Annotated in this window: 99 protein-coding genes, 1 tRNA gene and 1 pseudogene (1 of these 101 cut by a window edge); 56 read left to right on the forward strand and 45 right to left on the reverse strand. The window is 62.5% G+C overall.

What is annotated here, in order from left to right; translation table 11 throughout:
- From rseP to pyrH, 6 genes are all read right to left on the reverse strand, one after another.
- On the reverse strand, positions 1-702 hold the 5' portion of the coding sequence (gene rseP / locus E1B25_RS09810; protein WP_132828826.1) for an RIP metalloprotease RseP. It extends 651 nt beyond the left edge of the window; only the first 702 of its 1,353 coding nucleotides appear in the window; its start codon is at positions 700-702; the stop codon falls past the left edge of the window.
- Positions 699-1,880, reverse strand: coding sequence for a 1-deoxy-D-xylulose-5-phosphate reductoisomerase (gene dxr, locus E1B25_RS09815; RefSeq protein ID WP_132828828.1), 1,182 nt, complete (start codon positions 1,878-1,880; stop codon positions 699-701). Before dxr ends, rseP begins: the two co-directional genes overlap by 4 nt.
- Before the next feature lie 46 nt (positions 1,881-1,926).
- Positions 1,927-2,718, reverse strand: coding sequence for a phosphatidate cytidylyltransferase (locus E1B25_RS09820; RefSeq protein ID WP_206338524.1), 792 nt, complete (start codon positions 2,716-2,718; stop codon positions 1,927-1,929).
- Entirely contained in the window at positions 2,715-3,497 is a 783-nt protein-coding gene (locus E1B25_RS09825) for an undecaprenyl pyrophosphate synthase (protein ID WP_132828829.1), read from the reverse strand. The genes E1B25_RS09820 and E1B25_RS09825 overlap by 4 nt, the downstream gene beginning before the upstream one ends.
- 8 nt (positions 3,498-3,505) lie before the next feature.
- Complete coding sequence (frr, locus tag E1B25_RS09830) at positions 3,506-4,069, reverse strand: ribosome recycling factor (protein ID WP_132828831.1); 564 nt, start codon at positions 4,067-4,069, stop codon at positions 3,506-3,508.
- Between the two features lie 64 nt (positions 4,070-4,133).
- On the reverse strand, positions 4,134-4,880 hold the full coding sequence (pyrH, locus tag E1B25_RS09835) for a UMP kinase (protein WP_132828833.1): 747 nt from the start codon (positions 4,878-4,880) through the stop codon (positions 4,134-4,136).
- A gap of 110 nt (positions 4,881-4,990) precedes the next feature.
- Here pyrH and miaA point away from each other — a divergent pair, with 110 nt between their 5' ends.
- From miaA to E1B25_RS22130, 7 genes are all read left to right on the forward strand, one after another.
- The gene (gene miaA / locus E1B25_RS09840; protein ID WP_132828834.1) at positions 4,991-5,872 is read left to right on the forward strand and encodes a tRNA (adenosine(37)-N6)-dimethylallyltransferase MiaA; all 882 of its coding nucleotides are present in this window, start codon (positions 4,991-4,993) and stop codon (positions 5,870-5,872) included.
- Positions 5,873-5,971: 99 nt separating this feature from the next.
- Positions 5,972-6,757, forward strand: coding sequence for a helix-turn-helix transcriptional regulator (locus tag E1B25_RS09845; RefSeq protein ID WP_245510673.1), 786 nt, complete (start codon positions 5,972-5,974; stop codon positions 6,755-6,757).
- 222 nt (positions 6,758-6,979) lie between these two features.
- Positions 6,980-8,647 (forward strand): ABC transporter substrate-binding protein, encoded by a 1,668-nt coding sequence (locus E1B25_RS09850; RefSeq protein ID WP_132828838.1) that lies wholly within the window; start codon positions 6,980-6,982, stop codon positions 8,645-8,647.
- Between the two features lie 121 nt (positions 8,648-8,768).
- The gene (locus E1B25_RS09855; RefSeq protein WP_132828840.1) at positions 8,769-9,821 is read left to right on the forward strand and encodes an ABC transporter permease; all 1,053 of its coding nucleotides are present in this window, start codon (positions 8,769-8,771) and stop codon (positions 9,819-9,821) included.
- Positions 9,822-9,836: 15 nt separating this feature from the next.
- Positions 9,837-11,051: an ABC transporter permease gene (locus E1B25_RS09860; protein WP_132828841.1), complete on the forward strand. Its 1,215-nt coding sequence runs from the start codon at positions 9,837-9,839 to the stop codon at positions 11,049-11,051.
- 92 nt (positions 11,052-11,143) lie between these two features.
- Entirely contained in the window at positions 11,144-13,228 is a 2,085-nt protein-coding gene (locus E1B25_RS09865) for a dipeptide ABC transporter ATP-binding protein (protein WP_132828843.1), read from the forward strand.
- Between the two features lie 357 nt (positions 13,229-13,585).
- Positions 13,586-15,235 carry a Hint domain-containing protein gene (locus E1B25_RS22130; RefSeq protein WP_165937590.1) on the forward strand — a complete coding sequence of 550 codons (1,650 nt, stop codon included), beginning with the start codon at positions 13,586-13,588 and terminating at the stop codon, positions 15,233-15,235.
- A 99-nt stretch (positions 15,236-15,334) separates the two neighbouring features.
- On the opposite strand, the gene E1B25_RS09875 is transcribed toward E1B25_RS22130, so the two are convergent.
- Together E1B25_RS09875 and E1B25_RS09880 are read right to left on the reverse strand one after the other, a co-directional pair.
- Positions 15,335-16,474: a cytochrome-c peroxidase gene (locus E1B25_RS09875; RefSeq protein WP_132828845.1), complete on the reverse strand. Its 1,140-nt coding sequence runs from the start codon at positions 16,472-16,474 to the stop codon at positions 15,335-15,337.
- 112 nt (positions 16,475-16,586) lie between these two features.
- The gene (locus E1B25_RS09880) at positions 16,587-17,177 is read right to left on the reverse strand and encodes a lytic transglycosylase domain-containing protein (protein ID WP_245510674.1); all 591 of its coding nucleotides are present in this window, start codon (positions 17,175-17,177) and stop codon (positions 16,587-16,589) included.
- A gap of 254 nt (positions 17,178-17,431) precedes the next feature.
- Here E1B25_RS09880 and ssb point away from each other — a divergent pair, with 254 nt between their 5' ends.
- Together ssb and E1B25_RS09890 are read left to right on the forward strand one after the other, a co-directional pair.
- Positions 17,432-17,962 carry a single-stranded DNA-binding protein gene (gene ssb, locus E1B25_RS09885; RefSeq protein ID WP_132828849.1) on the forward strand — a complete coding sequence of 177 codons (531 nt, stop codon included), beginning with the start codon at positions 17,432-17,434 and terminating at the stop codon, positions 17,960-17,962.
- Between the two features lie 62 nt (positions 17,963-18,024).
- Positions 18,025-19,095, forward strand: coding sequence for a site-2 protease family protein (locus tag E1B25_RS09890; protein ID WP_132828851.1), 1,071 nt, complete (start codon positions 18,025-18,027; stop codon positions 19,093-19,095).
- Between the two features lie 78 nt (positions 19,096-19,173).
- Here the strand turns inward: E1B25_RS09890 and aroB are convergent, their stop codons facing one another.
- Positions 19,174-20,286: a 3-dehydroquinate synthase gene (gene aroB, locus E1B25_RS09895; protein WP_132829004.1), complete on the reverse strand. Its 1,113-nt coding sequence runs from the start codon at positions 20,284-20,286 to the stop codon at positions 19,174-19,176.
- An 11-nt stretch (positions 20,287-20,297) separates the two neighbouring features.
- Positions 20,298-20,900 carry a shikimate kinase gene (locus E1B25_RS09900; protein WP_132828853.1) on the reverse strand — a complete coding sequence of 201 codons (603 nt, stop codon included), beginning with the start codon at positions 20,898-20,900 and terminating at the stop codon, positions 20,298-20,300.
- 82 nt (positions 20,901-20,982) lie between these two features.
- Between E1B25_RS09900 and E1B25_RS22135 the strand changes: the two genes are divergently transcribed.
- The 5 genes from E1B25_RS22135 (at position 20,983) to E1B25_RS09920 (ending at position 26,612) form a co-directional block, all read left to right on the forward strand.
- Positions 20,983-21,132 (forward strand): hypothetical protein, encoded by a 150-nt coding sequence (locus E1B25_RS22135; RefSeq protein WP_165937591.1) that lies wholly within the window; start codon positions 20,983-20,985, stop codon positions 21,130-21,132.
- Complete coding sequence (locus tag E1B25_RS09905; protein ID WP_132828854.1) at positions 21,122-22,648, forward strand: hypothetical protein; 1,527 nt, start codon at positions 21,122-21,124, stop codon at positions 22,646-22,648. The genes E1B25_RS22135 and E1B25_RS09905 overlap by 11 nt, the downstream gene beginning before the upstream one ends.
- Before the next feature lies 1 nt (position 22,649).
- Entirely contained in the window at positions 22,650-23,603 is a 954-nt protein-coding gene (locus E1B25_RS09910) for a tyrosine recombinase (protein ID WP_132828856.1), read from the forward strand.
- 70 nt (positions 23,604-23,673) lie between these two features.
- Complete coding sequence (locus tag E1B25_RS09915; protein WP_132828858.1) at positions 23,674-24,981, forward strand: HlyC/CorC family transporter; 1,308 nt, start codon at positions 23,674-23,676, stop codon at positions 24,979-24,981.
- Positions 24,978-26,612 carry an MFS transporter gene (locus E1B25_RS09920; protein ID WP_132828860.1) on the forward strand — a complete coding sequence of 545 codons (1,635 nt, stop codon included), beginning with the start codon at positions 24,978-24,980 and terminating at the stop codon, positions 26,610-26,612. The genes E1B25_RS09915 and E1B25_RS09920 overlap by 4 nt, the downstream gene beginning before the upstream one ends.
- Before the next feature lie 23 nt (positions 26,613-26,635).
- On the opposite strand, the pseudogene E1B25_RS22535 reads toward E1B25_RS09920, so the two are convergent.
- Positions 26,636-26,917, reverse strand: a pseudogene (locus tag E1B25_RS22535) (FAD-dependent oxidoreductase); the annotation flags it as partial.
- Entirely contained in the window at positions 26,848-27,099 is a 252-nt protein-coding gene (locus E1B25_RS09930; RefSeq protein WP_165937592.1) for a hypothetical protein, read from the reverse strand. The pseudogene E1B25_RS22535 and the gene E1B25_RS09930, both read right to left, overlap by 70 nt.
- 53 nt (positions 27,100-27,152) lie before the next feature.
- On the opposite strand from E1B25_RS09930, the gene E1B25_RS09935 reads away from it, so the two are divergent.
- Positions 27,153-29,561, forward strand: coding sequence for a GcvT family protein (locus E1B25_RS09935; RefSeq protein ID WP_132828864.1), 2,409 nt, complete (start codon positions 27,153-27,155; stop codon positions 29,559-29,561).
- A 31-nt stretch (positions 29,562-29,592) separates the two neighbouring features.
- The gene (locus E1B25_RS09940; protein ID WP_132828866.1) at positions 29,593-30,204 is read left to right on the forward strand and encodes a nucleotidyltransferase family protein; all 612 of its coding nucleotides are present in this window, start codon (positions 29,593-29,595) and stop codon (positions 30,202-30,204) included.
- Positions 30,205-30,315: 111 nt separating this feature from the next.
- On the opposite strand, the gene E1B25_RS09945 is transcribed toward E1B25_RS09940, so the two are convergent.
- A complete protein-coding gene (locus tag E1B25_RS09945) occupies positions 30,316-32,754 on the reverse strand; it encodes a Hint domain-containing protein (RefSeq protein WP_132828868.1) in 2,439 nt (812 codons plus the stop codon).
- A 786-nt stretch (positions 32,755-33,540) separates the two neighbouring features.
- Positions 33,541-34,053, reverse strand: coding sequence for a MarR family winged helix-turn-helix transcriptional regulator (locus E1B25_RS09950; RefSeq protein WP_245510675.1), 513 nt, complete (start codon positions 34,051-34,053; stop codon positions 33,541-33,543).
- Positions 34,054-34,399: 346 nt separating this feature from the next.
- On the opposite strand from E1B25_RS09950, the gene E1B25_RS09955 reads away from it, so the two are divergent.
- Positions 34,400-35,365 carry a 2-hydroxyacid dehydrogenase gene (locus E1B25_RS09955; protein ID WP_132828869.1) on the forward strand — a complete coding sequence of 322 codons (966 nt, stop codon included), beginning with the start codon at positions 34,400-34,402 and terminating at the stop codon, positions 35,363-35,365.
- On the opposite strand, the gene E1B25_RS09960 is transcribed toward E1B25_RS09955, so the two are convergent.
- Complete coding sequence (locus E1B25_RS09960) at positions 35,362-35,829, reverse strand: MarR family winged helix-turn-helix transcriptional regulator (RefSeq protein WP_132828871.1); 468 nt, start codon at positions 35,827-35,829, stop codon at positions 35,362-35,364. The two genes, E1B25_RS09955 and E1B25_RS09960, sit on opposite strands and share 4 nt — an antisense overlap.
- 178 nt (positions 35,830-36,007) lie before the next feature.
- Between E1B25_RS09960 and E1B25_RS09965 the strand changes: the two genes are divergently transcribed.
- The 11 genes from E1B25_RS09965 (at position 36,008) to E1B25_RS10015 (ending at position 47,231) form a co-directional block, all read left to right on the forward strand.
- Positions 36,008-36,892, forward strand: coding sequence for a PDR/VanB family oxidoreductase (locus E1B25_RS09965; RefSeq protein ID WP_245510676.1), 885 nt, complete (start codon positions 36,008-36,010; stop codon positions 36,890-36,892).
- 14 nt (positions 36,893-36,906) lie between these two features.
- Entirely contained in the window at positions 36,907-38,247 is a 1,341-nt protein-coding gene (locus E1B25_RS09970) for an aromatic ring-hydroxylating dioxygenase subunit alpha (protein WP_132828875.1), read from the forward strand.
- Entirely contained in the window at positions 38,244-38,726 is a 483-nt protein-coding gene (locus E1B25_RS09975; RefSeq protein WP_132828876.1) for an aromatic-ring-hydroxylating dioxygenase subunit beta, read from the forward strand. Before E1B25_RS09970 ends, E1B25_RS09975 begins: the two co-directional genes overlap by 4 nt.
- The gene (locus E1B25_RS09980) at positions 38,723-40,357 is read left to right on the forward strand and encodes an AMP-binding protein (protein ID WP_132828878.1); all 1,635 of its coding nucleotides are present in this window, start codon (positions 38,723-38,725) and stop codon (positions 40,355-40,357) included. Before E1B25_RS09975 ends, E1B25_RS09980 begins: the two co-directional genes overlap by 4 nt.
- A complete protein-coding gene (locus E1B25_RS09985; protein WP_132828880.1) occupies positions 40,357-41,526 on the forward strand; it encodes a thiolase family protein in 1,170 nt (389 codons plus the stop codon). Before E1B25_RS09980 ends, E1B25_RS09985 begins: the two co-directional genes overlap by 1 nt.
- Positions 41,523-42,773, forward strand: a complete 1,251-nt coding sequence (locus E1B25_RS09990; protein WP_132828882.1) for an SDR family NAD(P)-dependent oxidoreductase — start codon at positions 41,523-41,525, stop codon at positions 42,771-42,773. The genes E1B25_RS09985 and E1B25_RS09990 overlap by 4 nt, the downstream gene beginning before the upstream one ends.
- Complete coding sequence (locus E1B25_RS09995; RefSeq protein WP_132828884.1) at positions 42,770-43,555, forward strand: cyclase family protein; 786 nt, start codon at positions 42,770-42,772, stop codon at positions 43,553-43,555. The genes E1B25_RS09990 and E1B25_RS09995 overlap by 4 nt, the downstream gene beginning before the upstream one ends.
- Entirely contained in the window at positions 43,552-44,277 is a 726-nt protein-coding gene (locus tag E1B25_RS10000; protein ID WP_132828885.1) for an SDR family NAD(P)-dependent oxidoreductase, read from the forward strand. The genes E1B25_RS09995 and E1B25_RS10000 overlap by 4 nt, the downstream gene beginning before the upstream one ends.
- 88 nt (positions 44,278-44,365) lie before the next feature.
- The gene (locus tag E1B25_RS10005; protein ID WP_165937593.1) at positions 44,366-45,397 is read left to right on the forward strand and encodes a TRAP transporter substrate-binding protein; all 1,032 of its coding nucleotides are present in this window, start codon (positions 44,366-44,368) and stop codon (positions 45,395-45,397) included.
- 19 nt (positions 45,398-45,416) lie between these two features.
- Positions 45,417-45,932, forward strand: coding sequence for a TRAP transporter small permease (locus tag E1B25_RS10010; RefSeq protein WP_132828889.1), 516 nt, complete (start codon positions 45,417-45,419; stop codon positions 45,930-45,932).
- A 6-nt stretch (positions 45,933-45,938) separates the two neighbouring features.
- The gene (locus E1B25_RS10015; RefSeq protein ID WP_132828890.1) at positions 45,939-47,231 is read left to right on the forward strand and encodes a TRAP transporter large permease; all 1,293 of its coding nucleotides are present in this window, start codon (positions 45,939-45,941) and stop codon (positions 47,229-47,231) included.
- 7 nt (positions 47,232-47,238) lie between these two features.
- On the opposite strand, the gene E1B25_RS10020 is transcribed toward E1B25_RS10015, so the two are convergent.
- The gene (locus tag E1B25_RS10020; protein WP_165937594.1) at positions 47,239-48,030 is read right to left on the reverse strand and encodes a 2-keto-4-pentenoate hydratase; all 792 of its coding nucleotides are present in this window, start codon (positions 48,028-48,030) and stop codon (positions 47,239-47,241) included.
- A gap of 95 nt (positions 48,031-48,125) precedes the next feature.
- Here E1B25_RS10020 and ilvD point away from each other — a divergent pair, with 95 nt between their 5' ends.
- From ilvD to E1B25_RS10035, 3 genes are read left to right on the forward strand one after another with little or no spacing between them, the layout of a single operon-like run.
- Positions 48,126-49,856, forward strand: a complete 1,731-nt coding sequence (gene ilvD / locus E1B25_RS10025) for a dihydroxy-acid dehydratase (RefSeq protein ID WP_132828893.1) — start codon at positions 48,126-48,128, stop codon at positions 49,854-49,856.
- Complete coding sequence (locus tag E1B25_RS10030) at positions 49,849-50,736, forward strand: NAD(P)-dependent oxidoreductase (protein WP_132828895.1); 888 nt, start codon at positions 49,849-49,851, stop codon at positions 50,734-50,736. Before ilvD ends, E1B25_RS10030 begins: the two co-directional genes overlap by 8 nt.
- Positions 50,733-51,434 carry an arylmalonate decarboxylase gene (locus tag E1B25_RS10035; protein WP_132828897.1) on the forward strand — a complete coding sequence of 234 codons (702 nt, stop codon included), beginning with the start codon at positions 50,733-50,735 and terminating at the stop codon, positions 51,432-51,434. The genes E1B25_RS10030 and E1B25_RS10035 overlap by 4 nt, the downstream gene beginning before the upstream one ends.
- An 81-nt stretch (positions 51,435-51,515) precedes the next feature.
- Here the strand turns inward: E1B25_RS10035 and E1B25_RS10040 are convergent, their stop codons facing one another.
- The 9 genes from E1B25_RS10040 to E1B25_RS10080 form a co-directional block, all read right to left on the reverse strand.
- On the reverse strand, positions 51,516-51,914 hold the full coding sequence (locus E1B25_RS10040) for a RidA family protein (protein WP_132828898.1): 399 nt from the start codon (positions 51,912-51,914) through the stop codon (positions 51,516-51,518).
- A 26-nt stretch (positions 51,915-51,940) separates the two neighbouring features.
- The gene (gene kynU / locus E1B25_RS10045; RefSeq protein ID WP_132828900.1) at positions 51,941-53,137 is read right to left on the reverse strand and encodes a kynureninase; all 1,197 of its coding nucleotides are present in this window, start codon (positions 53,135-53,137) and stop codon (positions 51,941-51,943) included.
- A 1-nt stretch (position 53,138) separates the two neighbouring features.
- Complete coding sequence (gene kynA / locus E1B25_RS10050) at positions 53,139-53,978, reverse strand: tryptophan 2,3-dioxygenase (RefSeq protein ID WP_132828902.1); 840 nt, start codon at positions 53,976-53,978, stop codon at positions 53,139-53,141.
- A complete protein-coding gene (locus E1B25_RS10055; protein WP_132828904.1) occupies positions 53,975-55,594 on the reverse strand; it encodes an AMP-binding protein in 1,620 nt (539 codons plus the stop codon). The genes kynA and E1B25_RS10055 overlap by 4 nt, the downstream gene beginning before the upstream one ends.
- Positions 55,595-55,669: 75 nt before the next feature.
- Complete coding sequence (locus E1B25_RS10060) at positions 55,670-56,833, reverse strand: acyl-CoA dehydrogenase family protein (protein WP_132828905.1); 1,164 nt, start codon at positions 56,831-56,833, stop codon at positions 55,670-55,672.
- Positions 56,834-56,928: 95 nt separating this feature from the next.
- A complete protein-coding gene (locus E1B25_RS10065; RefSeq protein ID WP_132828907.1) occupies positions 56,929-57,729 on the reverse strand; it encodes an enoyl-CoA hydratase family protein in 801 nt (266 codons plus the stop codon).
- Positions 57,730-57,731: 2 nt separating this feature from the next.
- The gene (locus tag E1B25_RS10070) at positions 57,732-58,214 is read right to left on the reverse strand and encodes a MarR family winged helix-turn-helix transcriptional regulator (RefSeq protein ID WP_132828908.1); all 483 of its coding nucleotides are present in this window, start codon (positions 58,212-58,214) and stop codon (positions 57,732-57,734) included.
- On the reverse strand, positions 58,211-58,954 hold the full coding sequence (locus tag E1B25_RS10075; RefSeq protein ID WP_132828910.1) for an SDR family NAD(P)-dependent oxidoreductase: 744 nt from the start codon (positions 58,952-58,954) through the stop codon (positions 58,211-58,213). The genes E1B25_RS10070 and E1B25_RS10075 overlap by 4 nt, the downstream gene beginning before the upstream one ends.
- Positions 58,951-61,257 (reverse strand): bifunctional salicylyl-CoA 5-hydroxylase/oxidoreductase, encoded by a 2,307-nt coding sequence (locus E1B25_RS10080; protein ID WP_132828912.1) that lies wholly within the window; start codon positions 61,255-61,257, stop codon positions 58,951-58,953. The genes E1B25_RS10075 and E1B25_RS10080 overlap by 4 nt, the downstream gene beginning before the upstream one ends.
- A 256-nt stretch (positions 61,258-61,513) precedes the next feature.
- On the opposite strand from E1B25_RS10080, the gene E1B25_RS10085 reads away from it, so the two are divergent.
- Positions 61,514-61,855, forward strand: a complete 342-nt coding sequence (locus E1B25_RS10085; RefSeq protein ID WP_132828914.1) for a TfoX/Sxy family protein — start codon at positions 61,514-61,516, stop codon at positions 61,853-61,855.
- Between the two features lie 110 nt (positions 61,856-61,965).
- Here E1B25_RS10085 and E1B25_RS10090 read toward each other — a convergent pair whose 3' ends face one another.
- Positions 61,966-63,594, reverse strand: coding sequence for a long-chain-fatty-acid--CoA ligase (locus tag E1B25_RS10090; protein WP_132829008.1), 1,629 nt, complete (start codon positions 63,592-63,594; stop codon positions 61,966-61,968).
- 255 nt (positions 63,595-63,849) lie between these two features.
- On the opposite strand from E1B25_RS10090, the gene E1B25_RS10095 reads away from it, so the two are divergent.
- Positions 63,850-64,329, forward strand: a complete 480-nt coding sequence (locus E1B25_RS10095) for an acyl-CoA thioesterase (protein WP_132828915.1) — start codon at positions 63,850-63,852, stop codon at positions 64,327-64,329.
- Positions 64,330-64,335: 6 nt separating this feature from the next.
- Here the strand turns inward: E1B25_RS10095 and pgi are convergent, their stop codons facing one another.
- From pgi to zwf, 3 genes are read right to left on the reverse strand one after another with little or no spacing between them, the layout of a single operon-like run.
- Positions 64,336-65,943, reverse strand: a complete 1,608-nt coding sequence (pgi, locus tag E1B25_RS10100) for a glucose-6-phosphate isomerase (protein WP_132828917.1) — start codon at positions 65,941-65,943, stop codon at positions 64,336-64,338.
- A 41-nt stretch (positions 65,944-65,984) separates the two neighbouring features.
- Positions 65,985-66,656, reverse strand: a complete 672-nt coding sequence (gene pgl, locus E1B25_RS10105; protein WP_132828919.1) for a 6-phosphogluconolactonase — start codon at positions 66,654-66,656, stop codon at positions 65,985-65,987.
- Complete coding sequence (zwf, locus tag E1B25_RS10110) at positions 66,653-68,128, reverse strand: glucose-6-phosphate dehydrogenase (protein ID WP_132828921.1); 1,476 nt, start codon at positions 68,126-68,128, stop codon at positions 66,653-66,655. The genes pgl and zwf overlap by 4 nt, the downstream gene beginning before the upstream one ends.
- 166 nt (positions 68,129-68,294) lie before the next feature.
- On the opposite strand from zwf, the gene E1B25_RS10115 reads away from it, so the two are divergent.
- Positions 68,295-69,242, forward strand: coding sequence for a radical SAM protein (locus E1B25_RS10115; RefSeq protein ID WP_132828922.1), 948 nt, complete (start codon positions 68,295-68,297; stop codon positions 69,240-69,242).
- A gap of 63 nt (positions 69,243-69,305) precedes the next feature.
- On the opposite strand, the gene E1B25_RS10120 is transcribed toward E1B25_RS10115, so the two are convergent.
- A complete protein-coding gene (locus tag E1B25_RS10120) occupies positions 69,306-70,367 on the reverse strand; it encodes a hypothetical protein (RefSeq protein WP_132828924.1) in 1,062 nt (353 codons plus the stop codon).
- Positions 70,368-70,602: 235 nt separating this feature from the next.
- Positions 70,603-70,872, reverse strand: a complete 270-nt coding sequence (locus tag E1B25_RS10125; RefSeq protein WP_132828926.1) for an usg protein — start codon at positions 70,870-70,872, stop codon at positions 70,603-70,605.
- Between the two features lie 193 nt (positions 70,873-71,065).
- On the opposite strand from E1B25_RS10125, the gene gyrA reads away from it, so the two are divergent.
- Positions 71,066-73,858, forward strand: coding sequence for a DNA gyrase subunit A (gene gyrA / locus E1B25_RS10130; protein ID WP_132828927.1), 2,793 nt, complete (start codon positions 71,066-71,068; stop codon positions 73,856-73,858).
- A gap of 55 nt (positions 73,859-73,913) precedes the next feature.
- On the opposite strand, the gene E1B25_RS10135 is transcribed toward gyrA, so the two are convergent.
- The 10 genes from E1B25_RS10135 to pxpB are packed head-to-tail and all read right to left on the reverse strand — an operon-like array spanning position 73,914 to position 82,433.
- Positions 73,914-74,873: an agmatinase gene (locus E1B25_RS10135; RefSeq protein ID WP_132828929.1), complete on the reverse strand. Its 960-nt coding sequence runs from the start codon at positions 74,871-74,873 to the stop codon at positions 73,914-73,916.
- Complete coding sequence (locus E1B25_RS10140; RefSeq protein WP_132828931.1) at positions 74,870-75,493, reverse strand: DUF1989 domain-containing protein; 624 nt, start codon at positions 75,491-75,493, stop codon at positions 74,870-74,872. The genes E1B25_RS10135 and E1B25_RS10140 overlap by 4 nt, the downstream gene beginning before the upstream one ends.
- A 9-nt stretch (positions 75,494-75,502) precedes the next feature.
- Positions 75,503-75,916 (reverse strand): VOC family protein, encoded by a 414-nt coding sequence (locus tag E1B25_RS10145; protein ID WP_132828933.1) that lies wholly within the window; start codon positions 75,914-75,916, stop codon positions 75,503-75,505.
- A gap of 22 nt (positions 75,917-75,938) precedes the next feature.
- Positions 75,939-77,123, reverse strand: a complete 1,185-nt coding sequence (locus E1B25_RS10150) for a M24 family metallopeptidase (RefSeq protein ID WP_132828935.1) — start codon at positions 77,121-77,123, stop codon at positions 75,939-75,941.
- Positions 77,120-77,755 carry a GntR family transcriptional regulator gene (locus tag E1B25_RS10155; protein WP_132828937.1) on the reverse strand — a complete coding sequence of 212 codons (636 nt, stop codon included), beginning with the start codon at positions 77,753-77,755 and terminating at the stop codon, positions 77,120-77,122. Before E1B25_RS10155 ends, E1B25_RS10150 begins: the two co-directional genes overlap by 4 nt.
- Positions 77,752-79,026, reverse strand: a complete 1,275-nt coding sequence (locus E1B25_RS10160) for a hydantoinase/carbamoylase family amidase (RefSeq protein WP_132828938.1) — start codon at positions 79,024-79,026, stop codon at positions 77,752-77,754. Before E1B25_RS10160 ends, E1B25_RS10155 begins: the two co-directional genes overlap by 4 nt.
- Positions 79,023-79,973 carry an NAD(P)-dependent oxidoreductase gene (locus E1B25_RS10165; RefSeq protein ID WP_132828940.1) on the reverse strand — a complete coding sequence of 317 codons (951 nt, stop codon included), beginning with the start codon at positions 79,971-79,973 and terminating at the stop codon, positions 79,023-79,025. The genes E1B25_RS10160 and E1B25_RS10165 overlap by 4 nt, the downstream gene beginning before the upstream one ends.
- Complete coding sequence (locus E1B25_RS10170; protein ID WP_132828942.1) at positions 79,970-80,623, reverse strand: GntR family transcriptional regulator; 654 nt, start codon at positions 80,621-80,623, stop codon at positions 79,970-79,972. Before E1B25_RS10170 ends, E1B25_RS10165 begins: the two co-directional genes overlap by 4 nt.
- Complete coding sequence (locus E1B25_RS10175) at positions 80,620-81,702, reverse strand: 5-oxoprolinase subunit C family protein (protein ID WP_132828944.1); 1,083 nt, start codon at positions 81,700-81,702, stop codon at positions 80,620-80,622. Before E1B25_RS10175 ends, E1B25_RS10170 begins: the two co-directional genes overlap by 4 nt.
- Complete coding sequence (gene pxpB, locus E1B25_RS10180; RefSeq protein ID WP_132828946.1) at positions 81,699-82,433, reverse strand: 5-oxoprolinase subunit PxpB; 735 nt, start codon at positions 82,431-82,433, stop codon at positions 81,699-81,701. Before pxpB ends, E1B25_RS10175 begins: the two co-directional genes overlap by 4 nt.
- 206 nt (positions 82,434-82,639) lie before the next feature.
- Between pxpB and E1B25_RS10185 the strand changes: the two genes are divergently transcribed.
- The 8 genes from E1B25_RS10185 (at position 82,640) to E1B25_RS10220 (ending at position 89,619) form a co-directional block, all read left to right on the forward strand.
- Positions 82,640-83,410: a LamB/YcsF family protein gene (locus E1B25_RS10185; RefSeq protein ID WP_132828947.1), complete on the forward strand. Its 771-nt coding sequence runs from the start codon at positions 82,640-82,642 to the stop codon at positions 83,408-83,410.
- Positions 83,411-83,739: 329 nt separating this feature from the next.
- Positions 83,740-84,555 (forward strand): amino acid ABC transporter ATP-binding protein, encoded by an 816-nt coding sequence (locus E1B25_RS10190; protein WP_132828949.1) that lies wholly within the window; start codon positions 83,740-83,742, stop codon positions 84,553-84,555.
- Positions 84,552-85,208: an amino acid ABC transporter permease gene (locus E1B25_RS10195; protein ID WP_132828951.1), complete on the forward strand. Its 657-nt coding sequence runs from the start codon at positions 84,552-84,554 to the stop codon at positions 85,206-85,208. Before E1B25_RS10190 ends, E1B25_RS10195 begins: the two co-directional genes overlap by 4 nt.
- A gap of 103 nt (positions 85,209-85,311) precedes the next feature.
- Positions 85,312-86,124 carry a transporter substrate-binding domain-containing protein gene (locus E1B25_RS10200; protein WP_132828953.1) on the forward strand — a complete coding sequence of 271 codons (813 nt, stop codon included), beginning with the start codon at positions 85,312-85,314 and terminating at the stop codon, positions 86,122-86,124.
- Positions 86,125-86,192: 68 nt separating this feature from the next.
- Positions 86,193-87,368 carry a M24 family metallopeptidase gene (locus E1B25_RS10205; protein ID WP_132828954.1) on the forward strand — a complete coding sequence of 392 codons (1,176 nt, stop codon included), beginning with the start codon at positions 86,193-86,195 and terminating at the stop codon, positions 87,366-87,368.
- Positions 87,369-87,542: 174 nt separating this feature from the next.
- Positions 87,543-88,106, forward strand: coding sequence for a carboxymuconolactone decarboxylase family protein (locus E1B25_RS10210; RefSeq protein ID WP_132828956.1), 564 nt, complete (start codon positions 87,543-87,545; stop codon positions 88,104-88,106).
- A gap of 171 nt (positions 88,107-88,277) precedes the next feature.
- The gene (locus E1B25_RS10215) at positions 88,278-88,931 is read left to right on the forward strand and encodes a DsbA family oxidoreductase (protein ID WP_132828958.1); all 654 of its coding nucleotides are present in this window, start codon (positions 88,278-88,280) and stop codon (positions 88,929-88,931) included.
- Positions 88,932-88,995: 64 nt separating this feature from the next.
- Positions 88,996-89,619, forward strand: a complete 624-nt coding sequence (locus tag E1B25_RS10220) for a TetR/AcrR family transcriptional regulator (protein WP_132828960.1) — start codon at positions 88,996-88,998, stop codon at positions 89,617-89,619.
- A 29-nt stretch (positions 89,620-89,648) separates the two neighbouring features.
- Here the strand turns inward: E1B25_RS10220 and E1B25_RS10225 are convergent, their stop codons facing one another.
- A complete protein-coding gene (locus E1B25_RS10225; protein ID WP_245510677.1) occupies positions 89,649-90,755 on the reverse strand; it encodes a winged helix-turn-helix domain-containing protein in 1,107 nt (368 codons plus the stop codon).
- 378 nt (positions 90,756-91,133) lie between these two features.
- On the opposite strand from E1B25_RS10225, the gene E1B25_RS10230 reads away from it, so the two are divergent.
- From E1B25_RS10230 to E1B25_RS10260, 7 genes are read left to right on the forward strand one after another with little or no spacing between them, the layout of a single operon-like run.
- Complete coding sequence (locus tag E1B25_RS10230) at positions 91,134-91,601, forward strand: GNAT family N-acetyltransferase (RefSeq protein ID WP_206338525.1); 468 nt, start codon at positions 91,134-91,136, stop codon at positions 91,599-91,601.
- Positions 91,598-92,647: a dipeptidase gene (locus tag E1B25_RS10235; RefSeq protein ID WP_132828963.1), complete on the forward strand. Its 1,050-nt coding sequence runs from the start codon at positions 91,598-91,600 to the stop codon at positions 92,645-92,647. Before E1B25_RS10230 ends, E1B25_RS10235 begins: the two co-directional genes overlap by 4 nt.
- Before the next feature lie 22 nt (positions 92,648-92,669).
- Entirely contained in the window at positions 92,670-94,265 is a 1,596-nt protein-coding gene (locus E1B25_RS10240) for an ABC transporter substrate-binding protein (RefSeq protein ID WP_132828964.1), read from the forward strand.
- A complete protein-coding gene (locus E1B25_RS10245; RefSeq protein WP_132828966.1) occupies positions 94,266-95,321 on the forward strand; it encodes an ABC transporter permease in 1,056 nt (351 codons plus the stop codon).
- Positions 95,318-96,232: an ABC transporter permease gene (locus tag E1B25_RS10250; RefSeq protein WP_132828968.1), complete on the forward strand. Its 915-nt coding sequence runs from the start codon at positions 95,318-95,320 to the stop codon at positions 96,230-96,232. The genes E1B25_RS10245 and E1B25_RS10250 overlap by 4 nt, the downstream gene beginning before the upstream one ends.
- Positions 96,229-97,092, forward strand: coding sequence for an ABC transporter ATP-binding protein (locus E1B25_RS10255; protein ID WP_132828969.1), 864 nt, complete (start codon positions 96,229-96,231; stop codon positions 97,090-97,092). Before E1B25_RS10250 ends, E1B25_RS10255 begins: the two co-directional genes overlap by 4 nt.
- The gene (locus E1B25_RS10260; protein WP_132828971.1) at positions 97,089-97,841 is read left to right on the forward strand and encodes an ABC transporter ATP-binding protein; all 753 of its coding nucleotides are present in this window, start codon (positions 97,089-97,091) and stop codon (positions 97,839-97,841) included. Before E1B25_RS10255 ends, E1B25_RS10260 begins: the two co-directional genes overlap by 4 nt.
- A gap of 71 nt (positions 97,842-97,912) precedes the next feature.
- On the opposite strand, the gene E1B25_RS10265 is transcribed toward E1B25_RS10260, so the two are convergent.
- Positions 97,913-99,235: an ATP-binding protein gene (locus tag E1B25_RS10265; RefSeq protein WP_132828973.1), complete on the reverse strand. Its 1,323-nt coding sequence runs from the start codon at positions 99,233-99,235 to the stop codon at positions 97,913-97,915.
- 38 nt (positions 99,236-99,273) lie between these two features.
- On the opposite strand from E1B25_RS10265, the gene E1B25_RS10270 reads away from it, so the two are divergent.
- Both E1B25_RS10270 and E1B25_RS10275 read left to right on the forward strand, forming a co-directional pair.
- A complete protein-coding gene (locus E1B25_RS10270) occupies positions 99,274-100,191 on the forward strand; it encodes an MBL fold metallo-hydrolase (protein WP_132828974.1) in 918 nt (305 codons plus the stop codon).
- Positions 100,192-100,281: 90 nt separating this feature from the next.
- A tRNA-Asn gene (locus E1B25_RS10275) sits at positions 100,282-100,356 on the forward strand.
- A gap of 108 nt (positions 100,357-100,464) precedes the next feature.
- Here E1B25_RS10275 and E1B25_RS10280 read toward each other — a convergent pair.
- Positions 100,465-100,665: a hypothetical protein gene (locus E1B25_RS10280; RefSeq protein WP_132828976.1), complete on the reverse strand. Its 201-nt coding sequence runs from the start codon at positions 100,663-100,665 to the stop codon at positions 100,465-100,467.
- Between the two features lie 279 nt (positions 100,666-100,944).
- Here E1B25_RS10280 and E1B25_RS10285 point away from each other — a divergent pair, with 279 nt between their 5' ends.
- Genes E1B25_RS10285 through hsdR form a run of 4 tightly spaced genes read left to right on the forward strand, consistent with a single transcriptional unit; the run spans position 100,945 to position 106,137 of the window.
- On the forward strand, positions 100,945-102,393 hold the full coding sequence (locus E1B25_RS10285; RefSeq protein ID WP_132828978.1) for a class I SAM-dependent DNA methyltransferase: 1,449 nt from the start codon (positions 100,945-100,947) through the stop codon (positions 102,391-102,393).
- 14 nt (positions 102,394-102,407) lie between these two features.
- Positions 102,408-103,553 carry a restriction endonuclease subunit S gene (locus E1B25_RS10290; protein ID WP_206338526.1) on the forward strand — a complete coding sequence of 382 codons (1,146 nt, stop codon included), beginning with the start codon at positions 102,408-102,410 and terminating at the stop codon, positions 103,551-103,553.
- A 17-nt stretch (positions 103,554-103,570) separates the two neighbouring features.
- Positions 103,571-103,813 (forward strand): hypothetical protein, encoded by a 243-nt coding sequence (locus tag E1B25_RS10295; protein WP_132828981.1) that lies wholly within the window; start codon positions 103,571-103,573, stop codon positions 103,811-103,813.
- Entirely contained in the window at positions 103,810-106,137 is a 2,328-nt protein-coding gene (hsdR, locus tag E1B25_RS10300; RefSeq protein WP_132828983.1) for an EcoAI/FtnUII family type I restriction enzme subunit R, read from the forward strand. The genes E1B25_RS10295 and hsdR overlap by 4 nt, the downstream gene beginning before the upstream one ends.
- Before the next feature lie 19 nt (positions 106,138-106,156).
- Here the strand turns inward: hsdR and E1B25_RS10305 are convergent, their stop codons facing one another.
- On the reverse strand, positions 106,157-106,645 hold the full coding sequence (locus E1B25_RS10305; RefSeq protein ID WP_206338527.1) for an ADP-ribosylglycohydrolase family protein: 489 nt from the start codon (positions 106,643-106,645) through the stop codon (positions 106,157-106,159).
- Positions 106,646-106,747 lie beyond the last annotated feature (102 nt).

The raw sequence follows: 106,747 nt of genomic DNA on the forward strand, positions 1-106,747 counted from the left end.
CGCACTGCGCGGGGCCACCCGGCTGATATAGGGCGGGAAAGGGTGTGGCCCCTGAACGGTCATCTCATGCCCGTCACGACGGACACGATACTCCAGCGACGCCGCCACCGGCAACGCCTCGGTAAAGACACTCCAAGAGGCGCCATCGAGAAAACTGGGGGCCGGATTCCCGGCAACAGACAGCACCTCGTCGCCGACCTGCAATTCGTTCGCCACCCCCGGCAGCGGATGCAGCGCCCCCACCGTCAGCGGATCGCGGGCCACGCCCTGCACCATGAAGACCCCGGTAAAAACCACAATCGACAGCACGAAATTGAAAACCGGGCCAGCCATCACCGTCGCCGTGCGTGCCCAGAGCGGGGCCCCATGCATCGTATGACGCAGATCATCGGGGTTCTTGCGATAGATCTCGGCCATGGTCTGCCCATCCTTGCCCGAGGCCGCATCGGCATCACCAAGAAATTTGACATAGCCGCCAAAGGGCAACAGCGCGATCTGCCAGCGGGTTCCGCGCTTGTCCTTGCGGCTCCACAGCACCGGACCAAAGCCAAGCGAGAACACCTCGGCGTGAATGCCAGACCAGCGCCCAACGATGTAATGACCGTATTCATGCACAGCCACGATCACGGACAGGGCCACGACAAAAGCGGCGATAGTATAGATCAAACCGCCAAACTGCGGAATAAGCTCAATAATATTCAAAACCTTTGCCCTGCCTTCTTTGTCATCGCCTCATCCGCCCATACCCGAGCGAGATGGTCGGTTTGCAACACGTTATCAAGGGTCATTGCGGCGCTGACGTGGCTGCCCTGTGCCGCGAACCGGTCGAGAACACTCTCCACGACCCCCGCCATATCGAGAAATCCGATCTGTCCCGCGATAAACCCGTCCAGGCTGCGTTCCTTGGCGGCGGTGAACGCCGCGCCTGAAAGCCCGCCCAGATCCATCACCGCGCGCGCCAGTCGCAGCGCCGGATAACGGGCCGCATCTGGGGCCCGGAATGTCATCTGCCCAACCTGCGCCAGATCCAGCCGCGCCACCGGCAGCGGTCGCCGCTCGGGCCAGTGCAGCGCATAGCCGATCGCATGGCGCATGTCGGGGGCGCCAAGATGCGCCATCATGGCCCCGTCGTTGAAGCCAACCATCGCATGGATCATGGATTCTGGATGCACCAGAACCTCGATCTGATCCGGGCGCACACCAAAAAACTCTCGTGTTTCAATGACTTCCATCGCCTTGTTGAACATCGAGGCGCTGTCGATGGTGATCCGCTGGCCCATATCCCAATTTGGATGACTGGAGGCCTCGGCCACGGTGGCCGCGGCCAGTTTGTCCAGCGGCCAGTCGCGAAAGGCGCCACCAGAGGCGGTGATCACGATCCGCTCTACCGCCGCCAAATCTTCGCCCGCCAGCGCCTGAAATACGGCGGAATGTTCGCTGTCGACCGGCAGCAGACGCGCACCGTGTCGCCGCGCCGTCTCCAACACCAGCGCCCCGGCGCAGACCAGAGATTCCTTGTTGGCCAGCGCCAGCGTGGTGCCCTGCTCCAGCGCCGCGAGACCGGGCGCCAGACCGGCAGAGCCAAGAATCGCGGACATGATCCAGTCGGCGGGACGGCGGGCGGCCTCGATCAGCGCCCCGGCCCCTGCGGCCACCTCCACCCCGGAGCCCGCAAGCGCCGTGCGCAGATCGTCCAGCCGATCCTCATAGGCGGTCACCGCGATCTCGGCCCCCAGCGCGCGCGCATCTTCTGCCAGCCGGGCGATATTCGCCCCGCCGGTCAGTGCCACCACCTTGTAGGCATCGGGTTGGCGTCGGATCAGGTCGATCGTGTTTTGCCCGATCGACCCGGTCGCGCCCAGGATCGTCACCCGTCGCATCACTCTGGTCCCTTCATACTGGTCTTCTGGCTGGTCTTCTGCGTCTTCATACAGGTCCGGGCGGATAGCCGGTCACCTGCATCACGATCAAAACCAGTATCGCCGCGCCCAGCATGCCGTCGAACCGGTCGAACAGCCCGCCATGGCCGGGGATCAATGCGCTGGAATCCTTCACGCCGCTTTGACGTTTGACCGCGCTTTCGGCGATATCGCCCAACTGCGAGGCGAACGAGGTCGCCACCGACAGCAGTAAAAGCCACGTCCCCGCCCCGGTCACCGCCATCATGCCCGCGCCGACGATCATCGCCACAATCCACCCGGCAACGGTGCCCGACCAAGTCTTTTTCGGACTGATCTTGGGCCAGAATTTCGGCCCGCCGATCATCCGGCCCGCGAAATAGCCGGCGATATCGGTGCCTGCCACCACCAGCACCAGCCAGAACATCCAGACGACGCCGAACTCGCTGCGCACCGACATCATCCCGAAGGCCGCGAGCAGAATGAAAATCACGAAGGGCACATACAAACGCCGATGCTGCGGCAGCCACAGATACCCCACCAAAGCCGGGACCAACAGCGTCGGCAGCGCGGCACCGGCCGGGAAATAGATCGCCAGAAAACCAGCCACCCCGGCCAGCAGCCCCATCAGGACCGCACGGATCGCATCGCCCGGCAGCACCATGCGCGTCAGTTCCCACACGATCAGCCCGGTGACCACCGAAACGAAAGTAATGAAATAATATCCGCCCGCCCAGACCGCACCAAGGCCGGCAGCGGCCAGAACCAGCCCCGACAGCAAGCGCGCGCTCAGATCAGACCACTGCCCTGCCCCGCTCATGATGGGACCGCCCCGAACCGGCGGTCGCGCGCGCCATAGCTCTGGCATAGGCGCGACAGTTCTTCGGCGGTGAAATCGGGCCAGAGCGTGTCGATGAATTCATATTCCGCATAGGCCGATTGCCACAGCAGAAAGTTCGAGATCCGCGCCTCGCCGCTGGTGCGGATCACCAGATCAGGGTCGGGCAAAACATAGGTATCCAGATATTTCGGCAGGGTTTCCTCGTCCACATCCGCAGGCAGCAGCATGCCATCGGCCACGTCCTGCGCCAACCGCTTGGTGGCGCGGGCCACCTCGTCGCGGCCGCCATAGTTCAGTGCGATGGTCAGATGGGTGCCGTCGTTGCCTTCGGTCTCGTGCTCCAACTGGTCCATCAGCAGGATCAGCTTGGCGTCCAGCCGCACCCGGTCGCCAATGAACCGAACACGCACGTTCTTGGCCGCCAGTACCTGCATTTCCTTGGCGATGTAGCGGCGGAACAGGCTCATCAGCCCGGCCACCTCGGCCTGGGTGCGCTTCCAGTTCTCTGTCGAAAAGGCAAATATCGTCAGATACTTGACCCCCAACGCCGGGCAGGCTTGAACAATCTCTCCGACCCGGCGGGCACCGGCATGGTGCCCGAACAGCCGAGGTCGCCCGCGCGCCTGCGCCCAGCGGCCATTGCCGTCCATGATGATGGCCACATGGCGCGGCCCCCGCGCCAAAGCTGACGTCGGGGCCCCCGTTTCCGGGGTGGGATCGGCAACGAGTGCGCGATCAGGGGCTGGTTCGCGCGACATGATCCGTATCAAACCTGCATGATCTCGGCTTGTTTGTGGTCCAGCGCCTCGTCCACCGCCACGATCATCTTGTTGGTCAGATCCTGAACTTCGGATTCCCAGAATTTCTGGTCATCCTCGGACATGCCGTCGGCCTTGGCCTTTTTGATCTGGTCCATGCCGTCGCGGCGCACGTTGCGAATCGCAACGCGGGCATGTTCGGCATAGTGCCCTGCGACCTTGGTCAATTCGCGGCGGCGTTCCTCGTTCAGCTCGGGGATCGGCAGCATGATGATGGTGCCGTTCATCTGCGGGTTGATGCCCAGCCCGCTTTCGCGAATGGCCTTCTCGACCTTGTTGACCAGCCCCTTGTCCCAGACATTGATCGTCACCATGCGCGACTCGGGCACGTTGACGGTGCCGACCTGGTTGATCGGCGTCATGCTGCCGTAGGCATCGACCATCACCGGCTCCAGCATCGAGGCCGAGGCGCGACCGGTGCGCAGCGAAGCGAATTCGGTGCGCAGATTGGCCATCGCGCCATCCATGCGGCGTTTCAGATCGTCGGTATCGAGTTCAAAATCGTCGGACATGGCTGCCCTCTCCCCAAAGTTCGGATTGTCGCTCGTGCGTTGTACGTTTGCGCGATCTATAGCCTTAGCCGTGCACCTTTGTATAGGTGCCCTCGCCCGCCAGGATGCCCCGGAAGCCGCCGGGTTCGTCCAGCGAAAAGACGATGATCGGCAGGTTGTTGTCCCGGGCCAGCGCGATGGCGCTGGCGTCCATCACCCCCAACCGCTTGGCCAGAACATCATCAAAGCTTACTTCGTCATAGCGCACGGCGTCGCTGAATTTCTCCGGATCCTTGTCATAGACCCCGTCCACCTTGGTGCCCTTGAAGATCGCCTCGCAGGCCATTTCGTTGGCCCGCAGCGTGGCCGCAGTGTCGGTGGTGAAATAGGGGTTGCCGGTGCCGGCGGCAAAGATGCAGACCCGTTTCTTTTCAAGGTGGCGCACCGCACGGCGGCGAATATAGGGTTCGGCCACCTCGTCCATGCGGATAGCGCTGATCACCCGGGTAAAGACCCCGATCCCCTCAAGCGCGGATTGCATTGCCAGAGCGTTCATCACCGTGGCCAGCATCCCCATATAGTCGGCGGTGGTCCGCTCCATCCCCTGCGCCGATCCGGCGAGGCCGCGAAAGATGTTGCCGCCACCGATCACCATGCAGATCTCGACGCCCATCTCCTGCACCGACTTGACCTCTTGTGCGATGCGCTGAACGGTCGGCGGATGCAGACCGAACCCTTGATCGCTCATCAACGCCTCGCCCGAAATCTTGAGCAGGACACGCTTGTATTTCTTGATCTTGGATCGCTGGGCTGTCTCTGGGGAAGAGGTCATGTTGCGCTTCACTCCGGCACGGGGTTATTTTCGCGCAAAATGTCGGAAATCGCCGCGAGATTCAATGCGGCAAGCACCGGTGACCGGCGGTATTCGCCCCTTTCGGACAAATGGACATGCAGCCGTTGAACAAGCTTCCCGATATTCCCGACAAATGCCCGGTGCTGATCGCCGGTCCCACCGCCTCGGGCAAGTCGGCGCTGGCGCTGGATCTGGCGCGCTCGCGCGGCGGCGTGGTGGTCAATGCCGACGCCAGTCAGGTGTTCGCCTGCTGGCGCATCCTCACCGCCCGGCCCAGCCCGCAGGACGAGGCAATCGCGCCGCACCTGCTATATGGCCATGTCCCCTGCGACGCAGAGTATTCCGCCGGTCATTGGCTGCGCGAGGTGGCCGAAATCCTGCAGGGCGGCGAACGTCCGATCATCGTCGGCGGCACCGGGCTGTATTTCACCGCCCTGACGCAAGGGCTGGCCAAGATCCCGCCGACACCGCCGGATCTTCGCGCTGAGGCCGACCAGATCCCGCTCGCCACCCTGATCGGGGATCTTGACCCCGGCACCGCCGCGCGGCTTGACCTGAACAACCGGATGCGGGTTCAACGCGCCTGGGAGGTGCAGCGCGCTACCGGACGCTCGCTGGCCGACTGGCAGGCCGACACCCCGCCGCCGCTGTTGCCGCTGGCCGAAACGGTGCCGCTGGTGTTTGACGTGCCAAAAGACTGGCTGCTGGACCGGATCACCCGCCGGTTCGACGCCATGCTGGAGCAAGGCGCGCTGGATGAGGTCAAGGCGATGCAAGCCCTCTATGATCCTACCCTGCCCGCCTTCAAGGCGATCGGCGTGCCCGAACTGATGGCCTATATCACCGGCGAAATTCCGCTGGATGAGGCCCGCACCCGCGCCACCATCGCCACCCGTCAGTTCGCCAAACGCCAACGCACGTGGTTCCGGTCGAAAATGCGCCATTGGCTGCCGATCCACCCCGCCAGCTGAGGCCACGGCTTGTCCCGGGGCGGAATTTGTGGTGTGAATGGGTCATAACCCCTGACACCAACAGACATTTTTGTGCCGATGCCCTTTGATCCGAGCGATATGGACGATCTCCGCCTCGTGACGTTGGCGCAGCTCAGCAAGGCTGGCGCCTGGCAGCTTGAGCTTGCCCATGACCGGGCCGAGCATCTGCTGATCTGGATCACGCGCGGTCAGGGCGTGGCGCTGATTGACGGCGCGCGGCGCGGCATCGGCACCCACAACACGCTGTTCATCCCGGCCCGCAATCTGATGGCGATCGAAATGATGCGCAACGGGTTCGGGCAGGCGCTGCTGATCCCCGACACCGCCGCCCTGACCCTGCCGCGGATGGTGCAGCACCTGCGGATTCGCGACGTGACCGCGCAGAACGAATTGACCGTCCTGTTCGAGGCGATGGGGCGCGAACAGAATGCCGCGCGCCCGCTGCATCATTCCGCGATGCACGCCTATGGCGAATTGATGGCGATCTGGTTGCGCCGTCACCTGCCAGATGACCCCGCCCCGCAGCAAAGCGCCGCGCGCCGGCTGGTCATGGCCTATTGCGAGCGGATTGTGCACGACCATGCCAACAGCACCAGCATGGCCGACCATGCCGAGGCACTGGGGGTCACGCCGACCCACCTGACACGGGTCTGTCGCGCCGAAACCGGACGCACCGCCGCCGCCCTTCTGACCGAACGACAACTGCATGCGGCGCAACAACTGCTGATCTCCACCGATGTGCCGGTGCAGGACATCGCCCGCCATCTCGGGTTCGGCAGCGCCGCCTATTTCACCCGGTTCATTCAGCAGCACACGCAAAAAACACCGACGGCATTGCGTCGCATGGCCAAACCCGCCGCGTAGTCCGGCGCTGGGGACGCATTGTCGCTTTGCGACCTGTTGATGTCGTTTTTTTACACTGTATAGTGAAATGGCACCGTTGACGGATGCGAATTTCTGTTGCCGAATGAAGGGCATGGGGAACCTCGCAATCGCAACGACGATTTCCGCATGGGTCCGCCCGTGTCCGCTTGGGCCATGCCCACGTTCTTCAGCAAAGAAAAACGGCCTCACAGGGAGATTTCAATGAACAACCCGACACTCCACGCCACCCGCATTCATCCGGCGGCGCATATGCATGCGCAGGAATTCCGGGACGGCAAGCTTAGCCGCCGCGAGTTTCTGACGCGCTCGACCGCACTGGGTGTTTCCTCCGCCGCAGCCTATGGGCTGATCGGCCTTGCCGCCCCGAGCGAGGCGCAGGCCGCCACCCCGAAACAGGGCGGCACCCTGCGGGTGCAGATGCAGGTCAAGGCGCTGAAAGATACCCGCACCGCCGACTGGTCCGAGATCGGTTGCGTCACCAGCGGCACCTGCGAATATCTGGTCGAATATAACAACGACGGCTCGTTCCGCGGCAAACTGCTGGAGAGTTGGGCGGTCAACGCCGACGCCACCGAATACACGCTCAAGGTCCGTCAGGGTGTGAAATGGCACAATGGTGACGATTTCACCGCCGAGGATGTGGCCCGCAACTTCGAACGCTGGTGCGAAAAAGAAGTCGAGGGCAACTCGATGGCCGCACGCGTCGCCTCGCTGGTCGATCCCGACACCGGCAAGGCCCGCGACGGCGCCATCACCGTAGTCGATGCCTCCACCATCCTGCTCAAGTGCGCGACGCCGGACATCTCGATCATCCCCGGCCTTGCTGACTATCCGGCCGCCGTGGTGCATTCGAGCTATGACCCCGCCGAGCCGAACGAGCTGATCGGCACCGGCCCCTACAAGCTGACCCGGATGGAAGTCGGCGTCGGCGCCACGCTGGAGCGTTTCACCGATCATCCTTGGTGGGGCACTGCCGTCTATGGAGGCCCCTACCTCGATACCATCGAGTATATCGATTACGGCACCGATCCCTCGGCCTGGCTGGCGGCGATCGAATCCGAAGAAGTCGACATGCTGTATGAATCGGTGGGGGAATTCATCGACATCATGAACGATATCGGTCTGGTGCAGTCCGAGGTGGTGACCGCCGCGACCGTGGTGATCCGGCCCAACCAGCTGGCCGAGATCGACGGCAAGAAACCCTATGCCGACGCGCGTGTGCGCAAGGCGCTTTCGATGGCCGTCGACAATGCGATCTGTCTGGAACTGGGCTATGGCAACCGCGGCGAGGTGGCCGAAAACCACCACGTGTGCCGGATCCACCCCGAATATGCCGAGTTGCCGCCGATCAAGGCCGATCCAGAAGCCGCCCGCGCCCTGATGGAAGAAGCCGGGATGATGGATTTCGAACATGAAATCGTCTCGATCGACGACGACTGGCGCAAGAACACCACCGATGCCGTGGCGGCCCAGCTGCGCGACGCCGGCTTCAAGGTCAAGCGCACGGTGCTGCCCGGCAACACCTTCTGGAACGACTGGGTGAAATATCCGTTCAGTTCGACCAACTGGAACCACCGCCCGCTGGGGGTGCAGATCTGGGCGCTGGCCTATCGCTCGGGCGAGGCCTGGAACGAGTTTGGCTGGGCCAATCCGGAGTTCGACGCGCTGCTCGAAGATGCGCTGGCCATCGCCGATGCCGACAAACGGCGCGAAATCGCCGCCAAGGGCGAGGCGCTGATCCAGCAAGAGGGCGTCACGATCCAACCCTATTGGCGTTCGCTCTATCGCCACATGCGCGAGGGACTGGTGGGCACCGACATGCACATCACCTATGAGCATCACCACTATAAATGGGGTTGGGCGGCCTGATACGCACTCCCTCGGGGTCGGCCCTGCACGGGGCGGCCCCAATCCTTGCGGCGCTTGCGCGCGTCGCCACCAATACGCCCGCAAGACGGGCCGATAAATAGCCTGAGCAACAGGGGGCCCTATGGGACTGTTCATCCTGCGCAGATCCGGCGTGATGATCCTGACGGCGCTGTGCCTGACCTTCATCGTGTTCTTTCTCACCAACCTCTATCCGAACCTGGAAAAGCTGGCCAAGACGCAGGGCAATTTCCGTATGTCCGACGAGGCGGTGGAAAGCTGGCTTGGCAGCCATGGGTACATGCAGCCTCTGCCGGTGAAATATGGCCAGTGGCTTGGCGTGATGCCGGGCTGGACCCATGTGGGCGAGGACGGGGTGACCGGGCGCTGCCTGCGCGGCACCGTCACCGCCGAAGAGGCCGCACAGAGCCGCAAACTATGCGGCATCCTGCAGGGTGACTGGGGCTATTCCACGGTGTTTCGCGACGAGGTCTCTGGCATCATCGCGACGCGGCTTGGGCTCACGGGCAAGCTGATGTTCTGGGTACTGGTGCTGATGGTGCCCTCGGCGCTGTTGGTCGGGGTTCTGGCCGGGATGCGCGAAGGCTCTCCGCTGGACCGGACGCTCTCGACCTTTTCCATCGTCACCACGGCGACGCCGGAATATGTCTCAGGTGTGATCTTCATTGCCGTCTTCGCGTCCTCGACGGTGGGGTTGAAGTGGTTCAAGGGAACTGCCACCAGCGCGATGGAGAGCGCCAATTTCGAGAACTTCTTTCTGCCGGTGCTGACCATCGCCCTTTATGGCATGGGCTATATCGCCCGGATGACGCGAGCCAGCATGACCGAGGTGATGACGGCGCAATACATCCGCACCGCGCGGCTTAAGGGCGTGTCCTTCCGCAACATCGTGATGAAACACGCGCTGCGCAATGCGCTGATCGCGCCCTTCACGGTGATCATGCTGCAATTCCCCTGGCTGCTGAATGGCGTCGTCATTGTCGAGACGCTGTTCAACTACAAGGGCTTTGGCTGGACGCTGGTGCAGGCCGCCGGCAACAATGACATCGAACTGCTGCTGGCGGTTTCGGTGGTCTCGGTGATCGTGGTTCTGGCGACGCAGCTGATATCGGATATCGGCTATGTCTACCTCAATCCGCGCATCCGGATTTCTTGAGAGGAAAACAGACAGATGGACCCTCTCACCACAGTCGAAATCATCGCCCGCGTGCTGTACCAGTTCACCCCGGTCTGGATCGCGCTAATCCTCCTGTTCGCGGTCTCGATCGCGTTCAAGCGGCGGCTGGGCCTCTATGGCAAGCTGTTCGACAGCCCGATCGGGATGATCGGCTTCGCGCTGGTCATGTTCTGGGTCTTCACCGGAATTTTCGGGGCGCTTGACCTGATCATCACCCATGATCCGCTGGGACAGGCCTCGGGCATGAAGAACAAGGTGCCGGGCACACCGCTGCGCGGGGCTGAGGCGGGCGAATATGCCTGGTATCTGCTGGGCGGCGACAACCTGGCCCGCGATGTGTTCAGCCGCATGGTCAAAGGCGCCTGGGTGGTGGTGCAGATCGCGCCGATGGCAACGGTGTTTGCCTTCATGGTGGGCATCACGCTGGGCCTGCCGGCGGGATACTATGGCGGCCGTCTCGACACCTTCCTGTCGTTCCTGGCCAACCTGATCCTCGCCTTTCCGGTGATCCTGCTGTTCTACCTGCTGGTGACCCCCGAAATCGTGAATACCGGCGTGCCAAACTACATGGCAGCGGTGCTGTTTGCCTTTCCCATCGCGTTCATCGCGGTGCTGCTGAATTCGCGCTATCACACCCGGCCGAAATTCCGCACGCCGTTGATGATCGGGGTGCTGGGGGTAGCGATCTGGTTGTACCTGTCGCTGATCTCTTCGGATGGCTATCTGGTGGACTCCGCCACGATCTCGATCCCGGCGCTGCCAAGGATGCTGGACCTGTTCGACATTCCCGGTGGCATCCTTGTGGTGTTCGTCTCGGTGGTTTTCGTCAATTCGCCCACCGTGTTCCGCATCGTGCGCGGGCTAGCGATGGACATCAAGACCCGCGATTATGTCGCCGCCGCCCAGACCCGTGGCGAAGGGCCGTGGTACATCATGCTGTGGGAGATCCTGCCCAACGCGCGCGGGCCGCTGATCGTCGATTTCTGCCTGCGCATCGGCTATACCACCATCCTGCTGGGCACCTTGGGCTTTTTCGGCCTCGGCCTGCCGCCGGAAAGCCCCGATTGGGGCTCCACGATCAACGAGGGCCGCAAGCTTTTGTCGATCTACCTGCACCCTGCCCTGCCCCCGGCGCTGGCGCTGTTGAGCATGGTTCTGGGGCTGAATCTGCTGGCAGACGGGTTGCGCGAGGAAAGTCTCAAGGATTGAGGGCGGGCCCCCCGAGGATATGAACAAAGAACTTGAGTATTTGAACCAAGAAGAAGCAGGGAGACCTGCCCTGCCCCGACTGGGAGAGTGACATGCCGAAACCCGACTATGACGGCCCGATCCTTGAAATCGACAAACTGTCGATCTCGTTCTTCACGCGGCTCAGGGAAATTCCGGCGGTGATGGATTTCTCGATCGCGGTGCAACCGGGCGAGGCAGTCGGTCTTGTCGGGGAATCCGGCTGCGGCAAATCCACGGTGGCGCTGGGCGTGATGCGCGATCTGGGTAAGAACGGAGAGATCGTTGGCGGCTCGATCAAGTTCAAGGGCCGCGACATGGGCGAGATGAACAAGGATGAGCTGCGCCGGATCCGTGGCAACGAGATCGCGATGATCTATCAGGAACCGATGGCGAGCCTCAATCCGGCGATGAAGATCGGCCGCCAGCTGATGGAGGTGCCGATGATCCATCAGGGCGCCTCCGAGGCGCAGGCGTTGGAGCGCGCGCTTCAGGTGGTGACCGACGTCAAGCTGCCCGACCCCAAACGCATCCTCAATTCCTATCCGCACCAGCTTTCGGGCGGGCAGCAACAGCGCATCGTCATCGCCATGGCCTTGATGTCGGAGCCATCGCTGCTGATCCTTGATGAGCCGACCACCGCGCTTGACGTGACGGTCGAGGCCGCCGTGGTCGAACTGGTCAAGGATCTGGGCAAGAAATACGGCACCTCGATGCTGTTCATCAGCCACAATCTTGGGCTGGTGCTGGAAACCTGCGACCGGATCTGCGTGATGTATTCCGGCGAAGCGGTGGAGCGTGGAAGCATCGAAGATGTGTTCGACGAGATGCAGCACCCCTATACGCAGGCGCTGTTCCGCTCGATCCCGCTGCCCGGCGCCGACAAGAACGCCCATCCGCTCAAGGCGATCCCGGGCAACTTTCCGCTGCCGCATGAACGCCCGCGGGGCTGCAATTTCGGCCCGCGCTGCGATTACTTCGAGGCCGGCCGTTGCGACGCAGGCGGGATCGTGATGTCGCCGGTGCCCGGCAACGACCGCCACGCCACCCGCTGTCTGAAGTTTCAGGAGATCGACTGGCAGGCCCCGCCCGATCTGATGGAGAGCAAGGAAAAAGGTGAGATCGGCGAAGTTATCCTGAAGATCGACAAGCTCAAGAAATATTACGAGGTGGCGGCAAACGCGCTGTTCGGGGGCGGCGCGCACAAGGTGGTCAAGGCCAATGAAGAGCTGAGTTTCGAGGCCCGCGAAAGCGAGACGCTGGCGATCGTCGGGGAATCCGGCTGCGGCAAGTCCACCTTTGCCAAGGTGTTGATGGGGCTGGAGACGGCGACCGAGGGGCAGATTCTGCTGGATGGGCGCAACATCGAACAGATCCCGATTCAGGCCCGCGACCGCAAGACCGTGGGCGAGGTTCAGATGGTGTTCCAGAACCCGTTTGACACGCTCAACCCGTCAATGACGGTGGGCCGCCAGATCATTCGCGCGTTGGAGATCTTTGGCATCGGTGACAGCGAAGCCGGACGCAAGGCGCGCATGCTGGAGCTGCTCGATCTGGTCAAACTGCCCCGCGCCTTTGCCGATCGGATGCCGCGACAGCTTTCGGGCGGGCAGAAACAGCGAGTCGGCATCGCCCGCGCCTTTGCCGGGGATGCCCGCATCGTGGTCGCGGACGAACCGGTTTCGGCGCTGGACGTCTCGGTGCAAGCCGCCGTCACCGACCTGTTGATGGAGATCCAGCGCGAGCAGAAAACCACGCTTTTGTTCATCTCGCACGACCTGTCGATCGTGCGCTATCTCAGCGACCGGGTGATGGTGATGTATCTCGGCCATGTGGTCGAACTGGGCACCACCGATCAGGTGTTCAGCCCGCCCTATCACCCTTATACTGAGGCGCTGCTTTCGGCGGTACCGATTGCCGATACCTCGGTTCAAAAGACCCATATCGTGCTGGAGGGCGACATTCCCTCGGCGATGAACCCGCCGCCCGGTTGCCCGTTCCAGACCCGCTGCCGCTGGAAGGATCAGGTGCCCAACCGCCTGTGCGACCGCGAGGTTCCAAAGGTGCGCGAGCTCTCGGAAGGGCATCAGGTGAAATGCCACCTCAGCGACGAAAAGCTGGCCGAGATGGAGCCGGTGATCAAGATCGCCGCAGAGTGAGGCGATAGGATCATTGGGCGCTGAACGGGGCCTTGCCAGTGCGGCGCAGCATTGCGAAAGCAGTCTTCCGTCATGTGCCAATATCCCCGCTGAGGACCGGTCAAGCTGGCGTTTGTCGGCGAGTTCCTGAGCCGTCGCGCCCTCACGCGCCGCCTGAAACGGCACCTATGCCTTAAATTCGTCTGAAATTTTTCTTGGCGCCGTCATTCTTGCACCCTTTCGTTCGTTTAGAAAAAAATCTTAACGTAGCAGCCAAATTTTACTGGCCACTTCAGGGTGCAGCCCAAATGAAACTTTATTGTTCAACAATGAAGACGTTTTGCATTGGACTGGACCCCGCAAAAGGAAGTCTGGAATATGCCCACAATTCATATTGATAGGCTTGACGAAAATCCGCACGAAACGGCCCATGGCATTCGCGCCGATACCACCTCACGTGGCGTAAATCTGGAAGGGGCCCAGGTCACCGCCACATATGCTGACGGCACCACCGAAACCCTGACATGGGAAGCCTTTGACCCGTACACCGAGGGTGGAGCCATTGGTACAGATATCAATATGTCTTACGGCTGGAGTTGGCATGAGCTAACGACGACCAAGCTTTTGACATCGCTGCAAATCGACCTTCAACCGGCCAGCTCAGTCTTCGATACGACCTTCGCGATTGACGATGACCCTCTCGATGGATCCACGCCGGGTTCGAAAAATGGCTTTCCGTTCTATTTGAACCCGGACTACGAAGAGATGTCCGGTGAGATTAATGTGGCCTACTCAGGCATTGTAAATCTGACCGGAAGCCCGGCGGCGGGGGATCTTTATACAACGATGGTTGTTGATTTCTCCGGCCTCCCAGAAGGTGGTCTGCTCGGGGATCTGAGTTGGAACTCTGACATCGACACCATGAGGGACGACGGCGACCTGGTGCCAAAGGCGGCTGACGGACAGACCATCATCGGGACACCTGAGGCCGACGATCTGGATGGGGGACATGACCCGGACTCGATTCATGGCCTGGCTGGCGATGACATCATCACAGGTGGGGATGGCGACGATACAATTTCGGGCGGATCAGGGGCTGACACCCTTTCCGGCGAAAGCGGGAATGACATCTTTGAGTTCAATGCCGGGGATGGCGACGACACCATCACCGATTTTGGCACCGGCTCCACAAATTCCGACGATGGTGACAACACCAACAACGACTTTATTGATCTGTCCAAATTCTACACGAACAGTACAGAACTTCGGGCAGACCTTGCAGATGACAACATCCTGAACCAATCCGACGACAGCGATTATAGCGACAATACCGCGCTTGGCGGATCGATCACCGGCCTGTCTGGCCTCAAGGGAGCGTCAGCCTCTTCAATACAAGAACAAACCGGCGTGACATGTTTTACCCGTGGAACCTTGATCACCACAGATCGAGGCGACGTGCCGGTAGAGATGTTGAAATCGGGCGATCACGTGCTGACACAAGACCATGGCTTTCAAGACCTGAAATTGGCGTTGAGCCGCACCATCGGGCCGCAAGAGCTTCGCCAGAACGCAAAGCTCTACCCGATACGGATCATGGCCGGCGCAATGGGGTCAGGCTTACCCAAGAGAGACTTGGCCGTATCCCGGCAACACCGCATGGTCGCAAAGTCCAGCATTGTGAAACGGATGTTCGGCTCCACGGCGGTTCTCGTTGCCGCGATACGGCTCACGGCGCTGCCCGGCATTCTGGTGGACAAGACTGTCGACAGCGTTGAATATTTCCACCTTATATTTGACCACCACGAAGTCATTTTCGCTGAGGGTGCCCCGACCGAGAGCTTTTTGATGGGCCCGCAAACGCGAAAGACCCTTCATACCGAAACGTGGCTCGAATGTATGACGCTTTTTCCAGAGGCCGTTGGTCTTGAGTATTGCGCAGTCCCAGCGCGCGAAATCCCATCGCACATCATGCAAAAGAGATTGGTTCACCGGCACGTCAAGAATGCAAAAGAGCTTCTTTGCGCATAGCCCCCTGACCTGCATTGCCTCTCGTTACGGATCAACACGCCAACGGGGGTCCGTTTCGGGCAAGGACTGGGCATCTTCTGCATCTTGCGCGGATTCCCCCTACTCCACCAAACCCTCGTACCGCGCATCGGTCAGCGTTTTCAGGAACGCCACCAGCGCGTCGATGCGGTCGTCCTCCAACGCCGGGCCGGTGGTAAGCTCCTCCATCGACAGCGTGCCGTCCACCTCTGGTGGGGCAAACGGCTGCCCGGTCTCGGGGTTGATCTGGCGCGCCTCGGACTTTGAGTTGTATTTGTTATAGAACAGAACGACCGTGCGCAGGTTGGTGAAGACGCCATTGTGCATATACGGCCCCGTCACCGCCACGTTGCGCAGGGTGGGCACCTTGAATTTTCCCGCCTGCGCCGGGTCGCTCACAGCCGGGTTGTCGCGCAGCCCCTGATCCGGCCCCGACATATGCGCCAGCAGCGGGTTCGTCGGCACGCCGATATTGTGGTATTCATAGTTTGAAAACGTCTCTGCCGGGTCCACCGGGCTGGTTTTCAGCTGATGGCACAGGTTGCAATTGGTGAACTGCTGCGAAAAGAACAGCAACCGGCCCAGATCCTCCTCCCGCGTCAGTTGATAGTCGCCACGCAGATAGCGGTCGTACTTGCTATCAAAAGGGGCGAACTCCGGCGTGCGCTCATAGGCGGCGAGGGCTTGGGTCATGGCACCGTAGGCGCGCGCGTCGTCGTCGAACACATCCGTACCTGCCAACGTCTTGAGCGTGGCGACGTACTCCGGGTTTTCCTGCAGCCGCGCCACCACCGCCAGTTTGTCCGGCATCGCCATCTCGACCGGGTTCAACGGAGGCCCGCCAGCCTGCGCCGCCAGATCGGTGGCGCGCCCGTCAAGAAACTGCCCGCCGACCCATTTGCCCTTGGCGTTCAGATGGAACGGCGGGGTCAGCGCCGCATAGCTGGCCGTGGGGGCATTGCGCGTACCCAGCGAGTGCCCGTCATCGCCCAGCGACACCGCGCGGCCCAGATCCGTTTCACGCGGATCGACGAAGCCGCTGTTCGGGTCATGGCAGGTGACACAGGCTTGGGTCCGGTCCTGCGACAGATTGGGATCAAAGAACAGCGCCTCGCCCAAGGCCTCCCAGCTTTCGCCGTCCTGCCCGGCCGCCACCGGCGCAGTAAGCCCCACCAAGGCCAGCGCCAGACCTGCGCCCCCAATCCGCGTCGCCCATCCCATGCCCGACTCTCCTGTCCACTCACTTATATCTGAGTGTTGTAGTCAGGTAATACCACAAAGGAAAGCAGTGGTGTGCGCCCACCCCGGACCGAACCGGACCGGGACGCAGAGGTCAACTGCCCCAGATGATCTTGACGTAGTTCTGGGTCTCGTCATAGGGCGGCACACCGCCATGTTTCTTGACCGCCTCGGGGCCCGCGTTATAGGCCGCCAGCGCCAGCCGCCAGGATTTGAACTTGCGGTATTGCTTGGACAGATAGCGCGCCCCACCATCAAGGTTTTCATAGGGGTCGGCCGGATTCACCCCCAGCCGCCGCGCGGTATCGGGCATCAATTGTGCCAGCCCAAGCGCGCCCTTGTGCGATTTCGCCTGCGGGTTCCAGCCCGACTCCTGCTGGACCAGACGCAGGAACAATTCCTCGGGCACCTCATGACGTCGCGCCGCCGCGCGCGCCATATGAAGGTATTCGCCCTTGTACTTGCCGGTATAGGGCAATGGCCCCCATTTGCTCGGCGTATGGACCGACGGGGGCTGAAGACGCACGGAATCATTGTACTGTATCGCCGCGCGGGTATCGAGCACGCGGGTCTGCGATTTGAACAGGCTCTTTTGACCCCGGGTCGCGAAAATATCCGCCCCCGCCGGTGCGGCGACGCTCACCAACCCGACAACCGCCGTCAAGACAACCCTGATCGCACACATCCGCATTCCGGCCCGCCCCACACGTAATCAACCGGCGCAACTATACATGTTTCGCCGTCAAAGAAAAGTTACCCGCTCAGCGCCACTCAAAGCGCTAGCCGAAACGCCAGCCGAAATGCCACCTGAAACGATAGCGCAGACGCGGACGACGGCGGATAACCATGTTTCAACCTTGTTGCCTGATGTATAGGGTGCCCTTCCAAGGATCGTACAGATTCGGGCATCAATTTGGACAAAACAAGACGGGGGCTCTCATGGCCGGCTCAGTGAACAAAGTCATCCTTATCGGCAATCTGGGTCGCGATCCCGAGGTGCGCACCTTTCAGAACGGCGGCAAGGTGTGCAATCTGCGCATCGCCACCTCCGAAACCTGGAAAGACCGCAACACCGGCGAGCGGCGCGAAAAGACCGAGTGGCACTCGGTCGCCATCTTCAACGAAGGCTTGGTGCGCGTTGCCGAGCAGTATTTGCGCAAGGGCTCCAAGGTCTATATCGAAGGCCAGCTGCAAACCCGCAAGTGGCAGGATCAAAGCGGTCAGGACAAATACAGCACCGAGGTCGTTCTGCAGGGCTTTGGTTCGACCCTAACGATGCTTGATGGCCGCGATGGTGGTCAAGGTGGTGGCAGTCAGGGCGGTGGTGGCCAGGGCGGCGGCGGATATAGCGGCGCCCAAGGTGGCGGCTATGACAGCGGCCCGCAGGATGACTCCTATGGTGGCGCGCCCTCGGGCGGCGGCCGTGGCGGCCCGTCGAGCAATATCGAGGACGACGAAATTCCGTTCTGAACGGATCACGGGGCGGACCAACGGGTTCGCCCCGATTTCATTTTCCGGCATGAGGCAATGACATGAGTTGGTCTTTCTCCATCGGCAGGCTGTTCGGGTCGGACCTGCGGATCCATGTGACCTTTTTCCTTTTGCTGGCCTGGGTGGGCTATGCCGCCTACGCCGATGCGGGCTGGTCCGGCGCGGTGCAGAATGTGCTCTTTGTCATCGCCCTGTTCGCCTGCGTCGTGGCGCATGAATTCGGCCATGCCCTGACCGCGCGCCGCTATGGCATCAAGACGCCGGATATCACGCTGTTGCCGATTGGTGGCATGGCCCGGCTGGAACGGATGCCGGAAAACCCCCGGCAGGAAATCCTTGTCGCGCTGGCCGGACCGCTGGTCAATGTGGTGATCTGGGCGGTGCTGATGCTGGCCGGCGCCAGATTGCCACTGGACTCCGCCGCGGCGTTGGACCTGACCGGGCCCGGATTTCTGGGTCGGCTGGCCTTCGTAAACCTGTTTCTGGCCCTGTTCAATCTGATCCCGGCCTTTCCGATGGATGGCGGGCGGGTGTTTCGCGCCCTGTTGTCCATGACCATGGACCGGGTGCGCGCCACCCGGGTGGCGGCAACGGCGGGGCAGATCGTGGCCTTTCTGTTCGGCTTCGCCGGGATGAGCACCGGCAACCCGATGCTGATCCTGATCGCCGTCTTTGTCTTTGTCGCCGCCAATGCGGAAAGTCAGGATGTGGCCATGCGCGCCGTGGCCCGACAGTTGAGCGCGCGCGACGCCACCATCACCAGTTACGAAAGCCTGACCCCCGCCGACACGCTGCAGGCAGCGGCCTCGGCGCTGGTGCACAGCACCCAGCATGAATTTCCGGTGATCGACACCGACGGGACGTTCCTAGGATTCGTCACCCGAAACGCGCTGTTTGCAGCCCTTGCGCAGGAGGGGCCGCGCACACGGCCCGTCGCCGAAATCATGCAGACCGACATCCCCAGCCTGCCCCTGACCACCCGGCTGGAAAAGGTTCTGGACGCGCTGTACAAGGGGGCGCCGGCGGTGACGGTGACCGACAGCAAAGGGCACATGATCGGCTATGTCACCCGCGAGAATGTCGGCGAGCTGATGGTGATCAACGGACGCTGATCACGTGATCTTTTGCCCCGATCCACTGAAACACCGAAACGCCGCAAGGCGGTCGCGCACAGATCTTGGGCAACGCCCCTAGCGCTCCGCCAAGGCGTCCTTGAGCAGGGTCAGAACCGCCTCCCCCGGCACGTCTGCAGTGACAAAAGCCTCGCCGATACCGCGGGCGAGAATGAACCGAAGCTGGCCATCCACCACCTTCTTGTCCTGCGCCATCAGATCGCGCAGCCCGGCCGCATCCGGCAGCGGCCCGGAGATGTCCTTGAGATCGGTCTTCATTCCCATCGTGCGCAGATGCGCGCGCACCCGGCTCGGATCTTCCTGACTGCACAGGCCCAGCCGCGCCGACAGCTCGAACGCCAGCGCACAGCCGATCGCCACGCCCTCGCCATGCAGCAGCCGGTCGGAATAGCCCGTCGCCGCTTCCAGCGCGTGACAGAAGGTGTGCCCAAGGTTCAACAGCGCGCGGTCGCCCTGCTCGGTCTCGTCGCGGGAAACAATATCGGCCTTCATCTGCACCGAACGGGTCACGGCACGCACCCGTGCGCCCATATCGCCCGCCGCCAGCGCCGGCCCCTCGGCCTCAAGCCAGTCAAAGAAGCCAGCATCGCCCAGCATCCCGTATTTCACCACCTCGCCATAGCCAGCCAAGAAATCGCGCGGTCTCAGGGTGCCAAGCACTTCCGTATCGGCCAGCACCAGCGAGGGTTGATGAAATGCCCCGACAAGGTTCTTGCCGTGGGGCGTATTGATCCCGGTCTTGCCCCCGACCGAACTGTCCACCTGCGCCAGCAGCGAGGTAGGGATCTGTACGAACCGTACCCCCCGGCGCAAAACGGACGCAGCAAAACCGGCCAGATCACCGATCACCCCACCGCCAAAGGCCACGACCACATCGCGCCGCTCGACCTTTTGGTCCAACAGCCACTCTACCGCGCGGGTGAACTGCGGCCAGCTCTTGGTCGCCTCGCCCGGCGGCAAGGCCAGCGCCGTCATCTCGATCCCGGCCGAGGCCAGCCCGGCGCGCAGCGCCTCAAGATGCAGCCCCGCCACGTTCTCATCCGTCAGCACCGTAACCCGTTTGCGCGCAAGCAGCGGCGCAATCCGCGCGCCCGCTTCGGCGATCAGCCCCGGTCCGATGGCCACATCATAGGAACGCGCGCCCAGATCGACATGGACGGTTTCATTCAGGTTTTCGGCATTCATTCTGTCGGCTCCAACACATCGGGGCGCGTGGCCAACGCGGCCAGCACCCGGTCAACCACCCCCTCGACCGAGGTCTGCGCATCCGAGCGCACCATCAGATCGGCCTCGGCATAAAACGGCACCCGCGCGTCGTACAACGCCTTCAACGTGGCATAGGGATCTTCGGTTTTCAGCAGCGGGCGGTGATCGCGGTGCCGCACCCGGTTCCACAACACGTCAAGTCCCGCATTCAGCCAGACCGAGACGCCCTTTTGCGAAATCATCGCGCGATTCGCCTCGGACAGGAACGCGCCGCCACCGGTGGACAGCACGCCGCGCGCATCCACCAGCAGGCGCGCGATCACTTGGGACTCTTTCTTGCGAAAGAACGCCTCGCCGTCGCGGGCGAAAATCTCGGGGATCGTCATGTTGGCCGCGGTTTCGATTTCGTGATCGCTGTCCAGGAACGGCGCCCCCAGCCGCGTGGCCAGCGCCCGGCCCACGGCAGTCTTGCCAGCCCCCATCATGCCGACCATGACGATGGTTTTCTTCAGCCGCCCCGGCCCGTTTCCCGGGGCTGTGGTGTCATCGGAGGCGGTGCTATGCTCAATTTCGCTCATTCTGTAGTGAATGACGTGATCTTGCCCAAAAGGCCATATATAACTTGTTCAAAACACCAAAGGCGCGAGCAAGGGGATAGCCATGGGGCGATTGGTCAAGTATTTGTTTTACCTTCTTATTTTGGCCGCGATAGGGCTGGTCAGCTATGCCTATCTGGGGCCATGGTTCGGCGCGGATTTCTCGCCGCCCTTGGCCGAAGTGCGGCTGCCGGTGACGTTGAATGCGGACTAAGGCGGCCCTGATCGCGATATTTTTGCCGCTGGCAGCGCTGGCGCAAGAACCGCTCTCGGTGATCGACTGGCTGGGTCAGGCGCGCCCCTCCACCCTGCCCGGCCCGGTCCTGCTGGAGCCGCCGGTGGCGGCCCATGCGCTGCGTCCAGAGATCGAGGTCAGCGCCCTGGAGGAACTGGCTGCCCCCCTTGGTCTGGTGCCGCCGAACGTGACCGGCCTGCCGGTCGATCTGTGGCATGGCAGCGACGCAGGCCAGGTCGCCCGGCTGATCGCCGACGCACCGGTCAAGAACAGCCCGGCGATGCAAGCGCTGTTCTACACCCTGCTGCTGGCCGAAAAACGCCCGCCGATGGGAGCCTCGGACGCGGAGGCCGAGGGGCTGCTGCTGGCCCAGATCGACCGGCTGATTGATCTGGGCGCAACGGACCCGGCGCTGGCGCTGGCCGAGCTTGCCGGGCCAATGCAATCGCGCGCGCTGTTCCGGCGCTGGTTTGATTCCACGCTGTTGACCGGCGAAGAGGATGACAGCTGCGCCGCCCTGCAGGAACGGCCCTATCTCTCGCCCGATTATGCCGCGACGATCTTTTGTATCGCGCGGGCTGGCGATTGGCAGACCGCCGCTCTGACGTTGGAAACCGCCCATGCGCTGGACCTGCTGCCACCATTACAACTCGACCTGCTTGATCGGTTCCTCAGCCCCGAGATCTTTGAAGGCGCGCCCCCGCTGCCGGCGCCGACCTCTCCCGATCCGCTGACCTTCCGCCTGTACGAGGCGATTGGCGAACGTTTGCCCAGCACCCGCTTGCCGCGCGCCTTTGCCAATGCAGACCTTCGCGATCTGGCGGGCTGGAAGGCCCAGATCGAGGCCGCCGAACGGCTCACGCGGATTGGCGCGCTCAACCCAAACAAGCTGCTTGGGCTTTATACCGAACGCGCACCGGCGGCCTCTGGCGGCATCTGGGATCGGGTTGCGGCGGTGCAGCGGTTCGACACCGCCCTGACCACCGGCAGCGTTGCGGCAGTGGCCAAGACCCTGCCGCCGGTCTGGGCCCAGATCCAGGCTGCAGGGCTTGAGGTGCCGTTTGCCCATCTCTTTGCCGACCGGCTGGCAGAGCATCCGCTCGACGGTGCCGCCGCTGTGCTGGCCTGGAAGATCCGGCTGCTGTCGCCGCAATACGAGGCCGCCGCGCAGCAGATGCCCGAGGACACGCCCGAGTATCGGTTTCTCGCCGCGCTGGCCCAGGGCGAGCCGGCCCGCACCGCCCCGCCGGACGAGCGCGCGCGCGCCATCACCGACGGGTTTTCCGCCGGGGTGCAAGCGCCGCAATCGCTGCGCAAGGCGCTTGATGCCGGACAGCTGGGCGAGGTGATCTTGCGCAGCATCACCCTGTTTGACAGCGGCGCGCGCGGCAATCCCGCCGACCTGACCGCGGCGCTCGCCACCCTGCGTCGGATCGGGCTAGAAGACACGGCCCGGCGTGCCGCGCTGCAACTCATGCTGATCGGACAGGGTTAAAATGACGGCACCGGCAAACCAGATGGGCTGGATCAGCACGTTTCTTGAGGCGCAGGCGGCAGAGTTGGGCGCGGCCACCAATACCCAGCTCGCCTATGGGCGCGATCTCAAGGATTTCTCAGGCTGGCTGGCGAGTCACGACAGTGATTTTGCCAGTGCCGGGCGCGACGCGATCGAATCCTATCTGATCGACTGCGATGCACAGGGCCTGTCGCGCGCCACCCGCGCCCGGCGGCTGTCGTCGATCAAACAGCTGTATCGTTTCGCCTTTGAAGAGGGCTGGCGCGAGGATAGCCCGGCGATCCAGATCCACGGCCCCGGCCGCGACAAACGCCTGCCCAAAACCCTTGATGTGCCCGACGTCGACAGGTTGCTGAGCGCGGCGCGCAAGACCGGGCGCAGCCCGGCTGACCGGCTGCGCAACACCTGCCTGATGGAACTGCTTTATGCCACCGGCATGCGGGTAAGCGAGCTGGTCTCGCTGTCTGCCTCTGCCGCGCGCGGCGATCCCCGCATGTTGCTGGTCATGGGCAAAGGCGGCAAGGAACGCATGGTCCCAGTGTCCCCGCCCGCCCGCGCGGCGCTGGCCGCCTGGTTGGCGGAACGCGATGCGACACAGGAAAAACTGGCGGAAAAGGGTGGCACGCCATCGCGGTTCCTGTTCCCCTCGCGCGGTAAATCCGGATACCTGACGCGCCACCGGTTCTATCTTTTGATCAAGGAACTGGCGGTGACTGGCGGGCTCGATCCGGCCCGGGTCACACCCCATACCCTGCGCCACGCCTTCGCCACCCACCTGTTGGCCAATGGCGCCGACCTGCGTTCGATCCAGACGCTGCTGGGGCATGCGGATATTTCCACCACCGAGATTTACACCCATGTGCTTGATGAACGTCTGTCCGAATTGGTTCTGGAACACCACCCGTTGGCCCACCCGGCCAAAGATGCGGACTGACCGCGCGCGGTCTTGATAACCGCCCCGCACGGCCCCATAACCGGAACAGCACAAAGGGCATGCATTTCCGATGGAGACCACCACGACGTTACTCGATACCGCGTTCTGGGGAACGACGGGCGCTATTTTGTTCCTGCTCGTTCTGTCCGGATTTTTCTCGGGCTCGGAAACCGCGCTGACGGCGGCCTCGCGCGGGAAACTGCGCGCGCAGGCTGACAAGGGATCGCGCGGGGCGGCAAAGGCGCTGCGCATCACCGAGGATAACGAACGCCTGATCGGCTCGGTCCTGCTGGGCAACAACCTGGTCAATATCCTCGCCGCTTCGCTCGCCACCTCGCTTTTTACCCGGGTCTTTGGCGAAAGCGGTGTGGCGCTGGCCACGCTGGTGATGACCGTTCTGGTTCTGGTCTTTGCCGAGGTGCTGCCCAAGACCTATGCCATCACCAATTCCGAAAAAGCCGCCGCCGCCGTCGCCCCGGTGATTCAGGTGATCGTGACGCTGTTTTCGCCCATCGTGGCCGTGGTACGGCTCACCGTGCGCGGGCTGCTACGCATTTTTGGCGTCCGGATCCACCCGGACAGCAATATGCTTGCCGTGCGCGAAGAGATCGCCGGCGCGCTCTACCTCGGCCATTCCGAAGGTGTGGTCGAAAAGGAAGACCGCGACCGGATCCTCGGCGCGCTCGATCTTGGCGACCGGACGGTTGAAGAGATCATGCTGCACCGCTCCGGCATCGAGATGATCGACGCTGCCGCCACGCCGCAGAACATCTTTGCCCAATGCGTGAACAGCCCCCATACCCGCCTGCCGGTGTTCCGCGACGAGCCCGAAAACATCATCGGTGTGATCCATGCCAAGGATCTGCTGCGCGCGATCTATGCCCGCATCGGCGGGGCGTCGGGCAATGTCGACGCGCTGAGCGGCTTTCAGGTCACCGATATGGCCAAGCCGCCCTATTTCGTGCCCGAAACCACCACGCTTGACGATCAGATGCGCCAATTCCTGCGCCAGCGCACGCATTTCGCGCTGGTGGTGGACGAATACGGCTCGCTGCAGGGGTTGATCACGCTGGAGGACATCCTTGAAGAGATCGTCGGCGAGATTACCGATGAATTCGACGTCGATGGCGAACACCCGGTCCGCAAGACCGAGGAGGGCAATTTTCTGGTCGATGGGGCGATGACGATCCGCGACCTCAACCGCGCGACCGACTGGTCGCTGCCCGATGAAGAGGCCAACACAGTCGCCGGTCTGGTCATCCACGAGGCCCAGATGATCCCCACCGTGGGTCAGGTGTTCTCGTTCCATAATTTCCGCTTCGAGGTTATGGGCCGCGAAGGCAACCGGATCACCAAGCTGCAAATCCGACCGCTATGATGCGGGCCTGGGAGGTCGCGCGCGCTTGGTTCGATGCGATCGTTCTGGAGCCGGGGCGCGAAATGCGCTGGTCCTTCCTGCCGCCGCTGATGGTCTATTTTGCCTATGGCGCCTCGGGGCTGACCTCGGTGGTGGGCACCTTCTTCGTCAAGGACTATCTTGATCTGTCGGCGGCCGTGATCGCCGGTCTGGGGTTCTGGATCGGGCTGCCCTGGGCGCTGAAGATGCCGGTGGGCCATCTGGTCGACCTGATGTGGCGGCGCAAATGGGTGCTGGTGTTCTTTGGCGCCGGGCTGATTTCGGCCAGCTTCCTGATCATGTTTGGGCTTGCGACCCGCGTGGTCTGGATGGCGGATGTCATGTCCGTCACCGCTTGGTATGTGCTGGCCGCGCTACTGTCGCCCTGTGGCTATGTGGTACAGGACGCGGTGGCAGACGCGCTCTCGGTCGAGGCGGTGCCGAAACTGGACGAGACCGGGGCACCGCTGGATGACGAGACCAAGCGGGTGCTGCACACCACGATGCAAACGCTGGGCCGCGTTGCCTTGATCGGGGCGCTCTCGGCGGTGGCCGCGCTCAACATCACGCTGTTTTCCGGCATCGACAGCCTGCCCGAGGCGGCCAAGGACGCGGTCTATGGCCGGGTCTATCTGATCGCTCTTGTGATCCCGGTGATCTCGGTCTCTGGTGTGTTGCTGGCCATGGTGCAACAACGCCGCCAGATCGCTGCCTTGATGGCGGCGGGGCTTGCCCGCACAGAGGCCGAGGCGCAGTTCGCCCCCGAGGGTGGCGCGGTCAAACCGAACTGGTCCTACTTCATCGGCGGCGCGGCCTTTGTCGCGCTCTCCGTCACGCTGGGTGTGTCCGACATCGCCTTTGCGCAAGAACTGATCTTTGCCGGCTCCTTCACCATCGTGATTTACCTGATGCGCCAGCTCATCACGGTACTGGAGCCGGCCAAGGCGCGCGCGCTGATCGGCACCGCGATCATCATCTTCATCTTTCGCGCCACGCCGCTGCCCGGCGCCGGGGCGACCTGGTTCACCATCGACGAGTTGGGGTTCGATCAGCAATTCCTCGCGGTGCTGTCGCTAATCACCTCGGTGCTGACGCTGGTGGGCATGTTCGTTCTGCGCCCGCTGATGGCCAATCATACCATCGTCTATATCGTGGTGCTTCTGACGGCGGCCTCCGGGCTTTTGGCGCTGCCCAATATCGGGCTGTTCTATGGCGTCCAGACCTGGACCGCGGCGCTGACCAACGGCATCGTTGACGCCCGTTTCATCGCTATCCTCGACACCGCGATGGAAAGCCCGCTGGGCCAGATCGCGATGATCCCGATGCTGGCCTGGATCGCCCGCAATGCGCCCGACAATCTCAAGGCGACCTTCTTTGCTGTGATGGCATCCTTCACCAATCTGGCGCTGTCGGCCAGCAGCCTGGGCACCAAATACCTCAACCAGATCTTCACCGTCACGCGCGAGGTCGCGGGCCCCGACGGCACCGTGACCGCGCAGGCCGATTATTCGCACTTGGGCCTTTTGCTGATCGTCGTTGCCGGGATCACCGTGGCGTTGCCGCTGCTGGCGGTGGCCGTGGTACAAAATTCACGCCTGCGTACCACGGATTAAGCCCTGGTTTCGCGCGGTCAGGGGCGCGCCAGAGACAGCGCACCGGGCTGAAACACACCGCAGCCCTGCCCGGCCTCACCTTCCAAATCCTTGTAGAGCGTCATCATTTGATGCTGGATGCGGCTGATATTGGTGTCGTCGTGTCACCCGTGGATATTGGCGGCCGCACGCCAGGTGGAACCGCTGGTCAACTCGTTTCGTTCCAGAAGCGCAACATCCGACCATCCCAGTTTCGTCAGGTGGTGCAGGATCGAGCCTCCGATAACGTCGCCGGTTTCGTCATCCTCGCTTCGCAGGTCGACCATGTCCCCATTCCAGCCTCGACCACGTCATCGCCGCCACCGCCCTCGATCACCTGATAGGTTTCGTCCGCGGTGTTCGTTTCGATCATCTCGTCCACGCTGCTGCCGACATAGCCGGACAGGTCGGCCCCAGCAGGTCGCGCATCGCTATTCTCGCAGCGACAAACCGGGTCGCTTTCGGGCAAGCAGCGCGCGGCGCGGCCCCACAAGCTGGGTTCAAACCCGCGGGAGGACCCCAATGAAAACCACCACACGCGTGGCCGTCATCGGCGGCGGAGTCGTCGGATGTTCCGTACTGTATCACCTGACCAAGCTGGGCTGGTCGGATGTGATGCTGCTGGAACGCTCCGAACTGACCTCGGGCTCCACCTGGCACGCGGCGGGGGGCTTTCACACCCTGAACGGCGATACCAATATGGCGGCGCTGCAAGGCTATACCATCCGCCTGTACAAGGAGCTGGAAGAGATCACCGGCATGTCCTGCGGGCTGCACCATGTCGGCGGGGTGACGCTGGCCGACAACCGCGACCGGTTCGACATGTTGCTGGCGGAACGCGCCAAGCACCGCTTTATGGGGTTGGAGACCGAGATCGTCGGGCCGGAAGAGATCGCGAAAATCTCCCCGATCACCAATCTCGACGGCATCATCGGCGCGCTCTACGATCCGCTCGACGGGCATCTCGACCCCTCGGGCACGACGCATGCCTATGCCAAGGCGGCGCGTATGGGCGGCGCCGTGATCGAAACCCACTGCATGGTGCGCGAGACCAACCAACGCCCTGATGGCACATGGGATGTGGTCACCGACAAGGGCACCCTGCACGCGGAACATGTGGTCAATGCCGGCGGCCTTTGGGCGCGCGAGGTGGCGGCGATGGCGGGCATCTATGCCCCGCTACACCCGATGGAACATCAATACATCGTCACCGACGATATCCCCGAGATTTACGAACGCGAGACGGAACATCCGCATGTGGTGGACCCCGCTGGCGAAAGCTATCTGCGCCAAGAAGGGCGCGGGCTTTGCATCGGGTTCTATGAGCAGCGCGCAAAGCCCTGGGCGGTGGATGGCACGCCGTGGAGCTTTGGCCATGAGCTGCTGCCAGATGACTTTGATAAGATCTCGGAAAGCATTGAATTTGCGTACAAACGCTTTCCCGTTTTGGAACGCGCGGGAGTCAAATCCGTGATCCACGGCCCGTTCACCTTTGCCCCGGACGGCAACCCGCTGGTCGGCCCGGTGCCGGGGTTGCGCAACTATTGGTCGGCCTGCGGGGTGATGGCCGGATTCAGCCAAGGCGGCGGCGTCGGGCTGACACTGGCGCAATGGATGATCGAGGGAGAGCCAGAGCGCGACGTGATGGCGATGGATGTGGCGCGCTTTGGTGACTGGATCAGCCCGGGCTATACCCGCCCGAAAGTCATTGAAAACTATCAGAAACGCTTTTCCGTCTCCTACCCGAACGAAGAGCTTCCGGCGGCCCGACCAAACCGGACCACGCCGATGTATGACATCTTTTCAGAGATGGGCGCAGTCTGGGGTCAGCGCTACGGGCTAGAGGTCGCCAACTATTTCGCCACGGGCAATGAGCCGCATTATGAAACCCCCAGTTTTCGCCGCTCCAATGCCTTTGAAGCCATCGCGCGTGAGGTGAGAAGCGTACGAGAAGCGGTTGGAATAAATGAGATTCACAATTTTGGGAAGTACCGCATAACCGGCCCCTCGGCGCGCCGCTGGCTTGATCGCATCATGGCCGGTCGTATCCCCAAGCCGGGGCGGCTGTCGCTGTCTCCGATGCTGTCCGAGCATGGCAAGTTGATCGGCGATTTCACCGTCTCCTGTATTGATGAGGAGACGTTTCAACTCACCGCCTCCTATGGCGCGCAAGCTTATCACATGCGCTGGTTTCTAGAACATCAGGAAGATGGCGTAACCATCGAGAATATAAGCGATAAACTGAACGGATTTCAAATCGCAGGGCCCAAGGCGCAAGATCTGCTCGCCGCCTGCACCCGCACGGAAGTCTCGGACATGCGCTTCATGGATGTGCGGTTGATGACGGTGGGGATGACCGACTGTCTGGTGCAACGGGTCAGCTATACCGGCGATCTGGGCTTTGAAATCTATTGCGATCCAATGGCGCAACGGCAGCTTTGGAATACGCTTTTCGCCGCCGGTCAGGCCCATGGCATCGCCCCGTTTGGCATGCGCGCGATGATGTCGCTCAGGCTCGACAAGTTCTTCGGCAGTTGGATGGCCGAGTATTCCCCCGATTACACGCCTGCACAAACCGGCTTGGATCGCTTTATATCCTTTAAGAAAAACATTGATTTCATTGGACGTTCCGCTGTTGAGGCCGAACATAAATCTGGCGCGGCACGGCGTCTTTGCGCCTTTGTGGTCGATGCAAAAGACGCCGATGTGAACGGCTATGAACCGATCTGGCTGGACGGCACGGTTCAGGGATTTTGCACCTCGGGCGGGTATTCCCATCACGCGGGTTGCTCTGTCGCGTTGGGGTTCCTGCCGACCGAGCGGGTTGTCGACGGGCTGGAGGTCGCGATCGAGATCCTCGGGCAGATGTGCAAGGCCCGCCTGATCACCGTGCCACTGTTCGATCCGGACGGGACACGAATGCGCGGGTGACAGCGCCCGCGGCCCGCGCCATGATCAAGCCATGACAGATCTTCCAATCTTGCTGCTCGCCGCCGGGCAATCACGTCGCATGCGTGGGCGCGACAAACTGATGGAGCCCGTCGCGGGCACGCCGCTGCTGCGGCGCATGGCCCGGCGCGCCTGCGCCGCCGGGCTCGGTCCGGTAATCGTGGCGCTGCCGCCCGCCCCGCACCCGCGCCATGACGCCGTGGCGGGGCTGCCCATCACCCCGGTTCCGGTGCCTGATCTGGCCGAGGGGATCGCGGCAAGTCTGAAACGTGCGCTCGCCGCGCTGCCGCCTGCGGCGGAGGCGGTGATGATCCTGCTGGCGGATCTGCCCGACCTGACCACCGATGATTTGCAAACCGTCGCCGCTGCGATGGGGGCGCGCGCTGACACCCTGATCTGGCGCGGGGCCACGGCGGCGGGGAAACCCGGTCACCCGGTGATCTTTGCCCGGGCGCTGTTCGACGAGTTGGCCGCACTCAGCGGCGACAACGGTGCCCAGATGGTGATCCGGCGTCACGCCGAACATATGGCCCTGGTCCCGCTGCCCGCTCGCCATGCGCTCAATGATCTGGATACGCCCGAGGATTGGGCGGCTTGGCGTGCGGCGCGGACCCCTGCCCCCTGATCCCGGACGCGCACGAAAAAGGCAGGGCGTGAACCCTGCCTTCCCCGCGCGCACTTGGCGCGACCTTGCCTAGCTTGCAATCAATCACCAGGTTCCCCCAACCCCGGCGGATCACTGCATCAGCAAGGCTGCCTCGTGTTTTTTCAACGAACGGCGCGCAGCCTGATATCCCGCGAGCCCCTGTTGCGTGCGCAACTCGGGGAACAGGGCAAGGATTTCGTCCCTTTGGGTGCCCTGCATGCCATTCAACGTCAGATCCCCCGGTTGGAAGCTTTCGGTCCAGGCCCCATCCGAGAGCACGACCTCGTGCTGATCGAACATGAAGTGGATATAGGTGACCGAAGACTGTTCGATCCGCTCGACCCCCTCCATGCCGACAAGATGCTTGGCCGCGACCAGAACCTCGCGGTCCTCGAAATACAGCGCGGTACGGTCATTGGCGAGCAACACCCGGTGCTGCGGGCTGACCATCATGTCGCGTTCCGGTAGCCCCTTGCCCAAGGCCCCCTTGCGGATCATCACCGGTTGCAGATGATCGGCCAGCGACAATTCCAGCCCGTTCAGACGGCGGCTCCCGACCCAGCGGATTTCCTGAATGCCGTTGTCCCGGGTGATCACACGATCACCGATCTCCAGATCTTCGACCAACCGTTCGCCCTGCGGCGTCGCGATCCGCGTGCCGGGGGTGAAACAGGGAATGATATTTTCGATCTCGGCAAAGTTCATCGTGCCGGTCGGAGCCCCGGTTCCGTCAAAGAAATCAATCGTCCCCGAGGTGCTGTTGCCGTCAGGATCCAGCGTCTGGCTGGTGATGGTAAAGTTGGTTCCGGTCAGATCCAGCGTGTCGTAATCATCACCACCGCTGCCGCCGTCGACGGTATCGTTGCCATCACCGCCGATGAAGGTGTCGCGGTCGTCGCCACCGATCAGCGTGTCGTCGCCCTGACCACCGATGATGGTGTCGTTGCCGGCTCCGCCTTCGATATAATCGTCGTCGATGCCGCCATCCAGGACGTCATCTCCAGCACCGCCAAAAAGAGTATCGTCGTCATCCTGGCCGTAGATGGTATCGTCACCGGCACCGCCATAGATCACATCCATGCCGTTGGTCGGATCGGGATCGGGGTCGCCAACGCTGCCGTCATCGCGGATGTTCAACCCATCGGGAAAGATCGGGTCCAATCCGCCATAGATGGTGTCGTCACCCTCGCCGCCATGGATCTCGTCGGAGCCCTCGCCGCCCACGATCACGTCGTCGCCGCTGCCGCCGTCGATGGTATCGTCGTCGAGCCCGCCGTCGATGATGTCATCGCCAGCGCCGCCATAGATCACGTCATTGTCGTCGCCGGTGGTGATGGTGTCATTGCCATCGCCGCCATGCACGGTGTCGCGATCATCATAGGGATCGGAATCGGCCGGCACCGCTGGCAGCCCCTCATAGGAGGGGAAGCCGCGATCTGGCAGCGGTATGCCAGAGGTCGAGCTGGTGTCGATGATGTCGTCGCCGTCGCCGCCGTCAACGGTATCGCTCCCGTCGCCGCCCGTGATCAGATCATCGCCGTCGCCACCGTAAATGATGTCGTCGCCCGCGCCCCCGTGCAGCGAGTCGTCGCCGCCGATGCCCGGATCATAGGCCGGGGCGTCAAAATAGATGTCGGTCACGGCAATGCCGGAGTCCAGCGGCCCGTCCTGGTCGTGGATGATGGTCAGGCTTGCGACCGGTCCGGGAATATTGACCAAGACCGAATAGGACTCGGTCGTATAAGGCTCGTTGCCACCATTGGAGTCGGCGGTATCGACCCCGGGCACCGCATCGGTATCCGAAAGGGTAAGGTCGGACCCGCCGGTCATGTTGATTTCGATCGGGTCGCCATTGATGTCGAACGCCTTGACCGTGACCAACCCATCGTTGTCGATATCATTGATACGGAAGGACACGTTCTCGACCGGTTCCGAAAACCCGAGATCATAGGTCACCGGCTGGTTCTCGACATAGGCGTCGGAATCAAGCGAGCTGGTCACGTCGGCCGGGGCGCCGTCGGTTACGATACCGTCGACCAGTTGTGTATGGCTCGCGAAGGTCGAGGCGCTGCCCGGTCCCTGTGTCACGTTGAAGGTCACATCGACCGTACCGGTGTTCTGCGTGAACCCACCGCTCAGATCGTCGCCAACGTCAATCGCGCCGCCATCATCGGGGTCAGGGGCCTGATCCCATTGGAAAACTTCGCGACCACCGCCAGCGCCCCTGCCGGCTGCCGTGTCATCGCCATATATGATATCGTCTCCGACCTGGCCATAGACTTCGTCATCGCCGCTGCCGGCATAGATCTCGTCATCGCCTTCGCCCGCTTCGATAAAGTCATCGCCCGCACCGGCGTCGACGATGTCGTCATCGGGAGCTTCCCCCGGCAGGTTCGCGTCGCCATTGTCGATCATGTCGCCGTCGGGATCGCCGGTATAGGCCGCATCGATACGGTTATCGGTCGCGTCGCCTTCAACGATTCCGTTGCTACTCGGCCCCGATGCTGGGGGATCGCTTTTTACTGACATCACACTCTCCTCGTTCGACACACGCAGATCCACCGGGCGCAGATCGCGACCCCAGGCCCCAACTTTGGTGTAAGTCTTGCATCGCAAGATGATCCGGCCAGTTCAGCGCAGAACGCCTTTGAAAAAACCGGCCCTGCGATTTACGCAGACCGCGTGGCGCCCGCCGCATCGCGACCGACACCCCCCATGTCCGAAAACCCGGTTTGATCCGGCCACGAACACGGCTTTTCCTGCATCGTCTTGATGCGAACAGGCGGTCATCCTTATGACCTTCAGACATTACCCCCCAGTGGGCACATTAAGAATTACCTGTTGTCCGGAACCGGTCAAAAAGAAAATTAGAACAAAATTCGCATCACATGGCTGGAAATCGCCCCACAGCCCCCTGAAAACGGGATTATCCGTACAGGGCGCCCGGCTGATTGTTTCTGAATCCTGGGCAGTTTTTGCTGGAAAGCCCCCGCATCCGGCCTGAACCCCGCGTTTACGGGACGACATACCACAGCATTGTCTCCTATTCAGCAACACTCAAGCGGCAGGCATTTCGCCACCATCGCCCCCAGACTGGGCCGTCCAAGATCCCGGCGCGGAGTGCAGACTGGAACCAATCATCAGGATTCTGCAAAAACCCTTTCGCAGATCGCAACAATCATCCGACCGCGAGACGATTCGGTTCGTTAACCTTTTCACCACACCTGCATTCACCACAGGTCGCATCGGTTTGCCTGCCTGCCCCGGCTCCGGCCCCGACTCCAGCCCCGCGGCGACGGCGACGGCGACGGCGCTTCAGAAATCGTGCTTGCGGATATTGGCCAGCATCTTGTGCAGCGTAGAGAGAAAGGCGCGGCGTTCCTCCTCGTCGATGCCCTCGAACATGCGCTCATGGCTTTCTGCCATTTGCGGCCACATCTGATCAAAGGCAGCCCGCCCCGTCCGGGTCATGAAAATCCGGCTGGCACGTTGGTCGTCCGGATCGCTTTCGCGCCGGCACAGACCATCACTACACAGCGACTCCAGCGCGCGCGACAGGGTCGATTGTTCGACCACCGCATAGACGCCCAGTTGCGACATCTGCAGCCCGTCCATCACCGACAACACCGCGATCGCCCGCATCTTGGCCGTGCTCAACCCCAGCGCCGTCATGTCCCGGCGAAGATCAGCGTTATAGCGGCCCATGATCCGGTTCATCAGATAGGGGGCAAACCCGTTCAACCCGACTTCGCCCAGCCAATTCGATTGGCCCGCGACGGCCTCCGTCGCGGCAGGGCCTTGTTCCGGCTGTTCCATCGCCTCGCTCATATGCCCTGCTCTCCTGATTGCGATCCCTGTTGATCTTTGTTCCATGAAAACTCAGGTATCTGCAACCGTGTCGCTGCGCTCGCGTTGTCGCATCGCACGCCGAACTCCGGCGGCTGGCGCTTTTGCAACAAGGCGATTGCGACGATAATGCCGAACCAAGACGCGCCCCCCGTCCAGCCGTGCCCCCCCCTCGTGCGCCCCCGGTCGAAATTTGCAATCCCCCGCTTACGCCGTGATCCAGCCCTTTCGGGCGATCAAGCGGCTGGTGCTCGCCGGTTTCGTCTGGCAGCTTGGGCCGGGCATCTGCTTGCCCCCATGACCGGGCGACAAACCATAAGGACCAGCAATGACCACGGATATCGAGATTTATGGGCGTGGCGCGCTGCCTCCACGGCTCGACAGTCGGCTGGCTGCGCAGTTCACCCTGCGGTGCGATCCCGGCCAGATCCCGCCCGAGGCGTGGCTGGCGCAACATGGTGACCGGGTCCGGGGGCTGGCCAATGCCAGTTTCACCCCGCTGACCGCAGAGCTGATGGACCGGCTGCCAAAGCTGGAAATCATCTCCGGACTTGGCGTCGGTTATGACATGATCGACGTCGCCGCCGCCAAGGCGCGCGGCATCCTCGTCACCCATACCCCCGATGTGCTGAATGCCGACGTGGCCAATTACGCCCTGCTTCTGCTGCTGGCAGCCAGCCGCGATCTGCTCCGGCAGGATGCCTATGTGCGCAGTGGCCGCTGGGCCACCGAGGGGCGCGCCCCGCTGACCACCACGGTGGAGGGGCGCACAATCGGCATCGTCGGGTTGGGGCGAATTGGCCGGACACTGGCGCGGAAGCTGGAGATATTTGGCGGGCCGATTCTGTATCATGGGCGCAGGGCGCAGCCGGATATGGCCTATGAATTCTGCCCCGATCTGACCGAGATGGCGCATCGCTCCAGCGCCTTGATCCTGTGCCTGCCCGGTGGCAGCGACACCGACAAGCTTATCAGCGCAAAGGTTCTCGACGCGCTTGGCCCCGACGGTATTCTTGTCAATGTGGCGCGCGGTTCGGTGGTGGATCAACCCGCCCTGATTGCCGCGCTGGCCGAGGGCCGGCTGGGTCGCGCCGCACTGGATGTGTTCGAGGATGAACCAGAGGTGCCGCAGGCCTTGCGCGACAGCGACCGGGTGATTCTATCGCCCCACTCCGCCAGCGCCACGTTGGAAACCCGGCAGGCCATGTTCGATCTGACCGCCGACAACCTGATCGCCTATTTCCGCGACGGTGCCGCGCTGACCCCGGTGCCGGAATGTCGGGAGATGCGCTAGACGTCGTCCTGCGGATCAAGCTGCGCCAAAAGCGCCTCAAGGATCGGCTTGATCCGCTCGGCGTCCTCGCCCCCAAGATCCTTCAGGATCTGCGTCTCATGCGCCTGCGCATCCGCGATCAGCCCCGTCGCCAGATCTCGCCCCGTCTCGGTCAGGAACACGCGCACGCGGCGGCGATCCTCCGGATCGGACCGGCGGCTGACCAGACCGCGTTCCGCCATGTGATCGACGATTCGCGTCAGCCGCGATTGCTCCATCAGCGACAACCGTGCCAGCCGGGTCACCATCGCGCCGTCCTCGTCCATCAGACAGGCCAGCACCCGCCATTCCGGCACCCGAAGCCCTGCCGCACGCGCATGGGCATGGAATTCCGCGCTCGCCCGATGACTGACCGCAGCCAGCAAATACAGCAAGTAGGATACGACGAAAGGCCGACCTGAAGAGTCAGTTTTTTGATCTGTCATTCAACCATGCCGTGTTTCAAATCAGCGGATTAGGACACCTTTCCTGAAAGGTCAAGAAAACGCTTGACCCCTTTTATATGAAATTTCATGTTAAATCCACAGGGAGATCGAACACGTGACACAAAACCTCGTTATCGACAGCGTCCGTGCAGAAACGGACCGCATCCGGACCTTAACCTTGCGCACCGCAGATGGCAGCGCCCTGCCGCCGCATTCCGCTGGGGCGCATTTGAAATTCGACCTCGGCGCCCTTGGCATCCGGTCTTATTCTCTGATCGACTGGCCGGGCGACCCCTGCCCGGCCCCCGTTTGGCGCATTGCCGTCCAGTGCGAAGAGGCCGGCCAAGGCGGCTCCATGCATATGCACGGGTTGCGTCCCGGCGATGTGTTGCGCGCAGAGGCTCCCGCCAATGATTTCCCGCTTGGCGATCATGACGGCCCGGCACTGTTGCTGGCTGGCGGGATCGGCATCACGCCGCTGATCTCCATGGCCACGGCGCTCAACGCTGCCGGACGCGCCTTTGCGCTCCACTATACCGCCCGCTCACGCGACGGAATGGGGTTTGCCGCTGCGCTGACGCAGGCTTTCGGCGACCACGTCACATTTCACTATGACGACGAAACCCCGCTTGACCTTGCCACGCTGTTCGCCGGGATCGACCCCGCCACCCATCTGTATGTCTGCGGCCCCAAGGGCATGATCGAGGCCGCCCGCGCCGCCGCCAACGCGGCCGGACTGCCCGACGCACAGATCCATTTCGAGCTGTTCACAACCCCGCAGCCGCAAGAGGGTGATACCGCCTTCGAGATCGAGATCGCCTCGACCGGTCAAGTGTTCACCGTTCCGCCCGGCCGCTCCATCATCGAGGTGTTGGAAGACGGCGGGCTTGACCTGATCTATGATTGCCAGCGTGGCGATTGCGGGATCTGCCAAACCGAAGTTCTGGAAGGCACCCCCGATCATCGTGATGTCGTCCTGTCGGACGCCGAAAAATCCGAGGGCAAGCTCATGCAAATCTGCGTCAGCCGCGCCAAATCGGCCAAACTGATCCTCGACCTGTAAGGAAAGGAGCCCTCATGCCAGCCTATACCGTCGACACCGTCACCGATCTGGTCCAGCCACATCAGGTTCACCGCGACGTCTATACCGACCCGGATGTGTACCGGCTTGAGATGAAGCACCTGTTTCGCAACACTTGGGTCTTTGTCGGCCATGACAGCCAGACCCCGAACAAGGGCGATTATTTCACCACGCAACTGGGCGATCAGCCGATCATTCAGGTGCGCCACAGCAACGGTGAGATCCACGTTCTCTACAATCGCTGCCCGCACAAGGGCACCAAGATCGCCATCGACCGCCAAGGCAACACCGGCAAGTTCTTTCGCTGCCCCTATCACGCCTGGTCGTTCAAGACCGACGGCTGCCGGCTCGCGATCCCGCTGAAAAAGGGTTACGAGGGCACCGGGCTGGAGCAGACCGAGAACGGCAAGGGCATGAAAGCCGTTGGCGCGGTCAAGAATTATCGCGGCTTCATCTTTGCCCGGCTGGCCGAGGAGGGCATCAGCTTTGAGGACTATTTCGGCGACAGCCTGTCCTCGCTCGACAACATGGTCGATCGCTCTCCCGCCGGACGGCTTGAGGTCGCCGGTCCGCCGTTGCGCTATATGCACCAGTGCAACTGGAAAATGCTGGTCGAGAACCAGACCGACACCTGCCACCCGATGGTGGCGCATGAATCCAGTGCCGGCACCGCGGTCAAGATCTTCGAGGACATGGACTGGCCCGAGGACAAGCCCAAACCAATGGCGATGGAGATCATCGCGCCGTTCATGTCACCTTACGAATTCTTCGAGAACATGGGCATCCGCACTTGGCCCAACGGCCACGGGCACACCGGCGTGCATCATTCGATCCACTCCGATTATTCCACCATTCCCGGCTATTTCGAGCAGATGGTCGAGGCCTATGGCGAGGAAAAGGCAAAACAGATCCTGGGCGAGAACCGGCACAACACCGTCTATTTCCCCAACATCATGATCAAGGGGCCGATCCAGCAGCTGCGCAACTTTATCCCGCTGGGCCCCGACAAGACCTTGGTGGAAAGCTATATTTACCGCCTTGTCGATGCGCCCGATCAACTGCTGGCGCGCACCGCCATGTACAATCGGCTGATCAATGCGCCGACCTCGATGGTGGGGCACGATGATCTTGAGATGTACGAACGCGCGCAGGAAGGTCTGGCCGCCGACGGGCTGGAATGGGTCAACATCCAGCGCCTGTATCAAGAGGGCGAGGATCTTGACCATGAGGCGGTCGAGAACGGCACCACCGAACGGCAGATGCGCAACCAGTTCCACGCTTGGGCGAAATTCATGTCGCCCCAACCCACAACCGAAACAGCGGAGGTCCAGCAATGAGCTTTCCCAGCCGCGACGACCTGATCGATTTCATCTATGACGAGGCCCGCATGTTGGACGAGGGCCGCTTTTCCGAATGGATGGAGCTTTGGATGCCCGACGGGATCTATTGGATGCCGCTCGATTACAAACAGACCGACCCCGATTGCATCACCTCCCTGCTGTATGAGGATCAATTCATGCTGCGCCTGCGGGTGGAGCGTTTGAACGGGGCCCGGACCTTCAGCCAGAAACCGAAAAGCCGCTGTCACCACGTGATCCAGCGCCCCTTTGTCGATGTGATGGAGGATGCGGCCAACCGCTATGTCACCAATACCAACATGCATTACGTCGAAACCCGGCTGGACGAACAATTCCTGCTGGCGATCACCGCCACGCATGAGCTTTGCGTGGTCGATGGCAAGATCCGCATCGCGAACAAGCGGGTCGATCTGCTGAACAGTGACGCCGCCTTCGGCAACATCCAGTTGCTGCCATGAGCGCCACGATGAAACTGCGCGATTTCAACAGCGTTTATGACGCCTTTGCCGCCGCCGCCCACCGCTGGCCCGAACGCCCCATGCTCAACGTGCTGGAGTCCACCGCGCGGATTTACGACATCGAGGCCGGGGAAACCTCCTATGGTGCGGCGCTGGAGCAGGTCGATGCGCTGTCCGAGGCCTTTACCGCCGCAGGCTATGGCCCCCGGATGCGGGTGGCGCTGCTGCTGGAAAACCGCCCCGTGTTCTTTCTGACATGGCTGGCGCTGAACCGGATCGGGGCCTCGGTGGTGCCGATCAACCCCGACCTGCGCGCGTCTGAGCTGGAATATATGATCGGACATGCCGAACCGGCGCTGATCGTGGCGATCCCCGCCCGCGCCGAGGAATTGCGCGCGGCGGCCAAGGCGGCGGGTATCGCGCTCAACGTCATCGCGCCGGGTGAGACGCCCCCGGCCCCGCGTGCCGGGGCCGAGGCGGCGGATCAGGCGGATGGGCCCGCGCGCGAGGCGGCGGTGCTTTATACCTCGGGCACCACGGGGCAGCCCAAGGGCTGCGTCTTGTCCAACAGCTATTTCTTTGAATCCGGCGACTGGTACGCCGGCCTCGGCGGCATTGCCACGCTGTCCGAACAGGGCGAGCGGATGATCACCCCGCTGCCGATTTTTCACATGAACGCCATGGCCTGTTCCTTTCCGGTGATGATTATCGTCGGCGGCTGCCTGACCGCGCTGGACCGGTTCCATCCGCGCAGCTGGTGGGACGACGTGCGCGACGCAAAGGCCACCTGCCTGCATTATCTTGGCGTGATGCCCTCAATGCTGATGGGCGCGCCCGAAAGCCCGGCGGACCGAGACCATGCGGTGCGCTTTGGCTTTGGTGCCGGAGTCGATCCGAAACTGCAGGCCAATTTCGAAGCCCGCTTCGGCTTTTCCCTGGTCGAGGCCTGGGCGATGACCGAAACCGGGGCCGGTGCCGCGATCTCGGCCCATACCAAGGACCGGCTGGTCGGGCGCGCCTGTCTTGGCAGCCCCTCCAAGGCGGTGGAGCTGCGCATCGTCGATGACGCCGGGGCCGACGTGCCACCGGGCGCGCCGGGTGAGCTGTTGATCCGACGCAGTGGCGATGATCCGCGTCTGGGCTTCTTTACCTGCTATTACAAGAACCCTGAGGCCACGGCCGAGGCTTGGGAAGGCGGTTATTTCCACACCGGCGACATCGTGCGACAGGACGAGATGGGCAATATGTTCTTTGTCGACCGCAAGAAGAACGTGATCCGCCGCTCGGGCGAGAATATCGCGGCGGTCGAGGTGGAATCGGTGCTGATGCGCCACCCCGACATCACCGCCGCAGGGGTGGCCCCGGTGCCCGACGCGGTGCGCGGGGACGAGGTGTTTGCCTGCCTGACGGTCGCGGACCCCTCGCCGCAAAAAGCGCGCGAGATCGCGGATTGGGCGCTGACGCGCATGGCCTATTACAAGGTGCCCGGCTACATCGCCTTTGTAGACGCGCTGCCGCTGACCGCCACGCAAAAGATCCAGCGCGCGACGCTCAAGGTGCTGGCCGCCGATCTGTTGGCGGCAGGCAAGGCGCATGACCTCACCGCACTTAAGAAACGGCAGGTGGCCTGATGGCACGACGGCAAGGCTATGACGGCGTGGTTGTCACGGCTCCGGTTTCGGTGCCTTACGAACGCTATTCGATCGAAACCGCGCATTGGTGGATTGCCCGCGCCCTGCGCGCCAGCCTGCAGGCGGCGGGTCTGAAACCACTGGAGATCGACGGGTTTACCGTCTCCAGCTTCACCCTTTCGCCGGATACCGCCGTCGGACTGACCCAGCATCTGGGGCTGTGCCCGCGCTGGCTGGATCATATCCCGATGGGCGGGGCCAGCGGTGTCGTGGCGCTACGCCGGGCCGCCCGCGCGGTGCAGGCGGGGGACGCCGATATCGTGGCCTGCGTTGCCGGGGACACCAACCATATCGACAGTTTCCGCACCCTGTTGTCGGGCTTTTCGCGCTTTGCCTCGGATGCGTCCTATCCCTATGGCTTTGGCGGGCCGAACGTGAATTTCGCCCTTTTGACAGACCGTTATATGCAAGAATTTAATGCAACGCGTGAGGATTTCGGACGCATCTGCGTGGCACAGCGCGACAATGCCTTGCGCTATCCCAATGCAATGATGAAAAAACCGCTGACGCTTGAGGATTACCTGAATGCCCGCGCCATTGCCGACCCCATCGCGTTGTTTGATTGCGTGATGCCCTGTGCCGGATCTGAGGCCTTTCTTGTGATGCGCGAGGACGAAGCGATCAAACGCGACCTTCCCTTTGCCCGCATCAAGGGCACGATCGAACGCCACAACGCCCATGCCAGCGACCCGATCCAACTGCGCGGTGGTTGGACGCTGGACGTGGATGATCTGTATGACATGGCGGGCTGTGCGCCCACCGATATGGATCTGGTGCAGACCTATGATGATTACCCCGTCATTTCGATGATGCAGATCGAGGATCTGGGGTTTTGTGAAAAAGGCGGCGCGCCAGAGTTCCTGCGCAGCCGCGACATGACCGTGACCGGCGATTTCCCCCATAACACCAATGGCGGCCAGCTTTCCGCAGGTCAGGCCGGTGCGGCGGGTGGGTTCATCGGGCTGGTCGAGGCGATCCGGCAAGTCACCGGAACCGCCGCGGGCACTCAGGTCAAGGACGCCAGACGCGCGCTCGTTTCTGGTTTTGGCATGATCAACTATGATCGTGGCGTCTGTTCCAGCGCCGCCATTCTGGAGGGCACCGCATGAGTGACCCGTTGCAGCCCCCTCTCAAAAAGAACCCGCAAAAGCGCACCGTCTCCCCGACGCGCCCACCGGAAGGGCGCAGCCGCGCCGCGCTGGGCCTGACGGCGGCGGCGGCCGAGGGACGGTTCGCCCTGCAATGCTGCGCCGAATGTGGCGCGGTGCAATACCCGCCGCGCGATGCCTGTTCCACCTGTCTGTCGACCGAATTGCCGTGGCGCGATGTTTCGCCCAAGGGAACGCTGATCGCCGACACCTTCATCCGCGCCACCACCAGCCTGTATTTCCGCGACCGCCTACCTTGGCGCACCGGCACCGTGCAGCTTGATCTTGGCCCTTCGGTGATCTGCCATGTGCATGGCGATTGCGAAAAGGGCGCGCGGGTGGTGCTGCTGAACCGGCTTGATCGCGCCGGACAAGGGGTGCTGATCGCGACCCCCGAGAAAAGGACGCCGAACATGCAGGACGATCCGCAATTGCGCGCGATGAGTTCCGATCCCAATTATCGCCGCGTGTTGATCACCGACGCGCGCACCCCCAACGCGCCGGCGCTGGCAAAGGCCTTGCGGACAGCGGGTGCCGCGCATGTGTTCGTTGGCGAGGGCGAGACCTGGCGCCCCTATCCCGAACGTGCCGCGCTGGAGTCGCTGGGGGTGGAGTTTCTGCCTCTCGACGTGACCGATACCTCCTCGGTCAATCGCATGGCCGCCGAATATGGCAGCAAGGTCGACATCCTGATCAACAACGCTCGCTTTCTGCGCCCCGGCGGTGTGTTGGCGCGCGGCGATACCGGGTTTGCCCGCGACGAGATCGAGGTGAATTACCTCGGGCTGATGCGTCTGGCGCAAGCCTTTGGCCCTGCGATGTGCGCGCGCACCGGCGACGGGGTCAATTCCGCCGTCGCCTGGGTCAATATTCTCGCCGCAACCTCGCTGTCCAACAGCCCGGAAATGGGGTGTTTTTCTGCTTCTCAATCCGCCGCACGGGCGCTTAGCCAAAGCCTGCGGGGCGAATTCCGCAGCGCCGGATTGCGGGTGATGAACACCTATGTCGGCCCGACCGAGGATGACTGGCACCAACCCCTGCCACCCCCCAAAGTGACCGCGAACGCATTGGCGCGTGACGTGATCAAAGGGCTGACTGACGGGCTGGAAGATGTCTATTGCGGCGATGTCGCCAAGGATATGGCCGATAAATACAGGCGCGATCCCAAAGTGTTGGAGCGCGAACTTACCATGGGAGGTGAAGCATGACCTCGCCCCTTGCCAATCTCGCCAGTGCGCTTGCCAGCGGTGAAATCGAGGTGATCGATCTCACCCATACGCTTGACCCGGATTTTCCGGTCATCGTGCTGCCGCCCGAGTTCGGCCAATGCGCCCGCTTTCGCATGGAAGAGATCAGCGCCTATGACCATCGTGGTCCGGCATGGAAATGGCACAACATTTCCATGTCCGAACATACCGGCACCCATTTCGACGCGCCCAGTCACTGGGTCTCGGGGCGCGATCTGCCGCAATCGGCGGTGGACGAGATCCCGGTCGAACGCTTTGTCGGCCCCGTCGTGGTGATCGACTGTTCCGCGCAATCCGCCGAAGATCCCGATTTCCTGCTGCGCCCCGAGCATATCACCGCGTGGGAGGGCGAGCATGGCCCCATCCCGCCCGATGCCTGGGTGCTGATGCGCACCGACTGGTCCAAGAAATCCGGCGCCGCCTATCTCAATATGCATGACGACGGGCCACATTCCCCTGGCCCCACGCCCGAGGCGATCCGCTTTCTGATCGAGCAGCGCGCCATTCGCGGCTTTGGCACCGAAACCGTCGGCACCGATGCTGGCCAAGGCATGCATCTCAGCCCGCCCTATCCGGCGCATTTCCTGCTGCATGGCGCGGGGAAATACGGGCTGCAATGTCTGCACGGGCTTGACCGTTTGCCACCCACCGGCGCGGTGCTGATGGCCGCCCCGCTCAAGATCCGCAACGGCACCGGCAGCCCGCTGCGGGTGCTGGCGATGATCGAAAAGGACACCGCATGACCAAATACACTGCCGTCATCACCGGCGCCTCCAAGGGCATCGGCGCCGATCTGGCCAAACGCCTGCTGGAGCGTGGCTATCGCGTGATCTCGGTTGCGCGCCACGATCCCGATTTCAGCCATGACAACCTGACCAGTGTGCGGTGTGACCTGCTGCACGCTGACGCGGTGGCCCAGACCGCCGCCGAGATCGCCGCCGCGCATCAGGTCACCCACCTGATCCATAATGCCGGGTTGATCTGGCCCAATCTGCTGGAAGACGCGACGCCAAACGATCTCTTGGGCCTGACCCAGATCCACCTTGGCAGCGCGCTGACCTTGCTGCAGGCGTTTCTGCCAGCGATGAAGGCCGCAGGCTTTGGCCGCATCGTCTTCAACGGCTCGCGCGCCGCGCTTGGTGTGCCGACCCGCACCGCCTATTCCGCGACCAAGGCCGGCATGATCGGCATGGCACGCACTTGGGCGCTGGAACTGGCACCGCACGGGATCACCGTCAACGTGGTGGCCCCCGGGCCGGTGCGCACCGACAATTTCTGGGGCATCATCGAAAAGGACAGCGATCAGGAGGCCGCACTGGCCGGACGCATCCCGGTGGGGCGTCTGGGCGAGGTGCGCGACATCTCCAACGCCTTCCTTTTCTTTTGTGACCCAGAAAACAGCTTTGTCACCGGTCAAACGCTTTATGTGTGCGGTGGGGCCAGTATCGGCACCCTGCAATTGTGACAGCCGACGACAAGGCCACTTGCGTTCGTTAACTTGTACCCAAACTAAAAATAAAAAAACCAAGACCCAACAGCAGAGGACCACTCCCATGACACTGAAACGTCTGATCACCACATTTGCCGCCGGGATCACCGCGGCAGGACTCACCGCCAGCGCGGCGCTGGCCCAGACCGAGCTGACCTATTCCTCGTGGATTCCGTGGAGTCACCCGGTCAACCTCAACATTTACATCCCCTGGATCGAAGCGATCGAGAAAGAAAGCGAAGGCCGCATCACCTTCAAACGGCTGCCCAAACCTGTCTCCTCACCGCCTGCGGCGCTGGACGCGGTGCGCACCGGTCAGGCCGATGTCTCCTTTTCTGTGCATGGCTATGCCCGCAAACAGTTCACCGCCTACCTCTTTGCCGAACTGCCGCTGATGGGCGACAGCGCCGAGGCCACCTCGATCGCGCTGCAACGCACCCATGACAAGTTTCTCGCCGACAAGGACCTGTACAAGGGCGTCCATCTGGTCGGCATGATGATGCACGGCCCCGGTCAGGTGCATCACACCAAGAAGCTGATCGAAAGCCCGGCCGACATGGAAGGCCAGAAGATGCGCACCGGCGGCCCGATCCCGATGGCCATCACCGAGGCCTGGGGCGGCGTGTCAATCCGCCAGCCATCATCGAAATCCTATGAGATCCTGTCCTCGGGCATCGCTGACGGCATCATGTTCCCCTATGAGAGCGTGACCAGCTTCAACCTGACCAACGTCACCAAATACTCGACCAACGTGCCGGGCGGCTGGTATTCCTCCAGCCACTTCCTGTTCATCAACCAGCGCGCCTATGACAAGCTGCCGGACGAGGACAAGGCCATCATCGACAAATACTCTGGCGAAGCTTTCGCCAAACTGGCGGGTCATGGCTGGGACGTGATCAACACCAAGGGGCTTGAGGATCTCAAGGCCAATGGCAACACCATCGTCGATGCCTCCCCCGCACTGATGAGCGCCATCACCGAGTTGCGCGACGGCTTCCTCGCCGATTACTACGTCGCGGCCGAAGCCGAAGGTGTCGATGGCAAGGCCATGTACGCATACTTCAAGGCCCAGATGGCCGAACTGACGGCCGAATAAGGCCCGGGGAGCATCCGACGTGGACATTCAAAGCACTTATGGGACCGCGGATCATATCCGCGGTTTCACCCCGCTGGCGCGTCTTCTGTCGCGCATCGCCTGCCTGCTGCTGTTCTCGATGATGATCATGACCTTTGTCGATGTGGCTGGCCGATACCTGTTTTCCGCGCCCTTACCCGCGGCCTATGAAATGGTGTCGCTGATGATGCCGGCGATCATCTTCTGTGCGCTGCCACTGACCGTCCTGCGCGAGGGTCACGTCACCGTTGATCTGCTCGACCATCTCATCCCGGCGCCGCTGGCCCGGCTGCAGTCGGTGGCGGTGCATCTGTTCAGCGCCACGGCGCTGGGGCTGATCACCTGGCGGCTGGCGGTCAAGTCGATGGACCAACGCTATTACGAAGAGGTGACGGATGAACTCTATCTCAACCTTTGGCCGTTCAGCGCCCTGATGGCCGTCCTGTGCGCCGTGGCCACGCTGTCCGCACTTGCCAATATCATGCTGGTGATATCCGGCAGAAAGATCCGGGGATAAACCGACATGACCGAAGCCCTCGTCGGCCTTGCCGTCCTGCTGATCCTTGCCTTCCTGCGCATTCCCATCGCCTTTGTGATGGCATTGGTGGGCTTTGCCGGCATGGCCTGGGTCAACAGCCCGATGGCCGCGCTTTACAACGTCGGCCAGACCGCGTTTGACGCCGCCATAAATTATGAACTCTCGGTCGTGCCGCTATTCGTGCTGATGGGCAATTTCGTCGCCCGCGCCCGGCTCGCGGCCGAGCTTTACAATGCCTCCAACGCCTTTCTCGGCCACCGCAAGGGCGGGCTTGCCATGGCCACGGTCGTGGCCTGCGGCGGGTTCTCGGCGATCTGCGGATCGTCGCTGGCCACGGCGGCGACCATGTCCAAGGTCGCGATGCCCTCGATGCGGCGGTTCGGCTATTCGGATTCGCTGGCCACCGGCTCAATCGCGGCGGGCGGTACGCTGGGCATCCTGATCCCACCCTCGGTCATGCTGGTGATGTACGGCATTCTGACCCAGCAAAGCATCGGCAAACTGTTTGCCGCCGGTATCCTGCCCGGCGCGATCGGCATGCTGTTTTACCTGCTGGCGGTGCGCTGGGTGACATGGCGTCGCCCGCAAGAGGGCCCTGCCGCCCCTCGCCAGACCTGGCCGGAACGGCTGCGCGCGCTGCGCTCGGTCTGGGGCGTTCTGATCCTGTTCATCGTGGTGATGGGCGGCATCTATGGCGGTATCTTCTCTCCCACCGAAGCGGCGGGTATCGGCGCGCTCGGCTCGTTCCTTTTCGCGCTCTTTCGTGGTGCGCTGAACTGGAACGTGTTCATGGAAATCCTCGAGGAAAGCGTCGCCACCACGGCGATGCTGTTTGCCGTGCTGATCGGGGCGCTGTTGTTCGCGAACTTCATCAACCTGACGGACTTTCCGCAGGCGCTGGTGCGGATCGCGATGCAGTTTCAGGAAACCCCGTGGCTGGTGATCACCGCCATTCTGGTGATCTACCTGCTGTTGGGCTGCGTGTTCGAGAGCATGTCGATGATCCTGCTCACGGTGCCGATCTTCTATCCGCTGGTGATGCAGCTGGGCTATGACCCGATCTGGTTCGGGATCGTGGTGGTGGTGGTGACCGAGATCAGCCTGATCACCCCGCCGGTCGGTCTCAACGTCTTTGTGCTGCGCGGCGTGCTGCCTGACGTGAGCACCGGCACCATCTTCAAAGGGGTCACGCCGTTTTGGGTGGCCGATATCTTCCGGCTGTCGCTGATCGTGCTGGTGCCTTGGATATCGACCTGGTTGGCCACCTATGTGGTCTGAGCGATGTCTAGGCCGCGACGGTAAAGCCGACGCGGCCCAGCCCCCCCATCGTGACCTCCACCTGCCGCGCTTCCGGGTCCAGGACCCGCAGCGGCAGGTGGGTGCCGCACATCACCACCATGCCGGGGTCCAGCCGCTGCCCGCGCCGGGCCAGATGCCCGATCAGCCAGGCCACCGCATCGCAGGGGTGCTGCGGTGCCGCGCCGGTGGCCGTGCCCACCCGCGCGCCGTCCAGATCAAGCGTCACCTCCAGCGCGTCAAGATCAAGCGCATCGGGCGCGATGCTGCCACGGCCCAGCACGATCCCGGCGTTGAACACATTGACCGCGATCGCCTGCGCCAGTTCGACCTTTGGCATCGGAACGCCACGCTGGTCGATCAACTCGATCGCCGGGCGAAAACACACGATCGCGGCCATCGCGGTGGCCCGGTCCACCGGCCCGTCCAGATCCGCCACCCCCGGCCCCATCACCGCGGCAAGCTCGGGCTCGATCCCGATTTCCTGAAACCGGGAGCTGTGCAAAACGGCATCGCTTTCGTACATTTCATCGGCAAGGATGCGCCCCGCCGCCGGGTCCGACACCCCGAAATGCGCCATCTGCGGCGCCCCGTTCACCGCCAGTTTGTGCCCGCCCACGCGCGCATTGGTGGCGGCGACAAGTGCCTCCTGAAACGCATAGGCGGTCTCAAACGGCGCGCCCTCCAGCCCCTCGGGCATCTCATAGGCGCGCACCTCGGCCCGTGCCGTTGCGGCGGCGGCGGCCAAGCCCTGCAATTCCACGCTCAATTCTCTGCTCATCGCGGCAAACTCCCTGCCAATTTTTTCTTTTGTCCCGCCCATGTTGCCGCCCACAAGCGGCGAAATCCAGACCGAACCGCTTCCTCGGAGGACTTATGACCGACCCTGCTTCCAAACCCCGCAAACTGCGCTCCCGCGTGACCACAGACGGGCTTGACCGGGTGCCGCACCGGGCCTTTTATCGTGGCATGGGCCTTGATGACGATGCCATCTCGCGCCCGATGATCGGCGTGGTCAGCACCGCCGGAGAGACCTCGCCCTGCAACGCAAATCTGGGCGATCAGGCGGCGCATGCCTATCGCGGCGTGCAAGAGGCCGGCGGAACCCCGCGGGAATTCACCACCATTTCGGTCTCGGACGGGTTCTCGATGAACCATCAGGGCATGAAAAACTCGCTGATGTCGCGCGAGGTGATCGCGGATTCCGTCGAACTGGTGATGCGCGGGCACGCCTATGACGGGCTGGTGGCCTATGGCGGCTGCGACAAGAACCTGCCTGCGATGATCATGGCGATGGTGCGGCTGAACACGCCGTCGGTTTTTGTCTATGGCGGCTCGACCCTGCCGGGGGAGTACAAGGGCAAGACGATCAGCATCCTCGACACTTATGAGGGCGCTGGCGCGGTGATGACCGGCGAGTTGGATCAGGCCGAGTTGGACGCGATGGAGCGCGCGGCAATGCCCACCGTCGGCGCCTGCCCCGGCCAGTTCACCGCCAATACCATGGGCATGGTCGCCGAGGTTCTGGGCGTCTCGCCGCTGGGCTCGGCGCTGATCCCGGCGGTGTTTGCCGAACGTGCCGCGCTGGGCCGCAAGGCGGGCAAGATGGTAATGCAGATCCTTGAGAAGAATGGCCCGCTGCCGCGCGATCTGATCACACGTAAAAGTCTGGAGAACGCCTGCGCCATCGTCGCCGCTACCGGAGGCTCGACCAATGCCGGGATGCACCTTTGCGCCATCGCGCATGAGGCGGGCATCCCGTTCACCATGGATGATGTCGGCGCGGTTTTTGAGCGCACACCGCTGATCGGCAACCTGCGTCCGGGGGGGCAGTATTACGCGCTCGACGTGCACCGGTTGGGCGGTGTGCCGGTGATCGTCAAGGAATTGATCGCCAACGGCCATATGCACGGGGACACCCTGACCCTGACGGGCCAGACGCTGGCCGAGGCGGTGGCCGATGCCCCTGCCCCGGATGGCGACGTGATCCATCCGGTATCCAACGCGCGCGACAGCTCTGGCGGGGTTATCGTGCTGAAAGGCAATCTTGCGCCGCTGGGTGCCTTCATCAAGGTGGCCGGGTTGAAGACCCGTGTGCATGAAGGGCCAGCCCGCGTGTTTGAAAGCGAAGAGGAGTGCATGGCCGCCGTGCGCAAACGCGATTACGCCGAGGGCGAGGTCATCATCATCCGCAACGAGGGGCCAAAAGGCGGCCCGGGCATGCGCGAGATGCTGGGGCCGACGGCGGTGATCTATGGTCAGGGCATGGGCGAAAAGGTGGCCTTGGTCACCGATGGCCGCTTTTCCGGCGCGACGCGGGGCATGTGCATCGGCTATCTCTCGCCCGAGGCGGGCGATGGTGGGCCGCTGGCGCTGGTTGAAAACGGTGATTTGATCCGTATCGACACCCGCGAGGCCCGCGCAATCGACCTGCTGGTGGATGCGGCGACGTTGGAGCAACGCCGCACCGCGCTGGCGGCCCGCCCGCCGCGCCGCCTTGCCGGGGTGCATGAGAAATACGCCGCCCAAGTTCAAAGCGCCTATTACGGTGCGGTGACCCATTCTGGCGCGGCCGAGTGGCCGATGGATGGGCTTGACGATGAATAAGCCGCGACTGGGATATCGACTGGGGTATCTGGGCACCGGGCTGATGGGCGGGCCGATGGTGTTGAACCTGCTCAAGGCGGGCTATGAGGTAACGGTCTGGAACCGCACCGCGTCGAAATGCGACGCGGCGGTCGCCGCCGGGGCGCGCCGTGCCGACAGCCCGGCGGATCTGGCCCGGCAAAGCGATGTGGTCATGGCCTGCCTGACCAATGCCGCCGCGGTCGAGGCGGTGCTGTTCGGCGCGAATGGCATCGCCGAGGTAGCGGGGCCGCAGCTTTTCGTCGACTTTTCCTCGATGGACCCTGAGCAGACCAAAGGTTTTGCGGATCGGTTGCGCGCGGCGAATGGCATGGGCTGGGTGGATGCCCCGGTCTCGGGCGGCACACCGGCGGCAACCGCTGGCGCGCTGACCATCATGGCGGGCGGCGCGAAGGCGGATTTCGCGCTGGCCGAACCGGTGATGGCCCCGCTGGCACAGCGGGTCACCCATATGGGCCCGGTCGGCAGCGGCCAGATGACCAAGTTGGTCAATCAGATTATCTCGGGCTGCACCATGGCGGTGGTGGCCGAGGCGGTGCAGTTCGCCAAGACCAAGGGCGTCGATGCCACCCGCCTGACCGAGGCACTCGCCGGCGGGTTTGCCGATTCAAAGCCGTTTCAACTGCTGGCCCCGCGCATGGCGGCGAAGACGTTCGAGAATCCGCTGGGCACGGTGGCGATGATGCTGAAGGATCTCGACACCGTGGCACAGGTCGGCGACGACAACTCAGCGCTGCCGATGACCGAAACCGCCCGCGCCCTGATGCGTGCGGCCTGCGATCAGGGCCACGCGCAGGACGATATCTCGACCATTATTCTTGCCTTGAAAGGACGGACATGACCACCATCGGCATGATCGTGCCCCCCGCCGCCGGGGCTGTGCCACCAGAGCCGCCGCAGCTTTATCCCGATCTGGAGTTTATCGCGACCGGGCTCGCCATCCCAGAGGTGACGCCAGAGGGCTTCAATCAGGTGATCGACCGGCTGTCCGATCTGGCCGCTGACCTCAAGGCGCGCGGGGCGCAAGCGATCTCCTTGATGGGCACCTCGCTCAGCTTCTATCGCGGGCCGGAGGGCAACGCCGAGGTGTTGCGAGCCTTGCGCACGGGCAGCGGGGTACCGGTGACGACAATGACCGACTCGGTGCTGGCCGCGCTGACTGCGGTCGGGGCGAAACGGGTTGCCGTCGCCACCGCCTATACCGATCCGGTCAATCAGGCGCTGACCCGCTATCTCACCGCTTTCGGCTATGAGGTGGTGGCGCTGGAGGCGATGCATCTGAAAACCGTGGACGAGGTTTTTGCCACCACCGATGACGACCTGATCGCGCTGGGGAACCGGGCGATCAAGGCGGCGCCGGGGGCCGATTGCCTGTTCATCTCCTGCGGTGGTTTGCACACATTGCCGGTGATCCCGGTGCTGGAAACGGCCCATGATCTGCCGGTGATTTCCAGCGCCACCGCCGGGGCCTGGGGGGCGGCGCGACTGGCGGGGCATTCTGGCCGCACGCCGGGGTATGGGCGGCTGTTCGAGGTCTGAGCCCCGACGCCCGACCAAGGCAAAAACCAAAGGGCCGCCCCGCTGCCGGGACGGCCCTTTCTTCATAGGACTGTGGCCCGCCTATTGCGGAATATAGGCCGTGGCCTCGATCTCCAACAGCGCCTCGTCTTCCAGCAGATCCGCCACCACCAACAGCGACATGGCTGGAAAATTGCGCCCCAGAACCGCGCGATAGGTTTTGCCGATCTCGCCCTGATGCGCCATGTATTCCGCCTTGTCCTTGACGAACCATGTCAACCGCGTGACGTGCTCGGCCCCGCCACCTGCGGCCTTAACCACATCAAGGATATTCTTCAGCGCCTGCTCCATCTGACCGATGAAATCATGGCGTTCGAACTTCTGCTCGGCGGTCCAGCCGATCTGGCCGCCCACATAAAGCGTCCCGTCCTGTGCCAGAATACCGTTGGCATAGCCTTTGGCCGGGGCCCATCCTTCGGGTTGGATAACCGTGTTCGTCATGTCGTGCCTTTCTGTTCGCTATTGTCTCAGGTGACCCGCGACCGGGTCTGATATTTCTCATCGCGCCACAGCGCGTTGCCGATCACATCCTCGATGATCTCGGCGGCGGCGATCACGTCGCCCTCGTCGATGTAAAGCGGCGTAAAGCCAAAGCGCATGATGTCGGGGGCGCGGAAATCGCCGATCACGCCACGATCGATCAGCGCCTGAATCGCCGCATAGCCATGTTCGAACTTGAACGAGACCTGACTGCCCCGGATCGCGCCATCGCGCGGGGTCGCCAGTTCCAATTGCGGGCAACGGGCCTCGATCTCGACGATGAAGCGATCGGTCAGGGCCAGCGAGGCGGCGCGCAGATCCGCCATATCCACCCCGTCCCAAGCGGTCAGCGCCTGTTGCAGCACCGTCAATTGCAGGATCGGCGGCGTGCCCACCCGCAAGCGTTCGGTCGACATCGCGGGGCGATAGTGCCGCTCCATCGCGAAGGGCGCATCATGGCCGAGCCAGCCCGACAGCGCCGGTTGCACATCCTGCACGATATCCGGGCGTGCATAGATGAAGGCCGGCGCACCGGGGCCGCCATTGAGGTATTTATAGGAACACCCAACCGCGAATTCGGCATTGCTGCCGGTCATATCCACCGGCACCGCACCGGCGCTATGGGCCAGATCCCAGATCATCACCGCGCCCGCGTCATGGGCCAGCTTGGTGATCGCATTCATGTCGTGCATCCGGCCTGTGCGGTAATCGACCTGCGTCAGCATCACCACCGCAACCTCATCTGTGATGGCCTCGGCCACCGCCTCGGGATCGGGCGCGCGCAATTCATAGCCCTGCCCCAACAGCCCGACCAACCCTTCGGCCATATACAGATCAGAGGGGAAGTTTCCATTGTCCGACAGGATCACGCGGCGATCCGGGCGTATTTTCAACGCCGCCGCCAGCGCCTGATAGACCTTGATCGACAGCGTATCACCCGTGGCGACCGAGCCCGCCGGCGCGCCGATCAATTCCCCGATCCGGTCCCCGACCACGCGCGGCAGATCCATCCAGCCAGCGCTGTTCCACGCCTTGATCAGCTCGCCGCCCCACTCGGCGCGCATCGCCTCGCTGACCCGCTCCACCGCGCCCTTCGGCAGCGGCCCCAGCGAGTTTCCGTCAAGATAGATAACCCCCTTGGGCAGATCGAACAGATCCTTCCGGGGCAATGATGATTGGCTCATTCTACAGTTCTCCGCGCAAATGCCACAGTTCGGGAAACAGCTCCACATCCAGCATCCGGCGCAGATATTGCACCCCCGAGGTGCCGCCGGTGCCGCGTTTGAACCCGATCACCCGTTCCACCGTGGTGACATGGTTAAAGCGCCAGCGGCGGAAGTAGTCCTCCAGATCCATCAGCTTTTCAGCCAGCTCATAGAGCGTCCACCATTGCTCGACGTTCTCATAAACCTGTTTCCATTTCGCCTGCACCTCTGGCACGGCCTTGTGCGGCTGGTCCAACTGCGGTGCGGGAACTTTGGCGTCGGGCCCGTCGATGGTGGTGAACAAAAGCCGGATCACCTCGTCGTAAAAGCTGGGCCGGGCCAGTTCATCCGCCAGCAACTGATGCACCTCGGGCACATGCTCATGGGGTTTGAGCATATTGGGATTCCGGTTGCCCAGAATGTATTCGATCATCCGGTACTGATAGGATTGGAACCCCGACGACGGCCCAAGCGCATCGCGGAACTGGGTATAGTCCGCCGGTGTCATCGTGCGCAGCACATCCCAGGCGTTGTTGAGCTGCTCAAAAATGCGCGACACCCGCGCCAGCATCTTGAACGCCTGCGGCATCCGTCCCGCGTTCATCGCCACGCGCGCCGCCGCCATTTCGTGAATGGCCAGCTTCATCCACAGCTCGCTGGTCTGGTGCTGGATGATGAACAGCATCTCATCATGCGCGGTGCTCAGCGGGCGCTGCTGCTCCAGCAAGGTGTCGAGCCCAAGATAATCGCCATAGGACATGGCATCGGCAAAGCTCATCTTGGCGCCCTCGGTACCGGGGTTATAGGCAGAGCCGGTCATTCTGTTTCCTTCAGTCTGAAGCGTTGAATCTTGCCGGACTCGGTCTTGGGCAATTCCTTGGCGAAGACAACCGAGCGCGGGTACTTAAAGGGCGCGATCACCGCCTTGACGTGATCCTGCAGCACCTTGACCATCAAATCGCCCGGCAGATGGCCCGCGCCAAGAACCACATGCGCCTGCACGATCTGGCCGCGCGCCTCGTCGGGGGCGCCGATCACCGCGCATTCCAGCACCGCCTCATGCGCCAGCAGCGCCGCCTCGACCTCGGGCCCCGCGATGTTATAGCCCGACGACAGGATGATGTCGTCATTGCGCGCGGCAAAGTGAAAATAGCCGTCCTCGTCCTGAACAAAGGCATCCCCGGTGACGTTCCAACCGTTCTGGACATATTCAGCCTGCCGCTCGCCGTAAAGATAGCGACAGCCGGTCGGACCACGCACCGCAAGCCGCCCAACCTCACCGCGCGCCACCTCGGCCCCGTCCGGCCCGATGACCTTTGCCTCATAGCCGCTCACCGGTCGGCCGGTGCAGGCGGGCTTGTGGTCATCAAACCGGTTGGTAACAAAAATATGCAGCATCTCGGTCGCACCGATCCCGTCCAGCATCGGCTTGCCGGTCTGTTTGATCCAAGCGTCATAGACCGGCGCAGGCAAGGTTTCACCGGCCGAGACCGCAGCGCGCAGCGACGACAGATCGGCCCCCGCATCCATCGCCACCAACATCGCGCGATAGGCGGTCGGCGCGGTGAAACAGACGGTCGCCTTATATTTTTCGATGATCTCGATCATGTTGGGGGGCGAGGCGTTTTCCAACAAGGTCGCCGCCGCCCCGAACCGCAGCGGAAAGATCGCGAGCCCGCCAAGCCCAAAGGTAAAGGCCAGCGGCGGCGAGCCGATGAAGATATCCTCTGGCGTGACGTTCAGCACCTCTTTGGCATAGCCGTCGGCGATGATCAGCAGATCGCGGTGAAAATGCATCGTCCCCTTGGGCTCGCCGGTGGAACCCGAGGTAAATCCGATCAGCGCCACATCGTCCTGCGATGTTTCTACCGCGTCGAACTTTACCGGTTTTTGCAACGCCAGCCGATCCAGTTCCGCGTCGTGGTTCGAGGTGCCATCGAACCCCACCACGGTTTCCAGCACGTCGCTGCCCTTGGCGCAGGTGATCATCTCTTCCATCAGGCGGGTATCGCACAGCGCATGGGTGATCTGCGCCTTGTCGACGTATTTCGCCAACTCGCCCGCGCGCAGCATCGGCATGGTATTGATCACCACCGCCCCGGCCTTGGTTGCCGCCAGCCAGCAGGCCACCATCGCCGGGTTGTTGGCGGAGCGGATCATCACCCGGTTGCCGGGCTTGACGCCGAAATCATCGACCAGCACATGCGCCAGACGGTTGGTCCAGTCGCTGAGCTCCTTATAGGTGCGCCGCCGCCCGTTGCCGATCAGCGCGATATGATCGCCAAAGCCTTTCGCGACCATGGCGTCCGTCATCTCCACCGCAGCGTTCAGCCGGTCGGGATAGTCAAAGCCATCAAGCAACAGGTCAGGCCAGGTCTCTGGCGCCGGCAGGTTGTCGCGGCTGAACGTGTCGGTATGGGCAGATGGTCTGAGCATTGGGTCTTCCCTCTCCTGAATGGAACCGGGATCCGCCGTCTGGCGCGGCGTTCTCCCGGACCTGTTTTTCCTGTCTTAGCCTTGCTGAAACGCCCCAAGCGCCTGGCGCGCGATCACCACACGCTGCACATCCGAGGCGCCCTCGTAAATGCGCAGGGCGCGGATGTCGCGATAAAGCCGCTCCACCGTCTCGCCCGAGCGCACCCCGTCGCCGCCGTGAAGCTGCACCGCCTTGTCGATCACCAGTTGCGCATGATCGGTGGCGAACAGCTTGGCCATCGCCGCCTCTCGCGTGACCCGTGGCGCGCCGCTATCCTTGGTCCATGCGGCGCGGTATACCAGCAGCGCGGCGGCATCCACATCCAGCGCCATATCGGCGATATGCCCCTGCACCATCTGCAACTCGAACAGCGGCGCGCCTTGCACCTTGCGGCTGCTGACCCGCGCCAGCGCCTCGTCCAGCGCCCGGCGGGCAAACCCCAGCGCGGCGGCCGCAACGGTCGAGCGGAACACATCCAGCACCGACATGGCGATCTTGAACCCGGCACCGGGCGCCCCCAGCAAAGCCGAGGCCGGAATGCGACACTCGGTGAAGCGCAGCGTCGCCAGCGGGTGCGGTGCGATCACCTCCAGCCGCTCGGCGATCTCCAGCCCCGGCGTGTCCGCCGGCACGATAAAGGCCGACAACCCCTTGGCGCCGGGCGCCTCGCCGGTGCGGGCAAATACGGTATAGACATCCGCGATGCCGCCGTTCGAAATCCAGGTCTTCTCGCCGTTCAGAACATAGAAATCCCCGTCCCGCGTGGCGGTCATGGTCGAATTGGCAACGTCCGAGCCCGAGGCCGGCTCGGTCAGCGCAAAGGCGGAAATCGCCTTGCCGGCCCGCGTCTGTGTCAGCCACTCGGCGCGCTGCTCCGGGGTCCCGAACAGCGAAATCGCCCCGGTCCCCAACCCCTGCATCGCAAAGGCAAAATCAGCCAACCCGTCATGGCGCGCCAGCGTCTCGCGGATCAGGCACAGGCTGCGCACGTCCAGCCCGGTGCCGGTCGCCGGATCAACGGCGGAATGGGTCAGGAACCCGGCCTCGCCCAGCCCGGTGACCAGCGCGCGGCAGGCAGCATCGGTATCGCCGTGATCGATGGCGGCGAGATGCGTGCCCGCCCAAGTCTCCAGCGCCTCGGACAGCGCGGCATGGCGCGGTTCGAAAAACGGCCAGCTCAGAAAACTGCGGTCAGACATTCGGGATCTCTCCTGCTTCTTCTTGGTCAAAATACTCCCGCCGGAGGCACCCGCCCCCGACGACAGGCCCGGCCCTTGCCGGACCGGGCGCTGGCTCAATCGCCCTCAAAGACGGGTTTTTCCTTGGCGACAAAGGCATGATAGGCGCGGTGGAAATCCTGCCCCTGCATACAGATCGCCTGCGCCTGCGCCTCGGCTTCGATCGCTTGATCCAGCCCCATCGACCATTCCTGCGCCAGCATGGTCTTGGTCATCATATTGGCGAAATTCGGTCCCGACGCGATGCGCGCGGCCATCTTCTGCGCCGTCGCGTCCAGTTCATCCGCCGAAACGACGCTGTTGAAAAAGCCCCAGGCGTGGCCCTCCTCTGCGCTCATCGCGCGGCCCAGATACAACAGTTCGGCAGCCCGGCCCTGACCGATCAGGCGCGGCAGGATCGCGCAGGCGCCCATGTCACAGCCCGCCAGCCCGACCCGGTTGAACAGGAATGCCACCTTCGCCTCGGGCGTTGCCACCCGCAGATCGGACGCCATCGCGATGATCGCCCCGGCCCCGGCACAGATGCCGTCCACGGCGGCGATAATCGGCTTGCCGCAGTTTTGCATCGACTTGACCAAGTCCCCGGTCATCCGGGTAAAGGTCAAAAGTTGTTTCATCGTCATCTTGGTCAGCGGCCCGATGATGTCATGCACATCCCCGCCCGAGCTGAAATTGCCGCCGTTCGAGGTGAACACCACCGCCTTGACCTCGTCATCATAGTGCAGGTCACGGAACCAGTCGCGCAATTCGGCATAGCTGTCGAAGGTCAACGGGTTTTTCCGCTCGGGCCGGTCCAGCGCGATGGTCGCGATGCCGTCTTTGATCTCGCATTTGAAATGCTGCACGTCGCTGCGCATGGTCAGTCTTTCTCCTCAAGTGTGTCGTTCAAATAATCAAGCCGGCGGATCATGCCCTCGACATCGTCGCCGTTGAGCCGATCCAGCATATCGTTGATCCAGTGTTCATGCGCCACCGCCTGCTCGGCAAAGGCGGTTTCGCCCTTGGGCGTCAGCCGCACCAGCGATGCACGCCGGTCCCCCGGCACCGCAACGCGCAACGCCAGCCCCTCTTCGGCCAGCCGGTCGACAATGCCGGTGACATTGCCGTTCGACACTCGCAGCATGCCCGAGATCTGCGACATTTTCAGCCCGTCCGGGCTGCGCGCCAGCGCCGACATCACGTCAAAACGCGGCAGCGTCGATTGATAGTCCTCGCGCAGGCGGCGCCGGATCTGGTCTTCGATCTGGTTGGAGGCCTTGAGCAGCTTGAGCCACAGCCGCAACCTCATCTTGGACAGCGGCTCTTGCCCCCCGGAGGCAACGGAGTGCGATTGCGGTGTCATGTCTCCCCCCCCGAAATGCTGAGCGCATGGCCATTGACCGAGCGCGCCGCGTCAGAACACAGCCACAGCGCGGCACCGGCCACTTCATCGGTCTGGATGAACCGCTTTTGCGGGTTGCCCGATTTCAGAGATTTTGCCGCCTGCTCCGCGCTCATGCCAGTGGTTTCGACGATATTGTCGATCGAACGCTCCAACAGCGGCGTTTCGATGAATCCGGGGCACAGGGCGTTGACCGTGATCCCGGTCGCGGCCAATTCCACCGACAGCGCCCGCGTCAGGCCCAGAACCCCGTGCTTGGCCGCGCAATAGGCCGCCACGTAAGGGTAGCCTTTCTGTGCTGCGGTCGAGGCCACGGCGATCATCCGGCCCCAGCCCGCCGCCTTCATGTCCGGCAGCGCCGCCTGCCAGCAATTCGACACCCCGACCAGATTGACCGCCAACATCGAATTCAGATGCTCTGGCGTCATCTTGGCAAAGGGCACGCTGTCGGCGGCGCCCGCGTTGGCCACCATGATCGAGATCGGCCCATGTTGCGCGCGCGCGGCGGCGAAGGCGGCCTGAACAGAGGCCGCATCCGTCACATCACACAGCTGATAGGGCAGCCCCTGCGCCTTGAGCGGTGCCTCGGAGCGGCCCATGATCGTGACCTGCGCCCCGGCCTCGGCCAGGGTGCGGGCGACATCCGCCCCCACCCCGGTGCCGCCACCGGTGACAACGGCATGTTTGCCCGCGAGGCTCATACCTTCATCGCCGCTTCTGCTTCGCGCTCACGTTCGGCCAGACGCCAGATCATATCGCGACCGGCGCGATAGGCATCGGGCCAGACCGCATGGCGATCGCCCAGTTGCGCGCCCGCATGCAGCGTCCAATAGGGATCAGCCAGATGCGCCCGCGCCAGACAGACCAGATCCGCCCGGCCCGCCATCAGGATCGAGTTGACGTGGTCGGCCTCATAGATATTGCCCACGGCCATGGTCTTGATCCCGGTCTCGTTGCGGATGCGATCCGAGAACGGCACCTGGAACATACGGCCATAGACCGGTTGTTCGTCCGACATGGTCTGCCCGGCAGAGACGTCGATGATATCCACGCCCGCCGCGTCAAACGCCTTGGCGATCTCCACCGCATCTTCGGGCAGGTTGCCCTCCTCCCCGACCCAGTCATGGGCCGAGATCCGCACCGACATCGGCTTGGCCTGCGGCCAGACCGCCCGCATCGCCTTGAACACTTCGAGCGGAAAGCGCAGCCGGTTTTCAAGGCTGCCGCCGTATTCGTCGCTGCGTTTGTTGGTTGCCGGCGACAGGAAGGAGCCGATCAGATAGCCGTGGGCGGCGTGAAATTCGATCATGTCGAACCCGGCCCGCTCGGCCATTTCAGCCGCCGCGACGAACTGATCGCGCACCATGTCCATATCGGCGCGGGTCATTTCACGCGGGGTTTGGCTGGCGGGTTTATAGGGCAACGGCGAGGGCGCGATAAGATCCCAGTTGCCCTGCGGCAGCGGCGCGTCGATGCCGCCATCCCAAGGCACACAGGTCGATGCCTTGCGGCCCGCATGTCCGATCTGGCAGCACATCTTGGCCAGCGTTTCCGCGTGTACGAAATCGGTCAGACGTTTCCACGCCGCCTCATGCTCGGGCGCATAAAGGCCGGGGCATCCGGGCGTGATCCGCCCCTCCGGGCTGATACAGGTCATCTCGGTATAGACCAGCGCCGCGCCGCCCTTGGCACGTTCGGAATAATGGCCGAAATGCCAGTCGGTCGGGCAGCCATCCACCGCCTTGTACTGCGCCATGGGCGAGACAACGATGCGGTCGATCAGGTCCATCTCGCGCAGTTTGAACGGCGCGAACATCGGCGCACGCACCGGCGCGTCCTCGGGGACACCGGCGTGAACCTGAAACCATTTCTCGGCCGATTCCAGCCATTTGGGATCGCGCAGACGCAGGTTTTCATGGGAAATCCGCTGCGACCGGGTCAACAGGGAATAGTTGAACTGAACCGGGTCCAGATCGAGATAGCGCTCGACCTCCTCGAACCACTCCAGCGAATTGCGCGCTGCCGATTGCAGCCGCAGAACCTCGACCCGCCGCTCTTCCTGATAGCGCTCAAAAGCGGCCTCAAGCGTGGGTTCCGTATGCACGTAGTTGGCTAGGGCAATGGCACTGTCAAACGCCAGACGAGAGCCCGACCCGATCGAGAAATGCGCCGTGGCCGAGGCATCGCCCAGCAACACGACATTCTCGTGATACCATTTTTCGCACAATACCCGGGGGAAGTTGATCCAGACCGCCGAGCCGCGCAGATGGTCGGCGTTCGACATCAGCTTGTGTCCGCCCAGATGATCCTCGAACACCTTGCGGCAGGTCTCGACGATCTCTTCCTTGCTCATATCCTCAAAGCCGAAATTTTCCCAGGTCTGCTGCGAACATTCGACGATGAAGGTCGCGGTCTTGTCATCGAATTGATAGGCATGCGCCCAGATCCAGCCGTGCTGGGTCTTTTCAAAGATAAAGGTAAAGGCATCATCAAACCGCTGATGTGTGCCCAACCAGATGAACTTGCATTTGCGGGTGTCGATATCGGGTTTGAAATACTCGGCGTATTCGGTGCGCACGCGGGAATTCAGCCCATCACAGGCCACCACCAGATCATAATCGTGCCGAAGGGATTCGGCAGTGTCGAACTCGGTCTCGAACCGTAGATCGACGCCCAACTCGCGGGCCCGATCCTGCAACAGGACCAGCATCTGTTTGCGACCGATCCCGGCGAACCCATGTCCGCCCGACACATTGCGCACGCCATCATGCACCACCGCGACATCATCCCAATAGGCGAAATGATCGCGGATGGATTCGGCGCTGACCGGATCATTCACGCGCAGGTTTTCCAGCGCATCATCGGACAGAACCACGCCCCAGCCGAACGTATCATTGGCGCGGTTGCGCTCGAACAACACGACCTCATGGCTCGGGTCGCGCAGCTTCATCGAAATCGCGAAATAGAGCCCTGCCGGCCCCCCACCCAAACACGCAATACGCATGAGGTCATTCTCCTATGGCTGTTTTCCAATGGCCGAACACCCGACCGTTGAGGAGAGGCTAGCGTGAGTCGAAATTTCCTTCAAGCTTAAACATTATATACATCAAACATCACTGATTGAACTTTCAAACAGACCATTTCAGACCTGCCTAAAAGGCGCACGCCGGTGCCACGCCCCTGAATCCGCTAGCGGGGCGCAGCAGCAGATATTGCAGACGCGATTGGCAAAGCGCCGTAGGTCGGGATAAGACCGGGATATGTCCGATCCGATTTCAACCATCCGCAATCTTGGCCCCGCGTCCGAGCAAAGCTTTGCGCGCGCCGGGATCCACACGGCTGACGCATTGCGCGCGCTTGGGGCCGATGCGGCCTATGCGCGGCTGCTGGCAGCGGGCACCCGGCCCCACTTCATCGGATACTATGCGCTTGTCATGGGGCTGCAGGGCCGCCCCTGGAATGATTGCCAGGGCGACGAAAAGGCGGCGCTGCGCCGTCGTTTTGACGCGATCCGGTCTGCGAGCAAGGGCGGCGCAGATCCCGCCCGCAGCGCGCTTGAGGCCGCGCTCGACGCCATCGGGGTGATCGAAAGGCGGCGCTGACCCAGCGGGTCGCGACAGAAACCGAAACACAAAAAAAGGCGGCCCGGACACCCGGACCACCCTTTCTCTTTTCGACGACTTTTGACGCCTATTCAACTCCGCGCGAGAGCTTACTTCGCGCCCTCCAGCACATGGCCATAAAGGTCGCGCAGCGTGCGCTTGAGAACCTTGCCCGTCGCGTTGAGCGGCAGCGCATCGGTGAACACCACCCGGTCGGGGATCTGCCAGCTGGCGATCTTGTCCTCGTAGTAGGCGCGCAGTTCTTCTTCGGTCGGGGTCTCATCCTCGGCCGGCACGGCGATCAGAATCGGGCGCTCGTCCCATTTCGGGTGTGGCACGCCGATCACCGCCGCATTGGCCAACTTGGGATGGCCCATGGCGATGTTTTCCAGCTCGACCGAGCTGATCCATTCGCCGCCCGACTTGATGATGTCCTTGGACCGGTCGCGGATGGTCATATAGCCATCCTCGTCCAGCGTGGCGACATCGCCGGTGGCGAACCAGCCGTCCTGCAGAATGTTCTGATCATCCATACGGAAATAGCTGTCCAGCACCCAATGCCCGCGCACCAGCAGATCGCCCTGTGCCTCGCCGTCATTGGGCAGGGTGTTGCCATGATCGTCGACGATCTTCAGCTCGACACCAAACGGCGGCCGACCCTGGTTTTCGCGCAGCTTGTGCTGCGCCTCTTCGGTCAGCGCCTTGTGCTTGGCCAGCGGCTGGTTCGAGGTGCCCAGCGGGCTCATCTCGCTCATGCCCCAAGCATGCACCGTCTCCACGCCATAGGTATCGCGGAATTCCGCGATCATCGAGGGCGGACAGGCCGAACCGCCGATCACGGTTCGGGCCAGGCTATCCAGTTTCGACCCCGCCTGGCGCGCATAGGTCAACAGCCCCAGCCAGATCGTCGGCACCCCCATTGCCAGCGTCACACCGTGGCCATCGATCAGCTTGACCAGCGCTTCACCAGACAGATCCGGTCCCGGCATCACCATCGCCGCCCCGGACATCGCGCAGCCATAGGGCGCGCCCCAAGCGTTGACGTGGAACATCGGAACCACCGGCATCACGATATCGCGCGCCGAATAGCCGATCACGTCAAGCGTATTCGACGCAAAAGCGTGCAGCACGGTCGAGCGGTGGGAGTACAGAACGCCCTTGGGATGCCCCGTGGTTCCCGAGGTATAGCACAGGCTCGAGGCGGTATTCTCGTCAAACTCGGGCCATTGGTAATCCGCATCTCCGGTCTGAATAAAATCATCGTAGAACATCACCCCCGGAAGCTGCTCGGACAGTTTGTCCTCATGCGGCCCCATCACGATCACATGCTCAAGCTTGGGCATTTGATCGCGCAGCTTTGCCACCAGCGGCAGGAAGGTGGCATCGACGAACAACACCTTGTCGTCGGCGTGATCGACGATATAGACAAGCTGCTCCGGGAACAGCCGGGGGTTGATCGTGTGACAGACGAAACCGCCCCCTGACGCCCCGTAATAGATCTCCAGATGGCGCCGGTTGTTCCAGGCGATGGTACCGCACCGCGCTTGTGGCTCCAGCCCCAGCTTGGTCAAGGCCGAGCCCAGCAGGCGCGCGTTGTGCCCCACCGCGCCCCAACTCGTCTCCTCGGCACCGCCGCCGGTCGTATTCACCGAAATGATCGGCGTGTCGGCGTGATACCGCACGGCGTGATCGATCAGGGACGAAATCAGCAAGGGTTTGGTCATCATCTGGCCAAGCATGGCGCACTCCTCGGTGTTGCCCTCGGGCGACAGCGGCCCGAACATTAAATTTTCGAGAAGCCTGAACGCCGCGCGATCCGGTCCGATCACGTCTGACGCCCATCTTCCTCCCACGCCGTTCCTGCCAAACCGCAAAGGGGCTGGCAATATCTTACGTTCCGTAAAACCCGACCGGGAAATAACTTTCCGTCACCCAGCAAACCGCCGGGCACAATAATCTTGCCGAGACGTCTTTACGCACGTAGCACAGCGGACATGGATTTACGCTATCTCACCCCGCTCACGCCCGCGGAGCAACTCGCCCAGGGTCTCGCCGCATCGCAACCGATGGCCATGGCCGACCGGGTGCGGTTTTCCGAACTCGACACCCAGAACCACGTCAACAACAAGGCCTATATCGACTGGTTCGAGAGGGTGCGGATCGTGCACCTGAACCAGGTGATCGTTCCGCACTATGCCCCCGGCCCCGCGCCCCGCGTCGCCCTGCACAGCGCCAGCATCCGCTATCACAAGGAAATGCTCGCGGAGGAGCCCTATATCGCCACAGCTGGCGTCGTGACCTTCCGCACCAGCTCTCTCACGCTGGAGCAACAGATCTGGTCCGGCGATCTGCGCGCCACGATGCAGGCCGTGATGGTCATGCTGCGCCCGGACGGCTCCGGCGCGCGCTATCCTTTGCCCGAAGATCTGTGCGCCCATTTCATCGCCGAAGAGGGCGCACGCCGTGACGCCTAGGCTAGGCTAGCCGCCATGCTGGCGCAAGTGATCGACCAGCGCCAGGGTTGAGCCATCCAACCCCTCGCCAGTCTCATCTCCTGCCAGTATCGGCGTCAGCCAGGTCGCCACCTCCTTGCCCAGTTCGACCCCGAACTGATCGAAGGAATTGATCCCCAGGATCACCCCCTCGACGAACACCCGGTGTTCGTAAAGCGCAATGAGCTGGCCCAGCACAAACGGGGTAAGCTGCGGATAGCTCAACGTGACCGAGGGGCGATTGCCCTCGAACACCCGATGCCGCGCCTGACGCTCCAGCTCGGCGCCCTGCATCCCCTGTGCTTCCATCATCGCGCGGGCCTGATCCAGCGAGCGGCCCAGCATCAGCGCCTTGGACTGAGCCAGACAATTGGCCATCAACAGCCGGTGGTGATGCGCCATTTCTGGTTCATGCCCCCGCGCCGCAATCAGGAATTCACAGGGCACCACATCGGTGCCCTGATGCAGCAGTTGGAAGAAGGCATGCTGCCCGTTGGTCCCCGGCTCGCCCCAGACAATCGGCCCGCTGCGCCCCTCCAGCGCGCTGCCATCCATCGCCACCGACTTGCCGTTTGATTCCATCTCCAACTGCTGAAGATAGGCCGGCAGACGCGCGAGACGTTGGTCATAGGGCAGCACCGCGCGGGTCGGAAAGCCGCAGACACGGCTGTGCCAAAGCCCGGTCAGCGCCATCAGCACCGGCAGGTTTTCGCCCCAGGCGGCCGTGCGGAAATGGGCGTCCATCGCCTGCCCGCCGCGCAAAAACTCGACAAAGGTGTCCGGCCCGACGGCGATCATCAAGGGCAACCCGATCGGGCCCCAGATCGAATACCGCCCACCGACCCAGTCCGCGAACCCGAACACCCGCTCGGGCGGGATACCAAAGGCCCCGGCCAAGGCACCCGCGCAAGAGATCGCAGAAAACTGCCGCGCCGGATCGCCGCCCCCGCGTTGCATCCAGTCGCGCGCGCTGTGCGCATTGGTCATCGTCTCGACCGTGGTAAAGGTCTTGGACGACACATTGACCCAAGTGGTTTTCGGATCGAGCCCCTTCAGCGTGTCAGCAAGATGCGCCCCATCCACGTTGGAGACATAATGCAGCCGTGGTCCGTCATGATAGGGCGCCAGCGCCAGCGTCGCCATCGCCGGCCCCAGATCCGAGCCGCCGATCCCGATGCTGATGACATCGGTAATCGCCCCGCCAGAGCCGGACAGCGTCCCGTCGCGCAGCGCGCGGGAAAAATCCTGCATGCGCGCCAGACCGCTGCGCACCTGCGGCATCACATCCTGCCCCTCGACCAGCACCGGCCCGCCGTCAAGATTGCGCAGCGCCGTATGCAAGGCCGCGCGATGCTCGGTTTCATTGACCAGCGCGCCGCCAAACATCGCCGCGCGCCGCCCGGCCAGATCCACGCGGTCACACAGCGCAATCAGCGCCGCGCGGATCGACGCGTCAATCAAGGTCTTGGAATAATCCAGCCGCAGCGCGTCTGTTTGGGCGCTGAACCGTGCCGCACGCTCCGGATCTTCTTTAAACTGCCCGACGATCCGCCGCCCCTGCGTCCGGTCGTGCAGGGCTTTCAATTCCTGCCACATAAATCGCTATACCTCAAATCTTACTCTGAATCGCTCATCGGTTATTCTGCCCAATGTATCGTGGTGCCCTTCAGGATCGCCTGCACCGGGGCGTCCTGCGGGGAAAGGGAGGTCGCGCGATCCAGCGCCGCGCGTTTCTCCTCGCCATAAATCACCAGATGTTTCGACAGCGCCCCGTCCAGCACCCGCGCGCTCAGCGAGATCCGCGGCTCCGGAACGCCATCGGGGCGCAGCCTGGCCAGCACCGGCGCATCCGGCGCCAATGCCGCCGCCAGCCCCTCGGCGCCGGGAAACAGCGAGGCCACGTGCATGTCGCTGCCCATGCCCAGCAACAGAACCGAAATCGGCAGTTCCCGGGTCAGCCTCGCCTCGATCCCGACCAGCCCCTCATCGGCGCCGTCATCAGGCGCCCACAGCGGCAGGAACCGGGCGCGCGCGGCCCGATGGGTGATCAACCTCTCGCGGATCAGCCGCGCGTTGGAGCGGGAATGATCGGCCGGGACACAGCGTTCATCGGTGGGGAAAACATGCACCCTTTCCCAATCCAGATCGGCAGCGCAGAGCGTGTCGAACACCGCCCCCGGCGTCGTCCCCCCCGGCACCGCGAAAGAGGCGCTGTCATGGCGCAAAAGATGCGATTCCAGCTCTCCCGCCAGTCGGTTGGCCAGATCCATGGCCAGCATTTCCCGGTCCGGATACTCCACTAAGTTCATGGATTGATCCCTCGCCATCCTCTCCCGTCGCGCTTCATCAGCAGGTCCGCATCAACCGGACCGGTGGTGCCGATGACATAGGGTTTAGGCACATCGCCGCGCGACTGCCAGCCCGCAATCACCGGATCGGTCCAGGCCCAGGCCTCCTCGACCTCGTCGCCGCGCATGAACAAGGTCTGATTGCCCCGGATCACATCCATGATCAATCGCTCATAAGCATCGGCGGGATCGCGCCCGTCTGGCCCCAGCGCCTCGGCGAAACTCATGTCGAGCGGCACATCCACCAACCGCATGCCGCCCGGCCCCGGCTCTTTGATGGTCACATGCAGCGTGATCCCCTCGTTGGGTTGCAAGCGGATGGTCAGGGTATTGGCATGACGCCCCGCATCGGCGCCGAAAATCGAATGCGGCGCATCCTTGAACATCACGTTGATCACCGAGGATCGTGCCACCAACCGCTTGCCGGTGCGCAGATAGAACGGTGTCCCGGCCCAACGCCAATTGCTGATATGGGCCTTCAACGCGATATAGCTTTCGGTCGTGCTGCGCGGATTGCCCACCTCGTCGCGATAGCCCAGCGGCCCATCAGTCCCCGCAGGCACCGCGGGATCGGCGACATACTGGCCACGCACGATATGATGCGGCGACATCGCGTCCAGCGCGCGGATCACCTTGAGCTTTTCATCGCGCACCGCGTCAGGCTCGAACTTTGCCGGTGGTTCCATCGCGATCAGGCACAAAAGCTGCATCAGGTGGTTTTGCACCATATCCCGCATCGCGCCGGCGCGATCATAATAGTCACCGCGCCCGCCGACACCAACGGACTCAGCGACGGTGATCTGGATGTGATCCACATACTGGCTGTTCCACAGCGGCTCGAACAGCATATTGCCGAACCGCACCGCCATCAGGTTCTGCACAGTCTCCTTGCCCAGATAGTGGTCGATGCGATAAATCTCGCTCTCGTCGAACTGCTCGGCCAGCGTGGCATTCAACGCCCGCGCACTGGCCAGATCATGACCAAAGGGTTTTTCCACCACGATCCGCGTCAGATCCGAGACCAGACCGAATTCGCGGATCCGACGCGCCAGATCACCAAACAGGCTTGGCCCGACCGAGAAATAAAATGCCCGCACCCGCCCCGGCGTCAGCTTTGCGGCCAGCGCCTCCCAGCCCTTCGAGCCGCGAGCGTCGATCCGCTGATAGTCGACGCAGGCCAGAAATCCATCCAGCATCCCCGGCTCACCGGCCTGTTTCGGGCTGAATTCGCGCACAGCATCGGCCACGAGATCGCAGAACGCATCCTGGCTCATGTCGCTGCGCGCCGCGCCGATCACCCGCGCGCCTTTCGGCATCTGTCCGGCACAGAACCGCCGGAACAACGCCGGCAGGATCTTGCGCCGCCCCAGATCCCCGGTCGCGCCCACCACCACCAGGTCGAACGGATCCACCGGTATCACCAGCGACGCCATATTGATCCTCCTGCCGCATTGCCTTGCCCAGTCCGGGCCCTGTGTAACACATCCTATGCCCGGGCTGGCGTCGCATCACAACTCTGACAGCCGAATCCCGGCGACTTTATTTCGGTCTCGAACTCAGGTTAGATCCCCCTCGCCCGCAGCGAAGGACAGACCACGGATGAAAGACATCATTACGGCGAACAAAGGCAAATTCCGCGACCGCCAAGTGACCCGCGACGGTCAACCGCGGGCCTCGGTGCCGCTAAGCCATCCCGAAACGCTCTGGTTCAACACCGGCACGCTGTGCAACATCACCTGCGCCAACTGCTATATCGACAGCAGCCCGATCAATGACGCGCTGGTCTATATCACCGCCGACGAGGTTGTGGGCTATCTCGACCAGATCAAGACCCGCAACTGGCCGGTGCGCGAGATCGGGTTCACCGGCGGCGAGCCGTTTATGAACCCGCAAATGATAGACATGACCGATCGCGCCCTGACGCGCGGCTATGAGGTGCTGATCCTCACCAATGCGATGCAGCCGATGATGCGCCCACGGGTGCAAGAGGGGCTGAAACGCTTGCAGGCCGCACATGGCGACCGCCTGACCCTGCGGATTTCGCTCGATCACTATTCACCGGTGCAGCACGACGCCGAACGCGGGGCCGGCGGTTTTGCCCGCACGCTTGCGGGGATGGACTGGCTGCGCGACCAGGGGATCACGATGACGGTCGCGGGCCGCACCATCTGGTGCGAAACCGAGGATCAGGCCCGCGCCGGGTTTGCCGCGCTGTATGCGGCGCGCGGCTATGCCATCGAGGCCACCGATCCCGGCCAGACCGTGCTGTTTCCGGAAATGGATGCAAGCGCCGAAGTGCCCGAAATCACCGCCGCCTGCTGGGGCCTGCTGAACACCGCGCCTGAATCGGTGATGTGTGCCTCGTCCCGCATGGTGGTGAAACGGCGCGGCGCCGAACGGCCGGTGGTACAGGCCTGCACCCTGCTGCCTCACGACCCGCAATTCGAGTTGGGGGAAACGCTGGAAGCGGCCGAACGCGACGTCTTCCTCAACCACCCCCATTGCGCCAAGTTCTGTGTGCTGGGCGGGGCAAGCTGCGCTGGCTGAGCATCAGCCCGGTGTCAAATCCGGGCTGATCCCCTGAGATCCCATGCGCTTTGTCTTGTGGCCTCAGAACGCCCAGTCATCGACCAGAAAGTTATCAGCCGTCAACGCTGTCTCACCGCCGAAACTGACCAAGACATTGTCCCCGAAATACAGTTTGCCCACCGCATTATCCATATAAAGTTTGTCCTCCTCGGCGGCGGACCAGATCGATTTGTCAAAGGTGACCTCGGTATCGCGGACCTCCTCGGCATCAAAGATGATGACATCCTTCTCGGCGGAAAAATCGTTGATCCGGGCCAGCTTGGAATAGCTGTCCAATTCCAGATAAACCTTGTCGTTGCCATTTCCTGTACGGATCACATCCGGCGCCTCGGCGAAACTGCCGGACAGGACATAGATCGTGTCGTTGCCCGCCCCTGCATTCGCGGTTTCCGAATACATCCCGTCCAGGACGATGGTGTCTGCCCCGCCTCTGGTGCGGATCACCGCGTCGAAATCATTTGGATAGCTGCTTGAGGAGGCGTTCATGAGCACGACATCAGCGCCCTTGCCGGTGTCCACGATCAACGAGCTGTCGACACCGATATCAGCGGAATATTCAAACCGGTCGTCGCCACCGCCCAGATTGACCCGGATCACCCCGTCCACCCGCATCGACGCCGTCTGATGCAGGAACACCGTCTCGTCCAGGTCTCCGCCGATAATGGCCAAATCCTCCGGAGTGTTGCCAATGGCGGACAGTTCGATATCGAATTCCCGATGTTCAACCGAGCGCAGCAGCGGCGCGACGCCGGTAAGGTCAAGATCGCTCGCCTTTGCACTGTAGTCCGTCATATCGACCGTAACAGCGACTGCCAGCGTGTCATATCCCTTGCCCCCGTCAAAGCTCAGCCGGGCGAGTTGATCGAGCCCCGCCAGCCCATCGAAATTGAGGGTGATATTCTCCAGCCGGTCACGCCCTGTGCCGCCGAAGAACCGATCTGACACGTCATAGTCCGGGTCCACGCCGTCGATCCCGTAAAAGTAAAAGACGTCGTTCCCCGCCAGCCCGTAGAAGCTTTCGCGGATTTCCGATCCAGCCGACATCACGTTGTCACGGTCGGTGCCGAAATAGGTACTGCGCATGGTGTCCCGTCCCTTTATTCAATATGACATGTCTCCGGCAGGCTCCTCGCCCCGGATGACGCCGCCAAAACTCTAGGCGGCAGCAAAGCGCAATACAATCCAGCGTTTAGCATTATCTAAAATTTCACGTCTAAAGAATGCGACCTGCGCCGGAATCACACGACAGAGACGGGCGACGGACGACGGACGCACAGGTCGGACACGAATACGCCCCGAATACGAACGCCAGATTGCATCAGTGCAGCGTGAATTCACCCACCACGTTGCGCCACTCTCCCGGCGAAATCATCTTGCGGTGATTGAAGCGCACCGAATGGAGCGGCCCGTCGATCTCGCGCTGCCAGAACTCCACGAATTCGAACAATCGCGGGTGATCCGGCGCAAGGTCATAGTCCTGCCAGACAAAGCTGTTCAGCACATGAGTATAGTCCGGCATGTGATAGAAAAACTCTGCCGTGGTCAGCCCATATCCCTTCAGCATCAGTTCGGTTTCCGATGTTTTCATTTTTTCGGCCCCTTTTCTGCTCTCACAGGACCATGATCACCGGAAATTTCTATTTTTCAACAAAAACAGTGTGTTATCAGAGGCTACAGGTGGCTGCCAAGACCATCCGGAATGGCCCATTGCACCTTATCTATCGGGTCTGATAAGGTGGTTATACTAAATATAGACCCCGCACAAAGAATGGGCATGACCGTTGAGTGATACGCCGGAACCCCCTGAAAACACGGACGAAACCCAACCGGAACGCCCCGTCTATGACGGGCCGTCGGTCTCCATCGAGTCCGAAATGCGCACGTCCTATCTGGACTATGCCATGTCGGTCATCGTCTCGCGCGCGATCCCGGATCTGCGCGACGGGTTGAAGCCGGTGCACCGCCGCATCCTTTATGCGATGCATGAAACCAACAACGGCCACGACAAGCCCTATCGCAAATCGGCCCGCCCGGTTGGCGACGTGATGGGGAAATACCACCCGCACGGCGACAGCGCGATCTATGACGCCCTCGTGCGGATGGCACAGGATTTCTCGATGTCTTTGCCGCTGCTCGACGGCCAGGGCAACTTCGGCTCAATGGACGGCGATAACGCCGCCGCCATGCGCTATACCGAAGTGCGGATGGACAAGCCGGCAGCCTATATGCTGGCCGACATCGAAAAAGAAACCGTTGATTTCCAAGACAACTATGACGGCAAGGACCGCGAACCCACGGTTCTTCCGGCGCGGTTCCCGAACATGCTGGTCAACGGCGCCGGCGGTATTGCCGTGGGCATGGCAACCAACATCCCGCCGCACAATCTGGGCGAGGTGGTCGATGCCACGCTAGCCCTGATCGAAGAGCCGGACCTGACCAGCGAGCAGCTGATCGAGTACATTCCCGGCCCCGACTTTCCCACCGGCGGCGTCATGCTGGGCCGCTCTGGCGCGCGCAAGGCCTATCTGGAAGGGCGCGGCAGCGTCATCATCCGGGCCAAGACCCGGGTCGAAGAGCTGCGCAAAGACCGCTATGCCATCATCGTGGACGAGATTCCCTATCAGGTGAACAAGGCCTCGATGATCGAGAAGATCGCCGAACAGGTCCGCGACAAGAAGATCGAAGGCGTGGCGCATGTGCAGGATGAATCCGACCGCAACGGCGTGCGCGTGGTGGTCGAACTCAAGCGCGATGCCACCCCCGACGTGGTGCTGAACCAGCTGTTCCGCTTTACCCCGATGCAGGTCTATTTCGGCTGCAACATGCTGGCGTTGAACGGCGGTCGGCCTGAACAGTTGACCCTGCGCCGCTTCCTGACCTCTTTCCTTGAATTTCGCGAAGAGGTCGTGGTGCGCCGCACTGCCTTTGACCTGCGCAAGGCGCGCGATCGCAGCCATATCCTGTGCGGTCTGGCCGTCGCGGTCTCGAACGTGGACGAGGTGGTCGCCACCATCCGCAGCTCAACCGATGCCGCCGAGGCGCGCGTCCGCCTAATGGAGCGGCGCTGGCCCGCCGCCGATATTGCCGGCTATATCCGGCTGATCGACGACCCGACCCATCCGATGAATGACGACGGCACCTATAACCTGTCCGAGCTTCAGGCCCGCGCGATCCTCGATCTGCGGCTGCAGCGCCTGACCCAACTGGGCGTCAAGGAAGTCACCGACGAGCTGGAAACCCTTGCCGCCAAGATCAAGGAATACCTTGAAATCTTGGGGTCGCGGGATCGGATCCTCGAGATCATCAGCACCGAGTTGCGCGAGATCAAGGATCTGTTTGCCGTGCCGCGTCGCACCGCGATCGTCGACTGGTCCGGCGACATGGAAGACGAGGACCTGATCGAGCGCGAGGACATGGTCGTGACCGTGACCTCGGTCGGCTATATCAAACGCACCCGGCTGGCTGATTTCCGCGCCCAGAAGCGCGGAGGCAAAGGGCTTTCGGGCATGGCGACCAAGGACGAGGATGTGGTCACCACCCTGTTCGTCGCCAACACCCATACCCAGCTTTTGTTCTTTACCACCGAGGGCATGGTCTACAAGCTCAAGACATGGCGGCTGCCGCTGGGCGGTCGCACCTCCAAGGGCAAGGCCATCGTCAATATCCTGCCAATCCCCACCGGGGTGTCGGTCGCCGCGATCATGCCGGTGGACCGCCCGGAAGCGGAATGGGACGATCTGCAAATCGTCTTTGCCACCACTGCTGGCGATGTGCGCCGCAACGCGCTGAGCGATTTCACCAATGTGAAACGCAACGGCAAGATCGCGATGGACCTGCCCGAGGGCATCGAGATGGTGGACGCGCGCATCTGCTCGCCAGAAGACGACGTGATGCTGGTCACCGATTCCGGTCGTGCGATCCGCTTCCCGGTCACGGATGTGCGGGTGTTCAAAGGCCGCAAATCCACCGGGGTACGCGGCATCCGGCTCAACGGCGAAGACCGTGTCGTGTCGATGTCGGTGATCCGCCATTTCGAGGCGGAGGCCGAAGAACGCGCCGCCTATCTCAAGATGCGCCGCGCTGTGGCGGGGCTGGCCGATGATGCCGAAATCGAGGACGAGGACGAGGCCGCGCCCGGCCTGATCAGTCAGGAACGCTATGCCGAGATGTCGGCGGCCGAAAACCTGATCCTGACCCTCACCACCGGCGGCAGCGGCAAGTTGAGCTCCAGCCACGACTATCCGGTGCGCGGACGCGGCGGCATGGGCGTTGCCGCGATGGACAAAGCGATGCGCGGCGGTGCTGTCGTTGCCTCCTTCCCGGTCGAGATCGACGATCAGATCATGCTCGCCACCTCCAAGGGTCAATCGATCCGGGTGCCGGTCGAGGGGATTTCGTTCCGCTCGCGCAGCGCCGGTGGGGTCAAGGTGTTTAACACCGGCAAGGGCGAGGAAGTGGTCAGCGTTGCCTGGATCGCCGACCAAGGCGACGAGGACGACGAGACCAAGGAAGATGGCGACCAAAACGACGGCGCCAAGGATACCGGCGGCGCGGACGATAACAGTGACGCCTGATCCCTAACGGAGCGTCTGGCCGCAGTGCCGGACGCTCCACACTCTTTCGCGCTCCTCAGCCCTGCCGGTATTGCGCGATCATGGCCAAAATCTCGGCCATGACGGTCGCCCCCAAAAGCGAAGTGATCTGACCCGGCCCCTCATAGGTCGGGGTGATCTCGACCACATCACAGCCCTTGATGTCGAGCCCGCCAATCGCCCGCAACAGGGCAAGGGTTTCGCGCGCGGTTGGTCCGCCCGCTTCCGGTGTTTCTACCGCAGGCGCGGCCGAGGGATCGACAAAATCCATGTCAAAGGTCAAAAAGACCGGCGCCCCGGCGGTGCGCATCGCGATACGGTTCGCCAGCGCCGCGAAACCGATGGTAAAAATCTCGTCCGTCGTGACAACGTCATAGCCAAGATCAAGCGATTGCGTGATGTCACTGGCGCGAAACAGCGACCCGCGCATCCCGATCTGGATCGAGCGGGCCGGATCGACGATCCCCTCCTCCACCGCGCGCAGAAACGGCGTTCCGGCAGAATAGCGACGCTCGGCGAAATAGGTATCCCAAGTGTCGGTGTGGCTGTCGAAATGCACCAGCGCCAGCGGCCCGTGCCGCTTTGCCACCGCGCGCAGTTCGGCCAGTGTCACCGAATGATCGCCCCCGATACAACAGGGCACCGCCCCGGCAGAGACGACCCGGTCCACCGCCTCCTCCAGCCAGACCAGCGTTTCCATCTCATAGCCCGGCACCACCGGGGCATCCCCGAGATCGGCGATCTTGAGCGCCTCGAAGATGTCGATGTTGCCGCGATAGGGGTTGAAGGGCCGCAGCATGATCGACGCCTGCCGCACCGCATTCGGTCCCATCCGGGCGCCGGTGCGAAACGGGGCACCGGAATCCGACGGCAGACCAAGGATCGCGGCATCCAGCCCCTCGGCCCTGTCGCTTAACGGCAATCGCATGAAGGTCGGCACACCGACGAACCGCGGCACGTTCAGGCTGTCTTTCGGCGCGGCGGGTTTGGGGCTCATAGGGGGCCCCTTGAAAATTCAAGGTGAATGTCGCGCGGTGTACAATCCGCCCCGTTGATCGGGGTGACGTCCTGCGGGCAGGCCGAAAGGACAAGGACAATAGCGCGATCGGCCTTGAGCGTCACGTGACCGCCGGGCGCGGCGACCGGAAGATCGCGCAGGATCTCACCCTCCGGCCCCACGCGCACGCGCATGAACAGGTTGAGCGACGCCGGCGTGAACGGCATCTCCAGCCCGATCTGCGCCAGCGCCTCGTGAAAGTTTCCGGCGCAGCTTCGATGTGCAGGCGGCTGGCCCAGATCGGCATAAAGCGGCCCGTTGCAGGGGCAAAGCTGGGTGTCGTGATGCCCCGGCGTCGCGTCCTCCACCATGGTAAAGAGCGGCCTGCGATCCATCCCCATGACCGACAATCCGGTGTCGATGTAGATCGAGGAATTGACCGAGCGGGTATGCTCCATCGAGCTGTATTGAACCGTCCCGTCGCCGGTCTCGGAGCCGTCCGCGGCCAGCGCCCAGGCATCGACCGCCTGGGTGCCGTGGGGGTTGACGATGCGCACCGTCTGCCCCGCCGCCATGTGCCAGGCCCCCCCGGTGGAGGCGAGAAGGATATGTTGCCCCATTGCTCCCCCTCAGCTCGCGTAGACCGAGGCGAAATCGCGAAACCCCTTGATCTCGATCGGGTTTCCGGCAGGGTCGAAAAAGAACATGGTCCGCTGCTCACCCGGCTCGCCTTCAAACCGGATGACCGGCGGGATGTCGAATTCAATCCCTGCCTGTTCCAGCCGGTCGGCCAGTTCCAGCCAGCGATCCAGCGGCAGCACCGCGCCCATATGCGGCATCATCACCATGTGGTCGCCGACCTTGCCGGTCCGGGTGGTTTTCATCGGTTCGCCCAGATGCAGCGACAGCTGATGACCGAAGAACTCGAAATCGACCCAAGTGTCGGTGCTGCGCCCTTCTTTGCAGCCCAGCACGTCACCATAAAAGGCACGGGTGGCGTCAAGATCGGTCACGTGGATCGCGAGATGGAACAGGGGAGTCATGGTTTGCCTCATGTTTTTGGGGTTATTTCAACGTCATGGCGCGAGGCAGGGTCGAAAGCGGTTCGGCCCCTGTCTCGGTCACGATCACGGTTTCGGAGACGCCCACCGTATAGGCGCCATAGCTGCGCAGCGTGACCGGAAGATGAAAGACCATCCCCGGCTCCAGCAGCCGTTCAACGCCAGTGAACAGCGACAGGATCGCCCCCTCACCCCAATCGGGGGCAAAGGCCACACCCATAGAATAGCCAACGCGCTTGCGGAAAGCGGCGCTATAGCCGGCGTCGTCGATCACCGCCTGCGCGGCCTCGTGGACGGCGGCGCAGGGCACACCGGGGCGCATCATCTTCAGCGCCGCCTCCAGCGCGCGCAGGGCAGTGTCCATCATGCGCGAAACCTCGGCCGGGGGCGGACCGATCCAGACCGAGCGCATCAGCGCGGCATGATAGCGATCATGGCTTGCCGCGAGCTCAAGAAAAACCGCATCGCCGTGCCGCATGGTCCGACGGCGCCAGGTTGCATGTGGAATGCCCGAGCGGGGACCGGAGCTGACAAGCGGCTCCATCGCCATGGCTTCGGAGCCTGCCGAAAGCGCAGCTGCCATCATCGCCGCAGCCACGTCATTTTCCGAGACCCGCTTGCCACAGGTCGCGATCGCGGCCCCCAGACCGGCCTGCGCATAGCCCGCCGCGCGCCGGATGGCGTCCAGCTCCAGCGGCGATTTCACCACCCTGAGATCCTCCACCCAGCCCGACCCATCGGTCAGCGCGACAGGAAGCCCAGCTTCCATCCGGGCGCGGGTGTCGGGGCTGACGAACCAGCCGGTGCGTTCGCACGCAAGACGGGAGAGCCCCATCTCGCTGACCATCCGCGCCAACACGGTGATCGGGTCCGCGCCATCCTGCCATGTCTCGATCCTGTCAAGATAGGTCGCCGCCCGCGCGCCAGTCTCTTCAAGTTGCCGCACCAGCAGCCGCGGCGCCCCCTCGACCGGCACAACAAGCGCCTGAAAGGCAAAATAGCCCGCCGTCTGCCGTCCCGTGGCCCAAAAGATGTTTTCCGGCCCCGTCAGCAAAAGCGCCTCGGCCCCCTCCTCGTGCAGGCGCGATTGCAGCGCCGCAATCCGGCGGTTGAATTCGCCCTTGGGAAAGACCGCCTCGCGGCCGGGCCGGACGGAGATGGAAAGGTCCGAGGTCTGTCTCATGCTCATGCACCCGAGAATGTCTGGAGGAACCGATCGCGCACATGATCAAAGTGACGCCACATCGCGGCGCGTGCCGCTTCGCCGTCGCCAGCGCCAATGGCATCGATGATTTCAACATGTTCGCGGGCCTGATCGGTAAAGGAGTCATATGTGCGTGTCAGCGTGCAGCGTCGCGCGATCGCGCGCTGTTCGGCCAGCAGTTCGGGAAGCAAACTCAGCCGCGCGGCGCGCGCGACCGCCATGTGAAACCGCTCGTCCACCTCCCAGAAGGCATCGAACGCAGTCTCGCTCCCCTCGACAAAGCGCTGCATCTCTGATCGCAAATCGCTCAGCTCCGGCGGTATCGGGAACCCCGCCGCCCGCGCCGCCGCCGCACTTTCCAACTGTTGGCGCAGGGTCACGATCTCGAACAACTGCTCGACCGTGACCGAGCGCACAAGGATCACACCGTTCTTCAACCGGTCGATCACCCCTTCGCTTTCAAGCTGCGACAGGGCCGTCCGCAACGGCGTGCGCGAAATACCAAGTTCTTCGGCCAACCCGCGTTCCGAAAGAACGGATTCAGCGGCAATGCGCCCTTCGGAAATATCCGACTTGATCCGATGATAGGCCGTGTCCGACAGGGTCTCGCCGCTCATGCCACATCCCCCAACAGGGCAAGCGTGACCGCCTCGACCGCGGCGGCAAGATCGGCGATGTCCATGCCCTCCTCGGGGCAGTGGCTGCCGTCCCAATTGCGGATAAAGACCATGACGCTGTCCCACCCGGCGGTGGCGAAGGCGGCGGCGTCATGCCCGCCGCCGGACAGCATCCGTCTGGGCTGGTCCCCGCGCAGAGCTGCGCCAGCGGCGATCCAGTCCAGCATCTTTTGCGACATCCGTTCCGGCCTTGAGCGGGTTTGCAGACCCAGATCAAACCGAACGCCGGGATGGGCGGCCTCGATCGTCGCGATCTCCGCTTTCAACGCGGCATCTGCGGCGTCCAGCGTCGCCGGATCCTCGGAGCGCAGATCAAGACAGAACCCGGCCTGCCCGGCCACCTTGGCCATGGCATGGGCCGGACCGGCCGCATCGACCCGGCCAAAGGTCACGGTCAGATCCTGCCCCGCTGCCAACATCCGGTCCCAGACCGCGTTCATCGCTACGATCAGCTCGGCCAGCGCGACCACCGCATCGGCGCGCCCGTTGCGCGGCGCGGCGCCGGAATGGGCCCAGACGCCGCGCACCTCGGCCCCGCGATAGCGCAGCCCGCCGCGCACGGCCTCGACAAGCGCATAGGCTTCGCCAGCGTTGAACAGGATCGGGCCCTGTTCGATATGAAACTCGACAAAGCGCGCCGGGGGCGGCGGCGTCTGGGCCAGCACCGCGGTGGCATCATATCCCTGACCTGCCATATGCGCGGCAAGGCTGCGCCCATCATCGCTGCGTGGGGCCTCCATGTCCTTGGCCTCAAGCCGCCCAAGCGCCGCGCGCGATCCGATGTAAGAGACCGGGAACCAGACGCTTTCCTCGGCCCGGGTGACGGTCAGGACGATATCGCTCGCCGGTGTGATACCGGCCGTGCGCAGCGCCGCGATCACCGCCAGCGCGCCGATCACGCCCGCCTGCCCGTCATAGGCGCCGCCCATGCTCACGGTATCGAGATGCGAGCCGATATACAGCGGCACCGCCGCCGGGTCGCGCCCGGCCATGCGGGCAAACAGATTGCCCGCTGCATCACGGCTGATGTCAAGATCAAGCGCCCGCGCCTCTGCCTCGATTACCGCATGGGCCTGCGATTCAAGTTCGCTGTAAGACGGACGCGTCCAGCCCGGACCGGGGGCGGAAAGCGCATTCACCTTGGCCAGAACACGGGGGATCGTGGCGCCGATCACCGCCACCATGTCGGGAGAGAGGACAGGATCGCTCATGCCGGGGCCTTCCAGAGTTCAGGGTTCAGCGTGGTCGCGGGAAGCCCCCCGGAGAGGGCCGTTACCACATGGCCGGCTGCGGCGCGGGCCACCCGGCTCAGCGCCTCTTCGGTGGTGGCGCCCAGATGCGGGGTGAAAATCACGTTGCCATGGCGCGCCAGCGGTCCCTGCGCGGCACCGGGGGAATAGACGTCCAGCCCGGCCCCGGCGATCCGGCCCGAACCAAGCGCCGCGTCCAGCGCCGCCTCGTCCACCAGACCGGCGCGGGCCAGATTCACCAACAATGCGCCGGGTTTCACCGCCGCGAACCGTTCGGCGTTCATCATGTGCCGGGTGTCCGCCCGCATCGGGGTGTGGAGCGAAATCAGATCCGCCGCGCCCAGACCTGCCTCCAGCGAGGCGGCACGCGTATAGGGGCCGATATCGCGGGCATGGGGCGAATGGACAAGAATGCGCATGCCAAAGGCGGCATCCAGTATCCGGCCAAACCGGCTGCCGATCGCGCCCCACCCGATGATGAGCGCGGTCTTGCCCTCAAACTCGACAAAGGTACGACTTTCCCGAAACCCTGCTGTGCCGCTGCGTTCGGCGGCATCGGCGGCACTCACCCCGCGCGCCAGCGCCAAGGTCAGGGCCAGCGCATGTTCAGCGACCGAGCGCGCATTGACCCCCGGCGTATTGGCGACCAACACGCCTTTTTCGAAGGCGGCGGCCTTGTTCACGGCGTCATGCCCGGTGCCATGCACCACCACCACCTGCAACCGATCCGCCCCCTCGAACGCGGCGGCCGAGAATCCGGCATCGCGCGTGATCACGCCATCACAACCGCGCACCATGCGCGCCAGAACGTCGGGGTCTGTCCCCGGCGCAAGCACCGGCTCGATCCCCGCCGCGCGCAGGATGGCCAGCCCGTCCTCATGGATCGGTTGCACGACAAGGCATTTCATGCCGCAGGCTCCTGTCTGATTCCGGTCTGTTCGAGCCGCCGAAAAATCGCGTCGCGCGCGCCTTCGAGATGGGCGCGCAGGGCCTTTTCGGCGCGCGGCCCGTCCTTGTGTCGAAGCGCATCAATAATATCGAGATGGTCAGCCCAGCCCTTCAGGAACCGCGCCGGAACCAGCGTATGATCAAAGATCGCCGTGCGCCGGTGCAGGTTGGCGATCAGCCGCGCCGTGGCCCGGTTGCCGGCCGCCAGCGCGATCATCTGATGGAACTCGTTGTCCGTGTGCCACTCCACGTCCTCGTCCCCCGGCCCTTGGCGCATCAGGGCGATGGTCCGCACCTCCATCGCGTCGAGCAGATCGGGGTCGATCTGAATCGCCTCACGCGCGCAATTGGGTTCAAGGGCAAGGCGAAGGAAAAAGATCTCTTCGACCTCTTCGGCATTGATCCGGCGCACGCGTGTAAAGCGGCCCTGCACCTCGGCCAGACCTTGGCTGAGGATACGCTTGAGCGCTTCGCGCACCGGGGTCCGCGACATCTCCAGCCGCTCCCCAAGCGCGGCCTCTTGCAGGATCTCTCCGGGTTTGAGATCGCCCTCCAAGATCATGTGAAGAATGCGGCGATGCGCCTGTTGAACAAGGGTTCTGTCGCTCATGTCTCGCCCTTTTTCTCGGCTCCGGACACGATCCCGGGCGTGGTCTCGGGCGTATTCCCGGGTGCGACGGCTTCGGGATCGAAGATGCCACCAACAAGATCGCATGACAGCAGAAATTCCGACGTCAGCGTGACGGTTTGTTTCGTCACAAGCCCCTTCAGCACAGCCGCCAAGCTAGCGGCCTGCGCCCGCGCTGCCGCCTCGGCCGCGGTACGCTCCACCACAGCAAAGCGCAGCCGCATTCCGGTTGGCATCTGTGCCAGTCGCGACAGGTCGGCAGAAATCACGGTGGCGATCTTGGGATAGCCGCCGGTGGTCTGGCATTCGGCCATCAACACCATGGGCCGGCCCGATCCGGGCACCTGTATCGCCCCCGGCACCGTCCCGTCCGAAACGATGTCGTGGCCCCGCTCTGCCGGCATATCCGGTCCATCGAGGATGCTGGCCATGCGATCGCGTTGCGCGGTAATGGTGAAGTCTTGACGCGTCAGTCGCTCCAGCACATGCGGCGCAAAATAACCATCCTGCGGCCCAAGCAGAATGCGGATCGGGTCGGCAAAACGAGGGGGCGGCAGCGGCGCGGCGGGGCGCAGCAGCACGTCGGCGCCGCTTTCCTCGCCCAGTGGCAAACGATCCCCGGCCTTCAGGGCACGCCCGCACAACCCGCCAAGACCAAAGCGCAGATGTGTGCTGCGCGCGCCCATCACAAGCGGGGTGTCAATGCCGCCCGAAACGGCAAGATAGCCCCAAGCCGTATTCTTGAGCATGCCGATCTTCAGCACCTGCCCCGCCTCCAGCCGGTGACTCTCATCGGGGGCAAGGGGCGTGCCGTCGACGGATATGTCGCAATCGCCGCCAGTCACAGCAAAGCGCAGCGGGCGATCCGAGCGGAACTGCCCGCCCATCCCGGCAAACTCCAGCACGGCGGCGTCTTGCGGATTGCCACAAAGCGCATTGGCCAGCGCATGGGCTGGGGCATCCATCGGACCGGCCGCGGAAACCCCGAAGCGGCGCAAACCGCGACGGCCCCGGTCCTGAACCGAGACGAGCGGCCCGGCAGAAAGGATTTCCAGCGTCATTCCCGGCCCTCAGGCACGACGATCTCCGGAACGACCACGACCTCCCCGGCAGCAAGGCGGCGGGACAGGGTTTCGAATTCTTCCTGTGTCACCGGGGTGAACCGGATCAAATCCCCCGCAGCAAAAAGAAACGGCTCCTCGCGCGCCGGATCGAACGCCTTGAGCGGCGTCTGCCCGATAAAGCGCCAACCCGACGGCCCTGCCACGGAATTGACCGAGGCCTGCTGCCCACCGATGCCGATGGCCCCGGCTGGGACCAACTGGCGCGGCTTTTGCAAACGCGGGGTGTGCAGCCGTTCAGGCAGCCCGCCAAGATAGGCAAACCCCGGCGCAAAGCCGATCATATAGACGCGGTACTCGGCCCCGGAATGCAGCGCGATCAACTCTTCCCGGCCCAGCTTCTTTTCAGCACAAAGATCGTCCAGATCCAGCGCTACCGCGCCTCCGTAACAGACTGGTACATGCCACCGCCGTCGCGTGCCGGGCCGATCCGCCGTCTCTGTCAGGCGCGCCGCGACCTGCGCCTCGACCTCGGCACCGCCAATCACAAGCGGATCAAAAACAACAAGCAGGGAGCGATAGGTCGGGACCACCTCTTCCATCCCGACAAAGGGCTGCGCCTCCAAGGCTGCGGCAAGGTCGATTACGGCATCATTTGTCGCGACGTCGATCCCCTCTCCCAACGAGACGGTCAGCGCGCGATCCCCAAAAGGGTGAAACACCGGTGTCATAAGGACACGGCCCCACGCTGTATTGTATTGATCCGTAACATATGTGTTTTTAACCGGTGCGCTGATGTCGTGAAGTGGCAATCTCTTGCCATTTGGGTATACCACTTGTATCCGCTTTGAAAGAGCCGGGCTCGCATCGGGACGCACGATGTGCCAATAGTCCAATTATTGGGCAATTCCCCGCAACAGCCCCCGGAGGCCAGAAAATGACCCGCACCCTCGATTTGAACTGCGACATGGGCGAGAGCTTTGGCGCCTACAAGATCGGCGACGATGCGGCCATGATCGACCTTGTCAGCTCGGCCAACGTGGCCTGCGGCTTTCACGCGGGCGACCCCACGGTCATGCGCAACACCGTTCGGATGGCCCGAAAAGCCGGCGTGTCTGTGGGCGCACACCCCTCTTTCAACGACCTGTATGGTTTCGGGCGCCGCCGGATTTCCGGCGAACACCCCGACGATCTGGAGGCGCAGTTGATCTATCAGATCGCCGCGATGCAAGGCATGTGCGCCGTCGAGGGACACAAGATGACCCATGTGAAAACCCATGGCGCGCTTGGCAATATGGCGGCCACCGACCCCGATCTCGCCGCGCTTTGTGTGCGGGCGGTCAAGTCGGTCGACCCCATGCTGGTCTATGTCTCCCTGCCCTATTCCCAGACCTATGCCGCCGCTGAAAAGGCTGGGCTGCAGGTCGCCTGCGAGATCTACGCCGACCGCAGCTATACCGATGCGGGCGAATTGACCCCGCGCAGCGAAGCAGGGGCCGTGATCCATGATCCGCAGCAAAGCCTTGATCAGGTGCTGGAGATGGTGCTGAACGGCGTCATCCCCACCACCGGGGGACAGCGCCTGCCGGTCGAGCCCGCAACGCTGTGCATTCACGGCGACACCCCCGGCGCAACAGATATCGCGCGCAACCTGCGCAGCGCCCTTGAAAAGAACGGCATCACCATCGCGCCTTTCGCCAAGCCCTGAGGAAGAGCATGTCGGGAACGGCCCGTCCCGCTGGGAACCCTCGCGCTAGCAGATACGCCACCGCGCTCTGAGTCGCGCGATTCTACAAGCAGGCGCGTCCCGGCGTGTCCCTTCCCCTCCCTTCCCCTCCGCAACTGATCAAAAAACGTGCATCTACGCGCTGCTGAGCGACTTGGTGCGCCACTGGTATACTGAAATCTATGCGATCTCATGAATTCAGTATACCAGAGGCATGACCAAACCCGCAGTCGGGGCCAGATCGACACAGCCCGATGATCGACCAGACCGACAGGGTCGGACCCACAAGACCGGACACACAAGGACCAAGTATGACCCAGGATGCCCCGCCCCCCCTGCTAAAGCTGCGCGACATCCGCAAAAGCTTTGGCACATTGGACGTGCTCAAGGGCATCGACCTCGAGGTCGCGCCGGGCGAGGTGGTTTCGATCATCGGCGCCAGCGGCTCGGGCAAAAGCACCTTTCTGCGCTCGATCAACGCCATCGAACCGGCCGACAAGGGCCGGATGGAATTCGAAGGCTGGGATTTCGACTTTGACCGCGACAGCCGTTTCTTTCCGACCGACCGACAACTTCAGGCGCTGCGATCGCGCATCGGGATGGTGTTTCAAAGCTATAACCTCTGGCCGCACAAGACGGTGCTGCAAAACGTGATCCACGCCCCCATGGGGGTGCTGGGGCAATCCCGCACCGAGGCGACCGAAGTTGCCGATGCGCTGCTTGATCGGATCGGGCTTTACGACAAACGCGACGCCTCGCCGCTGCGCCTGTCGGGCGGGCAGCAACAGCGCGTTGCCATCGCCCGGGCACTGGCCATGAAACCGCGCCTGATGCTGTTTGACGAGGTGACATCGGCGCTTGATCCCGAACTGGTCAACGAGGTGTTGCAACTCATGGCCTCGCTCGCAGATGAGGGCATGACCATGCTGCTGGTGACGCATGAGATGTCCTTTGCCCGCGATGTCTCCTCTCGCGTGCTGTTCTTCGATCAGGGCGAGATTGGTGAAGAAGGCCCCCCGTCCAAGGTGCTGCGCGCCCCGGAAAGCCCGCGCCTGCAGCAATTCCTGCATTCGATCCTGCATGACGACCTCAGAACCTCGACCGCGAAAAAGGGGCTGATCCAATGAGCGAGTTCACACATGACGTGCTCGTCTATGGCCCCGGCTTTCTATCGGCGGCCTGGACCGTACTTTGGCTTACACTTGTGACGATCGGGGTGAGCTGGATTTTCGGCCTCGCCGCCGCGCTGGGGCAACGCTCGGACATGCGCGCGGTGCGCAGCGTCGCGGCCTTTTACGTCTGGTTCATTCGCGGCACGCCGGCGCTGATCCAGATCTTCATCATCTATTTCGGCATGCCTCAGGTCGGGGTGCGGCTATCGCCCTATACGGCGGGCGTGTTGGCGCTGGCCATCAACTCCGGCGCCTATGTGACTGAAATCATTCGCTCTGGCCTGTCAGCGATTCCGGCAGGACAGACGGAATCCTCGCTCGCGCTGGGGTTCAGCCCGCGCGAAACAATGCGCACGGTCATCCTGCCACAGGTCTTTCGCATCATCCTGCCCTCGATCACCAACGAGGCGCTCTCGACGCTGAAGAACACCTCGCTTCTGTCCACCATCACCGTGGTCGAATTGACGCTTTACGCCCAGACCCTGATCTCGGCCACCTTCCGACCGTTTGATTTCTATATCGCCGTCGCCGTCATCTATCTGGTGCTGACAACGATCCTGACCCAACTCGCCGCGTTCTTTGAACGCCGCTACGCGCGCCTGTACTGACCGCCCCCGGCGCCGCAGCGCGCCGGGCCTCTCCTGCTTTGGCAGCCCCTCTCACGCAAAAGATCCAAAACGTCAAAAACGAAATAAAACAGGGAATTGTAATATGAACCTCAAGCTGAACCTCAAGACAACCCTCGCAGCGGTCTCCGCTGTCCTTCTGCTTCCTTTCGGGGCTGCTCAGGCACAGGATGCAGCCGCGCTAGAACTGCTCAAGCCCGGCGTGCTGTCCGCCGCCACCGAAGGCACCTACCCGCCGTTCTCGATGCGCGCCCCCGACGGCAAGCTCGACGGGCTGGAAATCCGCGTCATGGGCGAAATCGCCAAGCGGCTCGGGCTGGAATACAAGCCCGTGATCGTGAAATGGGAATCCGTTCTGATCGGACTTGAGGCGGAACAATACGACATCGTCTCGGTTGCCATGGACATCACCGAAGAACGCCAGAAAAAGGTTCTGTTCTCTGACGGCTGGCTGGAATCCGGCGGCCGCGCCGTGGTCCGCAAGGACAGCGACATCACCGCCCCCGAACAGGTCAAAGGCCGCAAGGTCGGCGGGCTTGTCGCCTCCAACTGGACCAAGATCGCCGAAAGCCTTGGCGCCGAGGTGAAATCCTATAAAGCGGAATCCGATGCGATGCAGGATCTCGCCAACGGTCAGGTCGAAGCGATCATCACCGATGCCGTGGCCGCCGCCTATGCGATCCAGAAATCCAACCTGCCGCTGCGTCTGGTGGACGAACCCGTCAGCTCGATCCAGAAAGGCTTTGCCATCAAGAAGGGCAAGCCGAACCTTGCCAAAGCCGTGAACGCGGCGCTGGCCGAAATGATCGCCGACGGCACCTATGCAAAGCTGACGACAGAGCTTATCGGTGTGAACCCCGCGCCGAAAGAGCCCATCCGCACGATCTTTGAAGACTGATCCAAGCCCCATCGCTGCGGGGCGGGCTCCGGCCTGCCCCGTCTGCGTTTTACCCCACAGGAGGCCCCATGCTGCGCCACTTCCCGCTCGACGAATATGAATCCCGCTGGAGCCGGCTGGAGCAGATCATGACCGGCGACGGGTTCGACGCCGCCGTGGTCATCGGGCGCGGTGGCGGCACGATGGATAACTGTGGCGACATCCTGTACCTGTCGAACCATTATTCGGTCAGCGGCGGGATGGATTCCCGGATCTGGTCGGCCCGCGCCTTTTCCGGCATCATTCTGGAAAAGGGCAAAGCCCCCGAACTGCATATCGACGAACCCGAGCCGCGCCGCGACCTTGTCAGCATCGACTCCGTCTATTGCGACAACCATCCCTTTCTGTCCCTTGCACGGCGTCTGAATGCGCGCGGGATCACCGGGCGGGTCGCCTTTTGCGGCAGCTGGTTTACCCCGGTCAAATACTGGCGTCAGCTTCGCGACGCCACGCCCGACATTGACTGGGTCGATGTCGATGATCTTGTCCGCCGCGCCCGTGCGATCAAAAGCCCGCGTGAACTCGACACCTACCGCATCGCCGGAGAGGCCGCGACAGAGGCCACGGATGTACTGATGACATCCCTGATCTCGGGAATGACCGAACGCGAGGCCGCAGCCGAAGCAGCCCGCATCGTCGTCGCGCGCGGGGGGCGGATTCAGGCCATCGGCACCAACCACGGCGACACCATGGATTACGATTATCGCTTTCCGCTGACCGGTGCCGCGGTAGATGCACCCGCGCCCGGCGATCTTGTGCGCGGCACCGTTCATGCCGCGTTTCAGCAGGGCTATTACCTTGACCCCGGGCGCACAGCCGTCTGCGGCACGGCCACCCCACGCCAACAGCGGCTGATGGAGGCCACCGCCGACATCGTGCAAAAGCTCACCGCGATTATGCGGCCGGGGGTTTTCCTCACCGATGTTGCGGCCGAGGGCGACCGCCTTACCGCCGCGTTCGGGGGCTCCGAGTCCGCGATCATGAAGAATTTCCCGTTTTACGGCCACGGGATCGGGCTGTCGTTCGAACTGCCCCGCATCTCCACCACCATGTCAGAACCCGATGATATTGTGCGCGAAAACATGGTGTTCGGGGTCGAGGCCTTTCTGGCCGACGCTGGCGTCGGCTCGGCCTTTGTCGAGGATATCGTGATCATCGGAAAAGATGAAAACGAACGGCTGACCCGCTCACCCTATCAGTATTGAAGACCCGGTTCGCGATTTAAGACCCGGTGCGCCGCGCGGGACGGTGCGGGCCCCTCACGTTTGAGTGATCGCTCAACTTCATCATTGAGTAATCGCTCAAACACTCCTATCTGGATGTCATCGCAACGCTGACCGCGAGGGCTGCGACCCTCTCCCCGATAAATGGACATCCCAATGACCGACTTCACCTTTTACGACGAGACCAACGCCCCCGAGGCAAGCAAGCCGCTGCTGGCCAAATCCAAAGCCGCTTTCGGTCGCGTTCCCGGGCTGCACGCCGTTATGGCAGGGTCCCCGAGCCTGCTTGAAGCTTATCAGCGCGTGCACGAGTTGTTCGTGAATTCCAGCTTCGACAAGGATGAGCTGACCGTCGTCTGGCAGACCATCAACGTCGAGAACGGCTGCGAGTATTGCGTGCCCGCACACACCGGCATCGCCATGAGCATGGGCGTCGACGAGGCAATCTCCAACGCGCTGCGCAACGAGACCCCGCTGCCGACCCCGCGTCTGGAAGCCCTGCGTGATTTCACCCTGCTCCTGATCCGCAATCGCGGCTTCGTGGATGATGCCTCCGTTCAAGCCTTCCTTGACGCCGGCTTCACCCAGCAGAACATTCTTGATGTGATCCTTGGCTATTCGCAAAAGGTGATGTCGAACTATACCAACCATCTGGCGAAAACGCCGGTCGACAAACCGTTCCAGAAACTCGCCTGGACCCGCGCCGACAAGGCCGCCTGAGACACGTGGCGACCGGATGTGTACAATCCGGTCGCCCTTCTCCCCATTTTGGCGGTGCCTGACAATGCGGTTGCACAGCGACGTGCCATCGCTGATCCTCCAGATGACTGACCCGCGGCTTGGGATCGACGGCACGCACGCCAGCCCCGGCCAAGACGAAAGGATTGCCCCATGACCGAGACCCGCCCGCCCCTGCGCATCGACATCATATCGGATGTCATGTGCCCATGGTGCATCATCGGATACAGCCAGTTGGCACAGGCGCTCGCGGACAGCGGCACCGCGCATGACATCCATTGGCACCCGTTCGAGCTGAACCCCGACATGCCGCCCGAGGGGCAGAATATCCGCGAACACGTGGCCGAGAAATATGGCTCCACCCCCGAGCAGTCAGCAAAAAGCCGGGACCAGATGACTGCGCTCGGCGCCGAGTTGGGATTTGAATTCCGCTATGGCGACGACATGCGCATGCACAATACCTTTGATGCGCACCAACTGCTGCATTGGGCCAACGAAACCGGGCGGATGCACGATCTGAAACAAGCCCTGTTCACGGCCCATTTCACCAACGGGCGCAACCTGTCCGACACGGCTGTGCTGGCGGATATCGCCGCTGAAATCGGGCTCGACCGCGCCGAGGCGCTGGCGGTTCTGGAGGACCAGCGCTTTGCCAACGACGTGCGCACCGAGGAAAAATTCTGGGTCTCTCAGGGCATTCAGGGCGTTCCGGCCGTGGTCTTCAATCAGCGCCACCTTGTAACCGGGGCACAAGGGGTCGATAACTACACGCAAATCCTGAAACAGCTTGCAGAAATGCCCGTTTGAGCAAACGCTCTAAATGGGTTACCCTGTCGCGCATCCCACTTTGTCTGCCCGGAAGAGACCCGAAATGGCACGTGCCGCCCCCTATGATCGAGACGCGGCGTTGAATGCCGCCATGACCCTGTTCTGGGCCAAAGGCTATCACGCCACCTCGCTCAAGGATCTTGAGAGTGCTCTCAACATGAAACCGGGGAGCATTTATGCCGCGTTTTCCAGCAAGGAAAACCTGTATCTTCTCGCGCTTGAGCGCTACTTCGAGGCCTCTCGAAAAGGGCTGCGCGCGCTTTTGGCAACGGCCCCTTCCCCGCTCTTGGGGTTGGTGGCCCATCTGCGGTCCTTTGCCAGTCTCGCGCCCGATGATGCGGCGCGTCAGGCCTGTATGCTGACCAAGACGCTGGTGGATACGCGCAACACCGACCCCGAGATCGCAGAGCGCACGCGCACCTATCTGACCAAGATGCGGGACGAATTCGCAGAGGTATTCGAACAGGCCAAGGCCGCCGGGGAACTGCCCCTTGATGCCGATGCCGCGCGTCTTGCCCGCCGCTATCAGGCTGCTGTCTCGGCCTTGCGGCTTGAACTGCATCTCGGCTCCAGCGCCGACGATATCGCGGTGCTGGCCGAGGATATGGCGCAGGAATTCGAACGCCTGCGCATCCCGCCAAGCGACGCCCTGCGCCATTCCGCCTAACCCCGCCCCTCGCCCGGCGGGACAAGGCGTTACAGGTTCTTGGCGGAGACCGTTTCCACCCCGATAAAGCGCGCGAGACGCCCCAGTTCGGCCTCAAGCTTGGCCTGCCGGGCGATGGTCCACGCAACACCGGGTTCGGGCCAGAGCTTCAGCACGTTCAAAACCGACGCCCGGCGATCCGCCTTGAGGTCGATACGCCCGACGAAACGGTCGCCCTCCAAGATTGGGAACACATAATAGCCCCAGATGCGTTTGGCGGCAGGGACAAACATTTCCACCCGGTAGTCGAACCCGAACAGCCGGCTCAGGCGGGTGCGGTCGCGGATCACCGGATCGAACGGGTTGAGAATCCTCAGCCGGGATGTCGGCGCCGACAAGCCCGCGATCCGCTCCTCGATATTGCTCGGCGCGATGGCCTTGATCCACTGCCCTTGCGCCGTCTCGATCTCGACCGGGCGGAGCGTGTCGGCGGATCTGACCCAGTGGGCGACCTCGTCCCGGCTGACGGCATCCCAGAATTTCTGCACCTCGCCCAAGGTCGCGACTCCCATGCGATCCAGTGCAGCCTCGCAAAGCCAGTCGATCTGTTCATGATCGGGCAGAGATATCTCGCGCAGGTGGCGCGGATACACCCGTTCGGCAAGGTCGTAGACCTTGGTGAAATTCACCCGATGGCATGTGGCCAGCTCACCACTGTACCACATGTAATCAAGCGCCAGCTTGTGCGGCGGACGCGACCACATCTTTCCGGGGGCGGCGGCCTTGGTATCAAAGGCATGGGTCGAAAGCGCGCCCTCGGCTTTGATCCGGTCCTTAATGACCTGCCGGGCAGAGGCATCTGGCAGGCCCTTGAACCATCCCGCCTTGCCAAGCTGGTCTTGTTTGCGGCGAAACTGACGGCGCCACATCGGCAGGAATTCCATCGGAAGCACCGAGGCATCATGGGTGAAATGTTCAAAAACGCTCCGGTCGCGGGCCAGCAGACGATCCAGCATCGGCGCGCGGTACTTCTGGTTTCGACTCCATAAAATATGGTGGTGCGCGCGGGCGACGACCTGAATGGAATCCAGCTGCACGAAGCCCAACTGGCGGATGATCTGCAACACATCAAGCGGGCCGGTCGGTGCGCGCGCCACCCCCTGAGAGGACAGCCAGAGCGCGCGGGCGGTCCGGTTGGGGATTCGTAGGCAGCTGCTCTGATCTATCCGTCCCAACAAGTGCGTCCTATCCTGTGGTGCGCAGCGGCATCTGCCCTGCCCCGCGCGCAGCCCGATGCAACGAAAGCGGCGCGCCATCCTTTGAACAGGATCCGGTGAAGTGCAAGCTGCGCAGATCTCTCTTGCGAACAGAGCATCCTAGCCGATGCACAAAATTCAGGACCCTTTCCGAGAGTAGCAAAGCGCCAACACACGCTGGGGCTGAGGGCCGTCCTGTCGCATTCGGGCAACAGGCGCCGGCAGATATTTTGTGCGATTCATATTGCGCATCGCTGCGCATTCGCCAAAGCTCGCCGAATGACACGCCGTACCCTGTCCATCAGATCCGCCAGACGCAGCGACATTGCCGCCCTGATCGCGCTCTATCGCGATGACGATATTGGCAAGACAAGGGACAGGGCGGCCCCTGACCACGCCTATGAAACCGCTTTTGACGCCATTGAAGCGGACCCGAACCATAGGCTCGTGGTCGGTGAAATAGACGCCCAGGTTGTTGCTACGCTGCTTCTGTCGTTCCTGCCCGGCCTGTCGCGTCATGGCGCGTGGCGCGCGCAAATCGAGTCGATGCGGGTGGCGCGGGCGGTTCGCGGACAGGGGCTTGGCACGGCCCTGCTTGAATGGGCAATCGACGCTGCCAAGCGCCGGGGTTGCATGCTGGTCCAACTGACATCCGACCAACGCCGCAGCGATGCGCATCGTTTCTATGAAAGCGCCGGGTTCCATCCGACCCATGTCGGCTTCAAACTGTCACTGGAGACACCATGACCGATTTCCCCGTCTTCGACGGCCACAATGACCTGATCCTGCGCCTGCTGAATGGCGCTGTTACCGCCGAAGGCGTGGCCTCGGGCCTGCCTGACGGCCATATTGACAAACCCCGCGCACAGCGCGGCGGCTTTGGCGGCGGGATGTTCGCGATCTTTGTGCCAAGCCCTGGCAACAAGTCGGTGCGTCATGACGAGATGCGAAACCCGCGCTATGACGTTCCCATGCCCGACATGGTGCCAGAGGATACCGCCGCAGCCTGGACCGAACGCGGCTTTGCGGCGATGGATGAGCTCGCCGAGGCCGGGGCGGTGCGCATTTGCCAGACCGCCGCAGAGGTCGAAGCGGCATTGCCCGCCGAAGAGATGGCCGCCGTCATTCATATCGAGGGCGCCGAAGCCATTGATCGCGGGTTCAAGCGCTTGCACATGTGGCACGCACGCGGGCTGCGCTCTCTCGGGCCGGTCTGGAGCCGCGAGACGATCTGGGGTCATGGCGTGCCGTTTCGATACCCGTCCGACCCGGACATCGGGCCGGGCCTGACCGAGGCTGGCAAGGCCCTGATCCGGGAATGTAACCAGTTGAAGATCATGGTGGATCTGTCCCACCTCAACGCGAAAGGCGTCGAGGATGTGGCGCGGATCTCTGACGCGCCACTGGTCGCGACCCATTCCAACGCCTGGGCCGTCTGCCCCCATGCGCGCAACCTGACCGACCGTCAACTGGACATGATCCGGGACAGTGACGGCATGGTGGGCATCAATTTCGCCAGCGCCTTTCTACGCCCCGACGGGCAGATGGATGCAGAGTTTGAACTTGACATCGTACTTCGACACTTTGACCATCTGGTCACCAGGTTGGGGGAAGACCGGGTCGGCTTCGGATCTGATTTCGACGGCGCGCTGGTTCCCAAACCGATCGGAGATTGCGCGGGCCTGCCCAATCTACGTGCTGCACTGCGGTCTCATGGTGTGGATGAGGGGCTGATGACCAAGATCACCCATGCAAACTGGCTCAGGGTTCTTCGGAAAACCTGGGGCGTATAAAAATGAAACAGGGAGTTTTGTCATGAAAAAATCGTTTGTTGCCGCGGCTGTCGCGTCGCTTCTCTCCGTCGGCCTTGCCGCGCCCAGCTTTGCGGAAACGCCGCCGAACATGTTGGTCATTGCCAACCGGATTGACGACATCAAGACCTTTGATCCGGCGGAAAGCTTTGAATTTGCGGGCGCCGATGTCAGCCGCAACGTCTATGAAAAGCTGGTCAATTTCGACCCGCTCAATCTGGATGCGGGATATCGGCCGCAACTGGCCGAAAGCTGGCAGATCTCCGAGGACGGCAAGACCATCACCTTCACGATGGCGCAGGGACACGTCTTTGCCTCGGGCAATCCGGTGACGGCGAAGGATGCCGAATTTTCGCTGCGCCGCGCGGTGCAGCTCAACAAGACCCCGTCGTTCATCCTGACGCAGTTCGGCTTTACCCCCGAAAACGTGGAGCAGACCATCGTTGCAACGGATGCCAACACGTTGGTGCTGACGCTGGACCAGCCCTATGCGCTGTCCTTCGTGTTGAACTGCCTGACCGCGACCATCGGCGGGATCGTCGACATGGAAACCGCGATGGCAAACGCGGCTGACGGGGACATGGGCAGCGACTGGCTGCGCACCAACACGGCGGGGTCCGGTCCCTACAAGGTTGTCGCCTGGAAGCCGAGCGAAAGCGTGTTGATGGATCTCAACCCGAATTATGCCGGGGCCAAACCGGCGATGGAACGGGTGATCGTCCAGCACATTCAGGAAAGCGCGACCCAGCGGCTTCAGCTTGAGCGAGGCGATATCGACGTTGCGCGCAACCTGTCCCCCGAAGATGTGGCCGGGCTTGCCGATGTCGATGACGTCAAGATCGTGGACGAATTGCGCGGCCGCTTGATGTATTTCTCGGCCAACCAGAAGAACAAGATGCTGAGCGACCCCAAGGTCTTTGAGGCATTGAAACTGGCGACGGATTACGAGGGTATGGCGGGGTCCTTCCTCAAGGGGCAGTACACCGTGCATCAGGCGTTCCTGCCGTTGACCTTCCTTGGTGCGTTGGAAGAGAACCCTTTCAGCTATGACATCGCGGCTGCCAAGGCAGCGCTGGCCGAGTCCAGCTATCCCGACTGCGGGCCGATCAAGATCTCGGTGCGCGATGCGCAGGAACGTCTGGACATCGCCCAGTCGCTGCAAAACACATGGGGTCAAATCGGCTGCGAGGTCGAGCTGATCGTCGGCACCGGGGCGCAGACGCTGGATCGCTACCGCGCGCGGGAACATGATATCTATCTTGGAGCATGGGGCCCGGACTATCCCGATCCCAACACCAACGCCGGCACCTTCGCCGTCAACCCGGACAACTCGGACGAGGCTGGCGCAACGGGCTTTCTGGCGTGGCGGAACGCTTGGGACATCCCGGAAATGAGCAAGAAAACCCTTGCGGCCGTGGTCGAGAACGACACCGACGCCCGGCGCGAGATGTATCTGGACCTGCAGCGCGAGCATCAAAAGGTCAGCCCCTTTGGCATGATGTTCCAGCAGATCGAACAGAACGGTATGGGCGCAAGCGTCGAGAACTTTGTCGCAGGTGGCGCAACCACGGCGGTTTCCTACTGGGTCATCACCAAGTAGATGGCTGGCACAACGCATGGTGAAGGACGGCTGCGGCCGCCCTTCCCTCCTTGGTTGACGAAAACGCTGACGACGCTGGCGACCGTGGCCGCGACGATCATTGGCCTGCTTTTCGTGACCTTCATGATCGGTCGCGTGATGCCGATCGACCCGGTTCTGGCCGTGATCGGCGAACGGGCGACGCAGGAACAATACGACCAGACCTTTCGCGACCTCGGGTTGGACCAGCCTTTGCTGATGCAATTCTGGATCTACGTGAGCGACGTGTTGCAGGGCGATCTGGGCAAATCGATCCGTACCGGGCAGAAGGTCACAACCGACATTGCCCGCGTGTTTCCAGCCACGTTGGAACTCGCCTCCTTGGGCACCTTGTTTGGCGTCGTACTGGGCGTGCCGCTGGGTGTGGTGGCCGCCGTGCGCCGGGGCAGCTGGATCGACCATCTGGCGCGGTTCGTTGGCCTGATCGGATATTCCATGCCGATCTTCTGGCTGGGTCTCGTCGGCCTGCTTGTCTTTTACGGCATCCTTGGATGGGTCGCCGGCCCCGGACGATTGGGCATCTTTTACCAAGGCGTGGTCGAGCCGATCACCGGATTGTTGCTGGTGGACAGCGCGCTGCGCGGGGAATGGACGGTGTTCCGCGATGCGTTTTCGCACATCATCCTGCCTGCGTCTTTGCTGGGCTATTACAGCCTTGCCTATATCAGCCGCATGACGCGCTCCTTCATGCTTGAACAGCTTGGCTCGGAATATGTCACCACTGCGCGGGTCAAGGGGCTTGGCGAATGGCAGGTGGTCTGGGGCCACGCCTTTCGCAATATCCGCATTCAACTGGTGACGGTGATTGCGCTGGCCTATGCCAACCTGCTGGAAGGGTCGGTACTGACCGAGATCATCTTTGCCTGGCCGGGGCTGGGGCAATACATCACCACCTCCCTGCTCGCCAATGACATGAATTCGGTGCTGGGCGGGACCATCGTCATCGGCACGATCTTCGTGGCGATCAACATCTTCTCAGACCTGCTCTACCGCTTTTTCGATCCGAGGTCCAAATGAGCACATCACAAGGCCTGCGCGACTGGCTTCTGAGCGAAGAGCCAACCTCCCGGCGACAAGCGCGGTTTGCGGCGTGGTACAAGGGCTGGTTGACGCTGCGCTCGAACACGCTGGCGATGCTGGGTCTGTTCGTGCTGGCGTTTCTGGTTCTGGCGGCGATCTTTGCGCCGCTTCTGGCCAGCCATGACCCGTTTGCACAAGAGCTTGGGCAGCGATTGCTGGCCCCGGGTGAAGATGGCCATCTTTTCGGCACGGACAGTCTTGGGCGCGATATCTATTCACGCCTGCTTTATGGCGCCCGGATTTCGATTTACATCGTTCTGCTCGTGGTCATGGTGGCGCCGGTTGTCGGGCTGATCGTCGGCACCGTGGCGGGCTATGCCGGTGGCTGGGTCGACGTTCTGCTGATGCGGGTCACCGATATTTTCCTCGCCTTTCCGCGTCTGATCCTTGCGCTGGCCTTTGTGGCGGCGCTTGGCGCGGGGATCGAGAACGCGGTGCTGGCGATCTCGCTGACCGCTTGGCCGCCCTATGCCCGTATCGCGCGGGCCGAGACGCTGACCATCCGCAACACGGATTTCATCCACGGCATCAAGCTGCAGGGCGCGGGGCCGGTGCGCATCGTCACGCGCCATATCTGGCCGCTGTGCATTTCATCGCTCGTTATCCGGGTTACGCTGGACATGGCGGGGATCATCCTGACCGCGGCGGGCCTTGGCTTTCTTGGTCTTGGGGCGCAACCGCCCAGCCCGGAATGGGGTGCAATGATTTCCGAGGGGCGCAAGTACATCCTTGATTATTGGTGGGTTGCCACGATCCCGGGCATCGCGATCTTTGCCATCAGCCTTGCCTTCAACCTTCTGGGCGACGGGCTGCGCGACGTCCTTGACCCGAAAGAGGACAACGCATGACGGATGCCCCGCTTCTGGATGTCGAAAATCTTTGGGTTCGGTTTCGCACCCGATCCGGTGTCTTTGACGCCGTGCGCGGAATCTCGTTCACCTTGGGCAAGGAACGGCTGGGCATCGTTGGCGAAAGCGGTTCTGGCAAATCCATGACCGGCCGGGCCGTGCTTCGCTTGATCCGTCCGCCCGGCATGATCGAGGCGGACCGGTTGGACATGCACGGCGAAGATATCCTGACGGCGCCAGAGAAGCGCATGCGCAAGCTGCGCGGCGGGCGCGTGTCGATGATCATGCAGGACCCCAAGTTTTCGCTGAACCCGGTGATGACCGTCGGCCAGCAGATGGTCGAGGCCCTGCGGGCGCATGAGCGTGTTTCGCGCAGCGAGGCGCGCGCCCGCGCCCTGGCCATGCTGGACGAAGTGGCGATCCGCGATCCCGAACGGGTCTTTACCCTGTATCCGCATGAGGTCTCGGGCGGGATGGGCCAGCGGATCATGATCGCCATGATGCTGCTGCCGAACCCGGAAATCCTGATCGCGGATGAACCGACCTCGGCGCTGGATGTCTCGGTTCAGCTTCAGGTGCTCGACATCATCGACAAGCTGGTGCGCGACCGGGGCATGGGGTTGATGTTCATCAGCCATGATCTGAACCTTGTCGCCAAATTCTGTGACCGCATCGTGATCATGTATGCAGGCCGCATCGTCGAAACCTGCAAGGCGGATGAGTTGCGCAATGCCCAACATCCCTACACGCTGGGTCTGTTGAATTCGGTCCCCGATCTGGAACATCCGCGCGAAAAGCTGGAGGTGCTGAAACGTGACCCAGCCTGGCGCGAGGCCCCTTCCGTGAGTGCCCGCCAATGAATGCGATCGAAATCCATGACCTGAACGTCTGGTTCGGGTCTGGCCCGGACCGGGCCAATGCCGTGCGCGACGTAAGTTTCGACGTGGCCGATGGTGAAAGTTTTGGCCTTGTCGGGGAAAGCGGATCGGGCAAATCCACGATCCTGCGTACCATCGCCGGGCTGGTTCCGACCTGGTCAGGCCAGATGACGGTTGCCGGCGAACAGCTTGGCCGCCGCCGCAGCAAGGCGTTCTACAGCAAGGTTCAGATGGTCTTTCAGGATCCCTATGCCTCGTTGCATCCGCGCCAGACGGTTGACCGGGTTCTGTCCGAGGCGATGCACCTGCATAACGTGCCGGACATTGACACCCGTATCGTGAGTTTGCTTGACGACGTCGGGCTCGGGTCGGGCTTTCGATTTCGTTATCCGCATCAACTGTCAGGTGGTCAAAGACAGCGCGTCGCCATCGCCCGCGCGCTGGCCTGTGATCCGTCCATTCTATTGCTGGATGAACCGACCTCGGCGCTTGATGTCTCGGTTCAGGCAGAGATCCTCAACCTCTTGGTGGATCTGCGCCGCGAGCATAAGCTGACCTATATCATGGTCTCGCACGATCTGGGCGTCGTCGGCCACCTGTGTGAACGGATCGGCGTCATGAAAGACGGCAGGTTCGTCGAAGTGCTGGCGGTCGAGGAGATGCGACGCCTTGAAGCCAAGTCGCCCTATACCCGGCACCTGTTGGAAAGCTCGATCAACTCCATCCATTGAGGCGGCGCGGGACGGGTGGCCTTTCAGCCACCCGGCGCAAAACTACGGGTTGCGCGGCTCTCCAAGCCCCCTCACCGCCCGATCACGATATCGGCCTTCAGCCCGCCAAGGGCCTCACTCTCGCCCAGACGCAGCGCGCCGCCATGGGCGCGGGCCACGTCCTTGGCGATGGCAAGCCCCAGACCGACGCCGCTGCCGCGGTTCTGATTGCGCGCCGGGTCCAGCCGGGCAAAGGGGATCAGCGCCTCCTCCCGCTGCTCTGGCGGGATGCCGGGCCCGTCATCCTCGACCTGAATGAGCAGCGCCTTGTCGCTGAGCGTGACCGAGACCACTGCCTGGCTGCCATAGCGCACCGCGTTGTCGATCAGGTTCTCAACCGCGCGCCGAATTGACAAGGGTTTGAGCAAGACCTCGCCCGCCCCCTTGAGCATGCCCAGTTGCACCGGCTTGTCTGCCCGCTGCGCATCCGCAACGATGCCGCGCACCAGCGCCAGCGGATCGGTCGGCTCGGCCTCGCCCGCCGCCGCACCGCGAGAAAACTCCAGAAACGTGTCCAGAAGCCGCTGCATGTCGTCCACATCACGCAAGAGCGGCGCTGCCTCCTCCTCATCGTCCAGCATCGACAGCCCCAGCTTCAGCCGCGTCAGGGGAGTACGAAGATCGTGGCTCACCCCGGACAGCATCAGCGTGCGCTGCTCGATCTGCCGCTCGATCCGGGCCCGCATGTCAAGAAACGCGCTCCCCGCGGCCCGCACCTCCATCGCACCGCCGGGGCGATAGGGTTCGGCCCGCCCGCGGCCAAACGCCTGCGCCGCATCCGCCAGCCGGGTGATCGGGCGCAACTGATTGCGCAGATAAAGGAAGGCGATCACCGTCATCAAAAGGGCAAAGAACAGCATTGTCACGATCAACTGATGCGGTGCGCCGACCGTGACCCGACTGCGGCTGAATCCGATCTCCAACGGTCCTTGTCCGGTATCGACGAAAACCTGGACGGACGAATCGGCATTGAACCGCACCCCCCGCACCTCTGGGATCGCCGCCCGCAGAAGCGTGCGCACATAGCCGCCCGAAAAATCGTACCAGCGGATCTGGTCCCGCTCTGGCACCTCCTCCTGCGTGACAAAACGCAACTGCATCTGCAACGCCGGCAGCAGTGGCGCCAGACCTTCCAAGGCCGCCTCGCGGGTCGGGGCCGCAGTCGCGCGCGTGGTGACAAAGGTGATCTCGCGCTGCACCGTCCCGGTCATCTGCCGGATAATGCCTTGCAAATGGTTCTGGATAAACGCCACCGAGACCACCAGCGTCAGCACGACCACCGGCAGCAGCAGGATCAAAGCGGCCCGACCATACAGGCTGCGCGGCATATAGTGTTTGAGCCAAAGGAACGACATGGGCTAAGCCTAGCGGGCGCAGCCAAGGAGCGGAAGACATGACCCAACCCCCCGATGATTTTGACCCGACCCCCGGTGCCCCGATCCGGCTGGCCGACGGGCTGCGCCGAGTGCTTGCCCCCAATCCCTCGCCGATGACCTATCGCGGCACCAACACCTATCTGATCGGCGACCGGGAGCTGGCGGTGATCGACCCCGGCCCGATGAGTGAGCCGCATCTGGAGGCAATCCTTGCCGCGCTGGAGCCGGGGCAAAGCATCAGCCATATCATCGTCACCCACTCGCATCTCGATCATTCCCCCCTCGCCCGGCCTCTGGCCGAGCGGACCGGGGCCCCGGTGATCGCCTTTGGCGGCGCCGAGGCCGGACGCAGCGCCATCATGTCCGAACTGGCCGCAGGCGGCCTTGCCGGTGGCGGCGAAGGGATCGACCGCCATTTCGCCCCCGACCGCGTGGTCACGGACGGCGAGATCATCGAAGGCGACGACTGGTCACTGGAGGTGCTCCACACCCCCGGCCATCTGGGCAATCACATCGCCCTGGGCTGGGGGGGGATGTGTTTCACCGCGGATCACGTGATGGGCTGGGCCAGTTCACTGGTCTCGCCCCCGGATGGCGATCTGACCGATTTCATGGCCTCGTGCCGCCGCCTGCGCGCCCGCAACTGGGAGGCGTTCCACCCCGGCCACGGTGCCCCGATCGAGAGCCCCGACGCGCGGCTTGACTGGCTGATCGAACATCGCCTCGCACGCGAGGCTGCGATCCTGCTCGCACTCGAAAACGGTGCCGCCACCGCCCGCTCCTTGGCCGAACGGGTCTATACCGAAACCCCACCCGCCCTGCTGGGTGCCGCAGAGCGCAACGTCTTCGCCCACCTGATTGATCTGGCACAACAAAATCGCGTCTCCCCCCAGGGTGAACTGGCCGCTGTCGCCACATTCGAGCGGCTGTCCTGAGAGCAATATGGCCGTAGGAAAAGTTTTTTGAACTTTCCTGCAATATCCACTGGACGGGGCAAAACCTGATTGCTATATCGCCCAGACCGTTCCGGCGTAGCTCAGCGGTAGAGCAGTTGACTGTTAATCAATTGGTCGTAGGTTCGATCCCTACCGCCGGAGCCATAAAAAGCCCTTAAGCCTCAATGGCTTGAGGGCTTTTTTATTTTTCGGGCCATTGGCTGGTTTTGCTCCGGGGTAACATCTGGGGTAACCAAATGGAGCTTTCGCGGTTCAATCCCAGCCACCGAAACTGAGTGAGGCATAGGCTCTTTCGGGCATGGTTTTCACGCCCCTGAAAAAGCGCCAAATCTGGGAAAAAGTGCCCCGGCGCTGGTGGCAGCACGATATCCGCCCCAGCTTTTCTTTTATAAAGGTGTTGTCATAATTTTCGTCGGCGCCGAAGCCACACGCGGTGCCTGCCTTGTTTGCCATAACAAAACCCGTTCAGACCTAACCAACCGCCTTCGGGCCGCCAGTGCGCGCGGGCCAGAAAGCTGCCGCCGCGGGCGATGTTGATCCCCGCCTTTCTTTTATAATGGTGTTGTCATCCCACCCCGGCACAGGTTGCCGTTCGCAAGAAGCCGGCAGGGTGATTGCACGTTAAAGGCGATGGCTTGGGCCTCACACGACTTGCAGGGAGGTGATCCAGTGCGATAGCGTCTCGGACAATCATGAACGATCCGCGGAAAAGCCGCGAGCGGGAGCAAGTGCTTGTACGAAAACGCCTTCAACAAGATAGAACGAGACCTTCGCGCCGAAGAGGGCATCGCCAACGAACTGGACTATGTCGAACAGACCTCGTGGGTTCTGTTCCTGAAATACCTGCATGACCTCGAAACCGAACGTCAGGACCGGGCCGAACTGAACGGCGAGGATTATACCCCGATCATCAACGGCGGCTTCCGCTGGGACAAGTGGGCCGCCCCCAAGGTCGACGGCGAGTTTGACCACAACGCCGCCCGCATCGGCGACGATCTGATCACCTTCGTCGATCAGAAACTGTTCCCCTATCTTGCCGCCTTCCGGCAGTCCGCCACCGGGCCGCAAACGATCCAGTACAAGATCGGCGAGGTCTTTACCGAGCTGCGCAACAAGTTCCGCTCCGGCTACATCCTGCGCGATGTGCTGGCGACGGTCGATGCGCTGTCGTTCAACACCCAAGCGCAGCGGCACGAGTTGTCGCAGCTTTACGAGAGCCGCATCAAACGCATGGGCAACGCGGGACGCAACGGCGGTGAATACTACACCCCTCGCCCACTGATCCGCGCCATGATCAAGGTGACGGATCCGAAGATCGGAGAGACGATCTATGACGGCGCGGTCGGCTCGGCAGGTTTCCTGTGCGAGGCCTATACCTACATGCGCAGCGACACCCTGTCGGCCTCTGATTTTGAGACCCTGCAAACCCGCACCTTCTACGGGCAGGAGAAGAAGGGCCTCGCCTATATAATCGGGATCATGAACATGGTCCTGCACGGGATCGAGGCGCCGAACCTTGTCCACTCCAACACGCTCAATGAAAACGTGATGGATATTCAGGAGAAAGACCGCCACGACGTCATCCTTGCCAACCCGCCCTTCGGCGGCGGCGAGCGGCGCGAGGTGCAGCAGAACTTTCCGATCCGCACGGGCGAGACCGCCTATCTGTTCCTGCAACACTTCATCCGCAAGCTGCGGGCCGGCGGCCGCGCGGCTGTCGTCATCAAGAACACCTTCCTTAGCAACACCGACAACGCCAGCGTGGCGCTGCGCAAGGAATTGCTGGAGGCGGCGGAACTGCACACCATCCTCGATTGCCCGCAAGGCACCTTTCAGGGGGCCGGGGTCAAGACCGTGGTGCTGTTCTTTGAAAAGGGCGCACCGACGCGCGACATCTGGGTGTACCAGCTTGATCCGGGCCGCAGCATGGGCAAGACCAACCCGCTGAACGACGATGATCTGGCAGAGTTTGTGGAGCTGCAGCACATCCGCGCCAGCGGGCCGAAAAGCTGGATCGTCAAACGCGCCGATCTGGACGAGGACACCTTTGATCTGTCACTCAAGAACCCCAACGCGCCCGAGGCCGAGGCCCTGCGCAGCCCGGAAGAGATCATCAAGGACATGCTGGCGCGGGATGCCGAGACGGCGGGCATTCTGGAGAATATCCGGGGGATGCTGTGAAGGCGGGGTGGGTATTGGAACACCTTGGGGCGGTCAGTGCTACCGTGATGGGGCAAGCCCCAGCGGGTAAAGACTGCAACAAGGAAGGACGGGGAACACCTTTCGTGAAGGCGGGGGAGTTTGGACCTTCCCGCCCTATCATCAGGGAATGGACTACCAACCCTAAGAAACTCGCAAAATCTACCGATGTCTTGATCTGTGTGGTCGGCGCTACCTGTGGCAAAATCAATCTAGGCGCGGATTGTGCGATAGGGCGCAGTGCGGCAGCGATAAGGCCCAACACAATCAAACTTGACCAGTTCTTCTTGCACTATTTCTTGGAAGGCCAAGTGCAGAGGCTAAGGACCGGATCACTCGGCTCGGCACAAACAGTAATTTCGAAAGATATGCTTGCGGCTGTGGAGATCCCCCTCCCCCCACTCGAAGAACAACAGCGGATTGTTGCGGTTCTGGACGAGGCTTTCGAGGGTCTGACCCGCGCCCGCGCCCACGCCGAAGCCAACCTCCAAAACGCGCGGGAGTTGTTCGAGAACTCGCTGATTGCGACCTTTGATCAAGTGGTCGGTTCTTCTGACCATATGACTTTGGAAGATGCATCTACTAGCTTTGGACGTGGACGCTCTAGGCACCGCCCCCGAAATGCGCCGTTCCTATACGGAGGTCCGTATCCGTTTGTCCAGACAGGCGACATTAGAAACAGCGACGGAACAGTGTCAACTTTCTCCCAGAGTTACAGCGAGGAAGGACTGGCACAAAGCAAGCTTTGGCCAGCAGGAACGATCTGTATTACTATCGCAGCAAATATTGCAGAAACGGCTGTTTTGGGTTTCGACGCATGTTTTCCTGATAGCATAATAGGAATGGTTTCGGACCCGAAAATCACTTTTCCAGAGTACGTGGAATTCATGCTTCGTTTCTTCGCCGCTGATCTCAAGAAGCAAGGGAAAGGTAGTGCTCAAGATAATATAAATCTGGGTACTTTTGAACGTACTGAATTTCCGTTTCCACCGCAGCAAGAACAACAGGAAATCGTTGAAAGGCTATCACGGCTGGCAAACGAAACAACCTTGTTGTCAGATGACTATTCTCAAAAACTTCAAGACCTCGACGATCTCCGCCAATCTATTTTGCAGAAAGCCTTCGCGGGCGAATTAACATGACGTAGAAAGCTCCGCCCATGGGAACATCAAACCGCCAGCTTGGCGACATCAGCCGCAACGATCAGGTCCTGATTGCCCGCACGGACCGGGCCGGTACAGACCACATGCAGTACGTCTGGGTTCTGGTCTGCGCACGACGCTTGGAGACCGGCGATCTATGCGGCTATCGGTACGGGGCGAACGGGTCGGATTTTCACCATAGGAAATGCCCCGAATGCCAAGGCGGGGCAGCGGGTCTGGACGTTGATGGTTTGATATGAGCATTCACGACGAAACCGAAGCCGAAACCCGCACGAACCGTATCCTCCCGGTTCTTCAGGCCGCGGGCTGGGGTTTGATCGAGGGTTCGCGAATCCGCGAAGAAGTCATCTGTCCGGGGCGCATCCAGTCGGGCGGCACGCGCGGCAAGGGGCTGTCTGCCGATTACGTGTTGATCCACAAGGGCCACAAACTCGCCGTGCTGGAGGCCAAGCGCGCGGGCATCAGCCACCGCAACGGCGTCGCTCAGGCCAAGGACTATGCCACCCGTCTGGGGCCACGCTTTGCCTATGCCTCCAACGGGCTGAACTGGTATCAGATCGACATGGTGACGGGGGCCGAGGATGACATGGCCCTGCCCTTCCCCTCGCCAGATGAATTGTGGGAGCGGACCTTTGCCACCCACGACGCATGGCGCGAGCGCTTCGGGGCCGTCGATTTCGAGACGGATGGCGGCAAGTGGGACCTGCGCTATTACCAGCACAAGGCGATCACGGCGGTGCTGGAGGCCTTGGGCAAGGGCGACCGACGCATCCTGCTGACGCTGGCCACCGGCACCGGCAAGACCTCCATCGCGTTTCAGATTGCGTGGAAGCTGTTTCAGGCCAATTGGAACCTGTCGGGCGAGCCGGTGCGGCGCCCGCGCATCCTGTTCCTCGCCGACCGCAACATCCTTGCCGATCAGGCCTATAACGCGTTCAGCGCCTTTTCCAGCGATGCGGTGACCCGGATCGATCCCGACACCATCCGCAAGAACGGGGGCAAGCCGCCCAAGAACGCCAGCCTGTTCTTCACCATCTTTCAAACCTTCATGACCGGCGAAGGCGCACCGGTTTACACCCAGTACCCACCCGATTTCTTCGACTTCATCGTGATCGACGAATGCCACCGGGGTGGGGCCAAGGACGAAAGCGAATGGCGGCGCCTGCTGGAGTATTTCGACCCCGCTGCCCAGCTTGGCCTGACCGCCACACCCAAGCGCCAGCACAACGCCGATACCTATGCCTATTTCGGTGAACCGGTTTACACCTATGCCCTGCGCGAAGGGATCGAGGATGGCTTCCTGACCCCGTTCAAGGTTCGCCAGATGGCCAGCACCATCGACGAGTATGTCTATGATGGCAGTGATGAACTGATCGCTGGCGAGGTCGAAGCGGGAGACACCTTCGTTGAGGGTGATTTCAACACCCGGATCATCATTCCCGAGCGGGAACTGAGCCGCGTAAAGGAGTTTATGGGCCAGATCGACCAACGGCAGAAAACCTTGGTCTTCTGTGCCACACAGGACCATGCGGCGCTGGTGCGGGACCTGATCAATCAGGTGAAGGACAGCACCAACCCGAACTATTGCCACCGCGTCACCGCCGATGATGGCGCCGTGGGCGAGCAGTGGCTGCGCACGTTTCAGGACAATGCCAAGACCATCCCGACCATCCTGACCACGTCGCAGAAGCTGTCCACCGGCGTTGATGCGCGAAACATCCGGAATATCGTGCTGATGCGCCCGATCCGATCCATGATCGAGTTCAAGCAGATCATCGGGCGCGGGACGCGGACCTACGACGGCAAGGACTTCTTCACGATCTGGGATTTCGTCAAGGCGCACGAGAATTTCAACGATCCGGAGTGGGATGGCGAGCCCTTGGCGCCAGAACCGCCCACAGGACCGCGTACGCCGCCCGCCGAGCAGCCAGAGCCACCTGTGGGCGATGATGGTGGCCCGGACGATGTTTCGCCGCCCCCACGCGAAAAAATCGTGGTCAAACTGGCTGATGGCAAAGATCGGAAAATTGTCTACATCGCCACGACGACCTACTGGGGGCCTGATGGGAAGCCCATGTCCGCCAAGGAGTTCTTGGAGCGCCTGTTCGGCGATCTGAGTGAAATCGTCGCCGACGAAGACCAACTCCGAGCTGTTTGGAGCGACCCCGACAACCGGGAACATTTCTTGACCCAACTGGCCGAGCGTGGGTATGACGCGGCCCGGCTCGACGGCATTCGCCTTCTTGTCGATGCGCCCGACAGCGATCTTTTTGACGTTCTCGGCTACGTCCTGTTCACCAACGCCCCCAAGACCCGGCAGGACCGGGCCGAACATGTTTCGAAGACCGGGTTAAAGGAAGCGGGCAGGGAAATGCGCGAGTTTCTTTTGGGTATTCTGAGCGCCTACGCAGCGCACAGCGAAGCAGAACTCGCGCCTCAAAAACTGGTTGCCTTCATGACCGCTCGGTACGGGAGCGTCGGTGAGGGAAAAGCCAAACTGGGCGAGGTTTCGAAAATCCGCGACGCCTATCGCGGGATGCAGGCGGACCTATACGCCGATTAAAGGTCCGCCCCGGCTTGCTTCAGGTCATGAGGCCGTCAACCATCGTGCGGATGCGTGACGACCAAGCGACTTTGGTCTGCCATGTATCGGGGATACCTGAGGCGCCATAGAGTGCCCCAGCCAGCTGCCCGGTGATGGCAGCGGTGGTATCTGCATCGTCGCCCAGATTGGCGGCCAACAGAACCGCTTCCTTGAAATCACCGGCCCGACCGACGCTCCAGAGCGAGGCTTCGAGGGAATGCGCCACATATCCGGAGGAGCGGACATCGCGGCGGTGCATGCCGCGCCAGCTACCGGCCATGATCGGCCCGATTGCGCCGGCCAGCGGCTCGATGCGGTCGCGCAGGACTTCGCTGCGCTTGGCCCCCTCAATGGCGTCAGAGAGCGCTTCTGCGAAGGCGACACAGGCATCTACGGCTTCGGCCGCACCATGTGTCGTGCGGCTCTGACGGGCCGCCACGTCGCGCAGCAGCGCCCGGTTGCGCCAATGCTGTGAACAGGCATGCAAAATTGACCCCGTAGCGGGGTGATCGGCGTCCAAAAATGACCCCCTTACACTGATGTGGATAATGCCCCCGAGGCTATCGGGGAGCACAGTGTGGGATGTTGG

The organism is Antarcticimicrobium sediminis, assembly GCF_004348975.1.
Classification (GTDB): Bacteria; Pseudomonadota; Alphaproteobacteria; order Rhodobacterales; family Rhodobacteraceae; genus Antarcticimicrobium; species Antarcticimicrobium sediminis.

What these genes read in the sequence shown, in the direction of transcription:
- E1B25_RS10250 (WP_132828968.1), top strand. Translation starts at nt 95,318, where the DNA reads ATGAGCACATCACAAGGCCTGCGCGACTGGCTTCTGAGCGAAGAGCCA.
- E1B25_RS10135 (WP_132828929.1), bottom strand. Translation starts at nt 74,873, where the DNA reads ATGAGCCCCAAACCCGCCGCGCCGAAAGACAGCCTGAACGTGCCGCGG.
- E1B25_RS09845 (WP_245510673.1), top strand. Translation starts at nt 5,972, where the DNA reads ATGGACGATCTCCGCCTCGTGACGTTGGCGCAGCTCAGCAAGGCTGGC.
- E1B25_RS09915 (WP_132828858.1), top strand. Translation starts at nt 23,674, where the DNA reads ATGGAGACCACCACGACGTTACTCGATACCGCGTTCTGGGGAACGACG.
- E1B25_RS10060 (WP_132828905.1), bottom strand. Translation starts at nt 56,833, where the DNA reads ATGTCTGACCGCAGTTTTCTGAGCTGGCCGTTTTTCGAACCGCGCCAT.
- pgl (WP_132828919.1), bottom strand. Translation starts at nt 66,656, where the DNA reads ATGAACTTAGTGGAGTATCCGGACCGGGAAATGCTGGCCATGGATCTG.
- E1B25_RS09920 (WP_132828860.1), top strand. Translation starts at nt 24,978, where the DNA reads ATGATGCGGGCCTGGGAGGTCGCGCGCGCTTGGTTCGATGCGATCGTT.
- E1B25_RS09985 (WP_132828880.1), top strand. Translation starts at nt 40,357, where the DNA reads ATGGCACGACGGCAAGGCTATGACGGCGTGGTTGTCACGGCTCCGGTT.
- E1B25_RS10055 (WP_132828904.1), bottom strand. Translation starts at nt 55,594, where the DNA reads ATGCTCAGACCATCTGCCCATACCGACACGTTCAGCCGCGACAACCTG.
- E1B25_RS10020 (WP_165937594.1), bottom strand. Translation starts at nt 48,030, where the DNA reads ATGAGCAGAGAATTGAGCGTGGAATTGCAGGGCTTGGCCGCCGCCGCC.
- E1B25_RS09855 (WP_132828840.1), top strand. Translation starts at nt 8,769, where the DNA reads ATGGGACTGTTCATCCTGCGCAGATCCGGCGTGATGATCCTGACGGCG.
- E1B25_RS10015 (WP_132828890.1), top strand. Translation starts at nt 45,939, where the DNA reads ATGACCGAAGCCCTCGTCGGCCTTGCCGTCCTGCTGATCCTTGCCTTC.
- E1B25_RS09860 (WP_132828841.1), top strand. Translation starts at nt 9,837, where the DNA reads ATGGACCCTCTCACCACAGTCGAAATCATCGCCCGCGTGCTGTACCAG.
- pgi (WP_132828917.1), bottom strand. Translation starts at nt 65,943, where the DNA reads ATGTGGCAGGAATTGAAAGCCCTGCACGACCGGACGCAGGGGCGGCGG.
- E1B25_RS10075 (WP_132828910.1), bottom strand. Translation starts at nt 58,954, where the DNA reads ATGAGCCTCGCGGGCAAACATGCCGTTGTCACCGGTGGCGGCACCGGG.
- dxr (WP_132828828.1), bottom strand. Translation starts at nt 1,880, where the DNA reads ATGCGACGGGTGACGATCCTGGGCGCGACCGGGTCGATCGGGCAAAAC.
- E1B25_RS09950 (WP_245510675.1), bottom strand. Translation starts at nt 34,053, where the DNA reads ATGAGCGAGGCGATGGAACAGCCGGAACAAGGCCCTGCCGCGACGGAG.
- E1B25_RS10240 (WP_132828964.1), top strand. Translation starts at nt 92,670, where the DNA reads ATGAAAAAATCGTTTGTTGCCGCGGCTGTCGCGTCGCTTCTCTCCGTC.
- E1B25_RS10255 (WP_132828969.1), top strand. Translation starts at nt 96,229, where the DNA reads ATGACGGATGCCCCGCTTCTGGATGTCGAAAATCTTTGGGTTCGGTTT.
- E1B25_RS10235 (WP_132828963.1), top strand. Translation starts at nt 91,598, where the DNA reads ATGACCGATTTCCCCGTCTTCGACGGCCACAATGACCTGATCCTGCGC.
- E1B25_RS09825 (WP_132828829.1), bottom strand. Translation starts at nt 3,497, where the DNA reads ATGTCGCGCGAACCAGCCCCTGATCGCGCACTCGTTGCCGATCCCACC.
- E1B25_RS10165 (WP_132828940.1), bottom strand. Translation starts at nt 79,973, where the DNA reads ATGAAATGCCTTGTCGTGCAACCGATCCATGAGGACGGGCTGGCCATC.
- E1B25_RS10160 (WP_132828938.1), bottom strand. Translation starts at nt 79,026, where the DNA reads ATGAGCGATCCTGTCCTCTCTCCCGACATGGTGGCGGTGATCGGCGCC.
- E1B25_RS09850 (WP_132828838.1), top strand. Translation starts at nt 6,980, where the DNA reads ATGAACAACCCGACACTCCACGCCACCCGCATTCATCCGGCGGCGCAT.
- zwf (WP_132828921.1), bottom strand. Translation starts at nt 68,128, where the DNA reads ATGGCGTCGCTGGTGATACCGGTGGATCCGTTCGACCTGGTGGTGGTG.
- E1B25_RS09945 (WP_132828868.1), bottom strand. Translation starts at nt 32,754, where the DNA reads ATGTCAGTAAAAAGCGATCCCCCAGCATCGGGGCCGAGTAGCAACGGA.
- E1B25_RS10040 (WP_132828898.1), bottom strand. Translation starts at nt 51,914, where the DNA reads ATGACGAACACGGTTATCCAACCCGAAGGATGGGCCCCGGCCAAAGGC.
- E1B25_RS10090 (WP_132829008.1), bottom strand. Translation starts at nt 63,594, where the DNA reads ATGCTTGGCCAGATGATGACCAAACCCTTGCTGATTTCGTCCCTGATC.
- E1B25_RS10125 (WP_132828926.1), bottom strand. Translation starts at nt 70,872, where the DNA reads ATGAAAACATCGGAAACCGAACTGATGCTGAAGGGATATGGGCTGACC.
- E1B25_RS09910 (WP_132828856.1), top strand. Translation starts at nt 22,650, where the DNA reads ATGACGGCACCGGCAAACCAGATGGGCTGGATCAGCACGTTTCTTGAG.
- E1B25_RS10205 (WP_132828954.1), top strand. Translation starts at nt 86,193, where the DNA reads ATGCTGCGCCACTTCCCGCTCGACGAATATGAATCCCGCTGGAGCCGG.
- E1B25_RS10005 (WP_165937593.1), top strand. Translation starts at nt 44,366, where the DNA reads ATGACACTGAAACGTCTGATCACCACATTTGCCGCCGGGATCACCGCG.
- E1B25_RS10270 (WP_132828974.1), top strand. Translation starts at nt 99,274, where the DNA reads ATGACCCAACCCCCCGATGATTTTGACCCGACCCCCGGTGCCCCGATC.
- E1B25_RS10150 (WP_132828935.1), bottom strand. Translation starts at nt 77,123, where the DNA reads ATGAGCATGAGACAGACCTCGGACCTTTCCATCTCCGTCCGGCCCGGC.
- E1B25_RS09990 (WP_132828882.1), top strand. Translation starts at nt 41,523, where the DNA reads ATGAGTGACCCGTTGCAGCCCCCTCTCAAAAAGAACCCGCAAAAGCGC.
- E1B25_RS09880 (WP_245510674.1), bottom strand. Translation starts at nt 17,177, where the DNA reads ATGTGTGCGATCAGGGTTGTCTTGACGGCGGTTGTCGGGTTGGTGAGC.
- E1B25_RS10220 (WP_132828960.1), top strand. Translation starts at nt 88,996, where the DNA reads ATGGCACGTGCCGCCCCCTATGATCGAGACGCGGCGTTGAATGCCGCC.
- E1B25_RS10140 (WP_132828931.1), bottom strand. Translation starts at nt 75,493, where the DNA reads ATGGGGCAACATATCCTTCTCGCCTCCACCGGGGGGGCCTGGCACATG.
- E1B25_RS10115 (WP_132828922.1), top strand. Translation starts at nt 68,295, where the DNA reads ATGAAAGACATCATTACGGCGAACAAAGGCAAATTCCGCGACCGCCAA.
- E1B25_RS10155 (WP_132828937.1), bottom strand. Translation starts at nt 77,755, where the DNA reads ATGAGCGGCGAGACCCTGTCGGACACGGCCTATCATCGGATCAAGTCG.
- E1B25_RS09970 (WP_132828875.1), top strand. Translation starts at nt 36,907, where the DNA reads ATGCCAGCCTATACCGTCGACACCGTCACCGATCTGGTCCAGCCACAT.
- E1B25_RS09865 (WP_132828843.1), top strand. Translation starts at nt 11,144, where the DNA reads ATGCCGAAACCCGACTATGACGGCCCGATCCTTGAAATCGACAAACTG.
- E1B25_RS10230 (WP_206338525.1), top strand. Translation starts at nt 91,134, where the DNA reads ATGACACGCCGTACCCTGTCCATCAGATCCGCCAGACGCAGCGACATT.
- ssb (WP_132828849.1), top strand. Translation starts at nt 17,432, where the DNA reads ATGGCCGGCTCAGTGAACAAAGTCATCCTTATCGGCAATCTGGGTCGC.
- E1B25_RS09900 (WP_132828853.1), bottom strand. Translation starts at nt 20,900, where the DNA reads ATGAGCGAAATTGAGCATAGCACCGCCTCCGATGACACCACAGCCCCG.
- E1B25_RS09890 (WP_132828851.1), top strand. Translation starts at nt 18,025, where the DNA reads ATGAGTTGGTCTTTCTCCATCGGCAGGCTGTTCGGGTCGGACCTGCGG.
- frr (WP_132828831.1), bottom strand. Translation starts at nt 4,069, where the DNA reads ATGTCCGACGATTTTGAACTCGATACCGACGATCTGAAACGCCGCATG.
- kynU (WP_132828900.1), bottom strand. Translation starts at nt 53,137, where the DNA reads ATGAGCCAATCATCATTGCCCCGGAAGGATCTGTTCGATCTGCCCAAG.
- E1B25_RS10145 (WP_132828933.1), bottom strand. Translation starts at nt 75,916, where the DNA reads ATGACTCCCCTGTTCCATCTCGCGATCCACGTGACCGATCTTGACGCC.
- E1B25_RS10280 (WP_132828976.1), bottom strand. Translation starts at nt 100,665, where the DNA reads ATGGCAAACAAGGCAGGCACCGCGTGTGGCTTCGGCGCCGACGAAAAT.
- E1B25_RS10065 (WP_132828907.1), bottom strand. Translation starts at nt 57,729, where the DNA reads ATGCGCAGCGACGTGCAGCATTTCAAATGCGAGATCAAAGACGGCATC.
- E1B25_RS09935 (WP_132828864.1), top strand. Translation starts at nt 27,153, where the DNA reads ATGAAAACCACCACACGCGTGGCCGTCATCGGCGGCGGAGTCGTCGGA.
- E1B25_RS10085 (WP_132828914.1), top strand. Translation starts at nt 61,514, where the DNA reads ATGTCCGATCCGATTTCAACCATCCGCAATCTTGGCCCCGCGTCCGAG.
- E1B25_RS10210 (WP_132828956.1), top strand. Translation starts at nt 87,543, where the DNA reads ATGACCGACTTCACCTTTTACGACGAGACCAACGCCCCCGAGGCAAGC.
- E1B25_RS10080 (WP_132828912.1), bottom strand. Translation starts at nt 61,257, where the DNA reads ATGCGTATTGCGTGTTTGGGTGGGGGGCCGGCAGGGCTCTATTTCGCG.
- E1B25_RS10215 (WP_132828958.1), top strand. Translation starts at nt 88,278, where the DNA reads ATGACCGAGACCCGCCCGCCCCTGCGCATCGACATCATATCGGATGTC.
- E1B25_RS10175 (WP_132828944.1), bottom strand. Translation starts at nt 81,702, where the DNA reads ATGACGCTGGAAATCCTTTCTGCCGGGCCGCTCGTCTCGGTTCAGGAC.
- E1B25_RS10120 (WP_132828924.1), bottom strand. Translation starts at nt 70,367, where the DNA reads ATGCGCAGTACCTATTTCGGCACCGACCGTGACAACGTGATGTCGGCT.
- E1B25_RS22130 (WP_165937590.1), top strand. Translation starts at nt 13,586, where the DNA reads ATGCCCACAATTCATATTGATAGGCTTGACGAAAATCCGCACGAAACG.
- E1B25_RS09975 (WP_132828876.1), top strand. Translation starts at nt 38,244, where the DNA reads ATGAGCTTTCCCAGCCGCGACGACCTGATCGATTTCATCTATGACGAG.
- E1B25_RS09940 (WP_132828866.1), top strand. Translation starts at nt 29,593, where the DNA reads ATGACAGATCTTCCAATCTTGCTGCTCGCCGCCGGGCAATCACGTCGC.
- E1B25_RS10200 (WP_132828953.1), top strand. Translation starts at nt 85,312, where the DNA reads ATGAACCTCAAGCTGAACCTCAAGACAACCCTCGCAGCGGTCTCCGCT.
- E1B25_RS10185 (WP_132828947.1), top strand. Translation starts at nt 82,640, where the DNA reads ATGACCCGCACCCTCGATTTGAACTGCGACATGGGCGAGAGCTTTGGC.
- E1B25_RS10030 (WP_132828895.1), top strand. Translation starts at nt 49,849, where the DNA reads ATGAATAAGCCGCGACTGGGATATCGACTGGGGTATCTGGGCACCGGG.
- E1B25_RS09995 (WP_132828884.1), top strand. Translation starts at nt 42,770, where the DNA reads ATGACCTCGCCCCTTGCCAATCTCGCCAGTGCGCTTGCCAGCGGTGAA.
- E1B25_RS10260 (WP_132828971.1), top strand. Translation starts at nt 97,089, where the DNA reads ATGAATGCGATCGAAATCCATGACCTGAACGTCTGGTTCGGGTCTGGC.
- E1B25_RS10170 (WP_132828942.1), bottom strand. Translation starts at nt 80,623, where the DNA reads ATGAGCGACAGAACCCTTGTTCAACAGGCGCATCGCCGCATTCTTCAC.
- E1B25_RS10095 (WP_132828915.1), top strand. Translation starts at nt 63,850, where the DNA reads ATGGATTTACGCTATCTCACCCCGCTCACGCCCGCGGAGCAACTCGCC.
- E1B25_RS09980 (WP_132828878.1), top strand. Translation starts at nt 38,723, where the DNA reads ATGAGCGCCACGATGAAACTGCGCGATTTCAACAGCGTTTATGACGCC.
- E1B25_RS10035 (WP_132828897.1), top strand. Translation starts at nt 50,733, where the DNA reads ATGACCACCATCGGCATGATCGTGCCCCCCGCCGCCGGGGCTGTGCCA.
- E1B25_RS10295 (WP_132828981.1), top strand. Translation starts at nt 103,571, where the DNA reads ATGGGAACATCAAACCGCCAGCTTGGCGACATCAGCCGCAACGATCAG.
- E1B25_RS22135 (WP_165937591.1), top strand. Translation starts at nt 20,983, where the DNA reads ATGGGGCGATTGGTCAAGTATTTGTTTTACCTTCTTATTTTGGCCGCG.
- E1B25_RS09905 (WP_132828854.1), top strand. Translation starts at nt 21,122, where the DNA reads ATGCGGACTAAGGCGGCCCTGATCGCGATATTTTTGCCGCTGGCAGCG.
- kynA (WP_132828902.1), bottom strand. Translation starts at nt 53,978, where the DNA reads ATGACCGGCTCTGCCTATAACCCCGGTACCGAGGGCGCCAAGATGAGC.
- E1B25_RS10195 (WP_132828951.1), top strand. Translation starts at nt 84,552, where the DNA reads ATGAGCGAGTTCACACATGACGTGCTCGTCTATGGCCCCGGCTTTCTA.
- miaA (WP_132828834.1), top strand. Translation starts at nt 4,991, where the DNA reads ATGGACATGCAGCCGTTGAACAAGCTTCCCGATATTCCCGACAAATGC.
- E1B25_RS10245 (WP_132828966.1), top strand. Translation starts at nt 94,266, where the DNA reads ATGGCTGGCACAACGCATGGTGAAGGACGGCTGCGGCCGCCCTTCCCT.
- pyrH (WP_132828833.1), bottom strand. Translation starts at nt 4,880, where the DNA reads ATGACCTCTTCCCCAGAGACAGCCCAGCGATCCAAGATCAAGAAATAC.
- E1B25_RS10000 (WP_132828885.1), top strand. Translation starts at nt 43,552, where the DNA reads ATGACCAAATACACTGCCGTCATCACCGGCGCCTCCAAGGGCATCGGC.
- E1B25_RS10265 (WP_132828973.1), bottom strand. Translation starts at nt 99,235, where the DNA reads ATGTCGTTCCTTTGGCTCAAACACTATATGCCGCGCAGCCTGTATGGT.
- E1B25_RS10190 (WP_132828949.1), top strand. Translation starts at nt 83,740, where the DNA reads ATGACCCAGGATGCCCCGCCCCCCCTGCTAAAGCTGCGCGACATCCGC.
- E1B25_RS09875 (WP_132828845.1), bottom strand. Translation starts at nt 16,474, where the DNA reads ATGGGATGGGCGACGCGGATTGGGGGCGCAGGTCTGGCGCTGGCCTTG.
- ilvD (WP_132828893.1), top strand. Translation starts at nt 48,126, where the DNA reads ATGACCGACCCTGCTTCCAAACCCCGCAAACTGCGCTCCCGCGTGACC.
- E1B25_RS10070 (WP_132828908.1), bottom strand. Translation starts at nt 58,214, where the DNA reads ATGACACCGCAATCGCACTCCGTTGCCTCCGGGGGGCAAGAGCCGCTG.
- E1B25_RS09960 (WP_132828871.1), bottom strand. Translation starts at nt 35,829, where the DNA reads ATGACAGATCAAAAAACTGACTCTTCAGGTCGGCCTTTCGTCGTATCC.
- E1B25_RS09955 (WP_132828869.1), top strand. Translation starts at nt 34,400, where the DNA reads ATGACCACGGATATCGAGATTTATGGGCGTGGCGCGCTGCCTCCACGG.
- hsdR (WP_132828983.1), top strand. Translation starts at nt 103,810, where the DNA reads ATGAGCATTCACGACGAAACCGAAGCCGAAACCCGCACGAACCGTATC.
- pxpB (WP_132828946.1), bottom strand. Translation starts at nt 82,433, where the DNA reads ATGACACCGGTGTTTCACCCTTTTGGGGATCGCGCGCTGACCGTCTCG.
- E1B25_RS09820 (WP_206338524.1), bottom strand. Translation starts at nt 2,718, where the DNA reads ATGAGCGGGGCAGGGCAGTGGTCTGATCTGAGCGCGCGCTTGCTGTCG.